Genomic DNA, 94779 nt, shown 5'->3' on the forward strand with positions numbered 1-94779 from the left:
AGCAGGGTCACGGTCACGTCCCGCGGCGCCCGCCGCCGACGCTCTCGGCGCCCACCGGCCCGGCGGCTTCGGCTTCGGCTTCGGCGAGCCGCCGGTACGCGCGGTCGCGCAGCCGCAGCACCACCGTCGCCAGCAGCGCCGCGACCAGCGACCCGGTCAGGACCGCCAGCTTGACCTGGGCGTCGCGGGCCGTGCCCAGGCCGAACGCCAGCTCGCCGATGAGCAGGGACACCGTGAAGCCGACGCCGGACAGGATCGCCAGCCCGCCGACGTCCACCCAGGCCAGCCCCTCGTCGATGTCGGCACGGGTGAAACGGGCGGTCAGCCAGGTGGCCACCATGATCCCCAGCGGCTTGCCCACGACGAGCCCGACGATGACGCCCAGCGACACCGGGTCGCCGAGCAGGTTCGTCACACCGCCCAGCCCGCCGAGCGGCACCCCCGCGGACAGGAACGCGAACAGTGGCACGGCCACCCCGGCGGAAATCGGACGGAACCGGTGCTCGAAGTGCTCGGCGAGCCCCGGTCCCGCCTCCGGGCCGCCCGCCTTCTCACTGCGCAGGACGGGTACGGCGAAGCCGAGCAGCACCCCGGCCACCGTGGCGTGCACCCCCGAGGCATGGACGAGCCCCCAGGTCACCCCGGCCAGCGGGAGCAGCAGCCACCACGAGCGCACCCGCCGCTGCACCAGCACGGCGAAGACTCCGAGCGGCACCAGCGCCGCCAGCAGCGGCAGCACCGACAGGTGCGACGTGTAGAACACCGCGATGATCACAATGGCCATCAGGTCGTCCACAACGGCCAGGGTGAGCAGGAACGTGCGCAGCGCGGCGGGAAGCCGCCGCCCCGCCACGGCGAGCACTGCGAGCGCGAACGCGATGTCGGTGGCCGTCGGGGTCGCCCACCCCCGCGCCTCGCCGTTCATGAGCGAGTTGACCAGCAGGTAGAGCAGGGCCGGGACGATCACACCGCCGACGGCCGCCGCGACGGGAACGGCGGCCCGACGGGGATCGCGCAGGTCCCCGGCGACGAACTCGCGTTTGAGTTCCAGGCCGGCGACGAAGAAGAAGATCGCCAGCAGCCCGTCCGAGGCCCACTTGGCGAGGCTGAGGTCCAGGTGCCACGCGCCCGGCCCGACCGTAACCGAGCGCAGCCCCGCGTACGCCTCGGACCAGGGCGAGTTCGCGAAGACGAGGGCCGCTACGGCGGCGATCAGAAGCAGCGCGCCACCGATCGTCTCCTTGCGGAGGATGTCGGCGATGCGCCGGGTCTCGGCCCGGGAACCGGGACCGAGGAGGGACAGTCGGCGGGTAGGGGCCATGGGCGCTTCCTCTTCCGGGATTGGTTCGACGACCGCCGACCAGACTTCCCGGCACCCCGCGTCCATCCTATGACCCTTCCGGATTCAGCTGGCCCTTCCGGATTTAGCCGCGCTCGATGCCCAGCCGGCCGTCCGGTGCCGGGTGCCGGGCCATTCGGTGCCAGGCCACTCACTTCCTGGCCTTCCCTGCCAGTGCGGCGGACGGCCGATGCGTGGGTGATGTCAGAAGGGCGGCTCGTCAAGTTCGCGCGATGGCGCCGCTACCTCCGAGCCCGGTTGCGGAGCCTCCTGCCGAAGTGCTGGTTCGGGCATCGGGGTCATGGTGGGGGTGTCGGCAAGGTCGCCGAGGTACCGATAGGGCGACGGGATGCGCCGACTTCGGGGATGCGGATCGCAGGCGGAGGTGATGATCTTCGGGAGAGGGCTGGGGTAACGGTGCCCCAGCGGGCTGGTCCAGATGACCAGGTGGGGGCCGGCCGTGCTGACGCTCCAGCCGCCATGGTGCCGGGCGCGGTGGTCATGGCGGCAGGCCAGGTGAAGGTTCTCCGCCTTCGTGGGCCCCTGCTCCGCCCACGGGAGGATGTGGTCCTGGTCGGCTCGGGTGGCGGGCGTGCGGCAGCCGGGCCAGGAGCAGACCCGGCCCCGGATTTGCACATAGCGTCGTAAGGCCGCACCGGCCTGCCGCCGCCGCTCCGAATCCGATGCGCCGCCCTGCAGCCCCTCTGCTCGCCTGCCCGCCGCACCATCCGCCGCATCATCCGTCGTGCCGTCCTCGTGCCAGCCCTTGCACCGGTCCTCGTACCGGGCCTCGGCCTCATCGCGGTCCCGGGCGGGGCCGCCCAGGGCGTTGCCGTCGAGTGCGGGATCACCCAGGCGGGCGGTGCAGCGGGGTGCGAGACCGTCCAGGCGCGCGGTGCAGTCGGGGGTAGCACAGTCGGGTTTAGCGCAGTCGGGTTTAGCGCAGTCGGATGCGGTGCCGTCAGGTGCAGCGGCCCCCTCGCCGAGGTTAAGGAGGGGTGTGGCGTGGGCGGACAGGTCGGCGACGACCGGTGCCCATGCCCCGAGGACGCCGACCGGCTGGGCGGCCAGCACCCGCAGGCGGCTGACGGTGATCTGCAGTTCGACGATGCCGCCGCGCCGCCGGTCGCGGGTGGGGCGACGCTGGCCGGGGGTGTGAGGGCGGGCCCGGGTGAGTCCGGTCAGCGCCAGGTGGCCGTCGTCGTGACAGATGGCGTATCGCCACTGCCCGCCGAGCATGCCTGCGACGATGCGCCGGGCCAGGCAGTGGTGGATCACTCCCCAAGCGGGCAGGTGGGCGGCATGCTCGTCCAGGCCGAGCAACGTGGTCAACTCGACCCGGATCTCCCGCACCGGCCACCCTCCGGCGCCCGCCCAGACACCGGTATCCGCCTCTGCACGAGCTTGGACATGCCGCAGCCCCGCTCTGTCGGCCCCTGCCTCACACGGCACGACCTCATAAGGCACGGCCTCATCGGGCCCATCCGCATCGGGCCCAGCCTTATCTGACCCGGCCCCGCCCCGTTCGGTCTCATCATCAGGTACGGGCGCCCCAGGCGCTGGTTCCTCCGACCCTGCCGGGTGCGGGTCCGTTGAATGTGACCCGCTCGCGGGCGACGATCCGCCAGAGTCATTCCCCGGGCTCCTACACGTATCGACGTCACGGTCGCCTTCGGCCGCGTCCCCGTAAGCGTCGGTGAAATCGGCAGCGCCGCCGGTGCGACCGCCGTCCCTTTCATCGAGGTCGCTGTCAGGGTGCACGCCACCGCCGCCGCAGAAACGGTCGAGATCAGTGCCAGGGCTCACGCTGCCAGCGCGACCGGGGCGGTCAGGATCGTCGTCGCCCCCGGGGGTGTCGCCACCGTCGAGGTTGTCGCCGCCGCCGTGGGGATCGTCACCGCCGGGATTGTCGTCACCGCCGGGGGTGATGCCGCCGCCGGGATCGACGTCACCGTCAGGGTTGTCGCCGCCGCCGTGGGGATCGTCACCGCCGGGATCGTCGTCACCGCCGGGGGTGATGCCGCCGCCGGGATCGACGTCACCGTCAGGGTTGTCGTCACCGTCGGGAGTGTTGCCGCCGCCGGAATCCTCGTCACCGTCGGGAGTGTTGCCGGCATCGTCTTCTGGGGTGCCGAGGGGGTCGGTGGTGTCGTGGAAGGGGTGGCAGAGGATATGCGTGATGATCTCCTCATCCGACATCCCCTCGAACGTGCCGTCCAGGCTCCCGAGGAAGAGGTCCACCCGGATGTGATCGATCGGACGGCGGTCACCGGCCCGCTTGCACGCCCGGGCCAGCTCATCGATTCGGTCGCAGCCGGCCGCCGCCCGATCCAGGGGCAGGTCCAGCCCGGACACCGTCGCGGTGCCGTCCTCGTTGCGAGTCCCCACCACCCGGCGGCGGCGTACCGCCTCGGTGTACCGGCGCTCCGCCCAGGCGGGATCGATCGCCAACGCCAGGCGCTGGATTCGCTCGATCAACTCCCCCACCGTCCAGGACGGTGCCTGGGGCACCAGCTGTTCACACACCAGGGCGGCTTGCTCATCGGTCAACCCAACGGTCCAGCGGACGAACGCCACCGCCCGGGGCTCGTCCAGGGTCCCGGCCAGCATCGCCTCCCCCAGGATCGGCAACCGGCGGTGGACATTCCAGGCCAGCTCGAAGGTCGAGTCGGCGCGGCGGCGTGACCACACCAGCGCCGCCCGCGCCTCATCCGGGCCGAACTCATCCGGCACCTCCAGCCGCGCCACCTCGTCACCCGAGAACGAGTCCCGCAGCCCCACCTCCAGCAAGGCCCGCAAGAACCACGCCCGGTCATGACATATCTGCCGGTAGGCCGCTTTGAGCACCTCAACCGTGTCGAAGCCCGACACGCGCTCCACGTTCACCGCGCCCAGCAGTCCGGCCAGCTCCGCACCTGGAGGGATCAGCGCGAGCCCGTCCGGAATCGGCACCGCGGTTCGCGGCGGTGGAAACACGCCGGCCGCGCCCATGCCGAACGAAGAGGAGGAATGGGCATGATCTGAAGCGGCCGGCACAGGCGACGAGGACGACGCGCCGGGCCCGCGGGGCGCCGACGACAGGGGCCGATGGGTCCGCCCCTGAGGAGCGGGGGGCGGCGGAAACAAGGCAGGCGCGGACGGGCCTGGCATCGGCGGGCACCCCCTTCCACAACCGGAGACGAAAGCACGACGGGTTCCCGGCGGACCGGGACTTACTCACACAGACTCGGCTACTTCATCAACCCGGCACATGGGCCACAGACCAGAGCACCAACCACGCTCACCCGTAAGAACTACTCCCAAGATTAACCGAACACATGCTCGAAAACAAGCCTGATCAGCACAAACGTGGGGTCACAACCAGTACGACCCACGAACCTTGGGGAGGGAGCTGGGCGACAGAGAGCGAGCGACAGGAAGCCACACGGCGGACAGCCGAGCGGGAGACAGCCGGGCGACAGAAAGCGAGCGACAGAAAGCCGCACGGTAGACAGCCGAGCGGGAGACGACCGAGCGGGAGACGGCGATGACGGGGCAGAGGCTCAGACCGGACACCGCGCGAACCTGCGCAGAAATCTCGCCGGTAGACCGGGTGCGAGAGGGCCGTCCCGGCGGCAGGCCGCGCGATGCCGCCGTCGACGAAGTCCTTGGACCAGGCCGACCAGGCGGGCTTGACGTCGCGGGCGAACAGCGGTCGGTCCCTGCATTGTGCGCGGCACGGCCCCTTTACTGTGCGCGGCACAGGTCCCCTGCACTGCGCGCACGGTCCGTGAACCGGAAGGAGGGGCGCGGCGAGCTGCGGAGACGACGAGCACATAGACAAAGCCCAGGTCGGCAGTGCCAACCTGGGCTTTCGTCTGGTGCGCCGCCAGGGACTCGAACCCCGGACCCGCTGATTAAGAGTCAGCTGCTCTAACCAACTGAGCTAGCGGCGCCTGCGATGTCGGTAACCTTAGCAGCCCCGCGAAGGTCGCGCACATCGCTCACTGATCGAAATGTCGTGACTCAGCTCCGCCAGGCGCCGCTGGAGAACGGCACCGGCTCGCCGCGCAGGCCCGGCCCGTCCCCCCACTTCGTGATGACGTACTGGATCGGGATGTGGCCGAGGTCGCCGCCGACGGTCAGCGTGTCCTCGTTCCAGTTGGTGCCGGTGAGCTCGGCGAAGGTCTTGCCGTCGATGTCGAGCATGACGCCGCTGTCCGACGGGACGCCCGGGCCCCGGTCGCCGATGAAGAACTTGGCCGTCCTGCCCTTGTAGAAGATGTAGCCCTCGGTGCCGAGCGGCCAGCTCGGGCTGGCGAACATCCCCTGCTGCATGGGCTTGCCGATGGCCGGGAGACCGGTGTCGCCCTGGCGGCCGGAGGCGTCGTCCCAGAAGTACGAGCCGGTGGTGCTGCCCTGGAGCAGGACCTCCTCCTGCGCCGGGATGGCGAGGGAGGGCTGGCGCGCCGGCATGGCGGCGGAGATGTTGACGGCCTCTTTGACCGGCTGCTCGACGGGCGCGGGCACGGCGGCCACGAGGGACGCGGTGACTGCCGCCGCACCGACGAGCGTGGCCGCGGCGGTGAGGCGTCGGTTGCCACGCACGTCAAACAGAGTCTTCATCAGGGCTGGGGATCTTTCGTGAGACGACAGAGAATGGCCATGCGTCATCTAGGGACCTGCATGCGGCAGACCGCGAAGACGGGCCACGTGTCCGGGCAGGAGATGTCAGTCACCCGGAGGCGTGTGCGCTGAAGCTATGGCGATCGGCCGGAAGGCCGTCGTGAGTCAGACGTGTGATCCGAGATGCCTTGGCTCGGAGATCGATGTGGGGTCACCCACGGTGATCTCCTCTCCAAGTCCAATCCAGCCACCGGTCGGCGGCAAATAGGACACTACAGGACGAGTCAGGATGTAGCAAAGTAAAAGCCGCATACCGCCCAGAAGATCTACCTCTGGGTCCCGTTTCCCCCAAGAGGGGCCCCCTGCCCGCCGCCCCGCCTCATTGATCCCGACGGCGCGTGACGGAGATCCCCTCCGCGTACGGCAAAGCGCGCAGGCTTTACGCCAAGAGACCGCAAAGGAATTCGCCGGAGACGGCGCGCAAAAGCGGCCCGCCGCAAAAGCGGAGCCGCTGAGCAAAAGGAAGATCGCCGGTTTACGAAGGCAAAGGCCATTGTCCCGGAGCGGTCGCGCACAGACCTACCCCCTGGTCCGTGCGGGGCCCGCCCCTTAGTCCGGACGGGGCCCTCCCCCTGGTCCGTACGGGGCGGACGGGAGGGGACGGACGGGAGGGGACGGACGGGAGGAGAACGGGTACAGGACCCTGGAAATGCCGGAGCCGGGCAGTCCCCCAACTGCCCGGCTCCGGATCAAAGCGGTTCCGCCAGGAATACCCTCCCCAAAGGCACCGGCGGGTCCCCCGCTTTCCGGACGCGGTTCCCCCATCCGCGTCCTTTTCAAGAAAGTCTGTCGCCCTCTCCCGAGGACTTGCTTCAACCCTACAAGGGGCCTTGTCATGAACTCGTCATCGGCAGGTTGATTTCCGGCCTACATCCGAACGGGCATCGCCCGCCCGTGCTACCTCCCGAGGTCCAGCCTGACCTCGGTGCCCTTCTGGAGCGACCGGCTCACCGTGCAGTGACGCTCGTGGACCCGCTCGGCGACGGCCTCGAAGACCTCACCGGTGTCCTCCGAGGGCAACTCCACGTCGTAGGTCACGGTGACCGAGCGCAGCAGCGTCGGGCTCTCCTTGTCGGCGGAGACCTCGACGGCCAGCCGTACGAGCCGATGGCCGCGCTTGGCGGTGAGCGGCTCGACCGTCATGACGTTGCAGCCGCCGACGGCGGCCAGCAGCAGCTCCACCGGACTGAACAGGCCGTCACCTGAGCCCATCGTGATCTCGGCGCCACTCTCGTTGCGGGCGACGAACCCGTCCTCGGTCCGCTCGACGCGTACAGAGCCCATGACCTCAGCCTACTGGCAGCGCCAGCCGGACGAGCGTCCCTCCGCCGGGGGCCGGGGTGGCCGACACGCTGCCGCCGTGGCTGTCCACGACCTGTCCCACGATGGCCAGGCCCAGCCCCGATCCGGGCAGCGCCCGCGCCGAGGGCGCGCGGTAGAAGCGGTCGAAGACGTGCGGCAGGTCGTCCGCGGAGATGCCGGGGCCGTGGTCGCGCACCGTCAGCACGCCGCCCCGCAGCGACACCTCGACCAGGCCGCCGGCCGGGCTGTACTTGGCCGCGTTGTCGAGCAGGTTGGCGACGGCCCGGGCGAGCCGGTCGGACACGCCCCGCACCACCGTCGGCTCGGCCGACACGGAGTACGCCGTCGACGGCCAGTGCCTGGCCGCCCTGGCGACCTCCCGCTCCACGAGCTCGTCGAGGCGCACGCTCTCCACGAGCACGGCGGGCTCCTCGTCGCGGGCCAGCTCGACCACGTCCGAGACGAGCGCCGTGAGCTCCTCCAGGCCGCTCACCACGGCCCGGCTCACCTCCTCGTGGACCTCCTGCGGCAGGTCGCCTCTCATCAGCAGCTCGATGTTGGTGCGCAGGGCGGTGAGCGGAGTACGCAGCTCGTGGGAGGCGTCGGCGACGAGGCGTTTTTGCGACTTGGCGGACCGTTCCAGCGCGTCGAGCATGGCGTTGAAGCTGCGGGCCAGGCTGCTCAGCTCGTCGTCTCCCGTCACGTCGATGCGCGTGGTCAGGTCTCGGGTGGTCGCCACCCGCCCTGCCGCGTCCTTGAGCGCGTTGACCGGCCGCAACGCGGCCCGGGCGGCCAGCCAGCCGAGCGCCCCCGACAGCACCAGGCCTCCGAGCGCCACGGCGAGGAAGGGCCAGCCCAGGTCGTCCACGTCGGCGAGAGCGGCCAGCACGCCGTTGGGGGGCGGGTCGCCGTAGCCTCCGTAGCTCTCGTACGTTCCGTAATGGTCCATCGCCCACTCGACCCGGCGGCAGGTGATGACGTACGCGGCGACGATCACGACGATCACGCTCACCGCGCCGGCCAGCGCGGAGGCCATCGCGAGCCGCCAGCGGAGCTTCACCGCTCCTCCCCGGCGGCGGGAGCGGCGGCGGGCTCCCTGAGCGCGTACCCGAGGCCGTGGACGGTGTGGATCAGCCGCGGTTCGCCCCCCGCCTCGGTCTTCTTGCGCAGGTAACCGATGTAGACCTCCAGCGGGTTGGACCCGCGCCGGAAGCCGTAGCCCCAGATGCGTTCGAGGATGAGCTGCCGGGTCAGCACCTGGCCGCCGTTGCGGATCAGCAGATCCAGCAGGGTGTATTCGGTTCTGGTCAGGTCGATGAGCCGCCGGCCGCGCCGGGCCTGCCTGCTGTCCGGCAGCAGGACCAGGTCGGCGAAGCCGGCCTCCGGGGGCGGCGCGGTGCGGCGTAACAGGGCGCGCACCCGGGCGAACAGCTCCTCCAGCGCGAACGGCTTCACCAGGTAGTCGTCGGCGCCCGCGTCGAGGCCGGCCACCTTGTCGCCGATGCCGTCCAGAGCGGTCAGCATGAGCACCGGCAGCCGGTTGCCGTCTCCGCGCAGCGTCCGGCAGACCTCGATGCCGTTCATGCCCGGCATGAGCACGTCGAGCACCACGAGATCGGGCGCCGCGCCGTCGATGGCGTCGAGGGCGCCCATGCCGTCCCCGGCGGTCGCCACGCCGTACCCCTCCACGCGGAGCGCCCGGGCGATCGCGTCGCGGACCTCGGGTTCGTCGTCGACGACAAGCACCTGTGTCTTGACCACGCCGCCATTGTGACGTGCGGAGATGAGAAGTTGCTGAGCGTTCGTCCCTTTGCTCAGGCGTCGGGGTGTTTGGACAGATAGTCGATGTAGACCGGCCGTAGCGCGTCGCCGAGCTCGCCTTCACCCGCCCCGATCGCGTCGCTGAGCAGCGCCGAGACCCTGCTGAGGTCGTTCGCGCTCTCGTCGCTGTTGCCGCTGGCGGCCTCGGCCGCCGGGATGACCTTCAGCAGATCCCACAGGAATCCCAGGTCCCCGTGCCGTACGGCGTAGCGCACGGCGCGGTCGTGCAGCTCCTTCGCGGGGAGCGACTCGATCTCTTCCGCGTCCATTTCGATCTCACCCCCAACTCACCGGTTTCCCCCCGGTTTGCCGCTCATACCCCCGAGAGGGGAGAAAGACCGCCGGAATCGGATGGGATTTTTGCCGCCTCTCCCCGCCGCCGGGCGCAGGCCGCCCATTCCGGCCACACACGAGCCGCGCACTCTTTGCCGTGCCGTGGAAGGATCCTTGAGGTGAAGGTCATACTCAAGATCATCGTGGTGGCCGCGGCCCTGTGGGCGTCCACCAAGCTGGTGGACGGCATCACCGTCAGCGCCGGCTCCACCGCCAAGCAGATCGGCACCCTCCTCGCGGTCGCGCTGATCTTCGGCCTCGTGAACGCCGTCATCAAGCCGATCATCAAGACGATCGGCTGCGCGTTCTACGTGCTCACGCTCGGGTTGTTCGCCCTGGTGGTGAACGCGGCCCTGCTGCTGCTCACGAGCTGGCTCGCCGAGCAGCTCGACCTCCCCTTCCACGTCGACGGGTTCGTGGCCGCCTTCTGGGGCGCCATCATCGTCGGCGTGATCAGTTGGGTCCTCAACATGATCCTCGGCGACGACTGACCGGTCCCGGGGCGGGCGTGCCATCCGCCCCGGGTCACATCCGCCCGCAAAGCATGTATTCTGAGTAGGGAATACCGGCTTAGTCGAGGGGTGGGCAGATGAGCGGGGTGGGCAGATGAGCGTGGACGTGCACCAGCACCTGTGGACGCCGTCCCTCGTCGACGCGCTGCGCCGCCGCACCCGCCCCCCGTACCTGGACGGATGGACGCTCGTCCTCGACGGCGAGCCGCCGTACGAGGCGGATCCGGCCGACCACGACGTGGAGGTCCGGCGTAGGCGCAACGCCCACCTCGACCTCGCTCTCGTCTCCCTGTCGAGCCCGCTCGGGATCGAGCACCTGCCGCCGGAGGAAGCGTGGCCGCTCATCGACGCCTACCACGCCGACGCCCGCGCGCTGCCCGCGCCGTTCGGGGCCTGGGCCGCCGCTCCCGTGACCGACCCCGATCCCGTACGGCTCTCGCACGCCCTCGATCAGGGCCTTGCCGGGCTGCAGCTTCCGGCGACCGCGCTCGGCGACGCCCGGGGGCTGGCCCTGGCCGCCCCGCTGCTCGACGTGCTGGAGGAGCGCGGCCTGCCGCTGTTCGTCCACCCGGGCCCCGCCGCCGCGCAGGGCCCGGCCTGGTGGGCCGCCGTCGTGCCGTACGTGCAGCAGATGCACGCCGCCTGGTACGCGTTCGAGGCGTTCGGCCGGCCCCGGCATCCCCGGCTGAAGGTGTGCTTCGCGCTGCTGGCCGGGCTGGCCCCGCTGCACAGGGAGCGCCAGTTGAGCCGGGGCGCCGCCGGGCGCGGCCTGGTGGACCCCGACCTGTTCCTTGAGACGTCGTCCTACGGCCCCCGGGCCGCCGACGCGGTGATCCGCGAGCTCGGGATCGACGTCCTCGTCGCCGGGAGCGACCAGCCGTACGCCGAGTCGGCGTGGCCGGACCCCGGCGACATCGCACAACGAGCTGTCGATCATGCCGTCCGCGTGGCCAATCCCGGCCGCCTGCTGTCCCGGAAGGAGTCGCACCAATGAGCACGCCCACGATCCAGGAAGGCGCGCTCTGTGCCTTCTCGGCCGATCCCATCGGGGACCTGCCCGCCCGCGCGCTCGACCGCCGCGAGCTGCTCGCCCTGGTCGAGGACTTGGCCGCCCGGCCCGAGCTGTGGCGTCACCACCTCAAGTTCGAGGGCGCGCAGGACGGGGGACGCCACTACGTCTCGCTGCACCGCGACTCGTACGTGGACGTGTGGCTGCTGTGCTGGCGGCCCGGGGACGACACCGGCTGGCACGACCACGACGTCTCCTCCGGTGCGGTCCGCGTGGTGGCCGGCGAGCTGAAGGAGTGCAACCCGCGCATCGGCGGCGTCCACCTGGAGACGCCGGTCGTGGAGGGCGAGGCCTTCTCGTTCGGGCCCGACCACATCCACCGGCTGACCGGCGAGGCGCCCGGCTCGGTCTCGATCCACGCGTACTCGCCACCGCTGTGGCGCATGGGGCAGTACTCCATCACCGACGACGGGACCATGCGCCGTCTTTCGGTCGGATACGCCGACGAATTGCGCCCGCTCGACCCGGCTTAGGGCGACGCGGGTAGTTCGGTCATCACCGACGGTGACGCTAGGCTTCTGCCATGACCAGCGTGCTCGATGACTGGCTCCAGCCCCGCCAGGGAGGCGGGGCCGGGGGCGTCTCCGATCGGTTCTCCCGGCTCCGGCCCCCCGCCGCCGAGCGGCGGGACGGCGAGGACGACGCCGGCCTCATTTTCACGGGCCCCCAGACCCGATTCCACGAGCGCATGACCTACGGCCTGCGCACGGCCCTGAACGCGCAGGTCCCCGGCGACCTGGTGGCGGTCAGCCGGATGGACGTCCTGCTGGGCCCTGATCGACGCGCCCGTCCCGACGTGTCCCTGGTGGACGACCTCGCCGCCTCCGACGACGGGAGGACCTGCTATCTCGCCGAGGAGGTGCGCCTGGTCATCGAGGTCGTCAGCCCCGACGCGGCCGCTTCGGACCGCGACCTGCGGCCGCGGCACTACGCGGCGGCCGGCATCCCGCACTTCTGGCGGGTCGAGAGCACCGACTTCCGGCCCTTCGTCTACTCCTTCGAGCTCGACGCCGACGGCGCCGGATATCAGGTGACCGGCGTCCACCACACCCGCCTCACGGTGGACTCCCCCTTCCCCATCACCATCGACCTCGATCGGCTGCCGCGCTGACTACGTCCGCGTAGGGCGGGCGGCGAGCATTCCCGACACCAGTTGGAGGGCGCACGCCCCCAGCCCGGCCAGCAGGGGCACGGTCCAGCCGCCGGACAGCTCGTGGAGCAGGCCGAACGCCAGCGGCCCGATCGCGGCCAGCAGGTAACCGCTCGACTGGGCGACCGCCGACAGCGCGGTCACCGAGGCCGGGTCGGGTGCCCGCAGCGTGATGATCAGCAGGGCGAGCGCGATCGAGGCCCCCTGGCCGAGCCCGAGGACGATCATCCACAGCCATGGCGTGGTGGTGGGCGCGAGCAACACGCCCAGATATCCGCCGATCGTCAGAAGCGCCGCCACCACCACGTGCGGCGTCTGGGACCGGGCCCGGCCCGCGTGCAGGGGGACGGCGAGCGCCGCGGCGATCTGCACCAGGTTCGTCAGGCCCAGCAGATATCCCGCCTCGTCGGCGGGCAGGCCGGCGGCCTGGAACACGGTGGGCAGCCAGGCCAGCAGGACGTAGAAGGTCAGCGACTGCAGCCCCATGAACGCCATGACCGGCCACGTCGCCGGCGTCCGGAGCAGGGCCGCGTAGGGGCGGTGGCCGGCGTCGCCGGGACGGGAACGGCCGGCCCGCCCCGCAATCGTGGCTGCCGGGTCCTGCGCGGTCCGCCTCGCGCGCGCCGCCCACCACAGGGCCGCCGCCAGCAGCGCGAGCAGAGCCGGCGACCCGGCCGCCGCCCGCCACCCGACCTCGCCGGCCAGCGGGACCATCACCGCCGAGGCGATGGCGGCCCCGCCGACCATGACCGAGACGTACAGACCGGTGAAGAGCCCGATCCTGCCGGGGAAGTGCTGCTTGACGAGGCCCGGCATGACGACGTTCATCACGGCGATGGCCGTGCCGGCCAGGGCGGCGCCGCAGTACAGCGCGGCTACGCCGCCCGCGCTGCGCAGGGCGACACCGGCGGCCACCATGAGCAGACCCGCCAGCAGCGTGCGGTCCAGCCCGATCCGGGTGGCCAGCGCGGGCGCGGCCGGGGCGAGCAGACCGAGGCACACCACCATCACCGTGGTGATGGCGCCGCCCCCGGCCGGGCTGAGGCCGAGATCCCCCATGATGGCCGGGAGGAGCGGCGACACGCCCGCGAGAGCGGGCCTCAGGTTGAGCGCCGCCAGGACGAAACCGCCCACCAGCAGCAAATTTCCCCGATTGTCCGTGATCCCCCTCATCATTCGCCAAACCCTACCGGCCGATGATCCGCCCGGCCGTCTCTCTCCGGGAGCGGCCGGCGCTAGGGTTCGGTCGGGAGGTGGGCGGTCATGGCGGAGGAGCACGTCCAGTCGCTGGCCAGGGGCCTGGCTGTGATCCGGGCGTTCGACGCGGCGAGCCCGGAGCTGACGCTCAGCGAGGTGGCCCGCAAGACCGGTCTCACCCGCGCCGCGGCGCGCAGGTTCCTGCTGACGCTCGCCGGCCTGGGCTACGTGCGGACCGACGGGCGCCTGTTCTCGCTGTCGCCCCGGGTGCTGGAGCTGGGCTACGCCTACCTGTCGAGCCTCTCCCTGCCCGAGGTCGCGCTGCCGCACCTGGAGCGGCTCGTCGCCGAGGTGCACGAGTCGGCGTCGGTCTCCGTGCTGGACGACACCGACATCGTCTACGTGGCCCGGGTGCCGACGGCCCGGATCATGCGCGTGACGATCGCCATCGGCACCCGCTTCCCGGCGTACTGCACCTCCATGGGCCGGGTGCTGCTCGCGGGGCTCCCCCCGGAGGACCTCGACGCCTACCTCGCCCGCGCCGACCTGGAACGGCTGACCCCGCACACCACGACGTCACCGGTCGTCCTGCGCACCGCCCTCGACCACGTACGGGCCCAGGGCTGGGCCGTGGTGGACCAGGAGCTGGAGGAGGGGCTGCGCTCGATCGCCGCGCCGATCAGGGACCGCGGCGGCCGGGTGGTGGCGGCGCTCAACGTCTCCTCGCACGCCAGCCGCACCACCGTGGAGTCGGCCCGCCGCGACCTGCTCCCCCCGCTGCTCGCCACCGCCGCCAGGATCGAGGCCGACCTGCGCGCCACCGGAGGCGCGAGCCGCGCACAGCCCGGCGACCATCTCTCACCACGAACCTGACAACGTTGTCCGGGATCATCAAATGGGAGATGATCTCTGCGTGGGAGAGACGAGACGCGGCCGTCCGACCATGAACGACGTGGCCGCCGCGGCCGGTGTGGCGCTCAAGACCGTCTCCCGCGTCGTCAACAGCGAGCCCGGCGTCAACGCCGTGACCGCGAGCCGCGTGCAGGCGGCGATCGAGCGGCTCGGCTACCGCCGCAACGACGGCGCGCGCATCCTGCGCCGGGGCCGCACGGCGAGCATCGGCCTGGTGATCGAGGATGTGGCCGACGCCTTCTACTCCAGCCTCATCCGCGCCGTGGAGGACGCCGCGCTGCACCACGGCTGTCTGCTGTTCACCGGGTCGTCCCGGGAGGACGCGGCCCGCGAGCGCGATCTCGTGCTCGCCTTCTGCGCCCGCCGCGTGGACGGGCTGATCATCGTGCCGGCGGGGAGCGACCACGGCTATCTCGCGCCTGAGTTCGAGGCCGGGCTCAAGGCGGTCTTCGCCGACCGGCCGCCCGGGGCGGGGTGCGAGGCGGACACCGTCCTGTGCGACAACGCGGGCGGGGCCCGGACGGGCACGGCCCACCTGATCGCGCACGGCCATCGTCGCATCGCCTTCCTCGGCGGCTCCCCCCGGATCTTCACGGCCGCCGAACGGCTGCGCGGTTACCGGCAGGCGCTGGCCGCCGCCGGCCTGCCGTACGACGAGGGCCTGGTGGTCATGGGGGCGCCGGACCCGCCACGGGTGGGGGCCGACCTGACCCGGCTGCTCACGGCGCCCGACCCTCCGACCGCGCTGCTGGCCGGCAACGGCCGCACCACCGTGGAGATCCTGCGGGCGCTGGCCTCGCTCACGGGCTCCTCCGACGCGGGCGCCGCGGGCGGCCTCGCCCTGGTGGGGTTCGACGACTTCGAACTGGCCGACCTGCTGGGCGTCACCGTCGTCGCGCAGGATCCCGCCCGGCTCGGCCGTACGGCCGCCGACCTGCTGTTCATGCGCCTGGCCGGGGACGAGGAGCCGACCAGCAGGATCGAGCTGGCCACGCGGCTGGTTCCGCGGGGCTCAGGCGAGCGCCCTCCTCTGCCCCTCCGGGACCGTACGGCGAGCTGAGCGGGACGGCTGACGCGGGACGGCCGGGCTCGTACGAGGAGGTCAGCTCACTGGCCGCTGTTCTTGGCCGCCGCGACCAGCGCCTGCTGGAACTTGGCGACGTCCTTGTCCTGCTGGAACAGGCCGACCGCGTCGGTGATCGCCTGACGCCACTGGTCGTTGGCGACCACGCCGTGCTGGATCGAGCCGGCCAGCTTGTCACTCGCCCACTGCTCCAGGTCCCAGGACAGGTAGTCCTTGTAGAGGGACTGGTCGGCGTCCTTGCGGGCCGGGATCGAACCCTTCAGCGGGTTGAACGCGTCCTGGCCCTCCTTGCCGGCGGCCATCTTCAGCCACGCGATCGCGCCGTCGCGGTTGGGCGTGCCCTTGGGCAGGGTGAAGCTGTCCGACAGCCACATGAAGGTGCCGTCCGTGCCCGGCGACGCGGCCCAGTCGAAGTCCTTGTGCGACTCCTTGCCGAGACCGCCCGGCGACGGGTTGTGGAAGTAGCCGTAGGCCCAGTCGCCCATGATGTTGAAGGCCGCCTCGCCGTCGGCGACCTGCTTGGCCGCCGGCTGCCAGTCGTCCTGCGGGCTGCCCGCGTACGACAGGATGGTCTTGAAGTTCTCCAGGGCCTTGGTCACGTTCGCGTTGGTCCAGTCGGCGCCGGTCGTCCACAGGGCGTTGTAGGCGTCAGTGCCAAGCGAGCCGAGCAGCACGGACTCGAGCAGGTGCACCAGGGTCCACTGCGAGCCGATCGACAGCGGGATCTTCCCGGACTTCTTGACCTTGCCGAGGTCGGTGACGAACTCCTCGACGGTCTTCGGCGCGCCGTCGACGCCGGCCTTCTTGAGGACCGAGGGGTTGAACCACAGGACGTTGGACCGGTGGATGTTCACCGGCACGGAGTACACCTGGCCCTGCACGGTGATCTGGTCGATGAGCTGCTGAGGGAAGACCTCCTTCAGCTTCAGGTCGTCGTACAGGAAGTTCAGCGACTCCAGCTTGCCGCTCTTGATGTAGTCCTGCAGCTCGGCGCCGGCGTGGCCCTGGAAGGTGTCCGGGGGCTGGTTGGCCTGCAGCTTGCTCGACAACAGCGCGCGGGCCTGGTCGCCCGAGCCGCCCGCCACCGCGGCGTCGAAGAACTCGAGGTTCGGGTTCTGCTTGGCGAAGATCTCACGCATCGCCCTGAGGCCGTCGGCCTCACCGGGACCCGTCCACCACGAGAAGACCTCGACCTTCCTCGCGGCCTCGCCACCGCTCTCCTGCTTGTCACCGCCGCCGCAGGCCGAAAGAGTGAGCAGACCCGCAACAGAGACCGCGACGGCCGCCATCCACCGTCGTCTCATCACAGCATTCCTTTCAGGCTTTCACGAGGATTTCGGGCTCCCCGAAGACACATATGGCTGACAACGTTGTCAGCAGGCCCAATCAACCCACCTACGTCGGCACGCCGTCAAGTTTGTACCGATAACGTCTCTGTATACGGTTCCTGGCTGGGTGTTAGGGGCGTGCGTCAAAGCGACCACCGCGACCGGGCCCCGGGAAATTGTCGGTTCGGGCGCTCACACTGCAGGCATGACGGTCACACAACAGGGGGGACCTGATCATCTGTCGGAGGACGACCTGCCGGACATGGCGGACGTCGAATCTCCACAGTGGGCGCGGCACTACGGCACGATGGCAGGGCTGGGCTTCCTCACGGTCGCGCGGCGGCTGCCCCGGCTGGTCCGCCAGGCGCTGGGCATCGCCTGGGAGGCGAGTCCCCGCGACACCGTGGCCACGGTCACGCTGAGCACACTCGGCGGCGTCTTCACCGCCTTCGGCCTGCTCGCCACGACGGGCGTGCTGACCGCGCTGTTCCAGGCGGGCCCCACGCCGGAGCGGATCCGGGCGGCGCTGCCCAGCCTGCTGCTCGTGGGCCTGGCCGCCACCGCGCGCACGGCCCTGCAGGCGGGGGCCGGTTGGGCCCAGTCCCGGCTCGAACCACAGGTCAGCCGGATCACGGAAGAGCGTCTCTACACGCTGACCAGCCAGGTCGACCTCGTCTGCTTCGACGACCCCGAGTTCCACGACGCCCTGCAGCGGGCCCGCATGCGCGGCATGCAGATGGCCGAGATGGTCGTGAGCACGGCCATCGACACGCTGTCCGGCCTGGTCGGCATCGCGGCGGCGGCGGGCGTGCTGGGCGTGCTGCACCCCGTGCTGCTGCCGCTGCTCCTGCTCGCGGTGGTCCCGGACGCCTGGGCGGCCATCCGGGCCGCCAGGATGCGCTACACGACCGCCCTGGTGCTCGTCCCGGCCAGACGGCGCAAGTGGATCATCGAGGAACTGCTGGCGGACAAGGACACCGCGGCCGAGGTCCGCACGTTCACCATGCGCGGTTTCCTGCTGCAGACGTTCGACCGGGTCGCCCGGGGCGAGCAGCGCGTCATCCTCGACCTCGCGCGGCGGCAGACCGTCGCCCGCGTCATCGGCGAGGCCCTGGGCGGTCTGGGGCAGGGCGCGGTCTACGTCACGCTCGGCCTGCTGCTCGCGGCGGGCGCGGTGCCCCTCGCGGTGGCCGGCACCGCGGTGCTGGCCATCCGGTCCGGCCAGACCTCGCTGTCGAACTTCATGTACGCGACGAACCGGCTCTACGAGGAGGGTCTCTACTTCACCGACTTCCTCGACTTCATCGCGCACGCCGAGGGCCGTATCCCGCCCGCCCGTGAGCGGACGGCCCCCGACGACTTCGGCCGCATCACGGTCGATGAGGTCACCTTCTCCTATCCCGCCGCGCCGGCCCCCGCCCTGCGCGGGGTCTCGGTCCGCATCGAGCGCGGGGAGGTCGTGGCCCTCGTCGGCGAGAACGGGTCGGGCAAGACGACCCTCGCCAAGATCCTCGCCGGGCTCTACGAGCCGGACGGCGGCCGTGTCCGGTGGGACGACGTCGACCTGGCCGAGGTCGATCCCGACAGCCTGCGCCGCAGGATCGCGGTCATCGCCCAGGACCACACGCGGTGGCCGCTGACCGCCCGCCACAACATCACGATGGGCATGGAGAAGGACGAGAGCGAGGTGGTCCGCGCCGCCGAGGTCGCCGGCGCCGACCAGGTCATCGCCGAACTCCCGCGCGGCTACCGCACGCTGCTCGACCGCCGGTTCAAGAACGGCCAGGAGCTGTCGGGCGGGCAGTGGCAGCGCATCGCGGTGGCCCGCGGGTTCTACCGGGACTCGCCCCTGCTCATCTGCGACGAGCCCACGGCCGCCCTCGACGCCAGGGCGGAGCACGCGTTGTTCGAGCGGATCCGGCGGCACGCCGACGGCCGGACCGTGCTGCTCATCACCCACCGCCTCGCCAGCGTCCGCTACGCCGACCGCATCTACGTGCTCGACCACGGCAAGGTCCGCGAGCACGGCACGCACGAGGAGCTGATCGCCCTCGACGGCCTCTACGCCGACCTCTACAACCTCCAGGCGGAGGCCTATCGCTCGGCCTGACTCATCTGCCCGGCCTGCTCACCGGCAGGCCGGGCACGTGCGCGTCTCAGGAGGTCTGCTCGCAGTCGGGAAGCATGTCGCGCATGGTGAGCACGTCCTTGTAGTACTGGATCTTCCGCTGGATCCCGCCCTGCTTCTGGCGCAGGTCGGCGATCTGGGCCTCGACCTTGCGGTCGTGCTCCGCCAGCAGCGCGATCCTGTCCTCGATGGTGTGCTCGCCCTGCCGTACGAGCTGGGCGAAGCGCAGCATCTCCGCGATCGGCATGCCGGTGTCGCGCAGGCAGCGGATCATGCCGAGCCAGCTCACGTCGTCCTCGCTGAACCGCCGCTGGCCCGCCGCGTTACGGCCGACCGGTTCCAGCAGCCCGATCCGTTCGTAGTACCGAAGGGTGTCGAGGCTGAACCCGGTCTCCTCGACGACCTGTCCAGGTGTGTACACGCCCACGCCGTTGATCCTGGCACATCGCATCTCGTGTAGATGAAGGCTTTCGTGGACAGGTGGTCGTTTCTGCAGGTGTTTCGCAAGCGGAGCGCAACCCAAGGATTTATAACGGGTCGTGCCACATATGATCCGGCGCCCGCGTCTCCCCAGGGAACGTCCGGGCGGCGTCCCCGATGGAGCAAGTGAGAAATGCGCGGCACCCCCCGCTCGATCGCCGGATTGGTGACCCTTTCCGCCGCGGTTCTGCTGTCGATTCCGATGACCCCGGCCGCCGCGGCGACGCCCGGCGACCACCCGCCCTGCCGTGCCCGCAGCGGCCCGCATCTCGCCGGCAGGGATCTCACCCGGACGACGTTGCCCGCCGACCTGTCCTGCGCGGATCTCCGGGGCGCCAAGCTGGACGGCCTGACCGTGCGGAGCGTGCTCGTCGGGGCCGACCTGACCGGGGCCTCGCTCAAGGGGGCCCACCTCGGGTACGCGCAGATGGCCGGGGCGAGCCTGCGCAAGGCCGACCTGTCCGAGGCCGAGTTGTACTACGCCGACCTGCGCGGCAGCGATCTGCGCGAGGCGACGATGGACGACTCCTCGCCCTATTACGCGCACTTCGAGGGGGCCGACCTGAGCGGGGCCACGATGGCGCGGGCCAAGACGTACGACGCGCAGTTCGACGACGCGAAGCTGGTCGGCGCCGATCTGACCGACGCCGCCGCCTACGGCGCGGACCTGCGCCGGGCCGACCTCAGACGGCTCAAGGCGCCGAAGGCCAGGCTCTACGGCGCCACCTTCATCAGGACCGTCCTGCGGCAGGCGGATCTCAGCGGCGCGCAACTGTATGAGTCGGTGATGACCGGCGCGGACTTCAGGGGGGCCGACCTCACCGGGGCCGACCTGCGGGATGTCAGGGACGCCAGGCTGACCGGGAGCAGGGGCGTGCCCAGGTATCTGCCCGAGCCGGGCCCGTCGTGCGAGCCCGGGAGCGGCCAGGACTACCGGGGCTGGGACCTGACCTCGGTCACGGACTTCCCCGACGATCTGAGCTGCGCCGACCTGACCGGAGCCAAGCTGGACGGCGTCGACCTGACGGGGGTCAAGCTGAACCGGGCGATCCTGCGTGACGTCTCCGCCGTCGGGGCGAGCCTGCGCTCCGCGAAGGGCGCCGACCTGCGGGGCGCGCGGCTGCGGCGCGCCAAGCTCGGCGGCGCCGATCTCGCGGGCGCCGACCTGTCCCGGGCCGACCTGTCGGACGCGGCGCTCGGCAGCGCCGTCCTGACGCAGGCCAAGCTGGTCGGCGCCGACCTCCGTGACGCGGAGCTGATCAGCGTCACGGCCGACCAGGCCGACTTCACCGGCGCCAGGATGGACCGGGCGTACCTCCACAGCGGCAAGTACCGCGACGCGGTCTTCCGCAAGGCCGTCCTGACCGACGCCGATCTCAGCGACGCCGGACTGCGGGGCGCCACCTTCGAAGGCGCCGAGGTCACCGGGCTGAAGCAGGACTTCGCCGAGGACATCGACCTGTCGGGGTCCTCCAGCCGCCTGTCCGTCGGCTGGCTGGTCTTCTTCGGCATCGCCGGCCTGCTCGGTCTCTGGATCGTCGCCGGGCTGACCACGGCGAGGGTGCGGCGGAGGAGAGTCGCGAGGGAGCAGGCCGCCGAGCAGGCGGTCCGGTTCGCGGACGCCAGACGCGCGCAGGAGGAGAACGTGACCCGGCTGGGCGAGGAGATCGACGGCCTGACGGACCGGACCGGCGACGTGGACTGGAACGCGGTCCTGGACGCCTACGACGCGGCGAAGGAGGCGCTGGCGAGCGCTCACGACATGAGCGACCTGACGGACGTCGAGACCATCGTGGCGCGCGGCCGCAGGGCCCTCACCCGGGGCCGGTGAAAGCCGCTTGTGCTGGAGTACGGCTGCCCGAGGGCGGGCACGCGCCGTTGCTGACGTCGTGCCATCTGAACAGGTCTTGTGTAGTCATTGAATGAGCGTTTAGGATCCTGAACGTGGCATCAGGAGGGCGGACGTTCACGGAGGACGCCCGGAGGGCGCAGATCATCGACTGCACCATCAGGGCCCTCGCGACGCTCGGCTACCGGCAGGCGTCGATGGCGAAAGTCGCTCAACTCGCGAGGATCACCCCTGGGCTCATCTCGTACCACTTCGGCAGCAAGGACGAACTGATCGCTGCTGTCGTCGCCTACGTGGTGAAGCTCGCCACCGACCTGATGGTGCCGCGCATCACAGCGCAGAAAACCGCCTCCGATGCGCTACGCGTGTACTTCGAGACGAACCTCGAGTTCATGCGCCTGCACCGCGAACCCCTGCTGGCCCTCGTGGAGATCATCACTCACGACCGCAACGGCCCGTACTCCAAGCAACAGGAAACCGCGCTCACCGACATCGAGAAGGTGCTGGCCTGGGGACAGCACACCGGTGAGTTCCGGGATTTCCCACTACGGCCGATGGCGATCGCGATTCGCGGCGCCGTCGACGCCGTGCCCGGTCACCTGCTGAACGACCCCGACCTCGACCTCCGCGGCCTGGCCGTCGAGCTGTCCACCGTCTTTTCTCTCGCCACTAGGAGAGCACCATGACGCCAGCGCTGGAGATCAGCGGGCTGACGAAGCGTTTCGGCGACAAGCTCGCCGTCGACACCATCGACCTCAGCGTCCCCCCGGGCTCCTTCTTCGGGCTTGTCGGCCAGAACGGCGCCGGCAAGACCACCACCCTGTCCATGGCCGTCGGCCTGCTGCGGCCCGACGACGGCAGCGCCAGGATCTTCGGCGAGGACGTCTGGTCCGCCCCCGAGCGGGCCAAGGCCATGGTCGGGGTGCTGCCCGACGGGCTGGCCATGCCCGAGCGGCTGACGGGGCTCGAGGTGCTCACCTATCTGGGCCTGCTGCGGGGGCTCGACAAGGAGGTGGTGGCGCGACGGGCCGAGGACCTGCTGGCCGTGCTGGAGCTGGACGGCGCGGAAAAGACGCTGGTCATCGAGTACTCGACCGGCATGCGTAAGAAGATCGGGCTGGCCACCGCACTGCTGCACGCGCCGCGGCTGCTGGTGCTGGACGAGCCGTTCGAAGCGGTCGACCCGGTGTCGGCCGCCACGATCAAGACGATCCTGCGCGGCTTCGTCGCGGGCGGCGGCTCGATCGTGCTGTCCAGCCACGTCATGGCTCTGGTCGAGCAGCTGTGCGACCGCGTCGCGGTGATCGACCGGGGCACGGTGGCCGCCGCCGGCACGCTGGACGAGGTGCGTGGCGCGAACTCCCTGGAGGAGACCTTCGTCGAGCTCGTCGGCGAGCGGGACAACGGAATCAAGGAGTTATCGTGGCTGTCGCGCTGACCACGCTCACCATGGCCCGGATGAAGGTCGCGATGCTGCGCCACGCCTTCCGTGGCACCCGGGCGCAGACCGCGGGCACCGGCGCGGTGCTCGGCGCACTGCTCGCGGCGGGCACGATCTATCTGGCCTTCACCGATCCGGACCTGCTGGCAGCCGGGTACGCGGTCTGGCTGCTGGGCTGGATACTCGGCCCGATCTTCATGGGCGGCGGCGACGAGACGCTGCGTCCGGAGTACTTCTCGCTGCTGGGCCTGTCACCGCGCCGGCTGGCGGCCGGGCTGCTGGTCTCGGCCTTCGTCGGCGTGGCGCCACTGGTGAGCCTGACCGCCCTGCTCGGGCTGCTGGTCGCGGGCGTCAGGCTCGGCGTCGCCAACGCCCTGGTGGCGGTGCCGGCGATGGCGCTGCAGCTGGCTGTCTTCGTGCTGCTGTCGAAGGTCTCCGTGGCGGTGGTCGGGCTGGCGCTGCGCACCCGGCCGGGTGCGATCGTCTCCGGCCTGCTCAACGGCGCGATACTGGCGGCGCTCGGCCAGATCTGGGTCTTCTTCATGCTCTTCGGCCAGACCGGTGTGCCCGCCGTGGTCTGGTACCTGCCCTCCGGGTGGGGCCTGCTGGCCGTCCAGGGCGAGTGGTGGGCGCTTGGAGCGCTGGCCCTCCTGGCGCTGCTGCTCCTGGGCGTGTGGGCCGCGCTGCTCAGCAGGCGTGCGGGCGCCGCGCGACCCTCCACCCGGGGCAGACGCCCGATGCGGGCGGCGACCGCCAACGGCGCGATCGTCGCCAAGGAGCTGCGCACCTGGTCGCGCGACCTGGTGCGCAACCACCAGCTGACCTTCGCGCTGTCGTACGGCGTCTGCTTCGCGGCCAGCCCGCTGGTCCTCGGCTGGGACGGCATGCTGCCGTACGCGGGTCCGATCTTCATCGTGATGGCCGCGGCCATGACCTCCAACCTGTACGGCACCGACGGCACCGCACTGTGGCTGACGCTGATGACACCGAGCGCGAGCGACGTGCGCGGCAGGCAGCTGGCCTGGCTGTCGGCACACGCGCCGGTGGCGATCGTGCTGACCGTGGCGTTCACCGCGGTCACCGGTGGGCCGTGGCCCCTGATCCTGGCGCTGTTGCCCGCCCTGCTGGGCGGCGCGACCGGGCTGGTGCCGCTGGTCTCGGCGTACGGGCTGGTGCCCGGCACCGACCCGCATCGCCGCGCGGGCAACCCGCTGCGCACCAGCGAGGACGACGGCGGCCTGACCGGGCTGGCCTATCTGATGCTGGCGCTGGTGCTCCTGACGGCCGTGCCGGCAGGCCTGGTGGCGATCTGGTACGGCTGGGCCGGCGTGGCCGTCGGCGTCGTGACCGGCGTGTTGTGTCACTGGGGCTTAGGCCTGCTCGCCGAGCGGCGACTGCGGTCGCAGGGCCCGGAACTGCTGGACGTGATGCGGACCGGCCGCAAGCCGCAGGCGACGATGAAGTTCCGCTTCGAGGAGCTGTCCAAGACGCACAAGACGATCGCCTGGTTGTGCTTCGGCTTCGGCGCCATCCCGCTGGTCCCCCAGGGCATCATCGCCGCCGTCTTCGTGACGAACGGCATGCTGCGCCACACGTGGTTCCTGGCCACGTACATGCCGTCTGGGCTGCGCTATCCGGTCGCGGCGGCCTTCGTCGCGCTCGGGCTGGCCATGTACGGCACGGGCGTCTGGGTCGTCAGACCACGGTCACCTCGATGAGGCGGCCGGCCGTCACGAGAACCCGAGCAGGCTGTCGATGCCGGCCTTGACCTGGTCCCCTGTCAGTCCACATCCGACGGTGAGGTGCGTGAACAGGCTCGGCACGAACGGCGCGAGCAGCAGGTGGGCCAGGACCGTGGGGTCCGATTCGGGTCTCATCTCGCGCATCAGCACGGACACATGCGTATGCATGGCGAGGTAGGCGCCGCTCTGATAGCGGGCTCCCGGTGAGGCGGACTCCGCCGCTCTCATGATTTCGCCCTGCTCGATGATCCGGTCGGCGACCACGTGGAGGAAGGCACGCAGCCGATCGGCGGGCGGAGCGCCGGGGCCAAGGGGTGGTGGGCCGGTCATGAAGGCTTCCTGGAAGCGCTGCTCACCATCGTCGAGCACCGCCAGCAGAAGGCGGCTCACGTCACCGAACCGGCGATAGACGGTGCCGACGCCCATGCCCGCGGCGTGTGCCACGGCGTTCATGGTGACGGCTTCGGGGCCCTGCTCCGCGATCAGGCGGGCCGTCGCGTCGAGGATCCTGCGCCGGTTACGGGCGGCGTCCGCGCGCTCCGGCAGAACCTGTCCGGTGACGGGAAGCTCGCTGCGGGCCATGGTCCAGAGGCTACCGGACCGGAGATCCGGTTCCGGTTTGCAAACCGGATTGTTATCCGATTTACTGCGAGCGAACCGGATAGCTATCCGGTTGATCGTCGTCGTTCGGAGGAGACGTCATCATGAGTGCCAAGATCGCTGTCATCTACTACTCGGCCACCGGCAACGTCCACCAGCTCGCCAAGGCGGTAGCCGAGGGCGCGGAGAAGGCCGGCGCCGAGGTCCGGCTGCGCCGGGTCGCCGAACTGGCGCCGGACTCCGCCATCGACGCCAACCCGGCCTGGCGCGAACACGTCGAGGCCACCAAGGACGTCGAGGTCGCCACGCTGGACGATCTGGTCTGGGCGGACGCCTACGCCTTCGGCTCGCCGACCCGTTACGGCAACATCGCCTCACAGCTCAAGCAGTTCATCGACACCACGGGCGGCATCTGGCAGCAGGGCGTCATGGCCAACAAGCCCGCCACCGGGTTCGCCAGCGCCCACAACGCCAACGGCGGCAACGAATCGACGATCCTCGCCCTCTACAACACCTTCCACCACTGGGGTTCCATCATCGTCTCGCCCGGTTACACCAACCCGGTGGTGTACCCCGCGGGCGGCAACCCGTACGGCACCGCCCACCCGGGCGGCGCGGGCGCCCCGTCCGAGGACACTCTCGCGGCCGCGCGCTACCAGGGCGAGCGCCTGACGGACATCACGACCCGCCTCCTGACCGGCCGGCCTGCCTGAACGGCGGCATGCCGCACGTGCTGACGGTGACCTGCACAGGCTCCGAGGAATAGGCCGCTCCCTCCGTTCGCGATCACGTCGCTGTCTCGAACGGCACCACGCGAGCGGCCTCTTCCTGCGTCTCGGGGCAGACGGCGCCGTCGCCCCGGGGCGTCCGTGCCGCTCCCGCAAAGTTCTCAATTCACTCGCCAGCGGGCGAAGGCGGACTTCATCAGCGAGAAACGCAGCAAACAGAAATGAGCGGGAGCAGCACAAGTTTCCGTCCAACGCCAGAGGGTTGCGGTCCTTTAGGGTCGTACATGTCACCGAGTTACGGTATTTCGCAAGCTATACCCGACCTGCTTGCTTATCTTTACTATGGCGGGATTCGGCCGTAATCTTTGCGCTGGAGTTGTCGCGTTCCGCCGACCGCGCTGGAGTTCGCCGCCTCATAGCCTCACCGTCATCCGCGTCAGACTCATCACCAGCGCCCTCACCGGCCCAGCGCCCCTCGCTGATTCCCGAGCCCCCGCCCGCCGCGCGACAGCCAAGCGAAACCTCGCCCACCGCCACGCCCTCCGCCCAGCCCCAGACGTCACCGATTGCCGGCATCAGTGACGGCTATTCCGGCATCGATCCCGCCGCGATGGACGACTTCGAACGCGGGCTCGGCGGTGCGGAAGACGCGCTCGGCCGCAACGAGCAGATCATCGACCGGACACTGCGGCAGCTCGACCTCGACACATCGGGCTTGGGCGCCCTCCGTGAGATGAGGAACTGGATCACGGCCAGTCGTCCGGACCTCCGGCGCCGCAGCGAGACGATCCGCGCGCAGCAGAGCAAATGGAGCGCCGGTGCGGGCCTTCTCGGCGGCCTGAGCGACTTCGACGAGACCGTGTACGGCAAGGCAGGGCATGACCCTGATCTCTACGCCGCCGTGACCACGGTGACCCAGGCCGCCGAAAAGGGCGAGATCGACGAACAGACGCTGAAGGCGCTGGAGAAGCGGAAGGACGACCCCGCCTTCACCGCCGGTCTGATGAGCGCTCTTGGCGCGGCCGGTTTCCGCGAACTGATGGCGAAGACCGTCGACCACGGCGACGATCGGAAGGTGACGCGGTTGCAGGCCGCCCTCGGCGCCGCGCTGGGCACGACGAGTTCCCGGCTGAGCCCGGCCTGGCGCGACCAGCTCGCTCCCCCGGTCACCGCCAATCCGAAAGAGGCATACGCGGTCGCTCTCGCGCTGAAGAACGGCAAGGCGGACACCTCATTCCTGGTGGCGGTCGCCAGGAAACTCGACGCCTGGGACCGTGCCCGGAGCAAGCTGCCCGTTTCCTCGCCCGACGTCATGGTGCCGCTGATGGAGGCGCTCGGTAAGAATGCGGCCGCCGCTCAGGACTTCTTCGCCAAAGACGCCACGGCGCTGAAGCACTTCCTGACCGAGCGTTCCACCCAGGACGGCGGGAAGGCGCTGGGCAAGGCCCTGGAGGCCGCGATGCTCGTCTTCCGCGATCACGACGGCTCACCGGACCAGCCGTCCCGCGGCTACCTGTCGGCCAAGCTCGCCTCCGAGTTCGCACATCTAGAGGCCCAGCGAATCGACGCCGGCGACCCTCCGGAATCCCTCATCCCGGCGGCCATAACCGGCCGCATTCTCGCCGGCTACATCGCCGACATCAACCGCATCGCCCAAAGCGGGACCGGCACCCGTGTTCCCGCGGTATGGGGAGCCGACAATCCGAGCATCCCTCAGCAGGACCCCTGGGGCGCCCAGTTCGACTTGAAGGAACTACGCCAGGTAATGCAGGAGGCGTTCGTCGACTCATCGGCGTTCACCCCGATTATAGCCGCGCAGGCAGCCTTCAGCAGCCTGGCGATCGATTACGGGACTGCAGAGAAGATGGCCGGGCGTGGCGACCAGGTCCTCATGACCAATGCGAAGCGGATAGGGGCAGGTTTCGCCCTGATCACCGATGCCGCCGGCCTGGCGAAAATAGAGAAAGGCGCGGAACTCGACAAGACGAGGCAGCGGAACGCCAAGGTTCTGACCGCCGTGGTGAATACCTGGCTGGCCATACCACAGGCAGGAATCTGGCCGGTCTCCAGTGGCGTCGTGGGGGCATGGACCGGGTTGATCGAAGACGGCTTCGAAGGCGAAGCGGAAAGCAATGCCCGTAGCGACGCGAACATCGCTGTCAACCAAACTCGCACTCTGCTGCACGACCTGACGGCACAGGCGATGCTGAAGCATGGGCTGTTCGGAACGGCCGAATCCCCAGCGAAGACCCACCCTTGGGAGTCCTTGGAAGGACTGAACAAGGGAGACGATCCCCGAGCGAACCCCAACAACTTTCTGGAAGATGACGGCCAAACGCTTATGAGCAGGAACGAGATGATTCGCAAAGGCGCGGCCAACGGCACTGATAATGACCAGAGGTTACAGGCGTATGAGCGATGGCTGCACGAGGGCCCGGCAGGAAAGACATGGCAGGAGGTTGAGGACCGATTGGACTTGGGCTTCAAAAGCGGCTTCTCCCAGTATCAGTCATGAGGGCGATCGGGCTCGCGATACTGGCGCTGTCAGCTATGGCGCTGGCGACCACCGCATGCCAATCCGGGGACGAGTCCACGCATCGCACACCTCTGCCGACGGTGGCCGCCCCTCCCTATGTCTGCGATCACATCCCTCTGCGGGCAGTGGAATTGATGACAGGGCTTCACGATCCGATGGCTCGTGGATTCTTCGACCTGTCAATCTCCGAGGGCATCGGCGACGGGAATTGCGCGGTCTATCAGCGCGACGGGGAACAGTCGAAGGTGCTGCTGATCGATCTTGCACCTAGCGGATTCAAGGAAGAGGTCGAGGAGAATATCCGACTGGGCGCATCCCCGCTGCCGGAGATCGTTCCCGGAGCGATCGGCTCTTACTTCGAGCCGCCTGACAGCAAGGACAATGAGGCGTCCGCCTTACTTGTGCGAGGTAAGGCGGCACTGACCATTCGCCTGGAGATGGGAGCCGCGGGTAGGGACAATGCGGCGGATGTGGTGGCGTTGATGAAGCTGATCGCGCCAAAGCTGATCACCGACGCGAGCGCTCCGTCGAAGAGCCCCTCTCATGCGCCGACCAAGGGGTGACGCTTGTGGCTCAGCTGGTCACCAACCCGCTGCACACGGCCCTGCAGAACGCCCTGCGAACGGTCGAACCCCTGGTCGATGACATCGAGCAGGGTGTCGAGAGGCCCTACCTGCACTTCCACCAGGGGACGGTGTGGACGGGCCCGGCGGCCAAGCGCTTCGACGAACAGTTCACCCAGCACCGCTCCCGCGTCCGCGCCGCGAGCGACAGGATCCTGTCCGACCTACGCCAGGCACTGGCCCGCACACCGCCAGAGGTGACAGAGGAAGAGGCCAAGACGATCAGAGTCAGATACGGCCTGCTCTGACGACATCCACTGGCCGTCCCGCTCAACCCGACAATGATGGTGATCGCAGGGCTTGCCGCTCAAGCGCAGGGTCAAGCTCTCCTGCTCGCGGATGCGAGCGTGAGGAGTTCGCGTAGCTCGCCGACTGCGGGCCGCTCCTGCCGGTCACGTGGTGCGGCGTGCAGGACCATACGCCCGGTCTCGATGACGTGGTGGCTGCGGTAGGCGGGGGCGAGCCGGTCGATCACCGTCGCCGCCTGGCGCATGCCCTGGTCGACGCCGCCCTGAGCGACCATGCACAGCGCCTCGTGCAGGCGGACGTTCGCGTCGTACTGGTAGTCGTGGGTTGATCGGAGAAGGTCGTCGCGTGCCCGGTCCGCCTCGGGCTCATTACCCGACCCGGCATGCACCCAGCTCTCCGCGAAATGGATCTGGTTGGGCTTCCAGAAGCCGAAGGAGTCCGCCGCCACGCCCGCCGAGGCCAGACGCAGCAGGTCGTCCAGCGCCGTACGCGCCTCGTCGTGCCGGCCGAGCACGGTCAGTGCCTTGGCCCGGGTGGTCTGGAGGTCCACGGTCGGCCCTCCGGCGATGCGCTCGGCGCTCTCGACGAGGCCGAGCACGGTCTGCGGGTCGCGCTGGCCGTACAGGCCGTGACCGGCCTCCTCGCCGCGCACCAGCAACCGCAGTCGCAGATCTCCCGAGGCGTCGGCGGCCTGACGGGCCGTACGCCACCAGCGCAGGGCGGCCCCATGCTCCCCCAGCCGGGTCAGCGCATTGGCGTGAACGGACGCGAGCGCCGCCGTGACCCGGTGCAACTCGGTCACGTCCTCCGGCGTCGAGGTCTCCGTCTGGTTTCGCACAGCCATCAGATCGATGAGCAGGTCCGCCACCATCTGTGCCGGAGGCCGTGTGCGCAGCGCGTGCAGGTGGTCGGCGCAGGCGAGGTGCCAGTCCTCGATACTCCGAGGTTCGCCGTTCATCGCGAGGTCGAGTAGATGGCGTACCGGCTCATGGGCAGCGGCACCACCGAGCGCCCCCATGCCGAGACTCGCGATCGCCAGTTGCAGCAGGCGACGACGCTCCATGGATTCACCTTTGTCCTGGTCCGGCGTTCTCGATTCGGCACGGAGTCGATTCAACTCGGTCACCGCTCGGTGCAGCGCGATCAGGAATCCGTCCGCATCGAAAAAGCCGTCGAGGCGGCGTACCGAATCGGCATGAGGCAGGCATTCCCCGCGTTCCCATCGGGCAATCCGTGACCAATCGGTAAGGACTTCCTCCCCCACTCTGGTCAGGGGCACATCGCCCCGCATCCGGCGCAGTGCCGCACCGAACAGGTGCAGCGGAGACACACCGGGATCCACCGGATTCGGCCTGCGCGACATGCCCCTCCCAATTGGCGATATTGGCTCCGCTGTTCGGCCAGCTCAAAACCCTTAAACGACCTCTGATCCCGCCTCAGTATGAAGGGGAAACGGCACTTCAGCCCCGAAAACAGCGGGACCCGCAGGCGACTGCACCGCCGTACGGGCCCCTTGATCAGGATCGGAGGTCCTGACCCGATGACAAACGATAGAGGCACAGTCCTCGCCGGTTGGCGGATCATGAGAAGCGACGTCGGCCGGTTCTGGGCCACCCGCGAGCGCCCCTTCCCACAAGCGGCCGAGGACGCCGGAGCCATGCGCACCGTGGACGCCGACGACCTGCGGGACCTGTGCCGGGTCATGGCAGAGCAAGAGAGCCTGGCCGACACGACAGCGGTGCAGGCGGGCCGCCCTTGGGAGGGCTTGACAGGCGGCCACAGTTGAATACGATAAGTGATGCGTAGCCCACTCGGGGTTACGAAGTGAAGCCGGGTTAACCTCCGCAGGTGGTGGCCCGGCTTTCGCGCGCCCAGCGGTCACTTCGCGCGTCCAGCGGTCACAGAGGCTCGCAGCCCACGTACGAAAGAACTCCTCCCAAGCCGACAGCCCCGGGGTCCTCGTCTCGCGCAAGCGCCCTCGCCGTACTGCTCACCACTACGTCCGCTACCCAGAGAAGAGGCTCCTTCGCGACCGCGGCATGTCCGTATTCGAACCGCGCCGGCCGACCCGCCAGACCACTCAGGACTCGGCGATCGTGCCTATCCTGGTTCGCCTCACGCTCCGCAAGCACGACGGAACGAACCTGATGCGGCAGTTCCTGCACCAGCCAGGCGAGTGCCCTGGCACGTGCCGCCTCTTTGCGCTTGGGGCGATCAAAGCGACAGCCGTACACCCTCGCCGCGATAGGTAGAGACCGAACCTCTCGGATCATCTCAGTACGGGTCCGGTCGTCCTCCTGCGACCAGTGCGGCGTCCGTGCGGTTGGGACTACAGAGCACAACCGCCTGCGGGCTTCTTCGCTCAGAGCAGGCGTGGCCAGCACGAGTCCGATCACATACAGACGGACGTCAGTGTGGATCGACTCGTCGATGAACCCGACCAAGGCAAACTCAGGGGGATGCATGAAGTAATCATGCCGTAACTCTCCGGAGTCCTCGCGTTTTAAGGCGCACAGCCTCCGCTGCCTCGGCTCCGGCCCGAAGTTCTGCAGTCAGTCTGCATAGGCGCTTATCGAAGGTGGTCGGAGAGATAGCGGCGCACGAGGCGTTTGCATTCGGCGATGAGATCGGGGTCGCCGCCGGGGTGCGCACGGAAGGCCAGCTTGAGCACGGCGTCGGCGGCCTCGACCGCGACGACGAAGGCGCGGGACAGCCCCTCGCCGGGCGCGACGCCGAGCAGGTCCACGATGAGAGAGCGCAGGCGGTCGGCGACGACCACGTTGTTCTCCAGCGCCTCGTCGAGCATCCGCTGGGTGCCGGGCAGGGCGGGGCCGCCGGGAGTGGCGAGCACCTCGCCGAAGTCCACCACGCCGAAGCCGGGTGTGCTCCGTTTCATGCGCACGAACTCGTCGACGACCAGGTCCACGACGCCGGTCCAGTCCGACAGCGGCTCGGTGGCCAGCCGGGAGGTGATCCGGTCCAGGTACGCCTCCAGGTTCCGCAGCGCGAGCGCGCGGACCAGGCTCTGCTTGTCGGTGAAGAACTGGTAGAAGGTCCCGATCGGCACCTCGGCCCGGCGGGCGACCTCCTTGGTGGTCAGGGCGGCGTATCCCACTTCGTCGAGCAGCAGGGCGCACTCGTCCAGCATGCGCTCGACCCGCTCCTGGCTGCGGCGCTGGGAGGGTTGTCGGCGGAGTGCTCCCCCTGTTGTCATTCCGCTATTGTCTCCCGCTTTTCAAACATCCGAGTTAACATGAGTTCTCCTCATATTAGCGGAGAGAGGCGGCATGATGTTCCTCTGGGGAACGGCCACCGCGTCGTACCAGATCGAAGGAGCGGTCACCGAGGACGGCAGAGGGCCCTCGGTCTGGGACACCTTCTCCCACACGCCCGGCCGGGTTCGCGACGGGCACACGGGCGACGTCGCCTGCGACCACTACCACCGCTACCCCGAGGACGTCGCGCTGATGGCCGGCCTGGGCGTCAACGCCTACCGCTTCTCCATCGCCTGGCCCCGGGTGATGCCCACCGGCGCCGGCCCCGTCAACCAGGCCGGGCTCGACTTCTACGACCGTCTCATCGACGCGCTGTGCGAGCGCGGCATCGCTCCCGTGCCGACGCTGTTCCACTGGGACCTGCCGCAGGCGCTGGAGGACGAGGGCGGCTGGCTGAGCCGTGACACCTCCCGCCGTTTCGCCGACTACGCCGCCGTCGTGGCCGAGCGACTGGCCGACCGCGTACGCATGTGGATCACGCTCAACGAGCCGTTCGTCCACATGGTGGAGGGATACGGCCTGGGCATACACGCCCCGGGCAGGGCGCTCATGTTCGACGCCCTGCCGGTGGCCCACCACCAGATGCTCGGGCACGGCCTGGCCACGCAGGCGCTGCGCGCGGCCGGGGCGGAGCAGGTGCTGCTCACCAACAACTGCACGCCGGTCTGGCCCGCCTCCGACTCGCCAGAGGACCTGGCCGCCGCCGAGACGTACGACATCCTGCACAACCGGCTGTTCAACGACCCGGTCCTCACCGGCGCCTACCCCGATCTGTCCGCGTTCGGCGTAGAGATCCCGGTGAAATACGGTGACCTGGAGACGATCGCCCAGCCCCTCGACGGGCTGGGGATCAACTACTACAACCCCACGCGAATCGGCGGTCCCGGCGGGGACGGCCTGCCGTTCCGGTTCGAAGAGATCTCCGGCGTTCCCACCACGGCGTTCGGCTGGCCCGTCGTCCCCGACGGCCTGCGCGAGCTGCTCGACTCCCTCAAGGCGCGGTACGGCGACGCGCTGCCGCCCGTCTACATCACCGAGAACGGCTGCTCCTACGACGGCCTGGACGACCAGGAGCGGATCGCCTACCTCGACGGCCACATCCGGGCGATGCGGCAGGCGGACGTGGACCTGCGGGGTTACTTCGTCTGGTCACTGCTGGACAACTTCGAGTGGGCCGAGGGCTACCACCAGCGGTTCGGCCTGGTCCACGTCGACTTCGAGACCCAGCGGCGCACCCCGAAGGCGTCCTACCACTGGCTGCGGAAGTTCCTGGAGGCTCAGAGCACCGACACGTGAACGTGGTCGTAGTGGTTGGCGGTGATGCCGCCGCGGTCGGACATCATCCGCCAACCGGCACGCGTACGCATGTCGTAGTAGCGCTGCTGCCAGATGATGTACATGATCCCGTACTCGCTCGCGTGCTGGATGCACCACTGCGCGAGGGCGTCGCCGCGCTCCTTGGCCACGGCGTCGGGCATGCGGCCGCCGCTGCTCATCATGAAGTCGCAGGCCCGGCCTTTGCCGTGCTCCCCCGGGTCGCCGGCCCGCAGGCAGCCCACACTGAAGGGCATCGGGAACTGCGACATGATCACGTTGCGTACGGTGACCAGGCGTTGCGTCAGGCCGCTGCCGGCGTCGGGGATCTGGAAGCCGTACTTGGCCATCAGCCGCTCGACCTCTCCGCGCCTCGACTTGAGCTCCTTGATGTGGGCCTGCAGCTTGTCGATCTCGTCGGAGGCCGCGGCGGCCGCCTTCTTCTGCTTGGCGACGAGACCCTTGACGCTGTTGAGCCGCTCGGTCCTGGCGTTGCCCAGATAGGCCAGCGTGGCCAGCGAGCTCGGGTCGGCCGACAGGGAGAAGAGCCGGGAGGCGTCCGCGCCCCCGCTCATGTACGAGGTCTGGGCGAACGCGGCCACCTGCCGCTGGGCCGCGACCAGGTCGCCCTTCAGCTTGTCGACCCTGCCGGACGCCTTCTGCACGGCCCTCTTCGCGTCCTCCAGGCTGAGGATCTCGCCGCGGTACTCCTTCTGGAGCGCGGCAGCCTCCTGGGTGAGCTTGCGGAGCTTGGCCTGCTGGTCGGGCTCGGCCTCGGCGGTGAGTGTCCCCGAGACGGCGCCCGAAACAGACGGTGCGACGAGTAGCGCGGTGGTGACCACCGCCAGTCTGGCCCAGCGTCCCGACCGCACGCGACCTCCACTCGGATTCGGCCTGAAACTATAGAAGACGATCTTTACGTCTGCTACCGGAACAGGCGAAACTCTTGGGCTCAAAACGGACAACTGCCGGTTTTTCTGTGCTGTAACCAATTCGAGACTTACGCGACGCCTTACCGCACTTGAACACAATTTGACCCCGACAGAGATTCGGGAGATCGTCACCCTCCACGAAGGGCTCACCGATGTCCCGACGAGAGATCGTCTCGACTCTGGCCGCCGCGGTTCTCGGCGCGGCGCTCCTGCTGCCGGTATCCCCGGCGCAGGCCGGCCAGGGCGACCCGCTCCCCCCAGCGGACCAAGCCGACCTCTACCAGCTCGACAGCGCGCCCGGCACCTCCAGCACGCTGACCCAGAAGGGCTTCGACGTCGTCCAGCGGCACCTCGCGGGCGACAAGGAGCACGTCGAACTGACGGCGACCCCCGCCGAGCTCAAGAAGCTCCAGATCCTCGGCTACCGCCCGCAGCCCGTGCGCAACCCGCAGGGCCAGACGCAGTCGCAGGCCGCGAAGGCGCAGGCGGCCGGCGGATACACCGTCTGGAAGTCCTACTCGGAGAAGGGCGGGATCGCCGACCAGCTGCGATCCATCGCGGACGCCAACAAGGACATCGCGAAGCTGGAGACGATCGGCAAGACCCTCCAGGGGAGGGACATCCTCGCGCTGAAGCTGACGAAGCTGGCCCGGGTGCTGCCCGACGGCGTCAAGCCGTCGGTGCTTTACTCGGCCACCCAGCACGCCCGTGAGTGGATCGCGGCCGAGGTCGACATGCGGCTGCTGAAGTATCTGGTGGCCAACAAGGGCAAATCCGACGTCGGCCGGTTGCTGACCACCACCGAGGTGTGGTTCGTGCCGGTCGCCAACCCCGACGGCTACGACTTCACCTTCACCGAGGGCAACCGGCTCTGGCGCAAGAACCTCCGCGACAACGACGGCGACGGCCAGATCACGGGCAACGACGGCGTCGACCTCAACCGCAACTTCCCCACCCGCTGGGGATACGACGAGGAGGGCTCCTCCGGCGTCTTCAGCAGCGAGACCTACCGCGGCGCCGGCGCGGTGTCCGAGCCCGAGACCCGGGCCATGGACGGCCTGCTCAAGCGGCTGCGTTTCACGGCGCAGGTCAACTACCACTCCTTCGGCCCGCTGCTGCTGTATCCCGAGGGCTGGCAGGTCGAGACGAAGACCGCGGACGACCCCGTCTACCTGGCGCTGACCGGCACGGACGAGAACCCGGCCGTCCCCGGCTTCGACCCGGGGGTCGGCGCCGAGCTCTACACGACGAACGGTGAGACCACCGACCACGCGCATAAGGCGTACGGCACGCTCGCCTGGACGCCGGAGCTGGAGGAGGGCTGCGACGGCTGCGGCTTCGTCTTCCCCGACGACGAGGCGCTGGTGCAGGCCGAGTTCGAGAAACAGCTTCCCTTCGCGCTCGACGTCCTCAAGTCGGCGCCGAACCCGAGCGAGCCGGTCAGCCACCTCGGCACCACTGTGCCCGACTTCGTGGTGGACGCGTTCGACGTCAGCTACGGCACCGACCAGGTCGTGCAGGTGAACGCCAAGCGCAAGCTCGGGCCCGTGTTCCTCGAATACCAGATCAACGGCGGCCGCACCAAGATCGCCCCGACCTCCGAATGGAAGGGCGGAGAGCGGTACGGCGACGGCTACGACACCTACTTCCACCAGCTCAGGGGCACGGTCAAGGGCGCGAAACCCGGCGACACCGTGAAGGTGTGGTTCCGCTCGGTCACCAAGAAGAGCGAGGAGTTCACCTACAAGGTCGCCACGGACGTCGGCGGCAAAGTCCTGATCGTCGCGGCGGAGGACGTCACGGGCATCAGCCCGGCCCAGGGCGTCACGGAGGCGAAGTACGCCGACGACTACGCCAAGGCGCTCAAGGAGGCCGGCTACTCCTCCGACGTGTACGACGTGGACAGGAACGGCCGTAAGGCGCCCCACCCGCTCGGGGTCCTCAGCCACTACAAGGCCGTGGTCTGGGAGACCGGCGACGACATCATCCCCCGTGCGTCCGGGCAGCCCGGCGGCAGCGCCGCCAACCTGGCCGAGTCACTGGAGCTGGCGTTCCGCGACTACCTCAACGAGGGCGGCAAGCTGCTCGCCACCGGAAAGTACGCGCTGTACGGCCAGAACACGAACGGCTCCTACTGGTACGAGCCGGACTACCCGGCGCAACCCGAATGCACGACCCTGAGCAAGCCGCCGTGCCTCTCGCTGAGCAACGACTTCGTGCAGTACTACCTGGGCGCCTACACCTACGTGGAGGGCGGCGGCCAGGACGCCGGCGGGAACACGCTGCCGCTGCGGGGCGCCGGCGGCGCCTTCGCCGGTTTCACCGGCACGCTCAACGGCGGCGACTCGCCCGGCAACCAGGACCGCACCGCCTCGTTCGTCACGACCTCCTCGGTCCTGCCGGCCGACCGGTTCCCGCAGTTCGCCGCCTCGGCCCCGCTCAAGTGGCAGTACGACACAGGATCGCCGTTCAGTCCGCACACCGGCTCCTGGGACGTGCAGAGCGGTCAGGCGGACGTGTCCTACAAGCGCCTGACGAGGACGATCGACCTCACCGGTAAGACCAGTGGCGAGCTGTCGTTCTGGACGTCGTACAACACCGAGCCGAACTGGGACTTCCTGACCGTCGAGGCGCACACGGCGGGCCAGGACGACTGGACGACGCTGCCCGACGCCAACGGGCACACCTCGCAGGAGGCGGGCGACAGCTGCGCCAGCGGCTGGGTGGACATCCATCCGTTCACCGCCCACTACCAGACGTACGACGGCGCGTCGTCCTGCACCGCCACCGGCACGACCGGCGCGTGGCACGCGGCCTCCGGCTCGTCGAACGGCTGGCAGCAGTGGTCGGCGGACCTGACGGCGTACGCCGGCAAGAAGGTCGAGGTGTCGATCTCCTACATCAGCGACTGGGGCACCCAGGGCCTCGGCGTGTGGCTGGACGACGTGACCGTCAAGGCCGACGGCGCGACCCTCGCGGAGACCTCGTTCGAGGACGACCTGGGCGGCTGGACCGTCGCCGGGCCGCCGCCCGGGTCCTGGGTCGCGCTGAACGACTGGGTGCGCAGCGACCGCGCGCTCGACGACGGCGCGGGCATCACCACGAAGGACACGGTCTACTTCGGCTTCGGCGCGGAGGGCGCGACGACTCAGGCCATGCGGACGGACCTGATCCGCCGGGCGATGACCCACCTGCTCGGACGAGCGCGTCCGTAGAACCCGGGGTCCGGCCCGCACCACCCGGCCCACGCCGCCCAGCGCGGGCGGTGCGGGCCGGACCCCGGCGGCTCTTGCCAAGGCCGACCAGAACATGGTTCGGTCTACTGAGTGCGCGAAGACGCGCCCGAGCAGGAGGCAGGCATGTTGCAGCACGACACGCTGTTCATCGGGGGCGACTGGGTGGCCCCCGCGGGCACGGACACGATCGAGGTGATCTCTCCCCACAGCGAGGAGGTCGTGGGCCGCGTCCCGGACGGCACCGCCGCCGACATGGACCGCGCCGTCGCCGCCGCCAGGGACGCCTTCGACAACGGGCCCTGGCCGCGGATGACGATGGCCGAGCGCGCGGCGATCGTGGGACGGCTGGCGGAGATCTACGAGGCGCGTCAGGCCGAGATGGCGGAGATCATCACGGCGGAGATGGGCTCCCCGATCACGTTCTCCCAACTCGCCCAGGCGCCGCAGCCGCTGGGCATGCTCAAGTACTACGCCGGCCTCGGCGCGACGTTCGCCGAGGAGGAGGAGCGACCCGGCATGTTCGGCCCGGTGGTCGTCCGCCGCGAGCCGGTCGGCGTGGTGGCGGCCGTCGTCCCCTGGAACGTCCCCCAGTTCGTCACCATGACCAAGCTGGCCCCGGCGCTCGTCGCGGGCTGCACGGTGGTGCTCAAACCGGCCCCCGAGACGCCGCTCGACTCCTACCTGCTCGCTGAGATGATCACAGACGCCGGCATTCCGGCCGGGGTCGTCAACATCGTCGCGGCCGGCCGTGAGGCGGGCGAGCACCTGATCTCCCACCCGGGCGTCGACAAGGTCGCCTTCACCGGCTCGACCGCCGCCGGCCGCAGGATCGCGTCGATCTGCGGTGAGCAGCTCAAGCGCTGCACGCTCGAACTCGGCGGCAAGTCGGCCGCGATCATCCTGGACGACTGCCACCTGCCCGCGGCCATGGGCTTCCTGTCGATGGCCTCGCTGATGAACAACGGCCAGGCGTGCGTCGCGCAGACCCGCATCCTCGCCTCCCGCAACCGCTACGACGAGGTGGTCCAGGCCGTCGCCGAGATGGTGACGGGCCAGCAGGTGGGCGACCCCGCCGACCCGGCCACCGGGATCGGGCCGCTGGTGGCCAGGCGGCAGCAGGAGCGGGTCGAGGGCTACATCAGGGCGGGCATCGAGGAGGGCGCCAAGCCCGTCGTCGGCGGACTCGACCGGCCGTACGACCGGGGCTGGTACGTCGCCCCGACCGTCTTCGCCGGGGCCACCAACGACATGCGCATCGCCCGCGAGGAGATCTTCGGCCCGGTGCTGACGGTGATCCCGTACGAGGACGAGGCGGACGCGGTGCGGATCGCCAACGACAGCGACTACGGCCTGTCGGGCTCGGTCTGGACCGCCGACACCGACCGCGGGATGGACGTCGCCCGCCGGGTGCGCACCGGCACCTACGGCGTCAACATGATGCACACGCTCGACCCGAACACGCCGTTCGGCGGCTTCAAGGCCAGCGGCCTCGGCCGGGAGCTCGGACCCGAGGGCCTGTCGGCCTACCTGGAGACCAAGTCCATCGCCCGTCTGGGCTGAACGCGTCCCTCCGGCCCGGTACGGCGTGCGTGCCGCACCGGGCCGGTGAAACCGCCCAGCGCGCCCCCGCGACGCTGGGCCACACCGTGTGAAGGTGTGCGCCGATCCCCCAATCGGCGGCACGGATGGAAGGGTCCGAATCCGCACAACCCGTATAGACGACCCTTATAGGGTTTTGGTTCGCGAGATCCAGTGACCAATTTTCCGGACCAGGTCAGGGGTGGCCGCCGCCTCCGCGTGACCGTATCCGGACTCGATCCACAGCTCTTTCGGCTCGGCGGCGCACTCGTACAACTGGTAGGCGTGCTCGGTGGGGAAGAACGGGTCGCTGTCGCCGTGCACGATCAGCAATGGGGTGGGCGCGATCAGCGCCGCCGCCTTGTACGGCGGGAGGGGGACGGGGTTCCATCCGGCGCCCGCGATCCTGGTGCGCTTGGCCAGCCGGGCCGCCAGCCGGCCGTGCCAGCGTTCGATCGCCCAGTGGACCTGGCGCATGGGTTTGGTGCCCCGGTAGTACCAGCGGGCCGGTCCGCTCACCGACACCACCCCGTCCACGCCCCGGTGCAGCGCGGCGTGCCGCACGACCACGGCGGCGCCCATCGAGAAGCCGACCGTGGCGATCCGGCGGTAGCCGATGGCGCGGGCGTGCTTGACCGCCGCGTCCACGTCGAGGACCTCCAGGTCGCCCACCGTGGACTGGCCGCCGGATCTGCCGTGCCCCCGGAAGTCGAACGACACCACGCCGCCGAACTTCGACAGCACGTGCACGATGCGCCGGGTGTCCGGCCCTCTCCACGTGCCGGTGAAGCCGTGCGCGACCACGATTCCGAGATCGAGTGAGCCGTTGGGCGTGTGCGCCGCGTCGATGCGGACGCCGTCCGCCGTGCGCAGCATCGCCCCGAAAGCAGCAGCGAGAGCCATGCCCCCGACCTTATTTCCCACCGCTTCACCCCCTGTGCGACGGGGATCTCTCACAGGTCGGCCGTCGTACGCAGCCGGTCCCAGGCGACCCTCAGCGTGATCTCCTCGTCGTCGTATGACTCGATCTGGTCCCACTCGGCGTACCGGATCTCGCCGTGCATGCGCCGTACGAGGGCGCCGAGCAGCGACGGCCGCCACAGCCCGGGGCCGCGCTCGTACCCGAAGAGCCGCCCGGCACGCCGCCGGGCGATCAGCAGCCCGGCCGGCCGGAACGCCTGCTGGACCTCCGCGAGCAGCGGCCCGTCCTGGACCAGGCGGACGTCCACCGTGTTGCCGGCGACCTCCCCCGACGGGCCGCGCACCGTGCGGCCGAGCAGCCCGGCGAGCCGCATGGTGTCCGGCCTGTCCTCCCGCCTCTCCCGCACCCTGAGGGCGTTCTCCGGCGCCTCCCGCCCGCCGTCATCGGTAGCTTCCTGCTCCTGAGTACCCGCCGCTCCCGGGATGCGGCTGACGACGTTCCTGGTCAGCCAGCGCTCCAGCGCGAGGTCCTGCCGGTGGCCTGCCACCCGTACGGCGCTGCCGATCTCGGTCACCGCGCTCATCTCGATGCGGTACGGCCCCGGCCGCTCCTCCCCCCGGAAGAGGCGGTCGGTCTCGCTCATCAGCCATCCCGGCAGGCCGCCCAGCCGCGGGCCGAGCGCCAGCGGCCCGGACAGGATCGCGGTGACGTACGGCCGGTCGCCCGGCCGCACCTCCAGGTCGTCCACCTTGCACAGCAGGCGGTCGTCGCTCTCCCTGACGACCTGCCGGTCGAGCAGGTGCAGGCGGGCGTGCAGCACCCGTGCCGGCTCGCTCATCGATGCCTCACCCTCCTCTCGCCGCGCCGTCACTGCCCCGCCTTCGTCGCGAGCATCAGGGGGATGGCCGCGAGCGCCACGACGAGAAGCAGCACCATGTAGAAACTTCCCAGCAGGTTGCTGAATCTGCCGTTGACCTTCTCCCCCATGTAGTCCGGATCGTTGGCGATCATGAGAACCGGCAGGTAGGTGAGCGGAAGGGCCGCGGCCGAGAAGACCAGCGAATACTCGGTCACCTTGATCGGATCGATGGTGGTGAGGATCAGCGCGGTCGCGACGATCACCGAGGCCAGCACGGTCACGTGAAACCGGGCGGCGCGGCCTGGCGCCACATATTTGCCCCACTGCCAGCCGAAATACTGGCTCAGCGAGTAGCCCGACGACAGGGCGGTCTCCAGCGTCGCGCCGAACGTGGCCGCGAACACTCCGAGGATCACCACGCCGAGCCCGATCCTGCCCAGTCCCTCGGCGACCGGCAGCACCATCTGCCCGAGCGAGTCCGGCTCGGCCGCGACCGGCATGAAGACGGTCGCCGCGCACGCCGCGATCGTCAGCGACAGCACGCCGCCGAGGGGGAAGCCGACGAACACGTTGGCCCGCGCCGTCACCAGATCCTTGCGCGTCCACTTCTCCTCGACGCCGCCCGATGAGAAGAAGAACACCTCGTACGGCGTCATCGCCCCGCCGAGCAGCGCGATCGCGTAGTAGAGGTAGGTCGGCACACCCTCGTCCTGCGGCGGCCGGACGAGCTGCGTGGTCAGCGCGCCCCAGTCGGGCCCGAGCTGCCACAGCGCGACGAGGAACACGACGAGCGCGAGCCCGGCCAGCCCGAAGACGCGCTCCATGGTCTCGAACTTCACCCGCCACATGACCAGCCAGGCGACCAGGGCCACGGGCGGCACCCACAGCAGATAGTTGAGACCCGTCACCAGCTCCAGCGCGAGCGCGGCGCCGCCGATCTCGGCCGCGAGCGTGAGCACGTTGATGAAGAACGACGCGCCGAGGTTGACCAGTCCGGCGCGCGGGCCCATGCGCTCGCGGACGAGGTCGAAGACCGGCCGCTGCGACACCGCCGCGATCCTGCCGGACATCTCGGCGAAGACGCAGATCCCGATGATCCCGACGACCACCACCCAGGCGAGGGACATCCCGAACCTCGACCCCACGACGGCGTTGGCGACCAGGTCGCCGATGTCCACGAAGCCGCCGAACGCCGTGAGGATGCCGAGCGTGACCCCGACGAGTCTTTTCACCTGTGCTTCTCCGCGAAGTCGCTCAGCTCGCTCGCGAGCCTGTCCAGATCCCGTACGGCCGTCTTCGGGTCCTTCACCCCGTCGCGGCGTGCCTGGATGAGCAGGTCCTCCACCTCGCTTTCGGCCCTCTCGGTGAGGCGCAGCACCTCGTCCCTGATCCGGTCGGAGGCGTCCGAGGGCGGCTGCACCCCGCCGAACTGGTCGTTCACGCTGCTCAGGTCCTGCACCGCCTCGGTCAGCAGAACCTCGGCGTACGGCCCGGTCATCCGCTCGCGGTACGCGACGGCGGAGCGGGCGAAGCGCACGGCCGAGACGGCCGACTCCGCCGTCTTCCCGGCCTTGAGCGCGTAGTCGTGGTCGTCCCACGCGGGACTGACGCAGGCGGACAGCAGGAGTGACGTCAGGAGGGCGAGCAACGCCGGCCGAGCCTGCGAGATCATGTGCGCCGCCGCAGCAGGAGGTAGGCGAGGACGAGGATCGGCACGAGAAACTCGGCCCAGGCGATCAACAACACGAGACCTTCATCCGTCACAGCCGACTCACCTGCCCGAACGGCGAGCCTTTAGACGGGTCCCTGGCCGGCGGCGCGTGGCGGCGAGCGGGATCAACTAAAATGGCTAGGCCGCATCATGCGGCGGATGTGCGTCTCGCTTCGGTCCCGGGACGCGGACGACACCCCGACGAACCAGAGCGAGAACTGCACTATGCCTATGAACACCCGCGACGACCTACGAAACATCGCGATCATCGCGCACGTCGACCACGGCAAGACCACGCTGGTCGACGCCATGCTCTGGCAGTCCGGCGCCTTCCGGGCCAACCAGGACGTCGACGAGCGCGTCATGGACTCCAACGACCTGGAGCGCGAGAAGGGGATCACCATTCTCGCGAAGAACACCGCGGTCAGGCACGGCGGCATGACCCTGAACATCATCGACACGCCCGGCCACGCCGACTTCGGCGGCGAGGTCGAGCGCGGCCTGTCGATGGTGGACGGCGTCGTGCTGCTGGTGGACGCCTCCGAGGGCCCGCTGCCGCAGACCCGCTTCGTGCTGCGCAAGGCGCTCGCCGCGAAGATGCCGGTGATCTTGTGCATCAACAAGGTGGACCGGCCGGACGCCCGCATCGCCGAGGTCGTCGACGAGGTGTACGAGCTGTTCATCGACCTCGACGCCACCGAGGAGCAGATCGACTTCCCGATCGTGTACGCCTCGGCCAAGGCCGGGCGGGCCTCGCTGGAGCGCCCCGCCGACGGCGGCATGCCGGACTCCCCCGACCTGGAGCCGCTGTTCGAGACGATCAAGAACACGATCCCGGCGCCGGTCTACGACCCGTCCGCGCCGCTCCAGGCCCACGTCACCAACCTCGACGCCTCCAGCTACCTGGGCCGTATCGCGCTGTGCCGCGTCCACCAGGGCACGATCCGCAAGGGCCAGCAGGTCGCGTGGTGCCGCACCGACGGCACCGTGCAGCGCGTCAAGATCTCCGAACTGCTGATGACCGAGGCGCTGGAGCGCAAGCCCGCCGAGGAGGCCGGGCCGGGCGACATCATCGCGATCGCCGGCATCCCGGACATCATGATCGGCGAGACGCTGGCCGACCCCGAGGACGCGCGCCCGCTGCCGCTGATCACGGTCGACGAGCCGGCGATCTCCATGACGATCGGCACCAACACCAGCCCGCTGGTCGGCAAGGTCAAGGGCGCCAAGGTCACCGCCCGCCTCGTGAAGGACCGTCTCGAAAAGGAACTGGTCGGCAACGTCTCGCTGCGCGTGCTGCCCACCGAGACACCCGACGCCTGGGAGGTGCAGGGCCGCGGCGAGCTGGCCCTGGCGATCCTCGTGGAGCAGATGCGCCGCGAGGGCTACGAGCTGACCGTCGGCAAGCCGCAGGTCGTGACCAGGGTCGTCGACGGCAAGGTGCACGAGCCGGTCGAGCGCCTCACGGTCGACTGCCCGGAGGAGTACCTCGGCGCCGTCACCCAGCTCCTGGCCGTACGCAAGGGCCGCATGGAGCACATGACCAACCACGGCACCGGCTGGATCCGCATGGAGTTCCTGGTGCCGGCGCGCGGCCTGATCGGCTTCCGCACCGAGTTCCTCACCGAGACCCGCGGCACCGGCCTCGTGCACCACGTGTTCGAGACCTACGAGCCGTGGTTCGGCGAGCTGCGCACCCGCAACAACGGCTCGCTCGTGGCCGATCGGGCCGGGGCGGTGACCGCGTTCGCCATGCTCAACCTCCAGGAGCGCGGCACGCTGTTCGTCTCGCCCACCACCGAGGTGTACGAGGGCATGATCATCGGGGAGAACTCCCGCTCCGACGACATGGACGTGAACATCACCAAGGAGAAGAAGCTCACCAACATGCGCTCCTCCACCAGTGAGGAGACCGAGAAGGTGATCCCGCCGCGCGTCCTGTCCCTGGAGCAGGCCCTGGAGTTCATCCGCGACGACGAGTGCGTGGAGATCACCGCCGAGACCGTGCGCATCCGCAAGGTCGTCCTCGACTCGTCCAGCCGCGGCCGCGCCGCCGCCCGCGCCAAGCGCGGCAGCTGATCTGCCCCGGCCCGGGTACGGGCCGGGCGTCGAAGCCCCCGCCGGACGATCGGCGGGGGCTTCGGCTTTGTCAGGAGTCCTGCGTGGGCCAGGTGAGCCGGCCCTGGGTGCATCGGCCCGTGGCGATCCTCGCCTCAAACGAACTAGTTGACGCACAACTAGTTGCAATGCAACTATTCCACTGCGAGCGATCAACGGTTCGCGGCAGACGAGGAGTGGTGAGCATGAGCAAGGTGACCAGCGCACTGGTGATCGGCGGCGGCATCGCCGGGCCCGTGACGGCGCTCGCCCTGGCCAGGGCCGGCATCCGGGCGACCGTGTACGAGGCCCGTGACAGCGCCGCGGACGGCGTCGGGGCGATGCTCAGCCTGGCCCCGAACGGGCTCGACGCGCTGCGGATAGTGGGAGCGGACGAGGCGGTCCGGGCAGTGGGGCAGCCCGTCCCCGGCGTGGTGATGGCCGACGGCGCCGGAAACCGGCTCGCCGAGTTCGGCGGGTTCCCCGGCCTGCCGCCCACCCTGGCGATGCCGCGCGCCGCCCTCTTCCGGGCCCTGGCCGACCACGCGACGGCGGCGGGGGTCCGAATCGACCACGGCAGGCGGCTCGTCCGCGCCGAGGAGACCTCCGAGGGAGTGACCGCCACGTTCGCGGACGGCACCACCGCCACCGCCGACGTGCTGATCGGCGCCGACGGCATCCGGTCCACCGTCCGCACGCTGATCGACCCCGGTGCTCCCGGCCCGGAGTACGGCGGGGTCCTCAGCTTCGGCGGCTACGCCGACGGCGGCGGCGTGCGGGCGGAGCCCGGCGTCATGTACTTCGCCTTCGGCCGCACCTTCATCGGCTACTGGCGACTGCCCGACGGCCGGGTCTGCTGGTTCGCGAGCCTGCCCCGCACCGAGCCCCTCAGCTACGCCGAGGTCGTCCGCGTGCCCGCCGCGGACTGGCTGGCCCGCCTGCGCGACCTCTACGCCGGTCACGTCCCGGGCGAGAAGCTGCTGGCGGGCACCGACCCGGCCAACCTGATGATCACCGGCCCGATGGAGCGCATGCCGTCGGTGCCGCGCTGGCACCGCGGCCGCATGGTCCTCGTCGGCGACGCGGCCCACGCCCCGTCGTCCAGCTCCGGCCAAGGCGCCTCGCTGGCGGTGGAGAGCGCCGTCGAGCTGGCCCGCTGCCTGCGCGACCTGCCGCCGGCCGAGGCGTTCGCGGCGTTCGAGCGTCTCCGCCGCCCTCGGGTGGAGATGGTCGGCGGCGACGCCGCGGCCAAGAACAAGGCCAAGGCCGGCCAGGCCGGCGACCGGCCCGCCATGCCGGCCCCCGAGCAGATGTTCGCCCCCGTCCACCTGCACCACATCGACTGGGACGCGCCCGTCACGGCCCAGGCCGGCGAGGACCGCACCGGCAAGAGCGGGTAAACGGCCGGTACGGATGGCGTCGTGTGCCGCTCCCGCCACGCCCGGCCGTGCTCTGCTGTCGCAGGCAACGAGTGTCTGAGGAGGAGCGACCATGCCCCGCACAACCCGTTTCGCCCTGGCCGCCGGGCTCACCCTGGGGCTCGCCGCCGCCGCGGCCGCCCCGGCCGTGCCGGTGCTGTCCGCCGCGATGGTGACGGCCTCCACCGCGCAGGCCCGCCCCGACGAGCCGGTGGGTCAGGCGGCGGGTCAGGCGGCGACGGCCGTCATCAAGAACACCGCCGGGCGCGTCTTCGGCACCGTGCGGGTCGAGCGATACGACACGAAGAAGTCGAGGGTCAGCGTCAGCGTGCGGGGGCTCACTCCCGGGTTCCACGGCTTCCACGTCCACTCCACCGGCGTGTGCGACGCGCGCTCCGTCGACCGGGCCACGGGCAGCGCGTTCTCCAGCGCGGGAAGCCACCTCGGCCCCGGGACGCACGGTGACGGAGCCGGGGACATGCCGCCGCTGCTGGTGGCCGCCGACGGCACCGCGTCCGCGTCGTTCGTGACCGACAGGTTCACGCTGGAGCAGCTGGGCGACGCCAACGGCAGTGCGTTCATGGTGCACGCCGGGCCGGACAACTTCGCCCACATCCCGGACAGGTATTTCCACCGCCCCGACGCCACCGGCGCCACGGGCCCGGACGAGACCACGCGCAAGACCGGCGACGCCGGCGCCCGGATCGGCTGCGGGGTCGTCAAGGTCCGCGCCTGATCCCGTCGCCGCGCGGGTGGCGTCAGGAGATGTGGCGGCGCAGCCAGTCGACCAGCGGGACCAGCGCCCGCCAGGTCGAGCGGACCCGGTCGAGCGTCTCGGGGGTGTGCAGCCACGGCTCCGGCTCGAACCGCCGCCCGGCGTGCAGCGTCCTGTGCCGGAGGAGTTCGAGCCGGGGATGGTCCTGCGCCGTGCCGCGGGGGCGGGTCTTGAGCCGGTCGCCGCCGACCGTCAGATCGTCGGGCAGGGCCGCGAGGATCCCCTCCAGCAGGGGCCCTGCGGTGTCGTCGTCCAGGGCCTCGCGGAAGCGCGCCACCTGCTCGCCCGGCATCCACCAGCCCGCCGCCACGTAGAGGCCGTCCGCGTCCACCTGCACGTAGTAGCCGACGCCCTCCACGCCCACGCCGCAGTAGGCCCCCTGATGCGTCTTGTACGGCGACTTGTCCCTGGCGAACCGGACGTCGCGGTGCGGCCGGAACAGGTGGGCCGGTCCGAACTCCGGCTCCAGCTCGTCCATGAGCGCGAGCATCGGCGCGCGGACCGCGGTCTCGTACAGCTCCTTGTGGGCCGCCCAATACGCCTTCGAATTGTCGGCGACGAGGCCTTCGTAGAAGATGAGCGCCTCGTCGGGGAAGCCGCTGAAACCCATGCCACCCACCTTCGCACGCCCCACCGACAGTCCCCGGAACGGGACCGGGACCGGGACCACGCGGACGCGCTCAGCGTCGCCGTCTCGCCGTGCCGAAGATCGACCTGGTGATCTCCCGGCCGATCGCGGTCGCGGCGGTGCGGGCCAGCGACCGGAACTCCTTCGAGGCGAGCATCTCTTCGAGCGCCGACTGTCTGGGCGGCGTTTTCGCCGGTCTGTCCGCCGATCCGTCCGCCGATCTGCCGACCGGCGCCCCCTTCTCGGGCTCCTGCTGCCGGGCCAGACGCGCGGCGAGGATCTCGTACGCCGACTGCCGGTCCACGGCCGTGCCGTACTTCGGCAGGAGCGGGGAGGCGGCGATGGCCCCCCGCACGACCGCGGGGGCCGACGGCGCCATGAGCGAGCGCGGCGCACGCAGCCGTGTCCAGGCGACCGGTGTCGGGGCGCCGGTCTCGGACAGGACCGTGACGACCGCCTCCCCGATGCCGAGCTCGGTGAGCAGCCGTTCGAGGTCGTAGGAGGAGGCGGGGAACGTCGAGACGGTCGCCTTCAGCGCCTTGGCGTCCTGCGGGGTGAAGGCGCGCAGGGCGTGCTGCACGCGCGCGCCGAGCTGGGCGAGGACGTCGGCCGGCACGTCCTTGGGTGTCTGGGTGACGAAGAAGACCCCGACCCCTTTCGAGCGGATCAGCCGCACGGTCTGGGTGATCGACCTGAGGAACGCCTTGGACGCGTCCCCGAACAGCAGGTGCGCCTCGTCGAAGAAGAACACCAGCGACGGCTTGTCGGGATCGCCCACCTCGGGCAGCGTCTCGAACAGGTCCGCGAGCAGCCACATCAGGAACGTGGAGAACAGCTGCGGCCGGTCCTGCACGGCGGGCAGCTCCAGAATGGAGATCACGCCACGTCCGTCCGGAGTGGTCCGCAGCAGGTCGCGCACGTCGAACTCGGGCTCGCCGAAGAACGCCTCCGCCCCCTGGGCCTGGAAGTTCACCAGGGCGCGCAGGATGACCCCGGCGGTGGACGCCGACAGCCCGCCGATGCCGCTCAGCGCCTCCGGTGTCTCGGTCAGATAGCGGATGACCGCGATCAGGTCCTTGAGGTCCAGCAGCGGCAGCCCGTTCATGTCGGCGAAGTAGAAGATCAGCCCCAGCGACGACTCCTGGGTCTCGTTGAGTTCGAGCACCCGCGAAAGCAGCGTCGGCCCGAACGCGCTCATGGTGGCGCGCAGCGGGATGCCCTCCCCGACTCCGCCGAGGGAGAAGAACTCGGTCACGCAGCCCTCCGGCGCCCAGTCCTGCCCCACGTCGGCGGCCCGGCGGGCGATCCGGTCGCCCGGCGTCCCCGGCGAGGCCAGCCCGGACAGGTCGCCCTTGACGTCGGCGAGGAACACCGGCACGCCCTGACCGGCGAGCTGCTCGGCCATGAGCTGCAACGTCTTGGTCTTACCCGTGCCGGTCGCGCCCGCCACCAGGCCGTGGCGGTTCATCATGCGCACCGGGACGCGGACGCGTTCGGAGGGGTCGGCCGCCCCGTCCTCGCGTACGAGCGCGCCCAGCTCCAGCGCCGGTCCCTCGAAGTCGTAGCCCTTCATCGGTTGGTGTACTTCCTCCCAGGAGTGGGGGCGCCGAGCAGCTCCGAGACGGTCACGTACGTGAAGCCCTTGTGGTCGAGCTCGTCGAGCAGACGGGGCAGCGCCTGCACGGTGGTGGGGTGGATGTCGTGCATGAGCACGATGTCGCCCGGTTTCGCCGCGGCGCTGCGCTGGGCGATCACCGTGGGGTTGCGGTTGAGCCAGTCGAGGGTGTCGACGGCCCACAGGATCTGCGCGAGCCCGGTCTGCTTCGTCTCGTCGTCCACCGCCTTGTTTGTCGCGCCGTACGGCGGGCGCATGAGCCGCATCCGCACGCCGCTCGCCTTCCGCACGGCCTCCTGCGTCCGGTCGAGCTCGCGGCGCAGGCCGTCGGGCGACAGCCCCGGCAGCGAGGCGTGGTCCCAGGAGTGGTTGCCGATCTCGTGGCCCTCGGCGGCCATCCGCCGCACGAAGTCCTGCGTCTCATTCGTGATCATCTGGCCGAGCAGGAAGAACGTGGCGCGGGCGTGGTGGGCCGCGAGGAGGTCGAGGACGTGCCCGGTGTATTCGGCCGGACCGTCGTCGAACGTCAGCGCCACGCATTTGTGCTGCCTGCAGTCGACGTGCCGCGGCGGCGGGATCGCGGGCAGGCGCGGCCCCGGCGCCCCCCGCTGCGTCCCCGCCAACCGGAAGCGCAGCAGGTCGGCGTCGAAATGCCGCGGCGTGCCGAAGCGCGGATGCGGCGCCCCGGGCCCGGGCCGCTCCCCGGAAACCGGTACGGTCCTCACCTGGGCACATCCGCCGAGCAGCAGCAACGACAGCAGAACGGAACCGATCCGCATACGACCCCCCGGAGCAGGCGGGGGGCCACGAACGCTACGGATAGCCTCCGGCCGCTCCCCCCCGCAGAACCTTTTCCAGCTCCTCCCACCAGAGCGGCACGTCCGCCTTGAGCTCGGCATACCTGCGAGCCACCCGGACGGCGCATCCTGCGGGGTCCGTACCCAGGTGCCGGCACTTCACGGCACCCTCGCGCCAACGGTAAAAGCCCTCACGAAAGGTCACGACCAGGCCTATCCAGACGGAGAGAGTAGCCTCGTCACCGATCTCGTAGGCGTCGGCCACCCCGAGCGCGGCGAGTTCCGCGCGAAGTTTTTCCACCGCGACTCGCGAATCACTCACCGGCCACCGCCCCCTGCACAGCAGACATGTACAAAAAGGGATGTACCCAACCTTGGAGCGGCGCTTGCGGATTCATTCTGTAATCATCGACTACTGAGCGTCACAACGCAGCCCCTACTGGTCAGTCATGTGCGGATTCTCCGGCATCAGGGGGCCGACGGACGTCTGCCGGCTCTCGGACATCCGGCTCTCGGACATCGGCCGGTTCTCGGACGTCGGGCGGCACGGCATCCGGTGGTTCCGGGGGCTCGGTGACCACCATCACGAACCGCAACGGCCGGTCGTGCTCGTTCGCGTACCGGTGCGGCCGGTCCGCGCTGAACACGACGGCGTCGCCGGGCCCCACGACGTGGCTCCTGCCGTACACGGTCAGTGTGAGCCGTCCCTCCAGAACGGTGAGCATCTCGCGGGTGCCGGCGGGGTGCGCGTCGCCGTCGTGGTGATCGCCCGGCCCGAGCCGCCAGTCCCACAACTCCAGGATGGCGGGCGCGTCCGTCCCCACGAGCAGGCGGGCCGACCCTCCCCCGGGATGCCGGAACGTCACCACCTCGGATTCGTGCACGACCCGGACGACCGGGGTGTCGGCGACCTCCACCAGCCGCGCGAGGGTCACGCCCAGCGCGTCGGCGATCCGGCTGAGCGTGTTGACGCTCGGGTTGGTGCGGCCCTGCTCGACCTGGATCAGCATGCCCCGGCTCACGTTCGACCGGGCCGCGAGCTCGTCGAGGGTCATCCCCCGGTGGGCCCGCTGGCCTCGTACGTTCGCGGCGATGGCCGCGGTGATCGTCGCAGGATCAGCCATGAGTACAGCCTAGTGATCTCCTACTACAATCCATTGCACTATTGAGGCAATCTCTTGGGGGATCTGTGACGGCGGTGGCCCTCGCAACGGCATGCGCGGTGATCTTCGGTACGGCCGACTTCTTCGGGGGTCTCGCCACCAGGCGTTCGAAGGTGCTGGCCGTCGTCGTGCTCTCCCAGCTCGGCGGCCTGCTCCTGGTCGCCGCCCTCCTCCCGGTGCTGCCGGGCCACGCGAGCACGGCCGCGCTGGCCTGGGGAATGGCCTCCGGAGTCGCCGGCGCCTTCGGCATCGTGCTGTTCTACCGCGGCCTGGCCACCGGCATGATGTCCGTGATCGCCCCGACCACGGCCACGACCGCGATGGCCGTCCCCGTGGTGTTCGGCCTCCTCACCGGCGACCGGCCGTCCGCCCTGGCCCTCGCGGGCGTCGCGCTCGGCCTGTTCGCCGTCCTGCTCGTCAGCCGCGAGCCGAACGGCGGCGCGAACGGCCCGAAGGCCGGGCCGATCCTCGCCGCGCTGGTGTCGGGAGCGGGTTTCGGCGGGTTCTTCGTGCTGCTCAAGCTGGCCCCGGCCGACTCCGGCACGTGGCCGCTGCTGGGGGCGAGGATCGCGTCGATCACGCTGGTCGCGCTGCTGGCCCTCGCGACGCGCAGGAGCCTGCGCCCGGTGCCCGGCAGCCTCAGGGTGACGTTCGCGGCCGGGGTGCTCGACATGGCCGCCAACGTGCTCTATCTCTTCGCGGCGCAGCGGGGGATGCTCACCCTGGTGGCCGTCCTGGTGTCGCTCTACCCGGCGAGCACGCTGCTGCTCGCGCGGTATGTCCTGGGCGAACGGCTGAGCCCCGTGCAGATCACCGGGGTCGGGTTCGCGCTCGGCGCGATCGCCCTCATCGCCGCCGCCTGAAACCGCGCGGCCCCGCCGCGGGCGCCGGAATCGTGTCCCGGCGCTCCCGGCGGGCCCGTCAGTCGCGGGTCAGGCCGCGCACACCTGCTCGGGGACGCGTACGACGCCCTCCTCCCGGGCGTAGTCCTCCAGCATGCCCCGGAGCTGGCGGCGGCCCCGGTGCAGCCTGGACATGACGGTGCCGATCGGAGTGCCCATCCGGTCGGCGATCTCCTTGTACGCGAAGCCCTCCACGTCGGCCAGATAGACGGCCATCCGGAAGTCCTCCGGCAGGGCCCGCAGGGCGTCCATCACGACACTGTCCGGGATCTGGTCGAGCGCCTCGGTCTCGGCCGAGCGCAGCCCGGTCGACGTGTGCGACTCGGCCGCGGCCAGCTGCCAGTCCTCGATCTCCTCGGCCGCCGACAGCTTGGGCGAGCGCTGCTTCTTCCGGTAGTCGTTGATGAAGTTGTTGGTGAGGATGCGGTGCAGCCACGCCCTGAGGTTCGTGCCCTCACGAAACTGGTGGTACGACGTGAAGGCTTTCGCGACGGTCTCCTGTACCAGGTCCTCGGCGTCGGCGGGGTTGCGCGTCAGACGCATGGCGGACGCGTAGAGCTGGCTCGTCACCGGCACGACCTCACGCTCGAACCATGCCTGCCGCTGCTCGTCGGTCGAGATCATCTCATCCCCCTACGGAACTTCTCCCCCGTTACCCGTCCGGCCGGAACACATGCGAGGTCGCTGATTCATCGTTGTGCCAAGGACATCGTGCCAATTGGGGCCTAAGCACGGCGTTAGTGTCGTCCGGCCTGGTCAGCGTCATCGCCGTGAACACCAGGCCCGCGCGGCCAGGTCACGCGCAAACCGAACAAGTCTCATTAGCGTAACACCGGCCTCTCAATCCAGAGTAAAATGTGGCAGATTTCACTGGCTCGCGGCAGGAACAGGCCCGCGAAGGCGGGAAGCCGCGCAGGCGCCGCCTCTTTGGTGCTCATGCCGCGGAGCATGCCAGAGTGGCGGCATGAACCACCTGGATCGGCATGATCCGGTCACGAGGGCCTGGGTGGCCGACGCCATCCAGGCCGTCGAGGCCGACGCCAACCGAAGCTGTGACACTCACCTGCATGTGTTCCCGCTCCCCTCCCACTGGGGTGTCGACCTCTATCTGAAGGACGAGTCGGTGCACCCGACCGGTTCACTCAAGCACCGTCTCGCCCGGTCCCTCTTCCTGTACGGCCTGGCCAACGGCTGGATCGGGCCCACCACCACGATCATCGAGGCGTCCAGCGGGTCCACCGCCGTGAGTGAGGCGTACTTCGCCCGGCTGCTCGGCCTGCCGTTCATCGCGGTGATCCCGGCGAGCACCTCGCCGGAGAAGCGGGAGATCATCGAGTTCTACGGCGGCAAGTGCCACCTGGTGGACGACCCCAGAGCGATCTACGACGAGTCGCACCGGCTCGCCACCGAGACCGGCGGTCACTACATGGACCAGTTCACCTATGCCGAACGGGCGACGGACTGGCGGGGCAACAACAACATCGCCGAGAGCATCTACCAGCAGATGGCGCTCGAACGGCACCCGGAGCCCGCGTGGATCGTGGTCGGCGCGGGCACCGGCGGCACCTCGGCGACGATCGGCCGCTACATCCGCTACCGCCGCCACCAGACCCGGCTGTGCGTGGCCGATCCCGAGGGCTCGGCGTTCTATCCGTCCTGGATCTCGGGCGAGGAGCACGGCGGCGCCGGATCGCGGATCGAGGGCATCGGCCGGCCGCGGGTCGAGCCGTCGTTCCTGCCGACGGTCATCGACCGGATGACCCAGGTGCCGGACGCCCTGTCGATCGCGGCCATGCACTGGGTCAGGGAGGTCACCCGCGGGGAGGTCGGCGGCTCGACCGGCACCAACGTCGCGGCCTCGGTGCAGATCATCCGGGAGATGCGGGAGCGGGGCGAGCGCGGCAGCGTGGTCACGCTGATCTGCGACGGCGCCGAGCGCTACCGCGGCACCTACGGCGACCCGCGCTGGTTGTCGGAGCGGGGCATCGACATCGCCCCCCACCTCGAAGAGCTCCGCACCTTCCTCCGCTCGCCGTGATCTTGCAGTTTGTCACACGTACCTCGTGCGACCTGCAGATCATCGCTTCGTGATCTTGCAGTTTGTCACGCAGACGCCTGTCGAACTGGGCCGCGAGTGATGATGATCTTGCAATTGAATGCCCCGCCATGCCCTGACCTTGCACGATACCAATCCATGATCTTGCAAGACGCGACTGACGAGTACGGCATCGTTGCACCCGCTGCATGATCAGAGACTGCTTATCCGCAGGCCAGGATAGCCAGAAGCGCCGCAAGCGCAAGATCACTGCAGGAGAACAGGCAGGTCGGAGCAGGCCCGTGCAACAAACTGCAAGATCACGGTGGTTGTACGGGCTGCTCACGGCTCGATGGTGCAACAAACTACATGATCACGATGGGAGGCGGGGGTGGGTTGGTCAGTCGCCGAGCAGGGCGTCGACGAAGACGTCGGGGTCGAACGGCGCGAGGTCGTCCGGCCCCTCGCCGAGACCCACCAGCTTCACGGGCACGCCCAGCTCACGCTGGACCGAGATCACGATGCCGCCCTTGGCCGTGCCGTCCAGCTTGGTCAGCGCGATGCCGGTGACGTTGACCACCTCGGCGAAGACCTGCGCCTGGCGCATGCCGTTCTGCCCGGTGGTCGCGTCGAGGACGAGGAGCACCTCGTCCACCGCCGCCTTCTTCTCGATGACCCGCTTGACCTTGCCCAGCTCGTCCATGAGGCCGGTCTTGGTGTGCAGCCGCCCCGCGGTGTCGATGATGACGGTGTCCGCCTTGTCCTCGATGCCCTTGGCCACGGCGTCGAACGCCACGGACGCCGGGTCGCCGCCCTCCGGGCCGCGCACCACGCCCGCGCCGACGCGGTCCCCCCACGTCTGGAGCTGGTCGGTGGCCGCCGCGCGGAAGGTGTCGGCGGCTCCGAGCACGACCTTCCCGCCGTCGCCGACCAGGACCCGGGCGAGCTTGCCCGAGGTCGTGGTCTTGCCGGTGCCGTTGACGCCGACGACGAGGACGACGGCCGGCCGCTCCCCGTGCGGCCGGGTGTGCAGGGTCCGGTCGAGGTCCGGCGCGATCTGCGCGAGCAGTTCCTCACGCAGCAGCTTGCGCACCTCAACGGGGGTGCGGGCGCCGAGCACCTTCACCTTCGTCCGCAGTTCCTCCACCATCGCACGGGTGGGCGCCACGCCGACGTCGGCCGTGATCAGAGTCTCCTCGATCTCGTCCCAGACCTCGTCGTCGAGCCGGTCGCGCGACAGCAGTTCGAGCAGGCCCCGGCCGAGGACGTTCTGCGAACGGGCGAGCCTGCCGCGCAGCCGCACCATCCGGCCGGCCGAGGGCGGCGGGACCTCGATCTCGGGAGCCTTGATCAGCTCTTCGAGCGGAGGGGCGGGCGGCGGCAGTGTGGTCGTCGTGCCGCCGTCCTGTTCGCCCAGTCCCGTCTTCGCGGGCTCCTCCGCGACGGGAGCCTTCGGCTCGGGCGGGGCCGGCGGGGCGGGCGGCAGGTCCTTCGCCTTCGGCCGGAACAACAGCCACAGGCCACCCACCGCCAATATGGCGACGAGGGCCACGATCACGATGATGCCGAGGTAACCGTCCACACCATGCAGTTTCCCAGATGGCCCGCATTACTCCAGCCAGGGGCGAACTTCCTAGACCTTCTCGCGGAGGCGCTGGCTGACGACCTGGGTGACACCGTCGCCGCGCATCGACACGCCGTACAGCGCGTCGGCGATCTCCATCGTGCGCTTCTGGTGCGTGATCACGATGAGCTGTGAGGTCTGTCTCAGCTCCTCGAACAACGTGAGCAGCCGCTGGGTGTTGGTGTCGTCGAGCGCCGCCTCCACCTCGTCCATCACGTAGAACGGCGACGGGCGGGCCTTGAAGATCGAGACGAGGAACGCGACCGCCGTCAGCGACCGCTCGCCGCCGGACAGCAGCGACAGGCGCTTGACCTTCTTGCCGGGCGGCCTGGCCTCGACCTCGACGCCGGTCGTCAGCATGTCCTCGGGGTCGGTCAGCAGCAGGCGGCCCTCCCCGCCGGGGAAGACCCGCTGGAAGATCTGCCCGAACTCGCGCGCCACGTCCTCGTACGCCGCCGCGAAGACCTGCTCGACCCGATCGTCGACCTCCTTGACCACGAGCAGCAGGTCGCGCCGGGTCTTCTTCAGGTCTTCGAGCTGCGAGGTGAGGAAGGCGTGCCGCTCCTCAAGGGCGGCGAACTCCTCCAGCGCCAGCGGGTTGACCTTGCCGAGCTGGGTCATCTGCCGCTCGCCGGTCCTGGCCCGCTTCTCCTGCTCCTCCCGCACGTACGGCACCGGCGGGTCGCCCGGCACCGGCACGCCCGGCCCGTATTCGGCGATCAGCGGTTCGAGCTCGATGCCGTACTCCTCCAGGGCACGCTGCTCCATCTGCTCCAGGCGCAGCCGCCGCTCGGTCCTGGCCATCTCACTGCCGTGGACCCGGTTGACCAGGCCGTCCAGCTCGGAGCTGAGCTCACGCACGCGCAGGCGCACCTGCTTGAGCTCGGCGTCGATCTGCCCCCGCGCCCGCTCGGCCTCGTCGCGCTCCTCGGCGGCCCGCGCGAGCGAGCCCTCCAGGGCGCTCAGGGCGGCACGCGCGCCGTCGGCCACCGCGGCGGCGATCTCCGCCTGCCTGCGGCGGCGTTCCCGGTCGGCCGCGGCCTGGGCCCGGTCCTGCCGCTCGCGCTGGGCCGCGCGCAGCAGGGCGTCGGCGCGGCCCGCGATGCCCCGCACCCGCTCCTCTGCCGTACGGACGGTCAGCCGGGCCTCCATCTCGGCCTGCCGGGTGACGCCGCACGCGGCGGCCAACTCGTCGCGGGTGTCGGTTGTCGGCTCCGCCTCCAGCTCGGCGGCGTACTCCGCCTCGGCTAGCTGCTCCTCCAGCTCCACGACCGCTGCCTGGGCCTGCTCGCGCGCCTCCTGGGCGTCCACCACGGACCGGCTCAGCCGGGCCGCCTCGTCCTGGGCGGCCTTGACGGCGGCCTCCAGCCGGGCGAGCTGCTTGGCCGCCGCCGCGGCCCGCTGGTCGGCCTCCCGCTGCCTGCCGCGCAGGCGGTCGAGACCGGCCTGCGCCGCGTTCAGCCCGTTCTGCGCGGCGTTGACGCCGCTCTGGGCGACGCTCACGCCGGTCTGCGCCTCCGTGACCCGCCCCTGCGCCGCCTCCAGCGCGAGCTGGAACTCCCGCTCGGCGGTCACGGTCTCGGCCAGCGCCTCCGCGTGCCGTTCGGCACCGGCCCTGGCGGTGGCGAGATCGGCGGCGGCCTCGTCCAGGGCCGTACGCATCTGCAGCAGCGAGGAGCCGCCGCCCGAACCGCCGTGCGCGGCGTGGACGGCGAGCAGGTCGCCGGACGTCGTGACGGCCCGCAGCTCCGGATAGGCGTCCACGACCTTGCGCGCGGTGAGCAGGTCGGGCACCACGACCACGCCGGACAGCAGCGCCTCCACGGAGGGGCGCAGCTCGTCCGGCACGGTCACCAGGTCGGCGGCCCACTCCGCGCCCGCGACCGGTGCCTCCGGCCGCGCAGCGCCACCTTGTCCACCGCCGCTCTGTCCGCCGCTCTGTCCACCGCCTTGCCCACCGCTCTGCCGGTCGGCCGCGACCAGCAGGGCGGCGCGGCCGGCGTCGGCCTCGCGCAGGTGCTCGACGGCGGCAACGGCGGCGGTGAGCGAGGCGACGGCCACCCCGTCCACGGCCAGCACGGCCGCGACGGCCGCCTCCGCCCCCGGGCGTACGGCGAGCAGCGTGGCGATCGGGCCGAGCACGCCGGGCAGACCGGCGCCGAGCAGCGCGGCTGCCCCGTCCGCTCCCCCGGCCAGGCTCATCTCCAGGGCCTCGCACCGCGCCTGGAGCGCGGCGACCGTGCGCTGCGACTCCTGGTCGGCCGCCCGGGCCGTGCTCACGGCGGCCTTGGCGGCGGCGAGCGCGTCCCTGGGCGCGGCCAGACCGGCCCGTGCCCGCTCCACGACGGCCTCGGCCTGCTCGGCCACGGCCCTGGCCTCCTCCACCGCGGCGCGGGCGAGGTCCACACCCTCCTGCGCGGCCTCCAGCTCGGCCGCGAGCTCGGGGTCGGCGGGCGACTCGTCGAGCTCCTGCGCGTCGAGCTCGTCCTGAGCCTGCTCCGCGCGCCGGGTGGCGTCCTCGACGGCCTTGGCGAGCCTGCCGATCTCGTCTCCGGCGGCCCTGGCCCGGCTCCTGGCCGACTCGACCTGGCCGCGGAGGCGGGCGAGGGCCTCGCGGCGGTCGGCGGCGGCGCGGGCGGCGGCGGTCAGGTGCCGCTCCTCGGCGGCCAGCGCCTCCTCGGCCTCCGCGCGGACCTCGACGGCGGCCGCGAGCCGCTCGCGCGCCTCGTCCAGCTCCTCCGCCAGCGCCTCCTCCTGCTCCCGCACCTCGGCGGCCTCGCGCTCCAGCTCCTCCGGGTCGCGCCCGCGCCGCTCGATGGACGCGGCGTCCGCGGCGTGCCGGCGCCGTTCGGCCGCGAGGCTCTCCACGCCGCGCAGCCGCTCCCGCAGGGCGGAAAGGCGGTAGAAGGTCTCCTGCGCGGCCTGCAGCCGCGGCTGGGCCTCGTTCTCGGCCGCCTCCAGCTCGGCCTCCCGCCGCTGGCCTTCGGCCAGCTCCGCCTCCACCCGGGTGCGCCGCGCCTGCACGGCCGCCTCGTCGGCCTCCTCCCGCTGCAGCGTGTCGCGGAGCGTGATCACGTCGTCGGCGAGCAGCCGCAGCCGCGCGTCACGCAGATCGGCCTGGATGACGGCCGCCTTGCGGGCGATCTCGGCCTGCCGGCCCAACGGTTTGAGCTGGCGGCGCAGCTCGGCCACGAGGTCCTGGACGCGGTTCAGATTGGCCTGCATCGCGTCGAGCTTGCGCAGGGCCTTCTCCTTGCGCTTGCGGTGCTTGAGTACGCCCGCGGCCTCCTCGATGAACGCCCTGCGCTCCTCCGGCCCCGCGTGCAGCACCTGGTCGAGCTGGCCCTGACCGACGATCACGTGCATCTCCCGGCCGATGCCGGAGTCGGACAGCAGCTCCTGGATGTCGAGCAGGCGGCAGGTGTCGCCGTTGATGGCGTACTCGCTCTGGCCGGACCGGAACATCAGCCGGCTGATCGTCACCTCGGTGTAGTCGATCGGGAGCGCGCCGTCGGTGTTGTCGATCGTCAAGGTGACCTCGGCGCGGCCGAGGGGCGGGCGGCTGGAGGTGCCCGCGAAGATCACATCCTCCATTTTGCCGCCGCGCAGCGACTTGGCGCTGTGCTCGCCCATCACCCACGCGAGGGCGTCCACGACATTGGACTTGCCGGAGCCGTTGGGGCCCACCACGGCGGTGATGCCCGGCTCGAAGCGGAGGGTGGTAGCCGAGGCGAAGGACTTGAAGCCGCGTAAGGTAAGCGTCTTCAGGTACACGTCCGCCCCCCTCGGTGCCGCCTGGCGCTGGTGGGAAAGACTACAGCTCCCGAGGGCCGGTTACGGGGGGATAGGCACCGGCGGTCCGCCTGGGTGAGGAATGTGGGTAAGGCAAGCCGGGCAGTTCGCCCGTCTCGCCCGCGACCCGGTTGTTTATGATCGATCAGCCGGCGAATCAATTGCCGGGGAACGACGGCGGAAATGGCAAGGGACGCCTTTGCGGGGCGTCCCTACAATCCTTTTTCCCGTTTCCTGCCGGACCTCAGGTGAGAGCCGGCTCGCGATCCTGCAGCCGGACCAGGGCCTCGTCACGAGTTTGCGCTTCGAGCGCGTCGTTCTGGGCCTGGAGCCGGTTGAGTTCTGCCTCGAGGTCGCGGATGCGCTGCTGGAGACGGCGCATTTCCGAGATCATCCGAGGATCAGGACCGCCGACGTGGCCGAGTAGAGCCTTCGCCATAGTAAAGGGTCCTCCACGCTGAGTGACCAGACTGGTTCGCGCACTTCATGCCGCGGGAGGGGTGCGCGTGGTTCCTCTCAAGAGTCGCACCGGCAATGGAGACGGTCAAGTCGAACGCTCCGCACAGGCGTGCCGGTGGGCACTCTCGCTAGGTAAATATACCGGATTTAAGGGGTTTGAGGGAAGCCCTACCTCTCGACAAACCCGGCGATACTTCTCTTCGCATCGCTCCAGCGCTCGACCACCCCCTCAACGCGGCCGGGCGTGTCTCCGGTGCGTAACAACGACAGGAGCCGCTCGCACGACTCCCTCGGGCCCTCGGCGACGACCTCGACCCTCCCGTCGGCCAGGTTCGAGGCCCACCCGACGAGCCCGAGCTCCAGTGCGCGGGCACGGGTCCACCAGCGGAACCCCACACCCTGCACCCGTCCCCGGACCCATGCCGTCAACCGAACCACGCCTACAAGTATCCAGATCGACTCCGGCCACCGCAGCGGGGGGTGCCTGATGCCGCTCCGGGCGACGGCGACGGGACGACACGACGGATCGACACGACGACGGGACGACACGACGACGGGGCGGGGATCGGCGGGAAGGCGTTGAGAAGCTAGGGCCGGGCGTCGCTCGGGCGGGGCTGGCACTTCGGGCAGCTGTAGGAGGACCTGTTCATGAACGCCTCCCGCCGGACGGGCGTCCCGCAGCGGCGGCAGGGCTCGTCCCGCCTGCCGTACACCGCGAGCGAGCGGTCGAAGTAGCCGCTCTCGCCGTTGACGTTCACGTAGAGGCTGTCGAAGGACGTGCCGCCCTGTCCCAGCGCCTCCGTCATCACCGCGCGGACCGCCGCCAGCAGTTCGGTGATCTTCGGCCGGGTCAGCGTCTCCGTCGGGCGCGCCCAGTGCAGGCGCGCGCGCCACAACGCCTCGTCCGCGTAGATGTTGCCCACCCCGCTGATCAGCGACTGGTCGAGCAGCGCCCGCTTGATCCCCGTACGGCGCAGCCGCAGCCGCACGGCGAACTCCGCGTCGTCGAAGGCGTCCTCCAGCGGGTCGGCGGCGATGTGCGCGATCGGCTCGGGCACCGCCCGCCCCCGCCCCGCGACCATGGGCGCCACCAGGAGGTGCCCGAAGGTGCGCTGGTCGACGAAGCGTAACTCCGGGCCGCCGTCGGTGAAGCCCACGCGCACGCGCAGGTGCTTCTCGATGGGCGACAGCGGGTCCACGACGAGAAGCTGGCCGCTCATGCCGAGGTGGGCGATCAGCGCCTCACCGGGCTCCTCCTCGCCGCGGCCGCCGTCCCGCAGGGGCAGCCACAGGTATTTGCCGCGCCGCTCGGCCGACGCCGGCGTGCGGCCCTTGATCTGGTCGGGCAGCTCGCCGACGTTGCGGCGGACCGCCCGGGGGTGCAGGACCTCGGCCGCGGCCACTGTCCGGCCGGCGACCCAGCTCTGCAGGCCCCTGCGGACGACCTCGACCTCGGGCAGTTCGGGCATGTGCCGCCTTCCGGGCTCAGGCGCGTACGGGGCCGGCGCCCTCGCGGGCGTCGCGCAGCGCGCGGATCGCGGTCCAGGCCGCCTCGGCCGCCTGCTGCTCGGCCTCCTTCTTGCTGCGCCCGGAGCCCTTGCCGTACTCCTTGCCGCCCACGCGCACGACCGCGGAGAACGACTTGGCGTGGTCGGGCCCGCTCTCGTCCACGTGATACTCCGGCACGCCGAGCATCTCGGCGGCGGTGAGCTCCTGCAGGGACGTCTTCCAGTCGAGCCCGGCGCCCAGCGACGCCGACCGCGTGATGAGCGGGTCGAACAACAGGTGAACGACGCGGAACGCCTCGTCCAGGCCCTTGTCGACATACACCGTGCCGATCAGGGCCTCCAGCGTGTCGGCCAGGATGGACGACTTGTCCCGTCCGCCCGTGCCCTCCTCGCCGCGGCCCAGCCGCAGGTATTTGCCGAGGTCGAGCGTCCTGGCGACGTCCGCGAGCGCGCGCATGTTGACCACGGCGGCGCGCAGCTTGGCGAGCTGGCCCTCCGGCAGGTCCGGGTGGTTGCGGAACAGCGTGTCCGTCACCACGAGACCCAGCACCGAGTCGCCCAGGAACTCCAGGCGCTCGTTCGTCGGCAGACCACCGTTCTCGTACGCGTACGAGCGGTGCGTCAGCGCCCGTTCGAGGATGCCGGTGCTGAGCCGGACATCCAGACTCTGGAACAGCTCGTCTCTCGCGACCTCGACGGGCACGGGCTTTACAGACGGCGCGGCCATGAAAATCCTCCCAACTCCTAGGTGCAGGCAGGGCCGTGCACGGGAGGCAGGTGGACCGGCCGAGGGCCCGAAGGCGTGGTGGACGCCGGTCCGCCGGGAGCCGATGGCTCCGGCGTCCACCACGGCCGCGGGCGCGCATGTCCGTGCGTACCGTCCAACCGCCATCGCACGTTCCCTTGAAGCACGGTAACGCCGACCGGCTCGTTCTGACGATCCGGCCGGCGTACCGACGTTCCCTTACGCGCGATCAGGCCGACGGCTCGACGACCTGACGGCGGTTGTAGGTGCCGCAGGTCGGGCACGCAACGTGCGGGCGCTTGGGCGAGCGGCACTGCGGGCAGCTCACGAGTGCGACCGCCGCCGCCTTCCACTGGGACCTGCGGGCGCGGGTGTTGCTCCGCGACATCTTCCGCTTGGGGACGGCCACGTCAACCCTCCTGATCGTCTTCCTGTTCCACAACCAAACCCTGCAGCGCCGCCCAGCGGGCGTCGATCGCTTCGTGCCGATGGTCAGGGCCGGCCTCCGCCAGCCTGATCCCGCACTCCGCACACAGACCGGGGCAGTCATCACCGCACACCGGGCTCAGCGGCAGTGCGAGCACCACCGCGTCACGGAATACCGGCTCGAGATCGAGCAGTTCGCCGTCGAGGAGCAGATCGTCCTCTCCGGCGTCCTCCGCCGAGTAGAAGTAGAGCTCCTGGAAGCCGACCTCGATCTCCGAGGTCAACGGGTCCAGGCAGCGCGAGCACTCCCCCGTCAGGGGAGTGCGCGCCGTGCCCGTGACGAGCACGCCCTCCATCACCGCCTCGAGCCGGATGTCCAGCTCGACGTCGGCGTCCTTGGGAACGCCGATCATTCCGACCGCGAGGTCCGCCGGTGCCGGGAGGACCGGGCTGAGCGTGCGCATCGATCCCGGTCGACGTCCCAGGTCGTGGGTGGAGATCACCCATGGGGCTCGGGGATCGAGGGTGTGCAGACTCATCCTGCTCTCGTTAGGCATGGCGAATCACCGCCGTCGTGCAAGGCTGAAAGGCAAGAATACCAGCCCTCGTTCAGCCCCTGAGCCGCTCCACCAGCAACTGGTGGACGAGGTCGGGGACCAGCCCCGACACGTCCCCGCCGTACCGTGCGATCTCCTTGAGCCTGCTGGACGACAGGAAGGAGTACTCGGGGTTGGTGGACATGAACAGTGTCTCCACGCCCGACATCCGGTAGTTGAGCTGGGCCATCTGCAGCTCGTAGTCGAAGTCGCTGACCGCGCGCAGGCCCTTCACGATGGACGGGATGCCCTGCTGCCGGCAGAAGTCGACCAGCAGACCGTGGAACTTCTCCACGCGGACGTTGCCGTACTCCTTCGTGACCGCCTGGAGCATCTCGATGCGCTCGTCGACGGTGAAGAGGCTGCGCTTCTCGACGTTGATGAGCACGGCCACGACGACCTCGTCATACAGCCGTGACGTCCGGCCGATGATGTCCAGATGTCCGTTGGTCACGGGATCGAACGACCCCGGGCAGACGACACGACGCAAGGCGCACCCCCATAGATTCACGGGTTCCCGGCTGCGTGACCGTACCAAACGGCGGCTTCACCGTATCGACGGACCCTGTCTTCCGTGAAGCCCGCGGGCCACACCAGGTCCTTACCCCTCGACTCCCGCTCGACGGCCACGAGCGCGCCCTCCGCGAGCCAGCCGTTGTCGCGCAGCGCCTCCAGCAGCCGGGAGACCGCCTCGTCGGAGACGGCGTAGGGCGGATCGGCGAAGACGAAGTCGTACGGCTCCTCGCACGGCCGGCCCACCACCCGCTCGGCCTTCTCGGCCCGCAGGGACGCCCCCGGCAGCCCGAGCGACGTGATGTTCTCCCTGATCGTGCGTGCGGCCCTGGCGTCCGACTCGACCAGCAGCGCGTGGGCGGCCCCCCTGCTCAGCGCCTCGAGTCCGACGGCGCCCGACCCGGCGTACAGGTCGAGGACCCGGATCCCGTCCAGCGGGCCGAGCGCGGAGCCGACGGTGGCGAACAGGCCCTCCCGGGTGCGGTCGCTCGTCGGCCTGGTCGATCTCCCCGGCGGGACAGCCAGCCGTCGTCCCCCCGCCGTCCCTGCGATCACCCGCGTCACGTCTTCATTGTCCCGCCCGCGACGGCCCGCCCGCGACGGCCCGCCCGGGACGGCCCTCCCGGGACGGCCCTCCCGGGACGGCGGGCGAAGGATCCCGGAGGGGCACGAGGTCAAGAGTGGGCAAGCGGCGGCGACGAATGAGTAAGAGCCGTATCGCGGGGTCCGTCACATGCGCATCATGAGTTCTGCGGCCTTCACGGTGACCCAGGGGAGGCCGGCCGGCGTGGTCGTGAGCCCTTCCGCACGTCGGCGCCCTCGGCACCTGACCCGAGGGTGGGCCCAGCCAGGGGCGGCATTCGGGGGGAGGCCGTCCCAAGGCTGGGCCCTGGGTCGTCAACGGGCGTCGTGTTCACACGGCGCCCGTTTCAATTTCCGCCCGCACACCGGCGGCACCGGCGGTCACGCCTTCTCGAGGAACTCGGCGCGTTCACCGGCGACCATGGTGTCGATCTCGGCACGCAGGGCCGGGTGGGCCGACAACTCGGAGTCGGCGGACAGCAGGGCGGTGGCCTCGGCCCGGGCGCTTTCGATCACGTCCTCGTCGCGCAGAAGCTGCAGCAGCTTGAGCGAGGACCTGCGCCCCGACTGGGCGGCGCCGAGCACATCGCCCTCCCTGCGCTGCTCCAGGTCCACGCGGGACAGCTCGAACCCGTCGAGCGTCGTGGCCACCGCGTCGAGCCTGCGGCGCGCCTGGGCGCCCTCCGGAGCCTCGCTCACGAGCAGGCACAGCCCGGGCAGGCCGCCCCGGCCCACCCTCCCGCGCAACTGGTGGAGCTGGGAGACGCCGAAGCGGTCGGCGTCCATGATGACCATCACCGACGAGTTGGGGACGTCGACGCCGACCTCGATGACCGTGGTCGCGACCAGAACGTCGATCTCGCCCCGGGCGAAGGCCCGCATCGCCGCGTCCTTGTCCTCCGGCGCGAGCTTGCCGTGCAGCACCTGAATCCGCAGGCCGGCCAGCGGCCCCTCCCCGAGCATGCGCGCGACGTCGAGCACCGCCAGGGGCGGCCTGCGCTCGTCGTCGTCCTTCGCCAGGTCGCCCTCGTCGCCCTCCTGATCGCCGATGCGCGGGCACACCACGTACGCCTGGCGGCCCAGGCCGACCTCCTCACGGACCCGCTGCCAGGCCCGGTCGAGGAAGTGGGGCTTGTCCGCGGCGGGCACCACGTGCGTGGTGATCGGGGCCCGGCCCGAGGGGAGCTGGGACAGCGTGGAGACCTCCAGGTCGCCGAACACGGTCATGGCCACCGTGCGCGGGATCGGCGTCGCCGTCATGACCAGCACGTGGGGGCGCCCGCCGCCGCCCTTCTCGCGGAGGGCGTCGCGCTGCTCGACGCCGAACCTGTGCTGCTCGTCCACCACGACCAGCCCGAGGTCGGCGAACTGGACGTGCTCCTGGAGCACGGCGTGGGTGCCGATCACGATGCCGGCCGCGCCGCCGGCCGCGTCGAGCAGCGCGGCGCGCCGCGCCGCGGCCCCCATCGAGCCGGTGAGCAGCGCGACCGCGGTGCCGCCGAACATCCCGCCGGTCGCCAGATCCCCCAGCATGTTCACGATCGACCGGTGGTGCTGCTGGGCGAGGACCTCGGTGGGGGCGAGCAGCACGGCCTGGCCGCCGGAGTCCACCACCTGGAGCATCGCGCGCAGCGCGACCACGGTCTTGCCCGCGCCGACCTCTCCCTGCAGGAGCCGGTGCATGGGGTGCTCCCGGGCCAGGTCGGCGGCGATCTCCTCGCCGACCTGCCGCTGCCCCTCGGTGAGCTGGAACGGCAGCCGCTTGTCGAACTCGCGCAGCAGCCCGTCGTCGCACCCCGGGCGGGCCCTGGCGAGCCAGGCGGACGCGGCCATGCGCCGCCGCACCAGGACGGCCTGCAGGACGAACGCCTCGTCGAACTTCAGCCGGTCGTGCGACCGGGCGACGTCCGCCTGGCTTCGGGGCCGGTGGACGCGCCGCAGCGCCTCCTCGATCGGCAGCAGCCCCAGCCGCTCCCGTATCTCGGCGGGCACCGGATCGTCCAGGCTGAGCACGTCGAGCACCGTGCGCACGGCCCGCCGGATCTTCCAGCTCGGCAGCCCCTGGGCGGAGGGGTAGATCGGCACCAGCGCGGAGGCGAACTCCTCGGCCGTCTCCTCGGTCTCGTCGAACGACTCGTACTCGGGATGGGTGAGCGAGACGCGCCTGGTCCTCCCGCCGACGAACACGCCGACCTTGCCGGAGAACATCGCCTCGGTGCCCGGGGTGAGCCGCTGCTCGGCGACGTAGGCGCCCTTGCCGAAGAAGGCCAGGTGCAGCTTCTCCTTGCCGTCGGTCACCTCGATGTCGAGCCAGGTGCCCTGCCGGTTCTTCATCGGCCTGCGCACCGCGGACGACACCTTGGCGACCACGGTGACGTGCTCGTCATGCTCCAGGGACGCGATGGGCGTCAGCTCCCCCCGCTGCGCGTACCGCCGCGGATAGTGGCGCAGCAGTTCACCGACCGTACTGATGCCCAGCGCGCTCTCCAGCGGGGCGGCCGACCTGCCGACCGCCTTCTTGAGCGGCTCGTCGAAGCTCGTCACGACACCAATTCCTACCCGTACAGGCCGACAATCCGGCTACTCGACGCCGATCAGAAGGGGATAACCGCCCTGCCCGCCCTCGTACACGACGATCTCCAGGTCCGGGCGGACGCGCTCCAGGTGATCGCGTACCGCCCGCAGGAGCGCCTCGGGCGCGCCGGCTCCGGTGACGATCGTGACCATCTCGCTGCCGCCGGAGACCAGGCGCCGGACGACCTCCACCGCGGTGGCGGCCAGGTCCGCGCCGATCAGCGCGACCTCGCCGTCCACCACCCCGAGCACGTCACCGGGGCGGCAGATCCCGGCGCTGGTCATCGCCTCGCGATCGGCCACCCACACGTGCCCGTGGCGGGTGTGCCCGGCGGCGTCGGTCATGGCCACGATGTCGTCGTCGAAGCGGCGCAGCGGGTCGTGCACGGCCAGCGCGGCCAGGCCCTGCACCGACGCCCGGGTGGGCAGGACGCTGACCGTCACACCCTCCTCCCTGGCGATCTCCGCGGCGGCCACGGCGACGTCGTGCACCGCCGCGTCGTTGGGGAGTACCGCGACCTCGGTCCCGGCCTCGCGTACGGCCCGCAGGAGGGCGGCCGCCGCCGGCGCCGAGCCCGGCTCGCGCCGCACGACCACCGCTCCCGCCTCCCGGAACAGCGCCGCCAGGCCGTCTCCCGCGGCGACCGCGACGACGCCCCTCGCCGGGCCCGGCTCGTGCGGCCGTCCCCCGAGGTAGGTCACCCTGATCCGATGCGGGCGCCCGGCCCGCAGCCCGGCCTCGATCGCCGCGCCCGCGTCGTCCACGTGGACGTGGACGTTCCACAGGCCCTCCCCGCCGACGATCACCAGGCTGTCCCCCAGCGCGTCGAGCTCGCCTCTCAGCCGGTCCACCTCGTGCGCGCCCGCGTCCAGCAGGTACATGACCTCGTAGCCGGGGCCGCCCGCGTCCCGCCGCCCGAGCTCCTCCGGCGCGATCCGCCGGGCCGGGGCGGGCACCTCGTGCCGCTCGCTGTACGCCTCGGTCACCACCTCGGCCAGGCTCTCCAGCACGATCACCAGCCCGGCCGCCCCCGCGTCCACCACGCCGTTGCGGGACAGCACGCCGAGCTGACCCGTCGTGCGGCGCAGGGCCCGCCGCGCCTCGTCCGCCGCCCGGCAGGCCACCTCGGTCAGGTCGTCGGGCGCGTCGCGCACCGCGTGCGCAGCGGCCGACAGCACGCTCAGCACCGTGCCCTCCACCGGCCGCGCCACCGCCGCCCTGGCCATCTGGGCCGCCCTCGTCAGGCCGTCGCGCAGGTCGGCGCCGCCTCCCCGCGCGCGCCCGAGCACCTCGCCCAGGCCCCTGACGGCCTGGCTCACGATCACCCCGGAGTTGCCCCGCGCGCCGAGCAGGGCCCCGCGCGTCAGGGCCTCCCACGTCGCGCCCGCGTCCGCGTCGCCGGGCAGCGCGTCCACCGCCTCGGCGGCCGAAAGGATCGTGAGGTGCAGGTTCGTTCCGGTGTCCCCGTCGGGCACGGGGAACACGTTGAGCGCGTCGATCTCCGCCCTGGCCCGGCCGAGGGCCGCCGCGCAGTGACGTGACCAGCGGCGCACCGCGGGGGGATCGAGCACCTTGAGCATCGGCCGGCCTTCCTTCCGCGCGCTTCAGCCCCTCGATGCGCTACCGTTGGCGGGTACGAGACTATCCCCGTCCGCCGGAGTCCCGTTTGGCGTGCACCGGCGAACATCGGATATCCTCGTGTGGCCAGCCGGTTGTCCCGGCATTGCTCGGACGAGCCGCTTCATCCGGCGCCGGGCCGATCGACTGATTCAAAGGAGCGATTACCGTGGCTTCCGTCTGCGACGTCTGCGCCAAGAAGCCGATTTTCGGCAACAACATCTCCCACTCGCACCGCCGCACCCGCCGCCGCTGGAACCCCAACATCCAGACCGTGCGCGCGGTGGTCAACGGGACGCCGAAGCGGATGAACGTCTGCACCTCCTGCATCAAGGCGGGCAAGGTCTCGCGCTGACCGTCTGACTTTCACGAGAGCCCGCCACCGGATCGGTGGCGGGCTTTCGTGCTCCCGTGACCGGCGACGGCGACGGCGAGGATGCGTACCGGAATCGCCCCCACAGCGGTGGTGCACCAGGCAGACATCGCGGCCGCGGCGGCACGCGTGCTGACCGGCGACGGGCACGTGGGCGCCACGCACGTGCTGACCGGACCACAGGTGGTGAGCAGGGCCGAACAGGTCCGCTTGATCGGCGAGGCGATCGGCCGTCCGTTGCGCTTCGAGAAGGTCCCCGTGGAGGCGGCTCGGGAGCGGATGCTCGCGGACGGAAGGCCGCCCGCCCTGGTCGAGGCACTGCTGGCGAGCACGCGGCGACCCCGCTCCGACCTGATCACCTCGACGGTGGAAGAGATCGTCGGAAGGCCCCCGCGAACATTCAGGGAATGGGCCGCCGACCACGCGGCCGACTTCCGCTGACCACTCAGGCGTCCGCCCGCATCCGCCAGCCGTGGTCCACCGGGCCGATGCCCGCGCCCAGGGGGAAGCCGTGCGCGATCGCGCCCGTGACGTACTCCTTGGCCCGCCGTACGGCGCCGGGCACGTCCTCGCCGAGAGCTAGGTACGACGCGATCGCCGAGGCGAGCGTGCAGCCGGTGCCGTGGGTGTGCCGGTTGTCGTGCCGCTCGGCGGTGAAGCGGTGCGCGCTCGCCCCGTCGGTGAGCAGGTCGACCGGCTCCCCGGGGAGGTGACCGCCCTTGATCAGCGCCCATTTCGGACCGAGGGCCAGCACGGCCTCGGCGGCGCGGGGCAGGTCGTCCTCGTCCTCGACCTTGACGCCCGTCAGCTGCTCGACCTCCCACAGGTTGGGAGTGACCACGGTCGCGGCCGGCAGCAGCACGCTCTTGACGGTCTCCACGGCCTGCGGCGCGAGCAGGCTGTCGCCGTGCTTGGACACGCCGACCGGGTCGACCACGACGGGCACGGTCACGCCCGCGAGCACCTCCGCGACGGTCTCCACCAGCACGGACGACGCCAGCATCCCCGTCTTGATCGCCTGAGCTCCGATGTCGCCGAGGACCGAGTCGAGCTGTGCCCGCACCGCCTCCGGGGGCAGTTCCCAGTAGCCCTGCACGCCCAGTGAGTTCTGCGCCGTCACGGCCGCGATGACGCTCATGCCGTGCACGCCGAGGGCCAGCATGGTCTTCAGGTCGGCCTGGATGCCGGCGCCGCCGCCGGAGTCCGAGCCCGCGATGGTCAGGACACGTGGTGGGGTGGTCATGCGCCCATCCAACCAAAACGCCCGCCGCTCCCCAGAGAACACCCCTTCCCCGGCCGCGCGGACCCGGTGGGGGCGGTGTCCCGGACCCGCTGGGGTCGTTGTCAGGACCCAGGGGGCGCTGTCAGTCGCCCCGCCCGGAGGAGCCGGAGCCGGTCACCTCGCATCGCCCCTCGGAAAGCACACAGCCGGCCGGTGCGGCCGACGCGCCGTCGGCGTGGACGATCAGCGTCAGCGTGCCGCCCGCGGCCAGCGCGGCCCGCGAGCTCAGGGTCAGGGTGTCGCCCTGCTGCCGCCAGTCCGCCCCCTCCACCGCGGTCACCTGCCCGCCGGCGGCCAGCCGGATGGTCCATGAGCGCAGGGCCGGACCCTCGTTGCGTACGGCGATCCGGGCCGTGTATCCGCTCTCGTCACGGGCCGACACCGTGAACCGCACCCGCACCGCCGGACCGCCGCCGGCGAGTGCGGATCCCGCCCGCGCCGTGTTCGTACGGTTCGTGTGGTCGGCGCCGGTCGTGTGGTTCGTACCGGCTGCGTGCTCGCTGTCGCGGCCGTCCTCGCCGCCTCGGGTGTTGTCAGTGTCGTCCAGCGTGGTCTCACCGGGAGCCGCGCCGCCGTCGGACGCGGTGCCCGTGTCGTCCGTGTCGTCCGTGTCGTCTGTGTCTTCCGGGGCGGCCGTGACGGCGGCGGGAGCATCGCCCACCCGCGGAACCGCGTGGGCCGACGCCCCCGGGTCGGCGGTGGACCGGTCGGCGGTGGACCGGTCGGCGGTGGACCGGTCGGCGGTGGACGGGGCGCGCGTAGAGGCAGGCGTGGCCTGGGGAGCCGCCGGTCCGCCCTGCGCCGCCTCGTTCTTCCCCGTGTCGCTGTTCTTCCCTGTGTCGTTCCGGCCCGTTTCACCCTGATCGGCACCGGTTGAGCCGGGGGCGTCCTGGCCGTTCCGGGCCGCGTCTCCGGTCGGGTCGCCGGTGGGATCGCCCGGGGCGGGCGTCTCGCCGAGGGCCTGGCCTGAGCCGGACGCTGCGTACGGCCCGTCCGCGTCGGCGCAGTTCTCCGAGACCGGGCAGGCCGTCGTCGGCTGCTCCATGGACAGGAAGGTCCGCCCGGCGACCAGCCGGGCGCCGCCGGCCGTGACGCCCACGGCCAGCAGCACCGACAGTCCCGACACGAGCGCCAACCGCCGCATCCGTCTCGGCTGCTTCGCGTGGCCGTCCCGGTCCTGCCCGGGAAGGCCCCGGTTTCCGGCGCCCCCGGACCCCACCAGACGCTCGGCCGGCGCCCGCCGCTCCGGCGATGCCGGGCTCTCGTGCCCCAGGCTCCCGGGCTTGAGGCTCTCGGACTCCAGCCTCTCGGATTCCAAGCTCTCGGGCGAAAGTGCGGCGAACATCCGGGTCGTCGCCTCCGACGGCGGCACGGGCCACAGCACGGCGCCGGCGGTCCGCGGACCACCACCGGGCGCCCGACCACCAGTCACGGGACCACTACCAGTCGCCACACCACCAGCGGTCATCTGCGAAGGCGGCGCCGGCCAGGGCGCGGCCCCGCCGCCCGGCCGCGGCCCGGGGTGGCCGGGCCCGGGAAGGGGCTGCGGGGAGTCGTCCGGCGTCGCCGGAGGGCGGAAGGCCAGGTGCTCCGGGCTCCCGCCCCTCTGCGTGGGGTCGTCCTGAGCCGGGGAGGGCTGTCCCTCTCGTGCCCTGCGTCCTGTCGTGTGACGGCCCATGACGGTCCTTCCTGTTGCCCGACCGCCATACTTAATAACAGATCTAATACGCCTATGTCACAAAATTCACATCATGCCCGGAAGTGATCCCAGCCCCCTCGGGTCCGGGCCTGCCCGTCGACCCGCACTCCGCGCCCCTCCGCGACCACCCCTATGCGCGTCCACTCGGGCGGCAGTCGCACCTCAGGAGGGAACGTCGCGGCCAGGGCGTGATCGTCCCCGCCGGTCAGCACCCACTCCAGGGGATCCGCGCCAAGGTCGCGCGCCGCCGCGGACAGCGCCTGCGGCACACGCAGAGCGGCGGCGTCCAGTTCGACGGCCACGCCGCTCGCGTCGGCGACGTGACCGAGGTCCTGCAGCAGGCCGTCGCTGACGTCGAGCATCGCCGTCGCGCCGAGCAGCGCGGCCCGCGGGCCGCAGGGGTACGGCGGCCGGGGACGGCGGTGCGCCTCCAGCAGGGTCACGAGGTCCGGGGAACCGCCGGTCACGTCCGCCCCGAGCAGGGCCAGGCCGGCCGCCGCGTAGCCGAGGCGGCCCGCCACCGCCACCACGTCGCCCGGACGCGCGCCCGACCGGGTCACCGGGGACCGGCCGCCGAGATCGCCCAGCGCGGTCACACCGAGCACGACGGTCTCCGAACGGGCGATGTCACCCCCCGCCACGGTCGCCCCCACCAGGTCGCACTCGTCGCGGAAGCCGTCGGTCAGGGCATCCACCCAGTCGGCGCCGACGTCAGCGGGCAGCCCCAGGCCGACCACGAGGGCGGTGGGATCGGCCCCCATGGCAACGATGTCGGAAAGATTCTGCGCCGCGGCCTTACGGCCGATGTCGTAGCCACTCGACCAGTCGCGGCGGAAATGCCGCCCCTCGATCAGCAGGTCCGTGCTCACGACAACCCGCCCGTCGGGGGCCTTCAGGATCGCGGCGTCGTCGCCGGGACCCAGCAGTACGGCCGCAGTACGCGGAAGACGTCCCGATATCCGCTGAATTACTCCGAATTCACCGAGATCTCCAACTGTGATAGCACACCCCCAGGGCATTCGAGGTACGGTTACGCTCCGGCACTGATCTCTACCCGGAGGACGTCATGGTGCAGGCCTACATCCTTATCCAGACCGAGGTCGGCAGGGCCGCCAACGTTGCCGAGGAGATCTCCTCCATCCCCGGGGTGACACAGGCCGAGGACGTCACCGGCCCCTACGACGTGATCGTCCGCGCGCAGGCCGGCAACGTGGACGAGCTCGGCAAGCTCGTGGTGGCCCAGATCCAGGCGGTGAACGGCATCACCCGCACACTCACGTGCCCGATCGTCCACATCTGAGCGGAACACGAGCCGGGGAGACGATGCGAGAGGCGAAGGGATCCATGCGCGCCGCGCCGGCAGTCACGGCGCTGGCGGCGCTCGCCCTGCTCACCGGCTGCTCGTCCACCGTCCACGTGGAGCCGCCCACCCCCACCGGCGAGGCGGCGGCGGCCTGCCTCAAGCTCGACGCGGCGCTGCCGAAGACGCTCGACGGGCTCGGCCGGGCCGGCTCCGAGCCTCCCTCGCCGTACGTCGCCGTCTGGGGTGACGGCCAGATCGCCCTGCGCTGCGGCGTGCCCCGGCCGGCCGCGATGGAGGCGACGGCGGAGGTCGCCGACATCAACGGCGTCGGCTGGTTCCAGGACCCACGCCGCCCGACGCTGTTCACGTCCACCAACCGCGTCGCGTACGTCGAGGTGACGATCGGGCAGGAGCACCAGGCCGGGGCCGTGCTGGTCGACCTGGCCGAGCCGATCAAATCGAGCATCCCGGAGTAGCTACCGCAGGCCCGCACGCCGGCGCAGCGCGAGCTGGATCAGATGGTCGACCAGGCCGGCGTACGGCAGGCCGGTCGCCGCCCACAGCTGCGGCGCGACCGACAGCGATGTGAAGCCCGGCATGGTGTTGATCTCATTGACGATCAGCTCGCCCGAGGGCGTGTAGAAGAAGTCGACCCGCGACAGGCCCTCGCAGCCGAGCGCCTCGAACGCGCGCACGGCCATGGACCGCAGCGTCTCCGCCACCTCGGCCGGAATGTCGGCCGGCGCCTGGAGCGCCATCTGGTCGGGGTAGTACTTGGCCTCAAAGTCGAAGAACTCTCGCTCGCCCCGCACGAGCACCTCGCCGGGGACGCTCGCCTCGGGCGCGGCGTCGCCGAGCGACTCCAGCACCGCGCACTCGATCTCCCTGCCGACGATGGCGGCCTCGACCAGCACCTTCGGGTCGTGCTCGCGGGCGACCTCGATCGCCGCCTCCAGCGACTCGGGGTCGTGCGCCTTGGAGATGCCCTGCGACGACCCGGCCCTGGACGGCTTGACGAACACCGGCCAGCCCAGTTCCTCGATCTCCTTGAGCACGCGGTCGCGGTCGAGCCGCCAGTCACGGTCGCGTACGACCACGAACGGGCCGACCGGCAGCCCGGCGGCGCGCAGCACGAGCTTCATGTACGCCTTGTCCATGCCGACGGCGCTGGCCAGCACACCGGAGCCGACGTAGCGGACACCGGCCATCTCCAGCAGGCCCTGGATCGTCCCGTCCTCGCCGAACGGCCCGTGCAGCATGGGGAACACGACGTCCACCCGGCCGAGCGCACGCGGGATGTCACCGGATTCGAGGGCCACGAGGGCGCCGGAGTCGCCCGGAAGCGCGAGCGCCACGCCGGAGTCGTCCACGACGGGCAGACGGCCCGACTCGATCGCGTAGGACTGGTCGCCCGACGCCAGCACCCACCGCCCGTCCTGGGCGATGCCGATGGGGATGACCTCGTACTTCGTCCGGTCGACGGCCTCCAGCACACTGCCGGCGCCCATCAGGGAGACGGCGTGCTCAGAATTGCGTCCGCCGAAGACGACTGCCACGCGTACGCGTGACGGGGACTCGCGATCCTCATTCATGATGCCCGAATCTACCGTGTTCGAGGTGCAAAACGGCTTGTCAGCCGCGCGCGTCGTGGAGGTCCGAATCGCAGATCAGACGCCGTAGCGCTCCGGTTTGGGGGTGCGCGACATCAGCAGAACAGCGGCCTCACCGGGGGTCATGCCGTCGTGGACGACGCCGACGACCACCTCGGTGATGGGCATCTCCACGTCGTGCTTCCTGGCCAGTTCGAGCACAGACTCGCACGACTTCACCCCCTCGGCCGTCTGCTTCGTGGCGGCGACGACCTCGGCCATCGTCATGCCGCGGCCCAGGTTCTCGCCGAAGGTGCGGTTGCGCGACAGCGGCGAGGTGCAGGTGGCGACGAGGTCGCCCATCCCGGCGAGGCCGGCGAAGGTGTGCTGGTCCGCCCCGAGCACCGCGCCCAGCCGGGCGATCTCGGCCAGCCCCCGCGTCATGAGCGTCGCCCGCACGTTGTCGCCCAGGCCCATGCCGGCCGCGACGCCGACGGCCAGCGCGATGACGTTCTTGACCGCGCCGCCGAGCTCGACGCCCACCACGTCCGGATTCGTGTAGGTCCGGAACCACGGCAGGTGACACGCCTCCTGGAGCCGGGCCGCCACCTCCTCGTCGGAGCAGGCGATGACGGCCGCGGCGGGCTGCCGCTGGGCCAGCTCGGGGACCAGGTTGGGCCCGGAGATCACGGCCACCCGGCGCTCCGGCACCTCGGCCACCTCACAGACGACCTCGCTCATCCGCCTGCAGGTGCCGAGCTCGACGCCCTTCATCAGGCTGACCAGCACGGCCTCCGGCGGGATGTGGGGCTTCCACACCTGGAGGTTGGCGCGCAGCGTCTGCGACGGCACCGCGAGGACCACGAAGTCGGCGCCCTCCATGGCCTCGGCGGGGTCCGTCGTGGCGCGGATCGTGTCGGGCAGCCGTGTCCCCGGCAGATACTCGGGGTTCTCCCGGGTCTCGTTGATCGCGTCGACGACCTCCGCCCGCCTGCCCCACAGAGTCGTGGACGTGCCGGCCTCGGCGAGGATCATCGCGAACGTGGTGCCCCACGAGCCCGTTCCGAAAACAGCCGCCCTGCTCACTGGCCGCACCACTCCTCTTGCTCCGCGCACTCCTCCCTAACCGTACGCTCCGCTCAGCCGTTGCCCGCGTTCTTGGGGTCATAAGGGGTCTCCGGCGCTTTTTCGTCCCGAATCTCGGCGAGCAGTCCGGTGACGGCGGCCGTGATGTCCGCGGTCGCGTTGCGCAGGACCGAGCCGCGCATGGGCTGCCCGGCGTACTTGGACAGGTCGACCGGCGGCCCGGCCAGCACGTGGAAGGTCTTGCGGGGCAGCAGCCGGGGCTTCTTCGCCCCGTACGGCAGCAGCTCCTGGGCGCCCCAGTGGGCGATGGGGATGACCGGCACGCCGGTCGCGAGGGCCAGCCGGGCGACGCCGGTCTTGCCTGCCATCGGCCACAGCTCGGGATCGCGGCTGATCGTGCCCTCGGGATAGAACAGGATGCAGGCGCCCTTCCGCAGCCGCTCCTCCGCGGTCTTGAGCGACTTGGTGGCCTCGGTGCTGTTGCGCTCGACGGGAATCGCCTGGAGCTGGGTGACGGCGTGGCCCAGCAGGGGGATCCGGAAGATCCCCGCCTTGGCCAGGATCGTCGGCCAGCGCCCGTTGTTGTACAGGTAGTGCGCGAGCAGCACGGGGTCGGACCACGACAGGTGGTTGGCCGCGATGATCAGCCCGCCGCTGCGGGGGATGTGCTTCCCACCGCGCCACCTCCGCTTCACGAACAGCCGTGAGATCGGCTTGACGACGACGACCGCGAGCCCCTCCCAGAAGCGCGGCGGACGGCCGGCACGCCGGTTCACCGTGGCGGGGGCGGGCGCCGCGGGTGTCGCCGGGTGCGCGCCCGGGGAGGCGGTCGGGTCGGACGATGGTCCGCTGGGGTGGCTCACAGGGTCTCCAAATCACCGGGATCCGGCACAAGTCTCCCGGTTGGCCAAGGGCGATGTCGAGGCGGGATGCTACAGGCATGCACCTCGTGCGATGGTCAATAGTGGTCCCGGTGAAGACCCTGATCCGGGCCAAGACGCGACTCGCGGCGGCGGCCGGACCGCACCGGGCCGATCTGGCGGTCGCGGTGGCCTCCGACACCGTGGCGGCGGCGCTGCGGTGCCCGCTGGTGGCCCGCGTGGTGGTCGTGACGGCCGACCCGCTGCCCGCTCGGCGGCTGGCCGCGCTCGGGGCCCACGTGGTGGCCGATCCCGACCGGGGGCTGAACACCGCTCTGCGGACCGGGGCGCAGGAGGCCGTACGGCTCGCGCCCGGCGACGCCGTCGGCGCCCTGCAGGCCGACCTGCCCGCCCTGCGGCCGGCGGAGCTGGAGACGGTGCTCGCGGCGGCGCCGGAGTTCGACCAGGCGTTCGTCCCCGACGCCACCGAGGTGGGAACGACCTTCTACGGTGTGCGGCCGGGCGTGCCCTTCCGGCCGGGGTTCGGCGGCGAGTCGCGGGTCAGGCACCTGTCCCGGGGGGCCAAGGAACTGACCCCGCCGGGGATCGCGTCCGTGCGCAGGGACGTGGACACCGTGGAGGACCTGCGCGAGGCCCTGGTCCTAGGCGTCGGCCCCGCGACCGCCGAGGTCGCCGCCCTGATCCTGGGAGGAACGGCCCCCCGGCCGTAGTGGGCGGTCACGACCGCCCCGACGATCGGGGCGGGCGGACGTGGGCGAAGGCGGCCGGACACGCGGAAGGCGACCACGCCGAGCCCCCGCTCCGGCGTGGTCACCAGTGCGGTCCCGTCAGTGGGCCGCTTCCGCGTTCTCGCGGGCCTGCTTGGGCAGGAGGAAGGCCACCGCGAAGGTGAGCAGGAGCATTCCGGCGACCACCCAGAGCGTGATCTTCATGGCCTGGTCGAAGCTCCCGGCGGTGGGCACGTCGCCGAGCAGGTCGAAGAAGACCGTGCCGAGCAGGGCCACGCCGAACGCGTTGCCCAGCTGCTGCACCGCCGTCAGCGTGCCGGACGCCGAGCCCGTCTCGTGCTCCTCCACGCCGGCGAGCACGATGTCGAAGAAGGGCGACATCAGCAGGCCCATGCCGACTCCGCTGACGACCAGCGCCGGGGTGAGCTGCCAGGGGCTGACGTGCATGCCGGCGAGGTTCAGCGTGAGCAGGACGCCGAGCACGCCCAGCGTCATGACCAGGGTGCCGCCCTGGAGCAGCTTGCGCCCGAACTTCTGCAGCCCCTGCGCGAGCCCGAATCCGAGGATCATGCCGCCCGACCAGGGAACCATCGCGAGCCCCGCCTTGAGCGCCGAATAGCCGAGGCCCAGCTGGCAGTAGAGGTTGAAGGCCAGCATGAACCCGGCCATGCCGGAGAAGAACACCATGCCGGTGAACAAGCCGCCGGTGAACGCGCGCTTGCGGAACAGGCTCGGCACGATCAGCGGGTCGCCGCCCGCGCGGCTGCGGCGGGCCTGGAACCAGCCGAAGACGGCGAAGACGACGACCGAGGCGGCGAGCATGACGAACGCCCACGCGGGCCAGTCGTGCTCGCGGCCCTGCACCAGCGGGTAGATCACCAGGAAGGCGCCCACGGACGCGAGCGCGACCCCGGCCAGGTCGAGCCGCGGCGGCCGCGGCGACCTCGACTCGGGCAGGAAGCGCAGCCCGGCGACGAGCGCGGCCACGCCGAGCGGCAGGTTGATGAAGAAGATCATCCGCCAGCTCGTGCCCCAGAAGTCGGCCGTCACGAGCCAGCCCGCGAGGATCGGACCGCCGACGGCCGACAGACCCATGACCGGCCCGAACATGCCGAACGCCCTGCCCATCTCCGCGGGCGGGAACATCTCCTTGATCATGCCGAGGCCCTGGGGCAGCATGACCGAGCCGAACAGGCCCTGGATCACCCGGGCGCCTATCAGCATCTCGGGCGACTGGGCGACGGCACACAGCAGGGAACCCACGGTGAACCCGGCGGCCCCGATCAGGAACATGCGCCTGCGGCCGAAGATGTCCCCGAGCCGGCCGCCGGTGATCAGTCCCACGGCCATCGAGAGCGTGTAGGCGGCGCCCAGCCACTGGATGACGGCCTCGGAGCCGCCGAGGTCGGCACGCATCTCGGGCGCCGCGATGTTGGTGACCATCGCGTCGAGAAGGTCCATGACCTCCCCGGCGAGGATCACAAAGAGAGCGGCCCAGCGCCAGCGGTACGGCGCCTCGGTCGCCGGTGCCGACGACACCGCCGCCGTGATGGATTCGGACATCGCCCCTCCTTCTGATTACTGAACAGTGTTCATAATAAGGTGAGCGCTGTTCTATCACCGATCGGTGTTCAGCGCAAAGTTCGACGTTCAACAAGATATATCTCGTTTGCCGGACACACAAGATATATCTCGTTCCTAGAGCGGTGTTCCTGAACACGGAGCGGTGTTCACTAACATGGGCGGAACAGCGGGAGGCCCTTCATGACACAGCCGGACATGCCCACACCGCCGTGGGAGCGTCCGCCCAGGCGACGTACGCCGACCAGGGTGCCGCTCACCCGCGAGCGGATCGTCGACGCCGCCTACACGGTCCTCGACCGCGAGGGGTACGACCGGCTGAGCATGCGGCAGGTGGCCGCCGAACTCGGCGTCGCCGTGTCGGCGCTGTACGTGCACGTACGCGACAAGGACGAGCTGCTGCAGCTCATGTACAACCGCACGTTCGAGGGCTACGAGGTTCCGGACCCCGACCCCGAGCGCTGGCAGGAGCAGGTCATGGACTTCGCCCGTCAGGCGCGTGAGCGGCTGCTGAGCCATCGCGACATGGCGAAGATCACGATGATTCACGTTCCGTTCACACCCGAGCTGCTCCCCTACGTCGAGCGGCTGCTGGCCGTCTTCGCCGCCGCCGGACTGCCGCGGGAGGTCCTGGCCATGTCCGGCGACATGCTGTCCACGTACATCAACGGGTTCGCGCTGGAGGAGAGCCTCTGGCAGCAGCGCTACCGCGAGACCCACGGCTCGTGGCACAAGCTGCGCGACGAGGTCAACGGCTACTTCGCCTCGCTGCCGCCCGACCGGTTCCCGAACCTGGTGAAACTCGCCGACATCATGATGGACGAGTCGAACGACTACCGTTTCGACCTCGGTGTGGAGATCATCCTTCGCGGCCTCGCCTCCTACATCGGCGAGCCGGACCCGCATGAGGAGAGCACGGAGGGCAAGGCGGCCGAGGAGGCCTAGGAGACCCGGCGGATCCGCGGTGCGAGCAGGACCGGCAGGTGGGCGAGCGTGTAGACCCCGCAGGCGGCCCAGAACGCGACGCGCACCCCCGCGAGCTGCCCCAGCGTGCCCGCCAGCAGGCCGCCGAGCGGCATCGGGCCCCACATCAGGAACCGCATGGTGGCGCTCAGCCGCCCGAGCAGGTGCGGCGGGCAGATCGACTGCCGGTAGGCCCCCTGCGCCACGCTGAAGACGGTGGTCGCCACCCCACTGGCCGCCAGGGCCACCGGAAGGATCAGCAGGCGGGGGCCCGCCGCCGTCAGCGCGAGCGGGGCGGTGCAGACCGTGGCCGCCCAGGCCGCGGCGTACATGGCCCGGCCCGTTCCCAGGCGGGCCGCGATCCGTGGGGCGAGCCAGGCGCCGGCCACCCCGCCCACCGCGCCGGCCGACAGCAGCGTCCCGTACGTGCCGGGGCTGGTGCCGACCTCGCGGACGAGGTAGAGCGGCACCGCAGCCGACCACAGGCCGAACGACAGCATCATCAGCGCCCCCACGGCGGCGACCCGGCGCAGGACCGGCTGCCCGGCGACGAACGAGAGCCCTTCGGCGATCTCCGGCCACAGCCGGCCCCCGCCCCGGACGCCCCTTCCGCCGGGCTTCTCGTCCGCGCGTACGCCGAGGAGCAGCAGCGCGGACCCCGCGTAGCTGAGGGCGTCGGCGACCACCGCGACCGGGGCGGTGAGCGCCTGCACCAGCCAGCCGCCGATCCCCGGGCCGGCGAGCTGGGCGAGCGACTGGTTCGCCGCGAGCGTGCCGTGCCCGCGGGCGAGGTCCTCCCTGCCGACGATGGACGGAAGGTAGCTCTGGTGGGCGACGTCGAAGAAGACCGTGCACAGCCCGTTCACCAGGGCCACGGCGTACATCTGGGGCAGGCCGAGCACGCCGGGCACGGCCGCGGCCGGGATCGACAGCAGCGCCAGCATGCGGACCGCGTCGGCGGCGACCAGCACGGGACGGCGCCGCATGCGGTCCACCCAGGCTCCGGCGGGCAGGCCGACCAGCAGGAACGCCACCATCTCGGCGGCGGTGAGCAGCCCCACCTGGAAGGGGCTCCCGTGGAGGGTGAGCGCCGCCGTGAGCGGCAGGGCGACCAGGGAGACCTCGCTGCCGAGCTTGCTGATCGCGTCCGCACCGGCGTATCGCCGGAAGTCGCGGACGCGCCACAGGCTCCTCGGTGCCGCCTCGGTCATGGCGGGCCATGCTGGCAGCCGGAAGATCCACTGGTCAAAGGATTATCCGCCCGCGGCGGTAGGCTGGCGGCGTGCAGGCGACGGTGCAGAGCTTCGACCCCGCGACCCGCTCGGGCTGGGTCTTCCTCGACGACGGCACCCGGATCCCGTTCGACGGTGAGGCGTTCGGCGCCGGGCCGCTGCGGCACCTGCGCCCCGGCCAGCGGGTCGCCCTCGTCATGGCGGACGGCCACGTCACCTACGTGACGCTCTCCACGTTCCCGACGCCCTGAATCTCCGACACGCTGAAGCTCCGACGCCCTGGGTTTCCGACACTTTCAGTTTGCCGGCGCCGCGGCGCGTCAGACCGTCTTGTTCGCTCCTCCGTCGATCATCAGGTTCGCGCCGTTGACGCTCGCCGCGTGCGGTGAGGCCAGGTAGGTCACGAGGGCCGCCACCTCCGCCGGTTCGATCAGCCGTCCCGTGGTCATGCCCGCCCTGGCCGGCAGCCCGGCCAGCAACTGCTCGAGCGGCACTCCCAGCGCCGCCGCCAACTCGGCGCCGTAGCCGCCGGGCGCCTCCCACATCGCGGTGCGGACCGCGCCGGGTGAGACCGTGTTCACCCGCACCCCCTGTGGCCCGAACTCCTCCGCCAGGGCCTTGCCGAACGCGTTGAGGGCCGCCTTCGCCGTGGTGTACGGCATCGGACCCACGTGCGGCGTCCGGGCGCCGTTCGAGGAGATGTTCACGATCACGCCGCGGCGGCGCAGGACGCCGGGCAGCGCGGCGCGGGTCGTGCGGACGGCGGCGAAGAAGTTGAGCCCGAACCACGAGAGCCACTCGTCGTCCGCGAAGCCGAGGAATCCCCGGACGCCGTTCGCACCGGGGTCCCCGCCACCCACGTTGTTGACCAGCAGGTCGAGGTCCTCCCCCAGCTCGGCGACCGCGCGCTCGACCAGGTGCGCCGGGCCCTCGGGCGTCGAGAGGTCCACCGGCACGGCGATCGCGCCGGTCTCCTTCAGCTCCGCGGTGACGTTCCGCGCCGCCGCCACCACGCGGACGCCCTCCGCGGCGAGCGCCGCGACGGTCGCCAGCCCGATGCCACGGCTGGCGCCCGTGACCAGCGCCGTACGTCCCGTGAGTCCCATGTCCATGCCGGATCCCTCCGTGCCATTCGCAACTTCGATGATGCGAAGAACCTATAACTCGCTACAGCCATGTTGCAAGTATCGGGTCAACGGAATCCCCCCGGTAGCATGTAGGGGTGCCGACAGCCCAGCAGTCCTCGCAGCTCGGGAAGCGTCCGCTCCGGGCCGATTCCGAGCGGACGGTGCGGACGATCCTTGAGGCGGCCGAGCGCGTGTTCGCCGCCAATCCGGCGGCGACCATGGAGCAGGTCGCCCAGGCGGCCGGGGTCGCCCGCACGACCGTCCACCGCCGTTTCGCCACCCGCGAGGCCCTGCTGGAGGAGCTCACCGGCTGGGCCGCCCGCCAGTTCGCCGAGGCCGTCGCGTCCGCCCACGCGGACAGCACCCCGCCCCTCGTCGCGCTCTACCAGGTCACCGCCAACGTCCTGCGGGTGAAGACGGACTGGTGGTTCGCCATGAGCCGTACGGGCGACCGCGCCCACCCCGAGGCCGCCCGCGTGCACGCGGAGGTCCGCGACGACTGCGAACGGCTGCTCCGCCGGGCCCGCGAGGCGGGCGTGCTGCGTCCCGACGCCGATCTCGGCTGGACCCGCCGCGTCTACTACGCCCTCATCCACGAGGCCGCCGCTGAGGCCGCCGCGGAGGGCGTGGCCGAGGGCGGGGACGCCGAGGCCCTCGCGACCCGGGTCGTGGACGCCCTGCTGCGTGGTTTCGGCTCCCCCACCGCGCCGGTCATCGCGTGACCGGTCGCCCGCAGGGCGCTCTCCTCGTTTCCGGCCTCCTGACCTGGGCGGGTTTGACCCGAGCATGAGGCCGGGGTTCTACTGGAGAGGCTCTGACGTGTCGCCGCACGACTATGAGGAGGTGGTCGGGATGACTTCCGGCAGTAGTCCACAACCATCTCGCCCCGTCACCTCCCCCGGCGCGACGCGAAGCTCCGGCGTCGTCGAGGCGGTCGCCGCCCGCTGTCACGCCAGGTGACGGGTCCTCATCCGTGCCGGTCGCCCGGCACGAGACAGGAGGTCCGTCATGACGATCACGATTGTTGTTCCGTTCACGCTGCCGCAGCTCCTGCGCCGGACGGCCCGCGTCCTGTTTCCCGTCCTGATGCCTGTCGCCCTCGCACTGGTGGGTTCCGCCGAGGCCGGCATCGGCCTGCAGGTGGGGCTGGAAATCGGGCTGCTGATCCTCCGGCACCTGCTGGGGATCTGAGGGTCCGAGGCGGCGGCTACATCCTCAACCGACCGGCCCGGGATTCCAGGTAACGCTGCTCGGCGATGCTGGCGGTGGACTTCGCGGCGCGCCGGTAGTGCTCGTAGGCCCCGGCCGTGTCGCCGGCCTTCTCCAGCAGATGCGCGCGCACGGACAGCAACCGGTGATGCCCGGCCATCCGCTCGTCACCGTCCAAGGTGGACAGCAGGGCCAGCCCGGCCCGCGGACCGTCGATCTCGGCGAGTGCGATCGCCCGGTTGAGGGTGACCATCGGGTTGGGCGCGAGCCGCTCCAGGATCAGGTAGAGGGCGTGCACCTGCGGCCAGTCGGTCTCCTCGGCCGTGGCCGCGTCGGCGTGCGTGGCGGCGATGGCGGCCTGCAGTTGGTAAGGCCCCAGCACCGGGCCGGCCAGCGACGCCTTGACCAGCTCGACGCCCTCGTCGATCAGCCCCCGGTCCCACTTCGTGCGGTCCTGCTCGTCCAGCGGCACCAGGTCGCCGGCCGGGGTCGTACGGGTCTCCCGGCGAGCGTGGGTCAGCAACATCAGCGCGAGCAGCCCCGTCACCTCGCCGTCGTCGGGCAGTTGGGCGTGCACCATCCGGGTCAGCCGGATCGCCTCGTGCGCGAGGTCGGCGCGGTGCAGTTCGCTGCCCGATGAGGCGGTGTAGCCCTCGTTGAAGATCAGGTAGAGCACATGCAGGACGACCCGGAGCCGCTCCTGGAGCTCCCCGCCGTCCGGCAGGCCGAACGAGCTGCCGGCGGCTTTGACGCGCTGCTTGGCCCGGCTGATCCTGGCCGCCATCGTGGCCTCCGGCACCAGGTACGCGCGGGCGATCTCGGCGGTGGTCAGGCCGCCGACCGCCCGCAGCGTCAGGGCGACCTGGGAGGCCGCGGTCAGCGTGGGATGGCAGCACAGGAAAAGCAGGACGAGCGTGTCGTCGGTGTCCGGCACGTCCTGCGGCATCACCTCGACGGCGGCCGTCGCCGACTCCCGCTCACGGCGCGCGTGGTCGCTGCGCATCTGGTCGATGAGCCGCCGGGACGCGACGGTCGACAGCCAGCCGCGCGGGTTGTCCGGCACACCCTCGGCCGGCCACTGCACGGCGGCGGCGAGAACGGCCTCCTGCACGGCGTCCTCACACCCCTCGAACTGGCCGTGCCGCCGTACCAACGCGCCGAGGACCTGCGGCGTGAGCTCACGCAGCAGGTCCTCGATGACCGGTGCTGTCATGCCTCCAATTGTCCGTCGGCGAACATGACCTGCCGCACCTCGACGCCGAGACCCTCGATCGCGGTGTCCGGGATCTGCGCCGCCAGCTCGATCGCCCGCTCCTTGCTCTCGCAGTCGATCAGGTAGAAGCCGCCCAGATACTCCTTGGACTCCAGGAAGGGGCCGTCGGTGACCACCGGCTGGCCGTTGCGCACGGACACCACTGCGGCCTGCGACGGGTCGACCAGCGCCATCGTGGTGATCAGCTCTCCGGACCGCTTCAGCGCCTCGATGAACCCGCCGTGGCCGTCGCCGATCGCCGCCTTCTCCTCGTCGGTCAGCGCGTCCAGCACGGCCGGGTTGATGTGCATGCTGATCAGGAACTTCATCTCGTTCTCCTCGTGGTTCGCGAGCCCCTTCGGGCCCTTCCACCGGTTGGTCGGAGCCGCCGCCGCCGTCTTGACACGTCCTCGCGTCAAAAAACTCCCGGCCGCGGTCCCCGGCCACGAGGCCGGTTACGAGGTGACTCCCTCATAGCGCCCCTCCGGCGGCACCCGCACCGCGATCATGGCGACGTCGTCCTCCCCCGCCATCGGCATCCCGGTGAGCAGTTCGTCGCAGAACCGGCCCAGGGGTTCCCGTGCGAGCGGCTCCGCACACCGCCGCAACCGTTCGAGCCCCTCGCCGAGATCCTCTCCCCGCCGTTCGACGAGGCCGTCGGTGTAGAGCAGCAGGGTGCTGTGCGGCGGCAACGGCCGCACAGAGCTGATCCACGGCTGGTCGTGGTGGAGGCCGAGAAGGGGGTTGTCCGCGTCCTGGAGGAAGCGGCCCTCCCCCTCGCCGGTCACCAGCAACGGCGGCGGGTGCCCGGCCACCGAGTACTTCAGCCGCCACACGCCCTCGCCGTCCCTTTCCAGGCGGGTCAGGACGCAGGTGGCGATGCTCTCGCCGTTCAGGGTCTCCATGGCGGTGTTCAGCCGCCGCAGGACGTCGCCGGGAGACTCGTCACGGTCGACGGCGAGCGCCCGCAGCATGTTGCGCACCTGGCTCATGCACACGGCGGCGGCCAGGTCGTGCCCGGCCACGTCGCCGATCACCAGCTTCACGGCGCCGCAGGGCACCACGAACGCGTCGTACCAGTCTCCGCCGATCTCGGCGGCGGTCGGGCTCGCCTGATAGCGCGCGGCGAGCTCCAGGCCGGGGACGTGGGGCGGCTCGGCCAGCAGGCTGTGCTGCAGGGCCAGCGCCACCCGCTGGGTGCGCCGGAAGCGCAGGGCGTTGCTGATGGCGTCGTGCGTGTGGTCGAGGATCTGCCCCATCAGATCGATGTCGACCGGACTGATCGGCGGCCGGTCCCCGCAGACGCAGGCCGTGACCACGGCCGCGACTTCGCCTTCGACGACGATCGGGAGGATGACCGTGTTGTGCGCCCCGATCTCGGCGATCCACGTCCTGACCGCCTCTGGGTAGAGGAACGGAGGATGTCCGCGGGGGAAGGACATGTGGGCGGGGCGGCGCTGCCCTACCGCTTGCCGTAGCGCCTCGGCGGAGTAGTGCTCCTGCAGCATCGGCAGCCTTGGCAATCCCTCACGTACGGCGCAGCAGAGGCGCTCGGCGACGACGGTGCGCGCGTGTGGAAGGCCGCCGTTCGGCTCGGGAAGCAGGTGGATATCGCAGGTGTCGGCGAGCTCGGGCACGACCACGTCGGCGAGCGCCTGGCACATCTCCTCCAGGTTGGTGATGTCGCTCGCCGCGGCCGCGGCGAGGTCCAGCACCCGGCGGCGGCGCTCCTCCTGCCACTCCTGCTCGACGTCGGTGGAGGTGCCCACCCACTCCACCACCGCGCCGTTCTCGCGCACCGGCACGCACCGAAACCGGATGTGCCGGTAGACGCCGTCGCGGGTGCGGACGCGGTAGATCACCTCGGAGAGCGAGGCCGCCTGTTCGACGGCCTTGTCCCACCACTCCTCGGCGTGCGCGCGGTCCTCAGGGTGCAGGACCCGCATCCAGCCGTGGCCGAGACTCTCCTCCTGCGTCTGTCCCGTCAGCCGCTGCCAGCCGTGGCTCTCTCTGGACTCGCCGTGCGGGCCGGTCACCCACACCCCGTGCACGCCCGCCCACACGATGCTCTGGTAACGGCGCCGGAGGCGGCGCAGCTCCTTCTCCATGACGGAAACCCGCCGAGCGGCGGCGACCTGCGCCGTGACCTCCTGGACCACCGCCAGCAGTCCGCTCTCGCCGTCATGGAGGGGGATCCCGGCAAGGCTCATCCGGAACAGGCGCTCGGGTGGATCGCCGCTCCGGCCCACGGTCACGGAGACCTCGTCGAGGCGCACGGTCTCCCCCGTCTTCCAGACCTCGTCGAGCACGGCGAGGGTGTCCTGCTCAAGGACGTCGCGCAGACCCTCCCGGAGCGGAACCCCGACCGGCCGGTCCCCGAACATCGCCTGGAAGGCGTCGTTCGTGTAGAGCAGCCGATGGTGCTCCCCGCGGGTCACCAGAACTCCGGCCGGCGCCTGGTCGAAGGCCTCGATCGGGACTCGGCTGCTGTCTCGTTGTTGGCCGACGTGCACCGCACCTTCCCCCGGTCGAACCCCACGCACACGGTCGGCAGGCCTCCCCCACGCGACCCGCTTACCTGCAGATTACACACGTCTGCGCAGGTCAAGAACGTTCACCACGGATTTTGCCGGCGTGGCATCGGGCCGGAAACGACGAACGGCGCCCGGGGGCTCCGAGCGCCGTCGACTGGTGCGGGGTGGGGCGGGCTACTTCTTCTTGGCAGCCTTGCCACCCGCGTTGACCTGCTCCTTGAAGTCCGCGCCGGGCCGGAACCTTGGCGCCCAGCTCTCCTCCACCTTGATCGGATCCCCGGTGGAAGGGTTGCGGGCCGTACGAGCCGGCTTGTGCACCATCTCGAAGGCGCCGAAGCCGGTGATCGAGACCTTGTCCCCGCCCGCGACAGCACCCTGGATGGCGTCGAGGACGGCGTTGACAGCTTCGGTGGCCGTCTTCTTGTCGCCGACACGATCCGTGATCGCGTCGACGAGTTCTTTCTTGTTCATTTCGGTTTCCTCCCCCTTACGCGCTTGAAATTAGGGGACGAGGTCGCGGGACTTCAATCACCGGGGGGCATGTTTCGCCTGCTCGGCGTGTCGAATGTGCCGTCCAGATAGGCGATGAAGGCGTCCAGCCGGGCGGCCGCATGGGCTATGTCCCGCTTTGCCACGTCACAGATAGCAAGCAGCCGTCGCGCCAGGCGGGCCTGCTCCTCCTGTGGTAAGGCTAACGCTCTGACGCGGCGATGCGCATCACGCAGTCGCCGCGCCAGCAACTCATCTGCGGTCTGAGGATCGTTCAGACGGTCGTCGGCAGCCATGGCTGCCGCCCATTCTCGTACTCCTCGACGGCGTCCGCGTGACGCAGGGTCAGCCCGATGTCGTCGAGGCCCTCCATCAGCCGCCAGCGGGTGTAGTCGTCGATCTCGAACGAGGCGACCAGGTCGCCCGAGCGCACCTGGCGTTCCACCAGGTCGACGGTGATCTCCGTCGTCGGGTCGGCCTCGACCGCGTCCTGCAGACGCTCGACCACGTCCTCGGGCAGGATGACCGGCAGCAGGCCCATCTTCGTGGAGTTGTTGCGGAAGATGTCGCCGAACCGCGAGGCGATCACGACGCGGAAGCCGTACTGCTGCAGGGCCCACACGGCGTGCTCACGCGAGGAGCCGGTGCCGAAGTCGGGCCCGGACACCAGGATCGACGCGCCCTCGTACACCGGGTCGTTCAGCACGAAGGACGGGTCCTCGCGCCAGGCGGCGAACAGGCCCTTCTCGAAGCCCGTACGGCTGACCTGCTTCAGCCAGACCGCCGGGATGATCTGGTCGGTGTCCACGTTGCTGCGGCGCAGCGGTACGGCCCGGCCTGTGTGAGTGGTGAAGGCATCCATGATGATCTCTTCCTGGGACTGAGGCGGGCGGGCTAGAGGTCGGCGGGGGCGGTCAGCCGGCCGGTCACCGCGGTCGCGGCCGCCACCTGCGGCGAAACCAGGTGGGTGCGCCCGCCCTTGCCCTGGCGGCCCTCGAAGTTGCGGTTGGAGGTCGAGGCGCTGCGCTCGCCCGGCTTCAGAGTGTCGGGGTTCATGCCCAGGCACATCGAGCAGCCGGCCTCGCGCCACTCGGCCCCGGCCGCCTTGAAGACCTCGTGCAGGCCCTCCTCCTCGGCCGCCTTCTTGACCCCCATGGACCCCGGGACGATCAGCGTGCGGGTGACGACCTTGCGGTCGCGCAGGATCTCGGCGGCGGCCCGCAGGTCCTCGATGCGGCCGTTGGTGCAGGAGCCGACGAAGACGGTGTCCACCTGGATGTCGCGCAGCGGCGTGCCCGCGGCCAGGCCCATGTACTCCAGCGCCCGCTCGGCGGCGGACCGCTCGACCGGGTCGGCGAACTGCTCGGGCGACGGCACGGCGGAGCCGAGCGGCGCGCCCTGGCCCGGGTTGGTGCCCCACGTGACGAACGGTGTGAGGGTCGAGGCGTCGATCTCCACGACCTTGTCGAACTCGGCGTCGTCGTCGGTGCGCAGCGTCTTCCAGTACTCGACGGCCTGGTCCCAGACCTCGCCGGAGGGCGCGTGGGGACGGCCGCGCAGGTACTCGAACGTGGTCTCGTCGGGTGCGATCATGCCCGCCCGCGCGCCGGCCTCGATCGACATGTTGCAGACGGTCATGCGGCCCTCCATGGAGAGCTTGCGCACGGCCTCGCCCCGATACTCGACGATGTAGCCCTGGCCGCCGCCGGTGCCGATCTTCGCGATGATCGCGAGGATCAGGTCCTTGGCGGTCACGCCGGCCGGCAGCTCGCCCTTGACCTCGATGGCCATCGTCTTGGGCCGGTAGGCGGGCAGCGTCTGGGTGGCCAGCACGTGCTCGACCTCAGAGGTGCCGATGCCGAACGCGATGGCGCCGAACGCCCCGTGCGTCGAGGTGTGCGAGTCGCCGCAGACGATCGTCATGCCGGGCTGGGTGAGCCCGAACTGCGGGCCGATGATGTGCACCACGCCCTGACCGGCGTCGCCCATCGGGTGCAGGCGGATGCCGAACTCCGCGGCGTTCTTGCGCAGCGTCTCGACCTGCGTGCGGGACACCGGGTCGGAGATCGGCCCGAGCACGGTCGGGACGTTGTGGTCCTCGGTGGCGATCGTGAGGTCGGGACGGCGCACGGTGCGGCCGGTCATGCGCAGGCCGTCGAACGCCTGCGGGCTGGTCACCTCGTGGATGAGGTGCAGGTCGATGTAGAGCAGGTCGGGTTCGCCTTCGGCCCGGCGTACGACGTGTTGCTCCCAGACTTTCTCAGCCAGTGTGCGACCCATGGTTGTGACGCCTCCTCGCGTTCAGACCCCCGCGGTCGTGTCTCTTATCATGAGACGGAAATATCGGGATATGGACACTGTATCTGCTGATTCCCAACATTGCGTTTGCATCTCGTATGGCGAGACGGCAGTATCGGGGTATGGACAACTCTAGCGGGGTCGGAGTACTCGACAAGGCGGTTCTCGTACTCAACGCCCTGGAGGCGGGCCCCGCTTCCCTGGCGCAGCTCGTCCAGGCCACCGGCCTGGCCAGGCCCACGGCCCACCGGCTGGCCGTCGCGCTGGAGCACCACCGCATCGTCTCCCGCGACACGCAGGGCCGGTTCGTCCTCGGGCCCCGCCTGTCGGAGTTGTCCACCGCCGCGGGCGAGGACCGGCTGCTCGCCGTCGCCGGGCCGGTGCTCACCCAGCTTCGCGATCTCACCGGGGAGAGCGCCCAACTCTATCGACGCCAGGGCGACGAGCGGGTCTGCGTGGCGGCCGCCGAGCGCGCCAGCGGACTGCGCGACACGGTGCCGGTCGGCTCCGCGCTGCCCATGACCGCGGGCTCCGCCGCGCAGATCCTGCTCGCCTGGGAGGAGCCCGACCGGCTGCACCGCGGCCTGCGGGGCGCCAAGTTCACCGCCGCCACGCTCGCGAGCGTACGCAGGAGGGGCTGGGCGCACAGCGTCGGCGAGCGCGAGCAGGGCGTGGCGAGCGTCTCCGCGCCCATCCGCGGCGCCGGCGGCAAGGTGATCGCCGCGGTCTCCGTGTCCGGCCCCATAGAGCGGCTGACCCGTACGCCCGGCCGGATGCACGCCGCCCCCGTCGTCACGGCCGCCGAGCGCATCACCGAAGCCATGCGCCGCGCGAACTGATCGGACAGAATCTCCGCGGGGCCCGGGAAGATCACTCATAGGCTCCGCCACGAGCTCCTCCGCCGTGCGATCCACCACGGTGGACACCGCTCCTTCCGGGCAAATCCTGGCGGTCGCGGCACTAGGCTGGCGGGGTGACAGACCGCATCGAGGCAGCCGCCGCTGAACTGCGTCCCCTGCTCCAAGAATTCATCCTCTGGGCGCCGGACAACGCACCCGGCAGCGACCCCGACCTCGTGGGCCCCGTCGCCCTGTGGCATCGCCTGATCGCCCGCGAGGACGTCGGGCTGTGGAAGCGCGGCGACCTGCGCACGGTCCTGCTGGAGCGCATACCCCAGGTGGTCGAGGACCCCGACGCCGCCGCGGACGGCATGGTCCCCGCCATCCGGGCCTACCTGACGTTCCTGTCGTCCACCGGGCGGCTCTCGCCGGGCTCTGCGTCCCTGGAGACCCTGCTCGCGGAGCTGGACGAGGTCGAGGACGACTTCGTCGACACGATGGAGGACACCATCGCCGAGCGCGACTGGGACGAGGAGGAGGACGAGCTCGACGAGGACGAGGCCGACGAGGGCCTCGGCGACTTCGAGCCGTTCGCCGACGAGATCGGCGCCCTGCCCACGATCCGGCTGCGTCCCGACACCGAGCTCGCCGATGCGGCCCGCCGGGTGACCCTCATCGCGCAGGCCCGCGACCTGGCGCTGTGGGTCGGCACCCGGCGCAAGGTGGGCGAGGAGACGCTGCTCACCGAATCCGAGGTGGACGAGGCGGTGCGCACGCTCGGCCTGCCCGACGCGCGCAACATCTGGAACCTGTGGAACCTCGCGATCGACCTGGAGTTCCTCGCCCCCGACGGCGACGACACGGTCAGCGTGGACTCCGACACCGCCGCCTGGCCCTTCGAGGACGACGACGACGTCCTGGACGCCTGGATGCTCGGCCTCCACTCGCTCGACTACGGCGACCCGGAGCTGGACGACGACGATCTCACGCTGGCCCTGTCCGGCCTGACCCGCGCAGTGCTGATCCGCCTGCTGGCGGCCGGCGGCACGCGGGCGGTGGCCTCACTGCGCGACGAGCTGGCCGAGGCCGCGGCGGAGTACGACGACCTGGGCGCCGACGCCTGGGCCGCGGCCGGCGACCCGCTCGCCTCCGCGCTCGCCTGGCTGACCGGCTACGGCATGGCCGCCGTCGAAGGCGAGGCGGTGACCTTGACGCCGCTCGGCACGGAGGGCCTCGTCCACCTGCTTGACGACGAGGACATCGAGATCGACGCCCGGCCCGCGATCGACGCCATGACCGCGCTCGACCTGCTGTCGTTCAGCGCCGACATGTCCGAGGAGGAGGCCGACGAGGAGTTCGCCGCCTGGCTCTCCCTGCGCGACTCGGCGCGGGCCGCCTCCGAGCTGCTCGAAGCCGCCTCCGAGGAGGAGGCGGACGCCCTCGTGCGGGTCCAGGCCGCCAGCCTGGTGGGCTCCCTGGGCGAGGCCGCCATCCCCGCCTGGCAGGAGGCGCTGAAGGAGCCCTCGCTGCGGCCGTACGCCGCGACGCACCTGACCCAGATGGACGTCGAGGACGCCCCGGAGCCGACCCAGGCGGACACCCACTGGCTGATTCTCGACATGTGGACGATCTCCGCCGGGCTCGGCCGGCCGGAGTTCGTGTCCAGCCTGCACGACATCGGCCCGGCGCAGACGCTCATCGGGCTGCTCGACGTGATCTGGAAGGTCCACCACCCGCACGCCGAGGAACTGCTGGACCTCATCGGCGAGACCCACCCCGACAAGCAGGTGGTCAAGGCCGCCAAGCGGGCACTGTTCAAGGCGCGGTCGGGACGCTAGCGGCGCCGGCGAGGCCCGGACGGCGGCGTCCGCCCCGGCCTCGCCGCCACTGGCGTCTCACCGTCACTGCCGTCGCTCTCACCGCTGTCGTCACTGCCGTCGCTGTCCGTTACGACAGGATGACCAACCCGGGCGTGCGGACTTAATGTGGTCGCGTGACCCCCATCTCACTAGCGGTGAGCCCTGTGGCGTGGTGGCAGCCGGCCGTTGACCTCGCCATCGCGCTCGTGTTGTCGGCGGCCATCGGGCTGGAGCGGGAGATCCGGCAGAAGAGCGCCGGGCTGCGCACTCACACGCTGGTGGGGTTCGGCGCCGCGCTGTTCATGCTCGTGTCCAAGTACGGCTTCTCCGACATCCTCGGCGACTCCGTGGTGCTCGATCCGTCCCGCGTGGCGGCCCAGATCGTCTCCGGCATCGGCTTCATCGGGGGCGGGCTGATCTTCGTACGCCGCGACGCGGTCAAGGGGCTGACCACGGCCGCCGCCGTGTGGCTCACCGCCGGAGTCGGCATGGCCGCGGGAGCGGGCCTGTGGCTGCTGGCCGTCGTGGCCACGGTGGGGAACTTCGTCGTGATGCTGGGCCTCACTTCCCTGGCCGCCCGGCTCCCCCGCTCCAAGCACGCCCAGTCGCGGCTGCGCCTGTCGTACTCGGACGGCCGGGGCGTGCTGCGCCAGGCCCTGGCCGAGTGCACGAGCCGCCGTTTCGCGGTCGACGAGCTGTCGCTGGACCAGCCGGGTCAGAGCCGGGACACCGGCACGGTCACGGTCACCCTGCTGATCCACGGCCCTGGCTCCATCGGAGACCTCACGAGCAGGCTGGCCGAGATGGAGGGCGTGCTCACCGTCTCCTGCTCCGACGCCGACACCCAGCACATCTAGAGCATTCTGAGCAGTCCCAGGCGTGTCATCTCTGTGTCTTCACCAGGCCGAGGTCGCGCAGGCTCTCCGCCGTCTGCACGATCGTCGTCTCGGCGGGGCGCGGACTCCATCCGAGCTCGTCGCGGGCGCGGTCGTTGTGGATGACCGGTCTCGGCGGCTCGTTCCCCGGCGCCTCCTGCGTGGGAACGCGCGCGGCGAGCGGGCCGAGCCGCCGGCGCAGGATCCCGGCCACCTCCAGGAAGCTCAGTGCCGGGCCGTCGGAGACGGCCAGGAAGCGCTTGCCCGCGGCCTCTGGCCTGGCCATGGCGCGGATGTGCAGGTCGGCCACGTCGCGCACGTCGACGACGCCGAAGCGCTGCCGGGGAGCGACGTTCATCGTCCCGTCGAGCATCGCCTTGATCAGCTGCGTCGAGGAGCCCGGGTCGATCGTCAGGGCGGGCCCGAGGATGAATGTCGGGTTGACCACGACGAGCTCGGTGTCGCCGCCGTCGCGCTCCATCAGGTCCCACGCGGCCCGCTCGGCGATCGCCTTGGAACGCGGGTAGGGCGCCAGTCCCGGGGTGTCAGGATCGGTCCAGTCGGCCTCGGTGAACTCGGCCCCCGGCTTCGGCGTGCGCCCGCGCAGCGGGCCATGAGCAGAGCGCGGCGTCCCCGTAACGGCGAAACCCCCGGCACGGGGAAGTGCCGAGGGTTCTCGATGATGTAGCCCCCACCGGATTCGCGCCCGCGCAGCGGGCCATGAGCAGAGCGCGGCGTCCCCGTAACGGCGAAACCCCCGGCACGGGGAAGTGCCGAGGGTTCTCGATGATGTAGCCC

89 protein-coding genes and 1 tRNA gene are annotated in these 94779 nt (G+C 70.8%); 36 read left to right on the forward strand and 54 right to left on the reverse strand.

Annotated elements, in window-relative coordinates:
• Positions 1-13: 13 nt before the first annotated feature.
• The 8 genes from nhaA to ACGFIB_RS23195 form a co-directional block, all read right to left on the reverse strand.
• Complete coding sequence (nhaA, locus tag ACGFIB_RS23160; RefSeq protein ID WP_393374824.1) at positions 14-1321, reverse strand: Na+/H+ antiporter NhaA; 1308 nt, start codon at positions 1319-1321, stop codon at positions 14-16.
• A 222-nt stretch (positions 1322-1543) separates the two neighbouring features.
• Positions 1544-4330, reverse strand: coding sequence for an HNH endonuclease signature motif containing protein (locus ACGFIB_RS23165; protein ID WP_393374827.1), 2787 nt, complete (start codon positions 4328-4330; stop codon positions 1544-1546).
• An 867-nt stretch (positions 4331-5197) separates the two neighbouring features.
• Positions 5198-5274, reverse strand: a tRNA-Lys gene (locus ACGFIB_RS23170).
• A 70-nt stretch (positions 5275-5344) separates the two neighbouring features.
• Positions 5345-5926 (reverse strand): hypothetical protein, encoded by a 582-nt coding sequence (locus tag ACGFIB_RS23175; protein WP_357246087.1) that lies wholly within the window; start codon positions 5924-5926, stop codon positions 5345-5347.
• Positions 5927-6901: 975 nt separating this feature from the next.
• Complete coding sequence (locus ACGFIB_RS23180; RefSeq protein ID WP_357260851.1) at positions 6902-7288, reverse strand: OsmC family protein; 387 nt, start codon at positions 7286-7288, stop codon at positions 6902-6904.
• Between the two features lie 4 nt (positions 7289-7292).
• A complete protein-coding gene (locus tag ACGFIB_RS23185) occupies positions 7293-8366 on the reverse strand; it encodes a HAMP domain-containing sensor histidine kinase (protein ID WP_142571951.1) in 1074 nt (357 codons plus the stop codon).
• Positions 8363-9067, reverse strand: a complete 705-nt coding sequence (locus ACGFIB_RS23190) for a response regulator transcription factor (RefSeq protein WP_142571952.1) — start codon at positions 9065-9067, stop codon at positions 8363-8365. Before ACGFIB_RS23190 ends, ACGFIB_RS23185 begins: the two co-directional genes overlap by 4 nt.
• Before the next feature lie 53 nt (positions 9068-9120).
• A complete protein-coding gene (locus ACGFIB_RS23195; RefSeq protein ID WP_142571953.1) occupies positions 9121-9396 on the reverse strand; it encodes a hypothetical protein in 276 nt (91 codons plus the stop codon).
• 183 nt (positions 9397-9579) lie between these two features.
• Between ACGFIB_RS23195 and ACGFIB_RS23200 the strand changes: the two genes are divergently transcribed.
• The 4 genes from ACGFIB_RS23200 (at position 9580) to ACGFIB_RS23215 (ending at position 12152) form a co-directional block, all read left to right on the forward strand.
• Positions 9580-9951 (forward strand): phage holin family protein, encoded by a 372-nt coding sequence (locus ACGFIB_RS23200; protein ID WP_142571954.1) that lies wholly within the window; start codon positions 9580-9582, stop codon positions 9949-9951.
• A 115-nt stretch (positions 9952-10066) separates the two neighbouring features.
• Positions 10067-10966, forward strand: coding sequence for an amidohydrolase family protein (locus ACGFIB_RS23205; RefSeq protein ID WP_393374831.1), 900 nt, complete (start codon positions 10067-10069; stop codon positions 10964-10966).
• Entirely contained in the window at positions 10963-11514 is a 552-nt protein-coding gene (locus ACGFIB_RS23210; protein ID WP_142571956.1) for a cysteine dioxygenase, read from the forward strand. The genes ACGFIB_RS23205 and ACGFIB_RS23210 overlap by 4 nt, the downstream gene beginning before the upstream one ends.
• Before the next feature lie 50 nt (positions 11515-11564).
• On the forward strand, positions 11565-12152 hold the full coding sequence (locus tag ACGFIB_RS23215; protein WP_357246095.1) for a Uma2 family endonuclease: 588 nt from the start codon (positions 11565-11567) through the stop codon (positions 12150-12152).
• Here ACGFIB_RS23215 and ACGFIB_RS23220 read toward each other — a convergent pair whose 3' ends face one another.
• Positions 12153-13325 carry a CynX/NimT family MFS transporter gene (locus tag ACGFIB_RS23220; RefSeq protein WP_393374834.1) on the reverse strand — a complete coding sequence of 391 codons (1173 nt, stop codon included), beginning with the start codon at positions 13323-13325 and terminating at the stop codon, positions 12153-12155.
• A gap of 129 nt (positions 13326-13454) precedes the next feature.
• Here ACGFIB_RS23220 and ACGFIB_RS23225 point away from each other — a divergent pair, with 129 nt between their 5' ends.
• Both ACGFIB_RS23225 and ACGFIB_RS23230 read left to right on the forward strand, forming a co-directional pair.
• Positions 13455-14261, forward strand: a complete 807-nt coding sequence (locus ACGFIB_RS23225) for an IclR family transcriptional regulator (RefSeq protein ID WP_357246101.1) — start codon at positions 13455-13457, stop codon at positions 14259-14261.
• A 40-nt stretch (positions 14262-14301) separates the two neighbouring features.
• Entirely contained in the window at positions 14302-15360 is a 1059-nt protein-coding gene (locus ACGFIB_RS23230; RefSeq protein ID WP_393374837.1) for a LacI family DNA-binding transcriptional regulator, read from the forward strand.
• A 47-nt stretch (positions 15361-15407) separates the two neighbouring features.
• Here ACGFIB_RS23230 and ACGFIB_RS23235 read toward each other — a convergent pair whose 3' ends face one another.
• Positions 15408-16688 (reverse strand): ABC transporter substrate-binding protein, encoded by a 1281-nt coding sequence (locus tag ACGFIB_RS23235; RefSeq protein WP_393374840.1) that lies wholly within the window; start codon positions 16686-16688, stop codon positions 15408-15410.
• Positions 16689-16917: 229 nt separating this feature from the next.
• Between ACGFIB_RS23235 and ACGFIB_RS23240 the strand changes: the two genes are divergently transcribed.
• On the forward strand, positions 16918-18822 hold the full coding sequence (locus ACGFIB_RS23240) for an ABC transporter ATP-binding protein (RefSeq protein WP_393374842.1): 1905 nt from the start codon (positions 16918-16920) through the stop codon (positions 18820-18822).
• 46 nt (positions 18823-18868) lie between these two features.
• On the opposite strand, the gene ACGFIB_RS23245 is transcribed toward ACGFIB_RS23240, so the two are convergent.
• Positions 18869-19267, reverse strand: coding sequence for a MerR family transcriptional regulator (locus ACGFIB_RS23245; protein WP_244311160.1), 399 nt, complete (start codon positions 19265-19267; stop codon positions 18869-18871).
• A gap of 186 nt (positions 19268-19453) precedes the next feature.
• Between ACGFIB_RS23245 and ACGFIB_RS23250 the strand changes: the two genes are divergently transcribed.
• The 4 genes from ACGFIB_RS23250 to ACGFIB_RS23265 all read left to right on the forward strand — a co-directional run bounded on the left by ACGFIB_RS23250 (position 19454) and on the right by ACGFIB_RS23265 (position 24328).
• The gene (locus tag ACGFIB_RS23250; protein ID WP_393374845.1) at positions 19454-21151 is read left to right on the forward strand and encodes a pentapeptide repeat-containing protein; all 1698 of its coding nucleotides are present in this window, start codon (positions 19454-19456) and stop codon (positions 21149-21151) included.
• Positions 21152-21264: 113 nt separating this feature from the next.
• On the forward strand, positions 21265-21855 hold the full coding sequence (locus ACGFIB_RS23255) for a TetR/AcrR family transcriptional regulator (protein WP_393374847.1): 591 nt from the start codon (positions 21265-21267) through the stop codon (positions 21853-21855).
• A complete protein-coding gene (locus tag ACGFIB_RS23260) occupies positions 21852-22607 on the forward strand; it encodes an ABC transporter ATP-binding protein (protein WP_357017408.1) in 756 nt (251 codons plus the stop codon). The genes ACGFIB_RS23255 and ACGFIB_RS23260 overlap by 4 nt, the downstream gene beginning before the upstream one ends.
• A complete protein-coding gene (locus tag ACGFIB_RS23265) occupies positions 22592-24328 on the forward strand; it encodes a hypothetical protein (protein WP_393374849.1) in 1737 nt (578 codons plus the stop codon). Before ACGFIB_RS23260 ends, ACGFIB_RS23265 begins: the two co-directional genes overlap by 16 nt.
• Positions 24329-24340: 12 nt before the next feature.
• Here the strand turns inward: ACGFIB_RS23265 and ACGFIB_RS23270 are convergent, their stop codons facing one another.
• Positions 24341-24934: a TetR/AcrR family transcriptional regulator gene (locus ACGFIB_RS23270; protein WP_142571966.1), complete on the reverse strand. Its 594-nt coding sequence runs from the start codon at positions 24932-24934 to the stop codon at positions 24341-24343.
• A 122-nt stretch (positions 24935-25056) separates the two neighbouring features.
• Here ACGFIB_RS23270 and wrbA point away from each other — a divergent pair, with 122 nt between their 5' ends.
• The 4 genes from wrbA to ACGFIB_RS23290 all read left to right on the forward strand — a co-directional run bounded on the left by wrbA (position 25057) and on the right by ACGFIB_RS23290 (position 29087).
• On the forward strand, positions 25057-25665 hold the full coding sequence (wrbA, locus tag ACGFIB_RS23275; RefSeq protein WP_142571967.1) for an NAD(P)H:quinone oxidoreductase: 609 nt from the start codon (positions 25057-25059) through the stop codon (positions 25663-25665).
• 625 nt (positions 25666-26290) lie between these two features.
• Positions 26291-28195, forward strand: coding sequence for a hypothetical protein (locus ACGFIB_RS23280; RefSeq protein WP_393374851.1), 1905 nt, complete (start codon positions 26291-26293; stop codon positions 28193-28195).
• Complete coding sequence (locus ACGFIB_RS23285; protein ID WP_357246130.1) at positions 28192-28779, forward strand: hypothetical protein; 588 nt, start codon at positions 28192-28194, stop codon at positions 28777-28779. Before ACGFIB_RS23280 ends, ACGFIB_RS23285 begins: the two co-directional genes overlap by 4 nt.
• A gap of 5 nt (positions 28780-28784) precedes the next feature.
• Positions 28785-29087, forward strand: a complete 303-nt coding sequence (locus ACGFIB_RS23290; protein ID WP_357260810.1) for a hypothetical protein — start codon at positions 28785-28787, stop codon at positions 29085-29087.
• Between the two features lie 71 nt (positions 29088-29158).
• Here ACGFIB_RS23290 and ACGFIB_RS23295 read toward each other — a convergent pair whose 3' ends face one another.
• On the reverse strand, positions 29159-30151 hold the full coding sequence (locus ACGFIB_RS23295; RefSeq protein ID WP_393374855.1) for a hypothetical protein: 993 nt from the start codon (positions 30149-30151) through the stop codon (positions 29159-29161).
• Between the two features lie 519 nt (positions 30152-30670).
• On the opposite strand from ACGFIB_RS23295, the gene ACGFIB_RS23300 reads away from it, so the two are divergent.
• On the forward strand, positions 30671-30874 hold the full coding sequence (locus tag ACGFIB_RS23300) for a hypothetical protein (RefSeq protein WP_393374857.1): 204 nt from the start codon (positions 30671-30673) through the stop codon (positions 30872-30874).
• 783 nt (positions 30875-31657) lie between these two features.
• Here the strand turns inward: ACGFIB_RS23300 and ACGFIB_RS23305 are convergent.
• A complete protein-coding gene (locus ACGFIB_RS23305; protein ID WP_393374859.1) occupies positions 31658-32302 on the reverse strand; it encodes a TetR family transcriptional regulator in 645 nt (214 codons plus the stop codon).
• A 76-nt stretch (positions 32303-32378) separates the two neighbouring features.
• Between ACGFIB_RS23305 and ACGFIB_RS23310 the strand changes: the two genes are divergently transcribed.
• Positions 32379-33659, forward strand: coding sequence for a GH1 family beta-glucosidase (locus ACGFIB_RS23310; RefSeq protein WP_393375083.1), 1281 nt, complete (start codon positions 32379-32381; stop codon positions 33657-33659).
• Here ACGFIB_RS23310 and ACGFIB_RS23315 read toward each other — a convergent pair.
• Entirely contained in the window at positions 33641-34549 is a 909-nt protein-coding gene (locus ACGFIB_RS23315; RefSeq protein WP_393374862.1) for a coiled-coil domain-containing protein, read from the reverse strand. The genes ACGFIB_RS23310 and ACGFIB_RS23315 overlap by 19 nt on opposite strands.
• Positions 34550-34761: 212 nt before the next feature.
• On the opposite strand from ACGFIB_RS23315, the gene ACGFIB_RS23320 reads away from it, so the two are divergent.
• Positions 34762-37824: a M14 family metallopeptidase gene (locus ACGFIB_RS23320; RefSeq protein ID WP_393374865.1), complete on the forward strand. Its 3063-nt coding sequence runs from the start codon at positions 34762-34764 to the stop codon at positions 37822-37824.
• Positions 37825-37968: 144 nt separating this feature from the next.
• Complete coding sequence (locus tag ACGFIB_RS23325) at positions 37969-39405, forward strand: aldehyde dehydrogenase (RefSeq protein ID WP_393374868.1); 1437 nt, start codon at positions 37969-37971, stop codon at positions 39403-39405.
• A gap of 165 nt (positions 39406-39570) precedes the next feature.
• On the opposite strand, the gene ACGFIB_RS23330 is transcribed toward ACGFIB_RS23325, so the two are convergent.
• From ACGFIB_RS23330 to ACGFIB_RS23345, 4 genes are read right to left on the reverse strand one after another with little or no spacing between them, the layout of a single operon-like run.
• The gene (locus ACGFIB_RS23330; RefSeq protein ID WP_223853548.1) at positions 39571-40326 is read right to left on the reverse strand and encodes an alpha/beta hydrolase; all 756 of its coding nucleotides are present in this window, start codon (positions 40324-40326) and stop codon (positions 39571-39573) included.
• A gap of 50 nt (positions 40327-40376) precedes the next feature.
• Complete coding sequence (locus tag ACGFIB_RS23335; RefSeq protein WP_393374871.1) at positions 40377-41183, reverse strand: hypothetical protein; 807 nt, start codon at positions 41181-41183, stop codon at positions 40377-40379.
• A 29-nt stretch (positions 41184-41212) separates the two neighbouring features.
• Positions 41213-42436: an NRAMP family divalent metal transporter gene (locus ACGFIB_RS23340; RefSeq protein WP_357246149.1), complete on the reverse strand. Its 1224-nt coding sequence runs from the start codon at positions 42434-42436 to the stop codon at positions 41213-41215.
• Positions 42433-42876, reverse strand: coding sequence for a hypothetical protein (locus tag ACGFIB_RS23345; RefSeq protein WP_357246152.1), 444 nt, complete (start codon positions 42874-42876; stop codon positions 42433-42435). The genes ACGFIB_RS23340 and ACGFIB_RS23345 overlap by 4 nt, the downstream gene beginning before the upstream one ends.
• A 264-nt stretch (positions 42877-43140) precedes the next feature.
• On the opposite strand from ACGFIB_RS23345, the gene typA reads away from it, so the two are divergent.
• The 3 genes from typA (at position 43141) to ACGFIB_RS23360 (ending at position 47166) form a co-directional block, all read left to right on the forward strand.
• On the forward strand, positions 43141-44994 hold the full coding sequence (gene typA, locus ACGFIB_RS23350) for a translational GTPase TypA (protein ID WP_357246155.1): 1854 nt from the start codon (positions 43141-43143) through the stop codon (positions 44992-44994).
• Positions 44995-45218: 224 nt separating this feature from the next.
• The gene (locus tag ACGFIB_RS23355; RefSeq protein ID WP_393374873.1) at positions 45219-46412 is read left to right on the forward strand and encodes an FAD-dependent monooxygenase; all 1194 of its coding nucleotides are present in this window, start codon (positions 45219-45221) and stop codon (positions 46410-46412) included.
• 91 nt (positions 46413-46503) lie between these two features.
• On the forward strand, positions 46504-47166 hold the full coding sequence (locus tag ACGFIB_RS23360) for a superoxide dismutase family protein (RefSeq protein ID WP_393374876.1): 663 nt from the start codon (positions 46504-46506) through the stop codon (positions 47164-47166).
• Positions 47167-47188: 22 nt separating this feature from the next.
• Here the strand turns inward: ACGFIB_RS23360 and ACGFIB_RS23365 are convergent, their stop codons facing one another.
• The 5 genes from ACGFIB_RS23365 to ACGFIB_RS23385 all read right to left on the reverse strand — a co-directional run bounded on the left by ACGFIB_RS23365 (position 47189) and on the right by ACGFIB_RS23385 (position 51369).
• Positions 47189-47815, reverse strand: a complete 627-nt coding sequence (locus ACGFIB_RS23365; protein ID WP_393374878.1) for a DUF2461 domain-containing protein — start codon at positions 47813-47815, stop codon at positions 47189-47191.
• A gap of 70 nt (positions 47816-47885) precedes the next feature.
• Complete coding sequence (locus ACGFIB_RS23370; RefSeq protein WP_393374881.1) at positions 47886-49406, reverse strand: helicase HerA-like domain-containing protein; 1521 nt, start codon at positions 49404-49406, stop codon at positions 47886-47888.
• Positions 49403-50227: a polysaccharide deacetylase family protein gene (locus ACGFIB_RS23375; protein ID WP_393374883.1), complete on the reverse strand. Its 825-nt coding sequence runs from the start codon at positions 50225-50227 to the stop codon at positions 49403-49405. The genes ACGFIB_RS23370 and ACGFIB_RS23375 overlap by 4 nt, the downstream gene beginning before the upstream one ends.
• 34 nt (positions 50228-50261) lie before the next feature.
• On the reverse strand, positions 50262-50546 hold the full coding sequence (locus ACGFIB_RS23380; RefSeq protein WP_229689827.1) for a hypothetical protein: 285 nt from the start codon (positions 50544-50546) through the stop codon (positions 50262-50264).
• A 142-nt stretch (positions 50547-50688) separates the two neighbouring features.
• Positions 50689-51369 carry a helix-turn-helix domain-containing protein gene (locus ACGFIB_RS23385; RefSeq protein WP_393374886.1) on the reverse strand — a complete coding sequence of 227 codons (681 nt, stop codon included), beginning with the start codon at positions 51367-51369 and terminating at the stop codon, positions 50689-50691.
• Positions 51370-51443: 74 nt separating this feature from the next.
• On the opposite strand from ACGFIB_RS23385, the gene ACGFIB_RS23390 reads away from it, so the two are divergent.
• Positions 51444-52271 carry a DMT family transporter gene (locus ACGFIB_RS23390; RefSeq protein WP_357017467.1) on the forward strand — a complete coding sequence of 276 codons (828 nt, stop codon included), beginning with the start codon at positions 51444-51446 and terminating at the stop codon, positions 52269-52271.
• 69 nt (positions 52272-52340) lie between these two features.
• On the opposite strand, the gene ACGFIB_RS23395 is transcribed toward ACGFIB_RS23390, so the two are convergent.
• The gene (locus tag ACGFIB_RS23395) at positions 52341-52934 is read right to left on the reverse strand and encodes a sigma-70 family RNA polymerase sigma factor (protein ID WP_142571985.1); all 594 of its coding nucleotides are present in this window, start codon (positions 52932-52934) and stop codon (positions 52341-52343) included.
• Between the two features lie 340 nt (positions 52935-53274).
• On the opposite strand from ACGFIB_RS23395, the gene ACGFIB_RS23400 reads away from it, so the two are divergent.
• Positions 53275-54348: a PLP-dependent cysteine synthase family protein gene (locus ACGFIB_RS23400; protein ID WP_357246174.1), complete on the forward strand. Its 1074-nt coding sequence runs from the start codon at positions 53275-53277 to the stop codon at positions 54346-54348.
• Positions 54349-54745: 397 nt separating this feature from the next.
• Here ACGFIB_RS23400 and ftsY read toward each other — a convergent pair whose 3' ends face one another.
• The 12 genes from ftsY to ACGFIB_RS23460 form a co-directional block, all read right to left on the reverse strand.
• Complete coding sequence (gene ftsY / locus ACGFIB_RS23405) at positions 54746-55927, reverse strand: signal recognition particle-docking protein FtsY (RefSeq protein WP_142571987.1); 1182 nt, start codon at positions 55925-55927, stop codon at positions 54746-54748.
• A gap of 51 nt (positions 55928-55978) precedes the next feature.
• Entirely contained in the window at positions 55979-59743 is a 3765-nt protein-coding gene (locus ACGFIB_RS23410) for a chromosome segregation SMC family protein (RefSeq protein ID WP_393374890.1), read from the reverse strand.
• Positions 59744-60005: 262 nt separating this feature from the next.
• Positions 60006-60200 carry a hypothetical protein gene (locus ACGFIB_RS23415; protein WP_142571989.1) on the reverse strand — a complete coding sequence of 65 codons (195 nt, stop codon included), beginning with the start codon at positions 60198-60200 and terminating at the stop codon, positions 60006-60008.
• A 188-nt stretch (positions 60201-60388) separates the two neighbouring features.
• On the reverse strand, positions 60389-60658 hold the full coding sequence (locus ACGFIB_RS23420) for an acylphosphatase (RefSeq protein WP_189105019.1): 270 nt from the start codon (positions 60656-60658) through the stop codon (positions 60389-60391).
• A 149-nt stretch (positions 60659-60807) separates the two neighbouring features.
• Positions 60808-61689: a bifunctional DNA-formamidopyrimidine glycosylase/DNA-(apurinic or apyrimidinic site) lyase gene (mutM, locus tag ACGFIB_RS23425; protein WP_357260767.1), complete on the reverse strand. Its 882-nt coding sequence runs from the start codon at positions 61687-61689 to the stop codon at positions 60808-60810.
• A gap of 16 nt (positions 61690-61705) precedes the next feature.
• Positions 61706-62455 carry a ribonuclease III gene (gene rnc, locus ACGFIB_RS23430; RefSeq protein WP_142571991.1) on the reverse strand — a complete coding sequence of 250 codons (750 nt, stop codon included), beginning with the start codon at positions 62453-62455 and terminating at the stop codon, positions 61706-61708.
• Between the two features lie 247 nt (positions 62456-62702).
• A complete protein-coding gene (gene rpmF, locus ACGFIB_RS23435) occupies positions 62703-62882 on the reverse strand; it encodes a 50S ribosomal protein L32 (protein WP_030506036.1) in 180 nt (59 codons plus the stop codon).
• Between the two features lies 1 nt (position 62883).
• The gene (locus ACGFIB_RS23440; protein ID WP_142571992.1) at positions 62884-63438 is read right to left on the reverse strand and encodes a YceD family protein; all 555 of its coding nucleotides are present in this window, start codon (positions 63436-63438) and stop codon (positions 62884-62886) included.
• Between the two features lie 70 nt (positions 63439-63508).
• Positions 63509-63985: a pantetheine-phosphate adenylyltransferase gene (coaD, locus tag ACGFIB_RS23445; RefSeq protein WP_142571993.1), complete on the reverse strand. Its 477-nt coding sequence runs from the start codon at positions 63983-63985 to the stop codon at positions 63509-63511.
• Between the two features lie 17 nt (positions 63986-64002).
• Positions 64003-64572, reverse strand: coding sequence for a 16S rRNA (guanine(966)-N(2))-methyltransferase RsmD (gene rsmD, locus ACGFIB_RS23450; RefSeq protein WP_142571994.1), 570 nt, complete (start codon positions 64570-64572; stop codon positions 64003-64005).
• Positions 64573-64971: 399 nt separating this feature from the next.
• On the reverse strand, positions 64972-67134 hold the full coding sequence (recG, locus tag ACGFIB_RS23455; RefSeq protein ID WP_142571995.1) for an ATP-dependent DNA helicase RecG: 2163 nt from the start codon (positions 67132-67134) through the stop codon (positions 64972-64974).
• A 36-nt stretch (positions 67135-67170) separates the two neighbouring features.
• Positions 67171-68745 (reverse strand): DAK2 domain-containing protein, encoded by a 1575-nt coding sequence (locus tag ACGFIB_RS23460; RefSeq protein WP_357246188.1) that lies wholly within the window; start codon positions 68743-68745, stop codon positions 67171-67173.
• A gap of 206 nt (positions 68746-68951) precedes the next feature.
• Between ACGFIB_RS23460 and rpmB the strand changes: the two genes are divergently transcribed.
• Complete coding sequence (gene rpmB, locus ACGFIB_RS23465) at positions 68952-69137, forward strand: 50S ribosomal protein L28 (RefSeq protein WP_079312702.1); 186 nt, start codon at positions 68952-68954, stop codon at positions 69135-69137.
• 81 nt (positions 69138-69218) lie between these two features.
• Positions 69219-69596, forward strand: coding sequence for a Rossmann-fold NAD(P)-binding domain-containing protein (locus tag ACGFIB_RS23470; protein WP_393374895.1), 378 nt, complete (start codon positions 69219-69221; stop codon positions 69594-69596).
• A 4-nt stretch (positions 69597-69600) separates the two neighbouring features.
• On the opposite strand, the gene thiD is transcribed toward ACGFIB_RS23470, so the two are convergent.
• The 3 genes from thiD to ACGFIB_RS23485 form a co-directional block, all read right to left on the reverse strand.
• Positions 69601-70398, reverse strand: a complete 798-nt coding sequence (gene thiD, locus ACGFIB_RS23475; RefSeq protein ID WP_142571997.1) for a bifunctional hydroxymethylpyrimidine kinase/phosphomethylpyrimidine kinase — start codon at positions 70396-70398, stop codon at positions 69601-69603.
• Positions 70399-70519: 121 nt separating this feature from the next.
• Positions 70520-71869, reverse strand: coding sequence for a hypothetical protein (locus ACGFIB_RS23480; protein ID WP_393374897.1), 1350 nt, complete (start codon positions 71867-71869; stop codon positions 70520-70522).
• 317 nt (positions 71870-72186) lie between these two features.
• Entirely contained in the window at positions 72187-73155 is a 969-nt protein-coding gene (locus ACGFIB_RS23485) for a thiamine-phosphate kinase (RefSeq protein WP_393374900.1), read from the reverse strand.
• Between the two features lie 47 nt (positions 73156-73202).
• Here ACGFIB_RS23485 and ACGFIB_RS23490 point away from each other — a divergent pair, with 47 nt between their 5' ends.
• Positions 73203-73436 (forward strand): Lrp/AsnC family transcriptional regulator, encoded by a 234-nt coding sequence (locus tag ACGFIB_RS23490; protein WP_142572000.1) that lies wholly within the window; start codon positions 73203-73205, stop codon positions 73434-73436.
• Between the two features lie 23 nt (positions 73437-73459).
• A complete protein-coding gene (locus ACGFIB_RS23495) occupies positions 73460-73915 on the forward strand; it encodes a DUF3515 domain-containing protein (RefSeq protein ID WP_357260753.1) in 456 nt (151 codons plus the stop codon).
• Here the strand turns inward: ACGFIB_RS23495 and ACGFIB_RS23500 are convergent, their stop codons facing one another.
• From ACGFIB_RS23500 to ACGFIB_RS23510, 3 genes are all read right to left on the reverse strand, one after another.
• Positions 73916-75031, reverse strand: coding sequence for a D-alanine--D-alanine ligase family protein (locus tag ACGFIB_RS23500; RefSeq protein ID WP_142572002.1), 1116 nt, complete (start codon positions 75029-75031; stop codon positions 73916-73918).
• A gap of 75 nt (positions 75032-75106) precedes the next feature.
• Positions 75107-76114, reverse strand: a complete 1008-nt coding sequence (locus ACGFIB_RS23505) for an NAD(P)H-dependent glycerol-3-phosphate dehydrogenase (RefSeq protein ID WP_357260750.1) — start codon at positions 76112-76114, stop codon at positions 75107-75109.
• Between the two features lie 53 nt (positions 76115-76167).
• Positions 76168-76977, reverse strand: a complete 810-nt coding sequence (locus tag ACGFIB_RS23510; RefSeq protein WP_393374904.1) for a lysophospholipid acyltransferase family protein — start codon at positions 76975-76977, stop codon at positions 76168-76170.
• A gap of 77 nt (positions 76978-77054) precedes the next feature.
• On the opposite strand from ACGFIB_RS23510, the gene cofC reads away from it, so the two are divergent.
• The gene (gene cofC, locus ACGFIB_RS23515) at positions 77055-77705 is read left to right on the forward strand and encodes a 2-phospho-L-lactate guanylyltransferase (protein ID WP_357246208.1); all 651 of its coding nucleotides are present in this window, start codon (positions 77055-77057) and stop codon (positions 77703-77705) included.
• A gap of 117 nt (positions 77706-77822) precedes the next feature.
• Here cofC and ACGFIB_RS23520 read toward each other — a convergent pair whose 3' ends face one another.
• Positions 77823-79286: an MFS transporter gene (locus tag ACGFIB_RS23520; RefSeq protein ID WP_393374907.1), complete on the reverse strand. Its 1464-nt coding sequence runs from the start codon at positions 79284-79286 to the stop codon at positions 77823-77825.
• A 201-nt stretch (positions 79287-79487) separates the two neighbouring features.
• Between ACGFIB_RS23520 and ACGFIB_RS23525 the strand changes: the two genes are divergently transcribed.
• On the forward strand, positions 79488-80249 hold the full coding sequence (locus tag ACGFIB_RS23525; RefSeq protein WP_393374910.1) for a TetR/AcrR family transcriptional regulator: 762 nt from the start codon (positions 79488-79490) through the stop codon (positions 80247-80249).
• Here ACGFIB_RS23525 and ACGFIB_RS23530 read toward each other — a convergent pair.
• Positions 80246-81478: an MFS transporter gene (locus ACGFIB_RS23530; RefSeq protein WP_393374913.1), complete on the reverse strand. Its 1233-nt coding sequence runs from the start codon at positions 81476-81478 to the stop codon at positions 80246-80248. The genes ACGFIB_RS23525 and ACGFIB_RS23530 overlap by 4 nt on opposite strands.
• Positions 81479-81549: 71 nt before the next feature.
• Here ACGFIB_RS23530 and ACGFIB_RS23535 point away from each other — a divergent pair, with 71 nt between their 5' ends.
• Positions 81550-81750: a hypothetical protein gene (locus ACGFIB_RS23535; protein ID WP_142572008.1), complete on the forward strand. Its 201-nt coding sequence runs from the start codon at positions 81550-81552 to the stop codon at positions 81748-81750.
• Between the two features lie 69 nt (positions 81751-81819).
• Here ACGFIB_RS23535 and ACGFIB_RS23540 read toward each other — a convergent pair whose 3' ends face one another.
• Positions 81820-82611, reverse strand: a complete 792-nt coding sequence (locus tag ACGFIB_RS23540; protein WP_142572009.1) for an SDR family NAD(P)-dependent oxidoreductase — start codon at positions 82609-82611, stop codon at positions 81820-81822.
• A 110-nt stretch (positions 82612-82721) separates the two neighbouring features.
• On the opposite strand from ACGFIB_RS23540, the gene ACGFIB_RS23545 reads away from it, so the two are divergent.
• Together ACGFIB_RS23545 and ACGFIB_RS23550 are read left to right on the forward strand one after the other, a co-directional pair.
• A complete protein-coding gene (locus ACGFIB_RS23545) occupies positions 82722-83348 on the forward strand; it encodes a TetR/AcrR family transcriptional regulator (RefSeq protein WP_357246224.1) in 627 nt (208 codons plus the stop codon).
• Between the two features lie 286 nt (positions 83349-83634).
• Positions 83635-83817 carry a hypothetical protein gene (locus ACGFIB_RS23550; RefSeq protein WP_142572011.1) on the forward strand — a complete coding sequence of 61 codons (183 nt, stop codon included), beginning with the start codon at positions 83635-83637 and terminating at the stop codon, positions 83815-83817.
• A 16-nt stretch (positions 83818-83833) separates the two neighbouring features.
• On the opposite strand, the gene ACGFIB_RS23555 is transcribed toward ACGFIB_RS23550, so the two are convergent.
• The 7 genes from ACGFIB_RS23555 to leuC all read right to left on the reverse strand — a co-directional run bounded on the left by ACGFIB_RS23555 (position 83834) and on the right by leuC (position 90390).
• Positions 83834-85048, reverse strand: coding sequence for an RNA polymerase sigma factor (locus tag ACGFIB_RS23555; RefSeq protein WP_357260738.1), 1215 nt, complete (start codon positions 85046-85048; stop codon positions 83834-83836).
• Positions 85045-85506: a YciI family protein gene (locus ACGFIB_RS23560; RefSeq protein WP_357260735.1), complete on the reverse strand. Its 462-nt coding sequence runs from the start codon at positions 85504-85506 to the stop codon at positions 85045-85047. Before ACGFIB_RS23560 ends, ACGFIB_RS23555 begins: the two co-directional genes overlap by 4 nt.
• A gap of 36 nt (positions 85507-85542) precedes the next feature.
• Positions 85543-87630 carry a SpoIIE family protein phosphatase gene (locus ACGFIB_RS23565; protein ID WP_393374918.1) on the reverse strand — a complete coding sequence of 696 codons (2088 nt, stop codon included), beginning with the start codon at positions 87628-87630 and terminating at the stop codon, positions 85543-85545.
• Positions 87631-87795: 165 nt separating this feature from the next.
• Positions 87796-88092, reverse strand: coding sequence for an HU family DNA-binding protein (locus ACGFIB_RS23570; protein WP_142572015.1), 297 nt, complete (start codon positions 88090-88092; stop codon positions 87796-87798).
• Between the two features lie 53 nt (positions 88093-88145).
• Positions 88146-88406 carry an SCO5555 family protein gene (locus ACGFIB_RS23575; protein ID WP_142572016.1) on the reverse strand — a complete coding sequence of 87 codons (261 nt, stop codon included), beginning with the start codon at positions 88404-88406 and terminating at the stop codon, positions 88146-88148.
• Entirely contained in the window at positions 88385-88972 is a 588-nt protein-coding gene (leuD, locus tag ACGFIB_RS23580; RefSeq protein ID WP_357246235.1) for a 3-isopropylmalate dehydratase small subunit, read from the reverse strand. The genes ACGFIB_RS23575 and leuD overlap by 22 nt, the downstream gene beginning before the upstream one ends.
• A 32-nt stretch (positions 88973-89004) precedes the next feature.
• Positions 89005-90390 carry a 3-isopropylmalate dehydratase large subunit gene (leuC, locus tag ACGFIB_RS23585; protein ID WP_142572018.1) on the reverse strand — a complete coding sequence of 462 codons (1386 nt, stop codon included), beginning with the start codon at positions 90388-90390 and terminating at the stop codon, positions 89005-89007.
• 140 nt (positions 90391-90530) lie between these two features.
• On the opposite strand from leuC, the gene ACGFIB_RS23590 reads away from it, so the two are divergent.
• The 3 genes from ACGFIB_RS23590 (at position 90531) to ACGFIB_RS23600 (ending at position 93963) form a co-directional block, all read left to right on the forward strand.
• Complete coding sequence (locus tag ACGFIB_RS23590) at positions 90531-91247, forward strand: IclR family transcriptional regulator (protein ID WP_142572019.1); 717 nt, start codon at positions 90531-90533, stop codon at positions 91245-91247.
• Positions 91248-91381: 134 nt separating this feature from the next.
• Entirely contained in the window at positions 91382-93085 is a 1704-nt protein-coding gene (locus tag ACGFIB_RS23595; protein WP_357246238.1) for a hypothetical protein, read from the forward strand.
• Between the two features lie 155 nt (positions 93086-93240).
• Entirely contained in the window at positions 93241-93963 is a 723-nt protein-coding gene (locus ACGFIB_RS23600; RefSeq protein ID WP_393374922.1) for an MgtC/SapB family protein, read from the forward strand.
• Between the two features lie 25 nt (positions 93964-93988).
• Here the strand turns inward: ACGFIB_RS23600 and ACGFIB_RS23605 are convergent, their stop codons facing one another.
• On the reverse strand, positions 93989-94681 hold the full coding sequence (locus ACGFIB_RS23605; protein WP_393375086.1) for an NAD-dependent epimerase/dehydratase family protein: 693 nt from the start codon (positions 94679-94681) through the stop codon (positions 93989-93991).
• Positions 94682-94779: the final 98 nt, after the last annotated feature.

The organism is Microbispora bryophytorum, from assembly GCF_043197435.1.
In the GTDB taxonomy this organism is placed as follows: Bacteria; Actinomycetota; Actinomycetes; order Streptosporangiales; family Streptosporangiaceae; genus Microbispora; species Microbispora bryophytorum.

Coding starts and splice junctions, on each gene's coding strand:
- nhaA (WP_393374824.1), bottom strand. CDS start 1,321: ATGGCCCCTACCCGCCGACTGTCCCTCCTCGGTCCCGGTTCCCGGGCC.
- ACGFIB_RS23165 (WP_393374827.1), bottom strand. CDS start 4,330: ATGGGCGCGGCCGGCGTGTTTCCACCGCCGCGAACCGCGGTGCCGATT.
- ACGFIB_RS23180 (WP_357260851.1), bottom strand. CDS start 7,288: ATGGGCTCTGTACGCGTCGAGCGGACCGAGGACGGGTTCGTCGCCCGC.
- ACGFIB_RS23195 (WP_142571953.1), bottom strand. CDS start 9,396: ATGGACGCGGAAGAGATCGAGTCGCTCCCCGCGAAGGAGCTGCACGAC.
- ACGFIB_RS23205 (WP_393374831.1), top strand. CDS start 10,067: ATGAGCGTGGACGTGCACCAGCACCTGTGGACGCCGTCCCTCGTCGAC.
- ACGFIB_RS23210 (WP_142571956.1), top strand. CDS start 10,963: ATGAGCACGCCCACGATCCAGGAAGGCGCGCTCTGTGCCTTCTCGGCC.
- ACGFIB_RS23215 (WP_357246095.1), top strand. CDS start 11,565: ATGACCAGCGTGCTCGATGACTGGCTCCAGCCCCGCCAGGGAGGCGGG.
- ACGFIB_RS23225 (WP_357246101.1), top strand. CDS start 13,455: ATGGCGGAGGAGCACGTCCAGTCGCTGGCCAGGGGCCTGGCTGTGATC.
- ACGFIB_RS23235 (WP_393374840.1), bottom strand. CDS start 16,688: ATGAGACGACGGTGGATGGCGGCCGTCGCGGTCTCTGTTGCGGGTCTG.
- ACGFIB_RS23240 (WP_393374842.1), top strand. CDS start 16,918: ATGACGGTCACACAACAGGGGGGACCTGATCATCTGTCGGAGGACGAC.
- ACGFIB_RS23250 (WP_393374845.1), top strand. CDS start 19,454: ATGCGCGGCACCCCCCGCTCGATCGCCGGATTGGTGACCCTTTCCGCC.
- ACGFIB_RS23260 (WP_357017408.1), top strand. CDS start 21,852: ATGACGCCAGCGCTGGAGATCAGCGGGCTGACGAAGCGTTTCGGCGAC.
- ACGFIB_RS23270 (WP_142571966.1), bottom strand. CDS start 24,934: ATGGCCCGCAGCGAGCTTCCCGTCACCGGACAGGTTCTGCCGGAGCGC.
- wrbA (WP_142571967.1), top strand. CDS start 25,057: ATGAGTGCCAAGATCGCTGTCATCTACTACTCGGCCACCGGCAACGTC.
- ACGFIB_RS23280 (WP_393374851.1), top strand. CDS start 26,291: ATGGACGACTTCGAACGCGGGCTCGGCGGTGCGGAAGACGCGCTCGGC.
- ACGFIB_RS23285 (WP_357246130.1), top strand. CDS start 28,192: ATGAGGGCGATCGGGCTCGCGATACTGGCGCTGTCAGCTATGGCGCTG.
- ACGFIB_RS23295 (WP_393374855.1), bottom strand. CDS start 30,151: ATGGAGCGTCGTCGCCTGCTGCAACTGGCGATCGCGAGTCTCGGCATG.
- ACGFIB_RS23300 (WP_393374857.1), top strand. CDS start 30,671: ATGAGAAGCGACGTCGGCCGGTTCTGGGCCACCCGCGAGCGCCCCTTC.
- ACGFIB_RS23305 (WP_393374859.1), bottom strand. CDS start 32,302: ATGACAACAGGGGGAGCACTCCGCCGACAACCCTCCCAGCGCCGCAGC.
- ACGFIB_RS23310 (WP_393375083.1), top strand. CDS start 32,379: ATGTTCCTCTGGGGAACGGCCACCGCGTCGTACCAGATCGAAGGAGCG.
- ACGFIB_RS23320 (WP_393374865.1), top strand. CDS start 34,762: ATGTCCCGACGAGAGATCGTCTCGACTCTGGCCGCCGCGGTTCTCGGC.
- ACGFIB_RS23325 (WP_393374868.1), top strand. CDS start 37,969: ATGTTGCAGCACGACACGCTGTTCATCGGGGGCGACTGGGTGGCCCCC.
- ACGFIB_RS23330 (WP_223853548.1), bottom strand. CDS start 40,326: ATGGCTCTCGCTGCTGCTTTCGGGGCGATGCTGCGCACGGCGGACGGC.
- ACGFIB_RS23335 (WP_393374871.1), bottom strand. CDS start 41,183: ATGAGCGAGCCGGCACGGGTGCTGCACGCCCGCCTGCACCTGCTCGAC.
- ACGFIB_RS23345 (WP_357246152.1), bottom strand. CDS start 42,876: ATGATCTCGCAGGCTCGGCCGGCGTTGCTCGCCCTCCTGACGTCACTC.
- typA (WP_357246155.1), top strand. CDS start 43,141: ATGCCTATGAACACCCGCGACGACCTACGAAACATCGCGATCATCGCG.
- ACGFIB_RS23355 (WP_393374873.1), top strand. CDS start 45,219: ATGAGCAAGGTGACCAGCGCACTGGTGATCGGCGGCGGCATCGCCGGG.
- ACGFIB_RS23360 (WP_393374876.1), top strand. CDS start 46,504: ATGCCCCGCACAACCCGTTTCGCCCTGGCCGCCGGGCTCACCCTGGGG.
- ACGFIB_RS23365 (WP_393374878.1), bottom strand. CDS start 47,815: ATGGGTTTCAGCGGCTTCCCCGACGAGGCGCTCATCTTCTACGAAGGC.
- ACGFIB_RS23370 (WP_393374881.1), bottom strand. CDS start 49,406: ATGAAGGGCTACGACTTCGAGGGACCGGCGCTGGAGCTGGGCGCGCTC.
- ACGFIB_RS23375 (WP_393374883.1), bottom strand. CDS start 50,227: ATGCGGATCGGTTCCGTTCTGCTGTCGTTGCTGCTGCTCGGCGGATGT.
- ACGFIB_RS23385 (WP_393374886.1), bottom strand. CDS start 51,369: ATGGCTGATCCTGCGACGATCACCGCGGCCATCGCCGCGAACGTACGA.
- ACGFIB_RS23395 (WP_142571985.1), bottom strand. CDS start 52,934: ATGATCTCGACCGACGAGCAGCGGCAGGCATGGTTCGAGCGTGAGGTC.
- ACGFIB_RS23400 (WP_357246174.1), top strand. CDS start 53,275: ATGAACCACCTGGATCGGCATGATCCGGTCACGAGGGCCTGGGTGGCC.
- ACGFIB_RS23415 (WP_142571989.1), bottom strand. CDS start 60,200: ATGGCGAAGGCTCTACTCGGCCACGTCGGCGGTCCTGATCCTCGGATG.
- mutM (WP_357260767.1), bottom strand. CDS start 61,689: ATGCCCGAACTGCCCGAGGTCGAGGTCGTCCGCAGGGGCCTGCAGAGC.
- rnc (WP_142571991.1), bottom strand. CDS start 62,455: ATGGCCGCGCCGTCTGTAAAGCCCGTGCCCGTCGAGGTCGCGAGAGAC.
- ACGFIB_RS23440 (WP_142571992.1), bottom strand. CDS start 63,438: ATGAGTCTGCACACCCTCGATCCCCGAGCCCCATGGGTGATCTCCACC.
- ACGFIB_RS23460 (WP_357246188.1), bottom strand. CDS start 68,745: ATGCTCAAGGTGCTCGATCCCCCCGCGGTGCGCCGCTGGTCACGTCAC.
- ACGFIB_RS23470 (WP_393374895.1), top strand. CDS start 69,219: ATGCGTACCGGAATCGCCCCCACAGCGGTGGTGCACCAGGCAGACATC.
- thiD (WP_142571997.1), bottom strand. CDS start 70,398: ATGACCACCCCACCACGTGTCCTGACCATCGCGGGCTCGGACTCCGGC.
- ACGFIB_RS23485 (WP_393374900.1), bottom strand. CDS start 73,155: ATGCCCTGGGGGTGTGCTATCACAGTTGGAGATCTCGGTGAATTCGGA.
- ACGFIB_RS23490 (WP_142572000.1), top strand. CDS start 73,203: ATGGTGCAGGCCTACATCCTTATCCAGACCGAGGTCGGCAGGGCCGCC.
- ACGFIB_RS23495 (WP_357260753.1), top strand. CDS start 73,460: ATGCGAGAGGCGAAGGGATCCATGCGCGCCGCGCCGGCAGTCACGGCG.
- ACGFIB_RS23500 (WP_142572002.1), bottom strand. CDS start 75,031: ATGAATGAGGATCGCGAGTCCCCGTCACGCGTACGCGTGGCAGTCGTC.
- cofC (WP_357246208.1), top strand. CDS start 77,055: ATGCACCTCGTGCGATGGTCAATAGTGGTCCCGGTGAAGACCCTGATC.
- ACGFIB_RS23520 (WP_393374907.1), bottom strand. CDS start 79,286: ATGTCCGAATCCATCACGGCGGCGGTGTCGTCGGCACCGGCGACCGAG.
- ACGFIB_RS23525 (WP_393374910.1), top strand. CDS start 79,488: ATGACACAGCCGGACATGCCCACACCGCCGTGGGAGCGTCCGCCCAGG.
- ACGFIB_RS23530 (WP_393374913.1), bottom strand. CDS start 81,478: ATGACCGAGGCGGCACCGAGGAGCCTGTGGCGCGTCCGCGACTTCCGG.
- ACGFIB_RS23540 (WP_142572009.1), bottom strand. CDS start 82,611: ATGGACATGGGACTCACGGGACGTACGGCGCTGGTCACGGGCGCCAGC.
- ACGFIB_RS23550 (WP_142572011.1), top strand. CDS start 83,635: ATGACGATCACGATTGTTGTTCCGTTCACGCTGCCGCAGCTCCTGCGC.
- ACGFIB_RS23555 (WP_357260738.1), bottom strand. CDS start 85,048: ATGACAGCACCGGTCATCGAGGACCTGCTGCGTGAGCTCACGCCGCAG.
- ACGFIB_RS23570 (WP_142572015.1), bottom strand. CDS start 88,092: ATGAACAAGAAAGAACTCGTCGACGCGATCACGGATCGTGTCGGCGAC.
- ACGFIB_RS23575 (WP_142572016.1), bottom strand. CDS start 88,406: ATGGCTGCCGACGACCGTCTGAACGATCCTCAGACCGCAGATGAGTTG.
- leuD (WP_357246235.1), bottom strand. CDS start 88,972: ATGGATGCCTTCACCACTCACACAGGCCGGGCCGTACCGCTGCGCCGC.
- leuC (WP_142572018.1), bottom strand. CDS start 90,390: ATGGGTCGCACACTGGCTGAGAAAGTCTGGGAGCAACACGTCGTACGC.
- ACGFIB_RS23590 (WP_142572019.1), top strand. CDS start 90,531: ATGGACAACTCTAGCGGGGTCGGAGTACTCGACAAGGCGGTTCTCGTA.